Here is a 115,343-nt window from a genome sequence, read left to right as displayed (position 1 = left end):
ACAAAGTTAGTAATATCCCAGGCCCAGCCCACGGTTTTATTGAGCCCCCAAACGCCTAAGCCCTCCCACCAGGTCCAGAAAAGACAGGCCGTACCGTAAATGAGTACAATAACCGAGATGGTAAAGGCGATCATCCATTGCTTGGTAGGCTTGCCTTCCACTTGGCGGCATATATCCTCCGTTACGTCTGCGTACGTTTTTCCGCCGGTAATCAGCGGGGGTCTTACGGGTGATGTAACATGCATATGTCTATGAAATTATAATGATTAGATCTTCGTTTATGCTGACTGTAAAGTACCTACGCTTTCGTATTGGCTTCCTGAAGTGCTTCCTTGTTCCTTACTTTCGTCAAGAAAGCTACCTGCGGACGTGTGTTGATCTCTTCCAGCATATGGAAGGCCCGGCCTTCACGCTCTACTTCCAGGATCTTTGAGATTGCGCTTTCAGGATCATTCATATCTCCAAAGGTAATAGCACCGGTAGGACAAGTTTGAGCACAAGCCGTATTGATTTCACCATCTATTGGGCGTCTTCTTTCTTTCCTGGCGGTTAATTTCCCTTCCTGGATTCGTTGAACGCACATGGAACATTTCTCAATAACCCCTCGCGAGCGTACCGTCACTTCTGGGTTAATGACCATTTTCCCTAGATCATTGTTAAAATGATAGTCGAAATCATCGTTGTCAAAGTACTTAAACCAGTTAAAGCGGCGTACTTTATAAGGACAGTTATTTGCGCAATAACGGGTACCCACACAGCGATTGTAAGTCATTTGATTTAGCCCTTCCGAACTGTGGGTGGTGGCTAGTACGGGACATACTGTTTCGCAAGGTGCATTGTTACAGTGTACGCACATAACGGGCTGAAACGTCACTTCTGGATTTTCTGAAGCCTTTTCCAAGCCCTTCAAGTCATCGGCCTCGGCATCACTGCTGTAATAGCGATCAATCCGTATCCAGTGCATTTCGCGGCGATTAATTACCTCCTGGCGACCGACTACCGACACGTTGTTTTCGGATTGACAACCAAGCACACAAGCTCCGCAACCTGTACAAGAGTTAAGATCAATGACCATTCCCCAGGAGTGGTTCTTGTATTCGTGCCCATTCCATAGCGTAATGTCCGTAGCATCTTTGGGACCTTCTGAGGTTTCTACCTTAGGGATGAAACGCCCAGCGAGGGGGTCCTTCTGATAATTAGCCAGGACCGTTTCCTGTAGAACAGAAGCCCGTCTCATGACCGTATCATGGGTCTGAGTCTGGGCTATTTCGCGCGAACCACCGGCTTTGGTTAAAGTTACCTCCCCCGGTGCAAAAGACAGATATCCTCCATTAAAGGAGGCCAGCGGGTACACATTTTTACCTACCCCATTCGCCGACTTCCCAGCTTTTTCGCGACCATATCCAATGGCAACGGCGACAGTATCGTTAGCCTGACCTGGTTGGATAAGTACAGGCAACTCTACGCTTTTTCCTTTTAAATCTATTTTAACCAGATCACCCTGCTCAACGCCTAAATCAGACGCTGTTTTTTGCGAAACGCAAGCAAAGTTATCCCAACAAGCTTTTGTCACCGGCTCGGGGAACTCCTGTAACCAGGGGCTATTCGCCAGCGCTCCCGTTCCCATCCCAACATTTTCGTAAAGAGCTAGCTCAAGGCCTGAGGCAGAAGCGCGGTAGTTTCTAGCCAAAGAAACCGCAGCAGCTGGCAAATTCCCCGAAAAAGAAGCTGCTGAGGAGGTAGCACCTTGATTGGGCTCAAAAACACCGTCATGGAGTGCTTTAATCCAAAATTGTTCAAAATTGCCGCTCCCAGCCTGCGGATACATATTTTTACGCCAGTATGCTTTTACATACTCGTGATAATCCTCATTCAATCCGGCCCATTTGAGTAAACTAGCCTGCGCCTGACGCGTATTGTATATTAAACTGATGGTGGGCTGAGTAAGGCTGTAAAATCCGGCCTTGGGCTCAGCATCATTCCATGACTCGAGATAGTGCGGAGCCGGACAAATGTATTTGGTCAGAGACGCAGTTTCGTCGGCCCGATCAGAAAACGACACACTAAGGCCAATTTTGGGTAGTGCCTGCGCCAATTCCGCACCCCGCGGGTGGTCATATACCGGATTGGCATTATAAAACAGTACCGCTCCTACTTGGCCGCCTTTTAATTCATCAATAAAGGCATTCATGGCAAGATCGTCTCCCTGACGGTAGTACAAAGGAGCGCCCAGATCAATGGTAGTTCCGTAGCTTCCTAATAGGCCATTCAGCGCGTTTACTACCGTTTGTACGGCCGGATCATTTACGCCACATACTACCAAAGCTTGCCCCCGCGCGGCAGCCAGTTCTTTGGCTGCTCTATCTAGATGAGGGGCCTCGATGGAAGGAACAGAAATACTTGAACCACCCAATGCAGCCGCTACCTTATTGTATAAAGAAGCCGCTACCAAACCAATTTGCGAAGGTTTAACCGCCGAACGATAATCGGCGTTGGAACCCGTAAGAGAAAGAATCGACTCAAATTGGTAGTGACGAGACATGTCCTTCTTCCCATCTTTTGCGCTACTTACCCGTCGGGTTTCAGCGTATTGTTTGGAGAAAGCCTCAGGGCTTATCCAGCTACCCAGAAAATCAGCGTCAATCCCAACGATGACCTTCGCCTTGCTGAAGTCATAAGCAGGAATGGCGAGTTTACCAAAAGACTCCTCATTGGCTTTGGTAAGCGCGGACAAAGAATTAGCGTCATACATAATATGACGAGTAGTAGGGTACTTAGCCGCAAAATCTGCAATAGCTGCTTTTGTTGACGGACTTAAAACTGTAGAGGATACTAACCGAATGGATCTACCACTAGCGGCTATTTGGGCGAGCTGGGCCGTAATTTCTGTATCAACAGTTTCCCAACTAATTTTACTATTGTCTCCTTTTGCCGGTCCTTTGAGTTTTTCTACGTCATACAAGCCCAGTAAAGAGGCATGTACACGTGCACTGGCACCGCTGGATACACTGGACAGTGTATTGGGTTCAATTTTAATGGGCCTCCCCTCTCGGGTCTTGACCAGTATGCTGGCATAATCACCCCCTTCGGCGTAGGTAGAAGCGTACCAGTTGGCAATAGTTGGATATTCTCCTTCGGGCTTATTGAGGTAAGGAACCGCTTTTTTTACGGGCGTTTCGCAAGCTGCCAAAGAGACTGCAGCCATCCCAAAGCCTAGCACTTTTAAGAAATCCCGCCGATGGGTTCCTGATCCATCAACTAAGCTTTCGTATTTGTTTTCTTGGGGAACAACCTCAGTAAATTCTCGGTCGGCGTTCTTTACAAAGCTTTCGTCGTTACGTAACTCTTCAAGCCCCCGCCAGTACCTTTTAGTATTGTTTTTCATAGAACTATTCAATACAAATTTGTTGTATTTTGGAATTTTTCCGGGTGATTAGTAATGACACTTAGAACATTCCAACCCGCCAATATCCGCCACTTTTAGTGCTCCCTTATTTTCCTGTCCGTGTAGCTGTACGAGGTTATCATAGTACGCATTTCCTTTGGTATTCACGTCCGTCTTACGATGGCAATCAATACACCAACCCATGGTCAGCGATGACCGCTGTTGCACCACTTCCATCTTCTCAATCTCTCCGTGGCATTGCTGACACTGCAAGCCACCCACGTTTACGTGCTGAGCATGGTTAAAGTAGGCTAAATCAGGCAGGTTGTGTACGCGCACCCACTCAATAGGGCGGTCATTTTCGATCGCTTCGTAAATTTTCTGAATTTCGGGGGACTCTTTTTTGATCACACCGTGACAATTCATACAAATATTGGCAGAAGGGATATGCGCCGAGCGGCTGCGACTGGCTCCTGTATGACAATAATTACAGTCAATCTTATAATCGCCTGCGTGCAGTTTGTGAGAAAAGGCGATTGGTTGCTTAGGAGCATAGCCTTGTTGTACTCCTACATTGAAGGCTCCGTCAATTGTAGCTTTTACAACCAATAATACAAAAACCCAAATGGTTGCAGAGCGAACCACGGAGTTTCCTGCCACTTTGGTCAAAGAAGTGCGAAGGCGGGTCATGAACGTACCTTCTGAACCTTCGGTGGTTTCGCCACCAACGGCTTTGGAAAGGATCGTAACAATAACCAGTAGCACACCCAAAACCAGAAGCATAACAACCAGAAGTGCGACCAATACCAAAATGAACAGGTCGGAGGGTGCACCGGCTTGAGCCGTGGCTCCTCCTGCAGCTGGCGCACCCGTCGCCTCAGCTTGGGCTGCGGGTGCCGCATTGGCCTGTTCAATATACGCAAGAATCCCCTTGATGTCATCTTCTGACAGATTAGGGAAACTGGTCATTTGAACCTTATTATACTCATTGTAAATCTTGACGGCATACTCATCTCCGCTGGCAATCATGGCCGAGGGATTATGAATCCATTTTACCAGCCAAGGTACATCGCGGCGTTCCGTAATGCCTTTCAATCCAGGGCCAACCGATCTTTCAGCGGTTACCTTATGGCAAGAGGCGCAGTTATTTTTGAAGAGTGTTTCTCCTTTGGCAGCATCTCCTTCCGTGCCTTGTGCCAAGGCTTGGGATAGGCCTAAAACAACCACCAAAAAAGTAAACAGCGGCAGCCTACGTACTATTTTTTGACTAAAAAAAGAGGTTTTTTTTCGTTGTTTATTCATAATCAGCGGTCCATTATACTTCATCACACAAATCTAATGCACGATTTTTTATCCACAAAAGTATTTCTTTTATATTTTATCCCTTCCATCTATTTATACTTTTTCTAAGCTTCCCCTCTTTTGGGGCCTTATGCACACGCTGGGCTAACTCCTTTTGCTTTTCAGCCACTTAAGAAAAAAAGTACCACCTGCGCAAGCATATTGTCTGCTTCACACAAATGGTACTTTTCCGTCTTAACTACTAATAAAAATAGCCTCTTAAATCAAGACTTGAAAGGAGGTTCCGAGCGGATTCGAACCGCTGTAAAAGGTTTTGCAGACCTCTGCCTAGCCACTCGGCCACGGAACCAGTTTGGCCGCTTCGTTGAGGGTAATTAGGACGCTCAACGAAGCTGGCGCAAAATTAAAGATTATTCCCTATTACTCCTCGCCTTCGGCGTCTTTTTTAGCCGCTTTTTTATCGTTTTTCTCGGTCTCTTCCATCTGCTCTTTCAAAGCGGACAAAACATCTAGATCCCCGAAGGTAGATTTATCAGCTTCTTTGCTTGGAGTAGCTTCGGACTTCACAGCTGCTTTTCTAGCACTTTTCTCCTCTTTTTTGCTTTCTACCGCACCGCCCTGCCATACTTTGGAGTGAGACAGCACGATTTTCTTTTCTTCTTTTGAGAATTCAAGTACTACAAAATCAACCCCTTCGCCAACTTCAACCCAGCTTCCGTCTTCCTTGGCCAGGTTTTTGAGCGCCGCTATTCCTTCAATACCGTAGGGTAGTTCAAGCGTAGCAAATTTATCACCTTTTGATACGATGGTTGACCGGTGAACCGAGCCTACTTCAAAGATCGACTCAAAGGTATCCCAAGGGTTTTCCTCCAGTTGTTTATGCCCCAGAGCCAAGCGACGATTGTCGGCATCGAGCTCCAGTACCACAACCTCAAGTTCTTCGCCTACTTTGATAAAGTCAGAAGGGTGTTTGATTTTCTTGGTCCAGGATAGATCCGAAACGTGTACCAGTCCATCAATACCTTCTTCCAATTCAATGAATAGACCGAAGTTGGTCAGGTTACGTACTACTCCTTTGTGACGAGTACCAATCGCGTATTTCTCCTTGAGCTGGCTTTGGGTCCAGGGGTCTTCAGTAAGTTGCTTAATGCCCAGCGACATTTTGCGCTCCTGACGATCCAGGGTCAGAACTACGGCTTCTACCTCGTCATTAACACTCATAAACTCCTGCGGATTGCGCAGGTGCTGTGACCAGGACATTTCAGATACGTGAATGAGTCCTTCTACGCCCGGCATGATTTCAAGAAACGCGCCGTAGTCGGCCACGTTCACGATCCGGCCTTTTACTTTGGCTCCTACCTGAATGGTTTCGGAAAGAGAATCCCAAGGATGTGACTGAAGCTGCTTCAGACCCAGTGAAATCCGCTTTTTCTCTTCGTCGAAATCCAATACAACAACATTAAGTTTCTGGTCAAGGTTGAGCAGTTCCGAAGGATGGTTGATGCGACCCCAAGAAATATCCGTGATGTGCAGTAGACCATCTACACCTCCCAGGTCAATAAATACCCCGAAGTTGGTCATGTTCTTAATCACCCCTTCCAGTACCTGACCTTTCTCAAGGTTGTTCAGGATTTGCTGGCGTTGTGCTTCTAGATCTTTTTCGATCAAGATCTTGTGCGATACCACTACGTTGTCGTTGGCGTAGTTGATTTTTACCACTTTTACCTCCATACGTTTGCCCACGAAAACGTCAAAATCCCGAATGGGTTTTACGTCAATTTGTGAGCCAGGCAAGAAGGCTTCAATGCCAAATATATCTACAATGAGACCTCCTTTGGTTCTACGTTTTACGGTAGCATCAATCACCAGATCCTCATCGAACGATTTCTGAATGTTATCCCAAGCGGTAATAACTTTGGCTTTCTTACGGGAAAGTACCAGCTGGCCCTGGGCATCTTCTTGATTTTCTACGTAAACCTCTACCTCATCCCCGATTTTCATGCCGGGAAGATCCCGGAATTCGTTGGAGGAAACCAGTCCATCCGACTTGAAGCCGATGTTCAGAATTACTTCGCGGTCGGTAATTCCTACTACAACACCTTTAACTACCTCTTTCTCCGTAATAGGTGATAGAGTAGTATCGTACATCTGCTCGAGACGAGCGCGTTCTGAAGCCGAATACCCGGTGCCGAAGCCCTTGTCATCAGCGGTTTCCCAATCAAAATCGGGCATGTGGTGGCTTTGTTTTTCCTTTGCCATAAATAGTTAAAAAGGTGCTCTAAGATACATCAGTTCCTGAGCTAAGGAGCTGAAAATTAGTGAAACAATGTGTTACTAGGGAAAAATAGACCGCAAAGATACGAAAACTAAAGAAAATAAAAAGACACGCCTTTGATTTTTGGGGATGCATGACTCCCAAAACCAACGACTATGCTTGGTGAAAGTACCTTGTGATCAGTAAACGGCTTCCTTAGAACCCAGATATGGATGCCAGCCTTCGTCCACGGTGCCCGAAAAATCACGCAGGAACATGAGAAAAGAAGGTCTGAAGGGCCGTTGCCGGAGGGGCATGGAGGCTTCTTCCGGAGTGTAATCTCCTTTGCGGGAGTTGCACCGCTTGCAAGCCGTGGCTAAGTTATCCCAGTTGGTTTTTCCACCACGGGATTTGGGGAGTACATGATCTAGCGTTAAGTCTTCGGTAGTACCACAATACTGACACCGGTTGCCGTCTCGCCGAAATATATTCTGGCGAGTCATCATCACACCCCGGTATGGCAGGTGAATGTACCGGTGCAGCCTAATGACAGTAGGCATGGGAAATACTTCATTGACGCTGCGCAGCTTATGAGAAGAAGATTCGACGACTAGCTCCGCTTTGTTAAGGTAGACTAAAAGAAAGGCCTTGGGGACAGAACAAACGCTTAGCGCACTATAATCTTGATTGAGTACCAAAACTTTCCTGCCCATAGGTTCAAAAGTAATTTCTTCCCAGCAATATATGGATTTTCCTACATTAAAACGTCAAAGTCGGGTAAATTGTTGGTAAAATTAATAATGAATAAGGGCTAGCTACTAAGTAGCTACGGCCTCCTTAAAAGGCTACTGACTATCAATTCAATAGGCTACCCTGTCAATTTCACGCTTCACATCTCGCTCTTTGATTGACTCCCGCTTGTCGTAAAGTTTCTTACCTTTAGCTAAGGCAATCTGCAACTTAGCCAACCCACGGTCATTGGTAAAAAGCCGGACCGGAATGATGGTTAGCCCCTGGTCTTTGAGCTTTTCCGAGAGGCGCTTTAATTCACGTTTGGTCAATAGCAACTTACGGTCTCGTACGGGATCGTGGTTGTAATGGGTACCTTCGGTATAGGGTGCAATGTGTAGGCTCCGAACGAAGAGCTCGTCATCCATAAAAAGGCAGTAGGCATCCTGAAAGTTGACTTTGTTTTGCCGTATGGATTTGATTTCGGTACCCGTCAAGGCCATTCCCGCCGTAAATTCTTCCAGAAAAAAGAATTCGAACGAAGCCCGACGGTTTTCAATTTGCACCTTTTTAACTATTTTGTCAGCCATTTTCTGTTCCTAAGTAAGTACCGTAAAAGTACGGTATCTAAAATTAAAAAAATATACCATCGCACATGAAAGCTTCTCTTTGGCTCTTTCCCTGGTTCCTGGTTTGTTGGCTGGCAGGAAGTACTCACGCTCAGGCCCAAAACGAAGAGCAAGCCGTCCGCGAGGTGGTAAAAAGCCTATTTGATGGAATGCGATCGGGAGATTCATCCGTAGTGCGCCAGGCTTTTTTGCCGGATGCCTCTTTACAGTCAATCGTCTTCACCAAGGAGGGTACTACCAAAGTACAGAAAGAGGCGATTCCGAATTTTGTGAAGGCCGTAGGTACTCCGCACGATAAGGTCTGGGATGAACAAATTTACGACCTAAAGGTACTTTTAGACGGCCCGATGGCTGTTGTATGGGTGCCTTACAAGTTTTACCTGGGCGGGCAGTTCAGCCACTGCGGCGTTAATGCCTTTACGCTGGCTCGGGTAGGTACTACCTGGAAAATTGCGGGTATTACCGATACACGTCGGCGTGACAACTGCCTCTGATCTAACGAAGCATTTGCTTCCAGGTACCTTTGATGCGGTTGTACTTAAGGGTACTTGGCAGTGCTTTCCACCAGTATTTATTCATTTCTACCGCAAAGGAAGGCTGCATGTAGCAGTTAATGGCGCAGCCTTCGCAAGCCGGTAACCGCCCTTCCAGGGCTACCAGCGTTTGTACCTCATCGGATAGGTACAAGCTGCGGAGGTTACCTTCGATTGGGAATTCTTTCAGGCCCAAGTGGTAGCAGGGTAGCACCAGTTTATTCTCCGGAGAAATAACAAGGGTGGTACTTGCCGCTTTACAGACAGGCCGGTCTACGTGGTTGCCCCCGTCGAGGCGAAGCTGCACGAAGGCATCGTTCAGGTACACGTTTTTTTGCTTTCCCCAGCGGGTAAGTTCTTTCAAGGCATGGTCCGAGAGGGTTTCTCCGACGCCATTGTACTCAAACACCGGGTTAAGTATGAGTACCAGGTCATTGGGTAGACAAATTTCCTCCCACAACCGTTTTATATGATGAATGTTGCTCTCAAAGACGGTAAAAATAATATCGGGACGCTCGCCTAGGCTACGGGCTACGGCAATTGACTCCATCACTTTATCGAAACACTTAACGCCTCGGGACTGGTCGTGCTCGTCCCGATCGGGCGAGTCCAGCGAAAAATGGAGCATATCCACCAGGCCCTTCAACCGCTCGGCGTACTTAGGGTACAGCAGGCCGTTGGTGGTAACGGTCGTGATCATCCCCTGCGCTTTGGCTTCCGTCAGGAGCATATCCAGCTGCCGATGCAGCAGGGGTTCTCCGCCTGTAAAGTCCACTACCTTCACGCCAAGTTTCCGCAAATCACGCAGGTTTTCGCGGGCGCTTTCCAGCGTAACGTAGGGAGAAGGGCGCTCCCAGATATCGCAAAAACCACAACTGGCATTACAGCGGTAAGTCAGGTAGTAGTTGCACAATATCGGGTGCGAAACAAGGCGCATACTTAACGGAGCATAGTCAGCAAGCTGGTGAGCTTATCTTTGAGTTCTTTACGATCGACGATAAAATCCAGGAAGCCATGCTCCAGCACAAACTCCGCACTCTGAAAGCCTTTGGGCAGATCCTTCCCGATGGTTTCGCGGATGACCCGCGGCCCCGCAAAGCCAATAAGTGCCTGGGGTTCGGAGATATTAAAGTCACCGAGCATGGCGTAGGAGGCCGTCACGCCCCCAGTGGTAGGGTCGGTCAGGAGCGAAATGTAGGGTACCTTAGCTTCCGAAAGCAACGCCAGTTTCGCCGAGGTCTTGGCCATTTGCATCAGCGACAATCCCGCCTCCATCATGCGGGCTCCGCCCGAGCGGGAAATCATCAGGAAAGGCTGCCGGTGAGCCAACGAGTGGTCAATGGCCCGGGCTATTTTTTCACCTACTACGGAGCCCATCGAGCCGCCGATAAAGTTGAAGTCCATGCAGGCTACCACAATGTCCAGGTCGTTCATTTTGCCGTGCGCAGCGCGTACGGCGTCCTTCAGACCGGTTTTGAGCATCGTAGACCGAATCCGGTCGGGGTAGGGCTTGGTATCGATAAAACGCAGCGGATCCCCCGAGCGGAGTTCGGGATCTAGCTCTATAAATTCATTATGATCAAAAAGTAGTTCAAAGTACGCCTCCGAACCTACTTTATCGTGGTAGTTGCAGTGCGCGCAAGTATATGCGTTTAATTTATGCTCCCGCGTATGCATGATCTTTTTGCAATTGGGACATTGGTACCAAAGCCCATCGGGGGCTTCGCGTTTCATTTCGGTGGGAGTATTGATCCCTTTCTCTTTCCGAACAAACCAAGACATAGGCAGTAGGTGGGTTAATTTCTGTAAATGAAAGTAAGCTATCCTGAAAAAGTACCTCTAAACTCCCAAGGCCCCATATTATAGGGTACTTTACGACGCCTAACTACGAGTAAGCAGATCCGACAACACTATTCTAGCGTTATTAAAACGTTAGAATAACGTCGTAATCGGGGGTCAAATATAGTAAAAATGTAATTGGCGATCACAGAGTCAGGTAGTATTGCCGACGGGCGGGTGGCAGCCGCTCGATCGCGTAGTGTAGCGAGGTACGAGCCAAAACTCCGCTGTGTTGGTGTAGAAATGCCTCCAGGGTATCCAGATCCCGCTTGCCTATTTCGCGCAGCATCCAGCCAATTGCCTTGTGAATCAGGGGATGTTTACTCGTCAAAAGTACCTCTGCCACCCGGATCGTATCTTCAAACTGCCCTTCACGAATGAAGTAAAAAGTAGCCAGCAGGGCGATTCGCTGCGTCCAGAGGTGGGTACTTTGGGACAGCTCCATCAGTACGGAGCGGTCTTTCTCCCAGAGGTGATATCCCACAATATCCCGCGCCGAGAGATCCACCAAATCCCAGTTGTTAATGTAGGCCCGGTGCGTCAGGTACAGCTCGTAAAGTACCTCTTGGTGCATCTTTGGTGCCTTGGGATAATAGGCCACCCACAGCAGTAAAGCCACCAGCCGGCACTCGTGAACGGGGTCTTGCAGGAGCGGAAGTACCTCAGCCGGATGGGCCAGGGCCAACCGCCAGCGGCGCGCCACGTCCCGGGCCTGAGGGTTGGATATACCCCAGAAAATATCGCCTTCGGCGTATTGTCCCGGTCCGGTTTGGAAGTACCTACTCATGAAGGCCGCCCGCTCGGGATTTGCCCGCGCTGCTAGCTCAGACCGTACGCCTTGAACCAAATCCATCGGAATTTGTTATGCTAAACTAAGAAGCTGTTTGAGATAATTTATTAAGCTGCAAAGTATCTTGTTTCGCTCGAAAATCCTTTGTTTTCGCCATCAAATGAATAACTTAAATCGCTTCTAAGTAACGCTTCTAGTCGAATCAAGTAAATGAGCTCTGAAAGTACCCTCCTTTTCACCGAAGCCTCAACCGCCGATACCAAGCCTCCCGTTGTGATTATTTCGGGTACTAACCGCCCTGACTCTACCTCGCGCCAGCTGGCCAATTACTACCAGCTGCTGCTACGGCGCTTTGGGGCCGAGAGTGTCATTGTAGATCTGCACGAGCTACCCGGTGATTTTACCGTGTCGGCACTATACCACAATAACGGAAAGAGTGAGGGATTCAACCAGGTGAGGCAGCAACTCGATAAGGCCGAAAAGTTTGTTTTTGTCGTACCTGAATACAACGGATCTTTTCCGGGGGTACTTAAAGCATTCATTGATGGGCTTCCTTATCCCAACGGCCTGCTCAATAAAAAAGCGGCTCTGGTAGGGCTTTCTTCTAATCCCCACGGTGCCGCTCTGGCGCTGAGCCATTTGAACGACATATTCAGCTACCTGGGTATGAATACGTTGGCCCTACGGGTAAAGCTGGGCCAAATCCGCACGCATTTTTCTGAAGGTACCATTACCAATGCCTTTTACCAAGAGCTACTCGAGCTCCAGGCCCGGCAGCTCATAGACTTTTAAAACTTAAAACGTAAAGTACCCTACCTTCTACAAACGATGTTGCTCCATCTCGGTAGCGGGGATAGCAGGGCGTCGCCACAGCTCGATCTGGCTGCGTCGATAGGCTGGCCCTTCCAGATCGGTGTAACGCACGGCCCGTTCCCGGAAGCTTTTAACCATCATCCGAATCCGGTCTCTTTCTTCCGACGACCACCCTTCCTCGACCGTTTCCAGGCTTGTGTACGAATGCTGCGGAGTAGGATCTATCTGGTGGCTAGGTACTTCCACCCGAATGTCGATTCCACCCGTTGGGGTGGCGTCGAGCACGTCTACCTTAACCATATTTTCATGGCCATTCAAAGCGGCAACCTGAAGTTCTTCGTCAACTTCTTCGGGCACAACGACCGCTTCTTCTTCCGGCTTATCCTGTTCATCTTTGGGCGTACGGATGACGCCCGAAATGGGAGGCTCTATACTATCGAAACCCGCCGCTACCACCGTAACCCGTAATTTATCCCCTAGCGAGTCATCGGTAATGGTACCAAGCTTAAACATCCGTGCTTCTCCACCTACCTGCGAAAGGACATATTTCCATATTTCGCGCTGCTCCTTCATGGTGGCCTCCTTTTTCCGGCTGGTAGCCAGGGTCACCAGAATCCGTTTCGCACCCGTAATGTCTCGGTCATTCAGCAGCGGAGAATCCAGTGCTTCTTTGATGGCCTGGTGCGCCCGGTTATCTCCCTGGGCTTCGGATGTACCCATCACCGACTGCCCGGCTCCTTTCAGAACCTTCTCTACATCTTTGAAGTCCGTGTTGATATTTCCGTTGGTTGTAATAATCTCGGAAATACTTTTCACCGCGTTCAGCAAGATATTATCGGCTTCGGCAAAAGCCTGGCTGAGGGTCATATCTTCAAAGAGCTCTTCCAGCTTGTCGTTCAGTACTACCAGTACGGTGTCACTGTACTCCTTTAGCTGATCAATTCCGTCCAGTGCCTGCTCCTTCTTATCCAAGCCTTCCCAGGTGTACGGAGCCGTTACTACCGCCACGGTGAGCTTGCCCATTTCCTTGGCGATCTGGGCAATAACGGGTGCCGCGCCGGTACCGGTTCCACCGCCCATACCTGCCGTAATGAACACCATTTGCGTAGCGCCTCCCATGAGAGATTTGATCTCCTCGATGGTTTCCAGGGCAGCCTCACGACCTTTGGTGGCGTCAGTACCAGCTCCCAAACCCTGGGTGAGGGTGGCACCCAGTTGAATTTTTATGGGAACGGGGCTTTTGTTAAGCGCCTGGCGATCGGTATTACAAATTGCAAACTCTACATCTTTGATTTTCTTTTCAAACATGTAGTTTACGGCGTTGCTCCCCCCTCCACCTACTCCAATTACTTTGATAATGGGTGGCTCGGAAAAGCCAGCGCCTTCTCCAAGGTTGTTTTTCACGATCTCGTTCACGGTATATTCCTGTTCTAAGGAGTTTAGCAATCTAGTATTCATACGGGGTCTTCAAAAAAGTAAGAGGAATAGCGCTTCGTGTTTGATCTGGCTCTGGCTACTCGTATTCGCCCAGGTTGTCCGAATCTCGGCGCCCAGGTAAAGGCCACCGCCAGAACCCGCCCCCCTCGTCTTTCCGAGGCTTCTTAGGTTCTTTAACTACTGGCGTAGGGACAGGCACATCGGCTGGTTTGCATACTGATTTGACCCGCACGTCGATGGGCTTTAGGCCCGCCCAGGCTAAGCCAAGGGCCGTGGCGTAGGAGGTATTGCTAACGGCGTCGGCCTTGGGTGTCCGGGCCAGATGTTCCGGAATTCCTACCCGCACGGGCATATCATCAGCTACCCGACTAAAGAGGGTTTCGATTTCTGGGATATTGGCGGTTCCGCCCGTAAGCACTATCCCTCCTATGAGTTCATCGGCATAGCCTGACTGCAGAATTTCCGCGTACACCATTGCCGCTATTTCTTTGAGCCGCTCTTCAATAATCATGGCCACGTTTTTCTTCAGTACCTGCTTGGGGGCTCTACCCGTTAGGTAGTTTACCAGAATCTCGATCGTAAGCGGTACGTCCTCGGACAAGGCCTGGCCAAATTCCTTTTTCAACTCCTCGGCATTTTCCAGCTGGATACCACACCCAATCCGCAGATCGGCCGTGAGGTGTTTCCCCGCAATGGGAAAAGAAGCAATATGCCGAATGATTCCCTCGTGGTAAATCACTAAATCCGTGGTATGATCCCCGATATCCACCAAGGCGATCCCCGCGTTCATTTCCTCTTCTTCCAGTACCGCCAGGCCCGTAGCGATGGGGGCTAATAGCATTTTATCAAAGTACAAGCCTCGCTTGGCTTCGCTAAGGCTCTTTTTGGTCCGTTGAATGGACTGGTTGTTGGCCGACACTACCAAAAAATTACCTCCTAGCTTAATACCCGTCCGGCCCACTGGCTCCCGAACACCGGGCGCACCATCCACAATAAAATCCATCGGGAGTACGTGCATGACGTCGTAGTTAGACTCCGTCTTGGCCCGATACATGTCGTCTACCAACTGATCTACGTCACGCTGGGTTACCTCATCCCCCGTCGAGGAAGTAGGCCTGATTACCCCGTCGCTTTGATTGCTCACTTTTACGTGCATCCCCCCAAAGCTCACGTTCACGACACTGATGTCCAGGTCATAGTGGGTGTCTAGCTCTTGAAGTGCGGTGCGGAGCGCATCACCTACCAGCCGAATGTTTTCGACAGAACCATTCACGACTGCTCCGGGAGCAACGGGTACTTCACTAAAACCCATGATTTCAATCGTATCGGAACGGTAGCCTCCGGAGCTCTGAGCTACCACAACCGATACCTTGGTACTTCCTATATCTACGCCTGCTACGATGGTGTCATTGACCATATATACGGAGTGGTTATTATTCGCAAACAATTTGATCCCGAAACTTTACACTTATTTTAGAGTAACGACTCCAGTCGGTGTGCATTACTTCTTCATAAAAAATACGAAGTTTTGTCAACTTCGGCTCGATGTTTTCAGCCAAACCAAATTCGACCCGCTGATTGCCCAAAGCCGTTAGTAGCTCTACCTCGCCTTCTTTATCCACTATTAACTGTATCACTTGGGCTTGCCAAAAGGCATCGGTGGTCACAAACCGAATCAGATCCAATACGGATTTGCCCTTTTTGCCATTTAAGTCGTTCAAATTTTGAAAAAAAGGTCCGGATACTAAAAGAGTCCGGGCCGAAAAACGGTCGGACAGAGGCAGAAAACTACCTTCTTCGTTGATATAGAATCCATCAGTTTTGCGCCATTCGCCATTACGCGAACTAGTAACCCAACGAGCTAGCGGCTTCTCTTGTTCTACCTCTATTACTAAATTTCCGTCCAAATCGCGGAATACCTGGCAATTCTTAACAAGTTTATTTTTTTTTACCCGCTGCTCAAGAACCCCCAGCGGCAATTCGCTGTGCTTATTGCCCTGCAACGGATCACTGCCATTATTTGTTAATAACTTTTCTACGTCCGTTTGGTTTACAAATCTCATCCCTGATTCATAATCTACCTTCACCACGAGATCCTTACACCGCAGTTTGCTTAGCTTCCGCTCGGCCATTCCTACGCATAGGAGTAGTAAGAGTAACCAAATACTACGGTTAAACCAAGGCCAGAGGTAGTCAAATTTACGTAACATGGGGTTAACTTTCAAAAGGGCTAGGCAGATTAATACGATTAATTAGTAAAAGGATGCAGAAGCGTTTTTTTAATCGGCTCTACGAGCTGATCAATATCACCCGCTCCGATCGTTACCACGATGTCGGTTTCCAACGTACGTAGTTTTTCTACCAGCTCATCCTTAGAGCAGATCCTTTTATCTTCCAGCGTGACCAGGTTAAGTAGCATGGCGGACGTTACGCCGGGCAGGGGTTGTTCGCGGGCCGGGTAAATATCCAGCAACAGCAGTCGGTCGGCCAGCGAAAGGCTTTGGGCAAATCCATCCGCAAAGTCCCGCGTCCGGCTGAAAAGATGAGGCTGAAAAATAGCCGTAATATGCCGCTGAGGAAATAACGCCCTCACCGACCCCAAAAAAGCTTCGATTTCGGTAGGATGGTGCGCGTAGTCATCGATGAGAACTTGGTCGTCCGTTTCCAAGTGAAACTCAAACCGGCGCTTTACGCCGCTGTAGGTACCTAGCCCCTCCTTTACCTGCTCGGGGGTTACGCCCAGCTGCAAGGCCACGGCGGTGGCTCCCACGGCATTCTCAAGGTTGTGGTAGCCAGGTACTTTCATGCTAATGTCTTTAATGATTCCGGTGGGGTAAACGATATCAAACACAAACCGGGCTTTCTCAATCCGAATCGAGTCACTATGATAATCGCCTTCTCGTAAACCGTATTCAAGTACCTGGGCACGGGTACTATCCGCCAGGGCGAGCCCCTTTCGCATAAAAAGTACCCCTTCGGGACTGATCTGCCCCACAAAGGCCCGAAAGGATTCGAGCATCGTTTCGTGCTCCCCGTAGATATCCAGATGGTCGGCGTCAGTAGAGGTTACGATAGCCATAGCAGGGTGCAGGGTTAGAAAGGAACGGTCGAATTCGTCGGCCTCTACTACACAAACGATGCTTTCCGGATCATCGGTAGGTTCGTTCAATAAAAAATTAGTACCGTAGTTCTGCGTAATCCCTCCCAGGAAGGCCGTGCAATTCACCCCCGCCTGCCGCAACAAATGGGCCACCATGGAAGAAGTGGTGGTTTTTCCGTGCGTCCCGGCTATCCCGACAGTCCGGAGGGCCTGCGTAAGCCAGCCCAGTACCTGGGATCTTTTCTGCATGGTAAAACCGTTCGCCCGAAAATAGGCCAGCCCCTGGTGGTCGGCGGGAATGGCGGGTGTATAAACTACCAGCGTTTGGCTAGGGTCTGCTAAAAACTCGGCCGGAATAGCCGACAAACGATCTTCAAACGAAACGCGTACTCCTTCCTTCTGAAGGGCACCGGTGAGCGTCGTTGGCGTGCGGTCGTAACCCGCTACGGCAAAGCCATTGATGCAAAACCAACGCGCCAAAGCACTCATGCCAATCCCCCCCACCCCTATAAAATATACGTACTTCCAGCTGGTGTCAAAACTCATTTTTGTTCTTGATTAAAAATAGGTACCTAAGCCGTTTGGATCGTATCAAGGCACTAATTTCAGTACTTCCTGCGCAATATCATGGGCGGCCTCGGGGCGGCCTAACGCCTGAATGTTTTCCCGAAGTTCGGCTTTTTTGGCGGGATCTTCCATGAGTTTCAGAGCCGACTCTACGAGTTCCTGCCCGGCGTGCGCGTCACTCACCAGGAGGGCCGCATTCTGCCGCACCAGGCTCATGGCATTTTTGGTCTGGTGGTCCTCGGCTGCCGCCGGAAAAGGAACCAGGATCGCAGGCTTGGCCGCCAGGCACAGCTCCGATACCGACAAAGCACCGGCTCGGGAGATAACCACATCCGCCACGGCATACGCTAAATCCATTTCGTAAATAAAAGCAAACGCCTTGATACGCCCCGCCTTGGCGGTTTCGATAGCCTGCTGGGCCGTTTCAATGTAAGCGGTACCGGTTTGCCAAAGTACCTGATAACCCGCCGCCTGCAACTTTTTAAGTCCCGCACTGATGCTCTCGTTGATGGTACGAGCGCCCAGGCTACCGCCCATCACGAAGAGCGTCTTGCGGCGGTCGTCTAAACCAAAATGAGCCAGCGCTTCAGCCCGCTTCTCGCCGGCTTGTACAATATCGCGCCGAACGGGGTTGCCCGTTACTTTAATCTTCGCCGGAGGAAAAAAAGCTTCCATACCGGGGTAGGCTACACAAATAGTTCGCGCCCGGCGGGCCAGTAGTTTATTGGTAATACCGGCGTAGGAGTTTTGTTCCTGAATCAAGGTAGGAATACCCATCAGGGAGGCGATCATGAGCAAGGGACCGCTGGCAAATCCACCTACACCCACGGCTACATCGGGCCGGAATTGGCGCAGCAAGGTACGTGCCTTGAGCAGGCTTCGGGTCAGCTTATAGGGAAAAGCCACATTGCCCAGAGAAACGTCCCGCCGAAGCCCTACGATCGGTAAGCCTATGATGGCATAGCCTGCTCTGGGTACCTTTTCCATTTCCATTTTCCCCTCAGCCCCTACAAATAATATCTCAATGGACGGGTCTTCTTCCTTCAACGCATGGGCAATGGCAATAGCCGGGTAGATGTGCCCACCCGTTCCTCCTCCACTGATTATGATACGTTTAGGCATTCTTTAAATGTTTTTTTCGTCAAATTCGCCCCGACTAATACTGAGCATCATACCTACGGCCAGTCCAGTAAACCACATAGAAGTACCCCCCTGGCTAAATAGCGGCAACGTTTGACCCGTAACCGGCAGCAGGCCTACCGTAACTGCCATGGCCGTGAGGGCCTGAAACACGATGCTGAACGTAAGCCCCGCCGAAAGCAGCCCTCCGAAGGGCCTCTTCGTGACGTCAATCGCTTTTAGACCTCGGTACAGCAACGTTAGGAAAAGCAGCATCAGGGCCAGCCCCCCTAAGGTACCGTATTCTTCGACGGTAATGGCAAAAATAAAGTCTTTCTGGGGCTCGGGCAGAAAACGCCTCTGCCTACTTTTCGCGACTCCTTCTCCGCGGATACCCCCGCGCGCCATAGCCATGTAGGATTGCCGCGATTGGTACACGACCGTATCGGGGTTAAAGAAGGTCTGGACCCGACTTTGGGCAGTACCCGACCGCTGGGTAGTTCGAAGTACTACGGTAACCGTTGCGAAAAAAGCCAGAGCCAGGCCCGTTAAAAATAAGTAGCGAACGGGTACTTTGCCCACGTACATCAGCAGAATGCAAACCCCCGCCAGCAAAACGGCCGTGGATACATTGCTCGGAAAGATTAATCCACAGACAATACCGACCAGCAAAACGGGCTCTGTTAAAAGTTCGCGAGGGCTCCAACGACCCTTGATGTGCTTGGCCAGTACCAGCGATAAGTGAGTAATGAGCGCGACCTTGGCAAATTCGGAAGGTTGAAAACGCTGACCGATGAGGGGTATTTCAATCCAACGGGCCGCGTCGTTAACTACTTTTCCGTTGAAAGCCGCAAAAAGCAGGAGCGGCACGGAGATCCAGACGCTCAACCTCGAAAAGCGCGCAAACTTGATATAAGGTACCCGGTGCACAAAGTACATAATCACCAGGGCCGAAAGGCATAGAAGCGAATGCTTGATCAGGTAGTATTCCGTATTTCCCTGGCGCTCCCGGTAGGCGTCTTTTACACTGGCACTATATACAACCGGGATACTCCAGAGCATCAGGAAAATGCACACTGCCCAAATCCAGCGGTCCCCCTTAAGGTTTTGGGAAAACCAGGACTGCGTGTCCTCCTTGATTCTGTGTACTAGTTCTATGACCATAAAAATCCTGCGCTTAGGTACCTATCAAACGATGTACGGCGGTTTTAAACTGCTCTCCTCGATCTTCGTAATTCCGAAACAAGTCAAAACTGGCACAGGCCGGTGAGAGCAGTACCACGTCTCCCGCCTGGCTCCACGAACGGGCTTTCTCGACTGCCTCGTGGATGCTGTCCGTAGCAAAAAACTGAGGCACGAGGGGTGCAAAGTACCTGGTGAGCTTGGTATTATCTTTTCCGAGGGCAATAAAGCCCTTCACTTTGGTACGTACTAATTCTGCTATCTGCTGGTAGTCGTTGCCCTTGTCCACGCCGCCAGCAATCAAAATGAGCGGCTGGTCAAAACTACCCAGCGCGTAAAATACCGAATCGACGTTGGTGGCTTTGGAGTCATTCACGTACCTCACTCCTTCAAACGTAGCGATCGTTTCCAGCCGGTGCGGCGCGTTCTGAAAGCTTCTCAGCCCGTCACGGATCTGATCGGGCGTGAGCCCTACCGACTGCGCCACCAGAATAGCGGCCATAGCATTGATGGCGTTGTGGGTACCCGGCAGGGGAAGCTCAGCCAGGCTTTGCTCGAAAACCTGGCCGTGGCTCGTTACTTTCAGCGTGTCGTTTCGCAGACAACCGCCCTGGGAGGGGTGGTCTTCCAGGTGGATGGGCCACTGGCGGGCAGGTAGAGCGCCTTTGGCCAGCTCCGCGCGGATGGGCTCGCTGCCGGCGTAGTAAATAAAATCATCCTCGGAGGTTTGGTTCTGCACAATCCTGAACTTGGCGTCGACGTAGCTTTGAAAGTTGTACCCGTACCGATCCAGGTGATCTGGCGTAATGTTGAGCAATACCGCGATATTGGCCCGGAAACGGTACATATTGTCCAGCTGAAAGCTACTCAGCTCCAGCACGTAGTACTCGTACGGCTGATCCATCACTTGCTTGGCAAAGCTTTCTCCAATGTTGCCTGCCAGGCCTACCGATAGGCCCGCGCTGCGAAGCAGATGATAGGTCAGAAGGGTCGTCGTGGTTTTGCCGTTACTGCCCGTAATGGCAATGAGCTTGGCCGAGGTATAGCGCGAAGCAAACTCTATTTCGGACACGACGGGTATGCCTTTTTGGTAGAGCTTACTCACCAGGGGGGCATTATCCGGGATCCCGGGACTTTTTACTACTTCACCGGCACCCAGAATCTGGTCTTCAGAATGTTGTCCTTCTTCGAAAGGGATTCCCTGCTGCTCAAGGAGCTGACGGTACTTGGGCTGGAGGCTTCCCCCGTCAGACAAAAAAAGGTCAAGGCCCTTAGCCTTAGCCAGTAAGGCCGTACCGACCCCGCTTTCGCCGCCGCCTAAGATCACCAATTTTTTTTGCCCCATCGAAATAGCTATTACTGGAAAGTAAATTTCGGGGATTTTAGCGCTCTAAAGCAAACAAAAGGCTCTCTTCTTACAAATTAATTTAGGCGAAGAGGCCATCCCCGCGGGCGGCCTCTTCGGTGGCTGCTGGTTGGGTACTTATTGCTTTTTCAGTGACTCGGAAAATCTAACGCGATTGGCGGCCTTCACAATCAGGAAAATCACCCAGGCTATGATCAAGAATTGGAGTAATACCTGCAGGAAATTACCATACCGAATCGCCACTTCGGGTTCTTCCCCAACGGCCGCTTTGAGAACCACCTTGAGTTCTTCAAAATTGACCCCACCAATCGCCAGCCCCAGGATAGGATTGATGATGTCCTCTACGAGGGAGGTCGTAATTTTTCCAAAGGCCGCCCCAATGACGACCCCAACGGCCAGGTCGAGCACGTTGCCTTTGGCAATGAAGGTTCTAAATTCGTTTAGCATGTTAGTAAGCAAATTAGAGTGAGGTACTTGATAAGTGCAATGTAAAAGCGGGGTAAGCTACTCAAAACTTATATATAAATCCTACTGCCAACGACTGCGCATACTGAATATCGGTACTTTGATCTTCATCGTAAATCAAGATGGCCGTTATGTTTACATTCATGTACCTATTGACTTTGGCCGTCAGCGAAGCATCCAGCCGGTTGTCCATTGCTCTCAGGTTATCGTAGCTGGCGTAGAGTAAGTACCTAAACTTCAAATTGACGTTTTTGGCTATTTCCCGATCAAAGTTGGCTACTACCTGCATCAAAGCCACTTCATTCCGAACCGTCCGGCCGATGGGTACCCCGTAGTTTCTTTGCTCCGGGGTATTGACGTAGAGCTGCTTGTCCGCCACGATGGTTTGCCGAACAGCCCCCGGCGAAAAGCTAATAAAAAAGTAAGGTACCGGCTTGTATTCTACCCCCAGGGCCTCGGTCACGTAGGCCGGGGCAAAGAAACCAGACACCTTCCGCTGGGTTTCGCGACCGTCGGGGGTACGCTCGTAGATATAGCCCGGAGCAAACTGCGTCAGCAGGTTCAGGGTACCTATAAAACTCCACTGCGGACTAAACTGGCGGCTGTACTTCGTATCGAAAAAAATCCGATCTACGTTTTTTCGGCTCTCCTGCCCCCGGTTCTTCACCACGCCGTATTGCGTCTGTAGGTCATTTCGCCAGGAGTTGCTCCCCTTTTTGTATTCGGCCACGGCGTTAAAAAACAGTCCCAGGGCGATGGAATTAACCCCGCCGCCCGTCCAGTTAGAACTGAAGGTACCTTGGTTCAGGTTGGCCCCAAACTCCGTTTTGCGTTTCCAGGAAGTATCCTTGACGGCCTCTTTTTTAGCCACTACCTTGATGGAATCAATCAAAGCCTCTACGGCGTCTTCCTGAGCCCACAGGGGAGCGCTGCTCAGCAACGTGATTAACATGCTGACTAAAAACTTTTTCATACTATTCTACATTGTTGGCCAGAGGGTTAGCCGTGTATCTCAACTTTCTTATTCTGAAACTGCTGCAGGGGAATTACCGTTCGGGTTGTTTCGTGCTGAACGGTAATTGACGTGCTATCCACCTCCACGATGGTCCCTCGTACTTCGTCTATTTGAACGACTTGCCCTTCCTGGTACTTATTGCGCGTATAGAAGGAGGCGATCATGTTGGCAAGTACATCCCGCGAAGACAGCCCGTAGCCCAGTGCAAACGCAACCACGATTCCGCCCAGTATTAAATTAAAACTGGATTCGAGCAGCTGCGTATTGATACCTATTTGCCCGAGTGAACTTATGAAAGTTATGACTAAAAAAAAAACAAAAACCAGATTACCGATGAGCGTAGCCGAAGGTACATTGAAGGATTTGCAAAGCGTCGTAACGGCCGACTTGATGGCATCGGCCAGCATAATCCCTACTTGTAGCATGATGGCGGCCGCGATAAGCTTAGGGATGAAGTTGACCAGCGAAAGTACCATGCTGGTAATGGCGTCTACGCCGAGGGTTTCGGTAGCGGCCGTCAGGAAAACCAGCAATATGAAGTAGTAAAGTACCTTGGCAATGATAAGGCTGAGCCTGATTTCCGCTTTTAGCTGTTTGATGATCCCAATTTCGTTCAGCTTTTCACCCACCCGGTCGAAGCCGATCCGGCCCAGTAGATTTCTGACCACCAGTGAAACCGATTTAGCGACGAGGTACCCCACCAGGATAATCACACCGCATCCGATGAGCCGGGGCACGAAGTCCACGAATTGGTTAATCAGTGTATTAAAGGTATTAATCAGGATTTCAGAAAGATTAGGAATTGTTTTCATAGTATAGAAGTATAGTGTATCGCAGTTACATTCATTTTTCTTCCAAAGGTACCACGCTGAGCAAGGCCGTGTCCAGAAAAACACTGGTGAACAGGGCAACTACCTGCATGGAGTCCCGGATGAAATCAATCTCAGATAGTAATACCTTTTGCAAATGGGCCGGCACATGGGCGTCCGGTTCTAAATCGGGGAATAACTCATTCAAATTGTTCATGATGCATTAATTAATAAGGTACTTTATCAATTCCAGTAGCTTGGACAGCAGCAGCCCCAGGAAGAGCATGGTTTCAAAGTACCTTTTTCGCAGCTTGGCTCTGGATCTGAGCAAGCGCATCTTCACGGCACTCTCCGTTACGCCCAGTACCTCCGCGATCTCCCGGATGCTCATGTCATCCTGGTACTTCATCATCAGGAGCGTCTTCTCGTCGGTATTCAGCTGCGCCATGGCTTGCTGTAGTCGCCTTAGCTCTATTTCATCCTCTTCAAAAACGGAGTCCAGATCTGCCTCGGCCGGAGTCATTATCTCTTCCTCTCCGTACACTTCTCCTCGTTTTTGCACCACCCGCAGTTGATCCATGCAGTAGTTGTAGGTAATGGAGTACAACCAGGTCGAGAACCGGGCATTCTCTTTGAAAGTACCTAGCTTTAGGATCAATTTAAGAAAGATGTCGTGCGTAAAATCTTCGGCTTTGGCTGGCTCTTTTACCAGAGACAGGCACTTTCGATATACCTTGTCGGCGTATCGTTCGTAAAGCGCTTCAAAGTAGCGGTTACGTTGCGTAGTGATAAAAAGATGCACCAGTTCTTCATCGCTATACGTTTGTATAGATTTTACTATGACTTCCATGCGTAGAAAAAGTAACTGATTTGACGAATGATTATTTAGAGCGCCCAATGGCAGTTCAAATAACCTAAAAAAGCCTTGCATCTGAAAGATACAAGGCTTTGCTAATCAAATACTTTTATTGAACGTTGTTACGCACCAATGGATATACGTTTGAAGGAGCTAACAGTCAGCCCCTTGGCCGTTTTTTCCAGAAGTTGGCGTATCGTTAGAGACGAGTCTTTTACAAAATCCTGGTTCAGAAGTGTTTTCTCGCGGTAGAACTTCTGTAGTTTACCCATCGCAATTTTTTCAAGCATGGCTTCCGGTTTTCCTTCGGCCCGCGCCTGATCCTTGCCAATTTCGATTTCCCGCTCCACGGTAGCCGAATCTACTTCGTCCTTATCTACCGCTACGGGATGCATGGCCGCGATCTGCATGGCTACGTCTTTGCCTAGCTCGGTAACATCTGTACCCGGAGCTCCGGCAAAGGCTACCAGTACGCCCAGCTTTCCGTTGGAGTGAATGTAAGGTACTACCTGATCAGCCGTTAGGTTTTCGTAGGCTACAATATCCAGCTTTTCTCCCAGTTTTCCGGTCAGGTCGATCAGGTGCTCGTTGACCGTCCGTCCGTCGGCCAGCGTAGAAGCCAGCAATGCTTCTTTATCCGCCGGGCTAGTGGCTACCGCCTGGCTCAGAATCGTTTGGGCCAGGGTTTTGAAATCTTCTACCTTGGATACAGGCTCCGTTTCACACGCCAGTGCCACGAGCTGTCCGTTGGTTCCGTCTTCGCTGATGTGTACCAGGATAATTCCTTCGGACGTAGCGTTTTCTGCCCGTTTGGCGGCTACCTTTTGTCCTTGTTTGCGAAGTATATCTACCGCTTTATCAAAATCGCCATCGGCTTCGGTAAGAGCCTTTTTGCAGTCCATCATTCCGGCGCCGGTCATCTGGCGAAGTTTGTTTACATCTTGCGCAGTAATTGCCATGATTCTGTAATTAATGAATGTTACGTTTGGATCAAATTTCAGAAAAAAAATATATTCTATTTTAAATAGAGTAGCCCATAGCGGCGAAGCTACGGGCTACTCATCTATATTCGGATACTAATCATTAGTCAATTTCCGAACCGTACTTCGCCATGGCGTGATTACTCTTCGTCTTGTTCTTCAACCGCCGCGCGGGGAGCCTCTACGGGTGCCTCTTCGCTACCGGCAGGAGCATCTACCTGACGTTTTGCTTCTTCTTCTTCTACCAGGCGTTGGTCGTCCTTATCCTGCTTACGTTCCATCAATCCCTCTTCGATTGCTTTGCCGATGGCCAGCGTGATCAAAGAAATGGATTTGTAAGCATCGTCGTTGCCCGGAATGGGGAAGTCAACCAGATTGGGGTTCGAGTTGGTATCGCAGATCGCGAATACGGGAATATTCAGTCGTTGTGCTTCCGAAACGGCAATGTGCTCACGCTTTACATCTACCACGAACAGAGCGGCCGGCAGGCGGGTTAGGTCAGCTACACCCCCAAGTACCCTCTCTAGCTTTTCTTTTTCGCGGCTCAGCATCAGGCGTTCGCGCTTCGCTATATTGCTAACCGTGGTTTCGTCTTTGAGCATCTTTTCGAGGCTCTGCATTTTCTTGAGCGATTTGCGAATCGTGCCGAAGTTGGTCAGCATTCCTCCCAGCCAGCGGTCGGTGACGTAGGGCATTTTGAGGCGCTTGGCTTCTTCGGTTACAATTTCCTGAGCTTGCTTCTTGGTCGCAACGAACATGATCTTCCGACCGGAACGAACAATTTGTTTCAGGGCCGCCTCGGCTTGATCCAGGCAACCCATGGTTTTGTTCAGGTCGATGATATGGATCCCGTTTTTCTCCATAAAGATATACGGAGCCATCCGAGGATCCCACTTACGGGTCAAGTGACCGAAGTGTACGCCTGCATCGAGCAGGTCTTTATATTCTACTTGTGCCATTTCTTATAAATTGGTTAACTAAATTGTACTAAGCAGCACAGTGCACCGGACACAGTAAGCACCGCCTGGACTAAGATGAACTAACTACCTTGAGCGGGGTACTTTCCCCAACGGCTAGTCGAAAAAACAGGAGCCCAGCCCGGCCACGATTAACGTTTCGAGAACTGGAATCTTCTGCGGGCTTTCCGACGCCCGTATTTCTTACGCTCTACCATACGAGGGTCACGCGTAAGGAATCCTTCTTTCTTGAGAGCAGGGCGATTGTCAGCACTGTACTCTACCAAAGCCCGGGCAATGGCCATCCGAACCGCCTCAGCCTGGCCTTTGATACCGCCGCCGCGCACGTTGACTTTTACGTCGTAGCTTTCGCCGGCGTTGATGGTGCTGAAAGGCTGCTGCAGAACGATTTGGTGTACTTCAAAAGGAAAGTACTCCTTGTAATCCCGACCGTTTACCTGGATTTCACCTTTGCCCGGTGTCATGTAGATGCGGGCCACGGCGGTTTTTCTTCTACCTATCTTGTTAATAACTTCCATGAGTTCGCTTTTGCGTCTTTTGAAACGGCTTAGAACTTGATTTCTTTGGGTTGCTGAGCCTGGTGCGGATGTTCAGCACTGGCGTACACAAACAGGTTGGTGAAAAGCTGACGTCCCAAACGGCTCTTGGGCAACATACCTTTTACGGCTTTTTCGATGACGCGCTCAGGGTGCTTACTCAGTAGCTCCCGAGGGGTTTGAAAGCGCTGACCACCCGGATAACCCGTATGACGGACATATACCTTGTCGGTCATTTTGTCTCCGGTCAGCTTAATTTTGTCGGCGTTGATAACGATTACGTTATCACCACAGTCAACGTGGGGAGTAAAGTCAGGCTTGTGCTTGCCACGGATGATCTTGGCGATCTGGCTGGCCAAACGACCGAGCACTTCTCCTTTGGCGTCAACAACGACCCACTCCTTATTCACTGTGTTTTTGTTCGCCGAGATGGTTTTGTAGCTTAACGTATCCACGATTAACAAAAAGATTTATAATTGATTTTCAGTAAATTACTTCATAAAAAAGCAATCCCGCCTGAAAACGGGACTGCAAATATAGAGCTTAACAAATTGAATTACAAGCTGCTGTTCTAAATTATATTCAGGGCAAGGGGCCCACCCAATCGTACGAAGGCTCGTGAAGGTACTTTTTTGGCCAAGACGCCGCCAGCCCAGGTACCTTGTGCCAGGCGCTCAGGTACCTAGAGCTGCCCGTTACAAGCGCGCCAGCACCCGCTCCGAGACCGTTTGCCCGATGGCTAGTGACGACGTAGCCGCGGGGGAAGGCGCGTTGCAGACGTTGACGGCGTAGGTACTTTCCAGAATGGCGAAGTCGTCCAGCAGGCCCCCGTCGTAATCACAGGCCTGGGCGCGCACGCCCGCACCGCCGGGAATCAAATCCTGCTCTCCGATCTCGGGGATGAGTTCCCGTAGGGCTTTGGTAAAAGCCGCCTTGGAAAAGGAGCGGTACATTTCTCCCAGCCCCGTGCGCCAGTACTTGGCTGCTACTTTCCGGAAACCAGGCCAGGCCAGCGTTTCGGATAGTTCACGTAGGTTCAGGTCTAGTTTGCCGTAGCCCTCACGGCGAAAGGCCAGGACGGCGTTGGGGCCCGCCTCGATTCCCCCGCCGATCATGCGCGTAAAATGTACCCCCAAAAAAGGGAAGTTGGGGTCCGGAACGGGATAGATCAGGTTTTTGACCAAGTGGTGTTTTTCGGGGCGGATTTTATAGTACTCGCCGCGAAAAGGTACTATTTGTAGTTTGATGGCTTCGGGCTGGGTCAGCTGCGCTACTTTGTCGGAGTAAAGGCCCGCGCAGTTAACGATCAGCTTCGTACTGTAGCTGGCACCTTGCGCCGTAAGTACCTCTGCCTGCCCGTTACGGTGGCGGATGTTGGTTACTCGTTCGCCAAAGCGAATTTCGCCCCCCAACCTCAGCAGACGCTCGGCGTACTTTTCACTCACCTGCTTGTAGTCGATAATCCCCGTATAAGGTACCCAGATACCTTCCAGGCCCTGGACGTGCGGCTCAATTTCCCGCATTTCTTCCCTGGATATTTTTCGATTATCGGTTAGGCCGTTTTGGATTCCCCGCTCGTAGAGTCCGTTGAGAATGGGTAGTTGCTCCAGCTGCGTAGCGACGACAATCTTGCCGCATAGCTCGTAGGGAATGCTTTCCTGATCACAGAAATCGAGTAGCATGCGGTAGCCCCGAATGCAATTGGTTGCCTTCAGGCTACCGGGCTTGTAGTAAAGCCCTGAGTGAATGACCCCGCTATTATGACCGGTTTGATGCGTTGCTACTTCTGCTTCCTTTTCCAGAAGGAGCAGCCGGAGGCCGGGGCGTTGTTCTTTCAGACGCAGGGCCGTAGCTAACCCCACAATTCCCCCGCCTACTACTAGAATATCGTACATGAAAATACCAGGTGAGTACCCAATAGCCCGAGCGTTCCACTCCGACTACCGGCAATGAGCCCACAAAGTAACGACGCAAAAGCCTAACCCACAATGCCCCGTAGCGCCAAGGTACTTTATAAAGTACCCTATCTTGAGATGGCTTGACTTTGCCTTAGCCTTTTTGCGTGCTTTCCTTATCTTTGCGGCCATCGCACTAGCATCTGGGTACTTCACCAGGTCGGGCGTACCTGTTTTTATGAAAAATACTCCCAAAAACTGGTTAGGCTTCGTGCTGCTTTTCGTGGCGGGGCTCATTCTTACCCACCGTCTCACCCAGTGGCAAGACCTGCAATTCGGGGACGAAACTACCTACCTGGGTTCCGGAGCGGCTTTTGCCATTCCATTTCCAGGCGGTGTCCAATGGGGGCCTCTGTACGCTGCGTGGTACGCATTCTGGCATTTATTTATCCCGGACTTACTGGATCTTTACTATTTCAATTGGGTACTTCTGAGTATTTTAGCTGGGTTGTTGACCTTTGTTTACTACCGTTCATTCCGGGTGAGCTTCTGGATCAGCGTGTTTTGCGCGGTACTTTTTTTATTTTCTCCCCAGAATTTACCCATCAACCCTAAGATTTCGCTCTTTCCGTTCTGCCTCATTCTGGCGGCACTCGCTCTCTTTAATTTCTGGAAAGCCGCACTTCCCGTACGCATCCTGCTGCTGGGTTTCGTAGCGCTACTGTGTGCCTATTGCCGGCCCGAGTTTTATATTTCTTTCCTGCTGGCGATCGGCTGGGCGGCGCTTGTGGCCTTCCGTCGGCGGCCGTGGAGGGGCTATGGCTGGCTCGTAGGTTTCCTGGTGGCCAGCACCTGCCTGCACTTACTATTTGGGCTACCGCTTTCTACGGGCGAAAGCAACCGGAGCAACGACGCCTTTCAGCAACACTTCGTCATCAATTATAGCGATTGGAATGGGCAACCTCAACCGCTCACCATCAAGGAGCAGATGGAGGTATTTCACGGGGTATTTGGGGCAGAGGTAGAATCGATGTCGGACGCCTTTCGGACCAAACCCGGCCTGGTAGTCAAGCATCTTTTCTCCAATTTTCAAAGTACCTTTCAGCATAATCTGCGGAACTTCTGGGCTATTTTTTTTCAGACACTTTTCATTGACTGGTACGCGCGCGCGCGGCTGGTGCTGGTCGGTCTGGTCGTCCTGGCCGCCCTGTTTTTTCTGGATTACCGTAAAACCTGGCGGGGATTGGTCAACGCCTTTGACCTGACTACCTTTGGTGCGACGCTCCTCATGACCCTTCCCGCGCTCCTGGCGGCCATTTTGGTATACCCTCGCGTACACTACCTGGTTTTCCACGTTTTGTGGCTGTTTTACTTTACCGCCCTGCTTTTTAAAAGCGTGTCGTTCCGGGAAGGAGCGGACGTTCGTCAGGTACCTTTGGCGATCAGACAGGGAGTATTATTCCTTCTGCTGCTGGGCTGGCTGGGGATACAGGCCTACCAAGCCCAACGGAGAACCCTACCTACCCCCGCCGCTGACAACGTTCGTTACCTCAATGCGCTAACCTACCAGGGTACTTTGCGCACCCTTGAGCGCGACTGGTACTGGGTTATGCTCCGGCACCATCCGGTTGAGTGGATACACGTGGAAGAACAGCAAGAGGACTTCATTGACTTTGTGCGGCGCAAAGACATCAACCTCATCCTGATGACCCAGGATATGCAACACTTCTACGCCCAAGATGAGAGTTTTCAACTATTCCTGGAAAAGTACCCCCAAGAAGGCTTTCAAAAAAGGGTCACTAACGCGCAGGGAGACTATCTCCTTATTCGGAACTCGCTCCTGCTTAAGCCCTAAGTCTCTTTCTACTAGCCGGGAAAGGAGATTTTTCCCATACTGATGGAAGGTACCCCCTCGCGCCCGCCGAAGTCAGTGCCACCACCCGCCACGGTTTCGTTGGCCAAAACAGCAAACAGTACCGCCTCTTTGGCATCGCCGGGGATTCCCAGTTCGTCGGTGCGCCGCAAGGGGCAGCCGGGTAGTTGCTCGCGGATGTGCCGCATCAGTACCGGGTTGTGCGCGCCACCGCCACTGGCGTATAGCTGGTAGGTCTGATCGGCACGCAGAAAATGGCGCATGGCCTGGACTACGGTGTCGGCACTAAAACGCGTGAGGGTAGCCAGGAGGTCTTCTGGTTTTACGGAGGTAGTACCACTTCGCTGCTGTGCCTCTTGTAGGTAGTGAAGGTTAAACACTTCCGGGCCCGTTGTCTTAGGAAAGTCAGCCTCAAAAAAAGGGTGTTGCTTGAGGTAATGAAGCAAGCCCGGATGGATGTGTCCTCGCGCCGCGATGGCTCCTTCCTGATCGTAGGGCTGGTCAAAGTACTGCCGGGCCAAGGCATCGATCAGGGTATTGCCCGGTCCGGTGTCAGTGGTAAATACCGCGGCTGCGTCAGCCGTACCGGGCAGGTAGGTAAAGTTTGCGATGCCGCCCAGGTTGAGGAGTATACGGTTTTCCCCCGGCTTGGTAAACAACAGGTAGTCGCCGTACACGGCCAGGGGTGCTCCTTCGCCTCCGGCCGCCAGGTGTTTCTGCCGAAAGTCGCTGAGGGTAATAATGCCCGTCGTGACCGCCACGTGATCACCATCCCCAATTTGCAGGGTAGCATTAGGAAAATGAGGGAGGCCGTGCTGCTTCTGGGGAGCGTGGTAAACGGTTTGCCCGTGGCTGGCTAGGAGATCGACTTCAGCCGCCGCAACGCCCCAGTCGGCCAGGCAGGCAAGAACCATTTGGCCGTGCTGGCGCCCCAGGTAGGGATTTAGCACGCATAGCTGCCGGAAATTGATCTCCGACTTGGCAAATACCTTCCGTATTTCGTTCCGAAAAGCATCCGTATACGGAACGGTAGTAAAGTACTCGAGTTCGAGCTGCATGGCTGGTCCAGCTCCGGTTATCCGGCACAGGGCTACATCCAGTCCATCCAGAGAAGTACCTGACATGAGGCCAATGATTCTTCGCGAAGGCTGTTGGGCGATTTGGCACAGTTGCTGTACGTATGAATTCATAGCTGATAAGGAAGGCTAAGCAGTAAAAGAGGCTGCCCTTGTACAAGGGCAGCCTCCTGATTTTCGCTCAGCTTTTGGGCGGAGCGGCTGGTTTATTTCGGCTGCGATTTCGATTATTCCGGCTTTTTTTCTTTTTCTTTTTAGGTTCTTCTCCGCTGTATTTTCGGTCAAGCCGGTCGAGATCCCGGTTGAGAGAAGTAACCCCTTTCTCTACCGTCTCGACAATGGGTTCCGGGATAAGTACCTCTAGCGATTCCGGTAAAACCCCCTTCTTGTTCATTTCCAGAATCTCTGCTACTTTATCAACGGGGACCGGGTACCAGTTAGAATCTTTATCAAACCCAAACCACATGATCCTTTTGAAAATATCCGTTTTCTGGAGCGTGGCGTTTCCCTTCTTGGTTTTCAGCGGGGCTTCTACACTGGGAATGTCCCGCAGGGCATCCATGTAGGTCTCGAGCTCGTAGTTGAGGCAGCATTTCAGCCGCCCGCACTGCCCCGACAGTTTGGCGGGGTTTAGAGACAGGTTCTGGTACCGGGCCGCCGAGGTAGAAATACTCTTAAAATCGGTGAGCCAGGTAGAGCAGCACAGTTCTCGCCCGCAGGACCCCACCCCACCTAGGCGACTGGCCTCCTGCCGGAGGCTAATCTGCCGCATTTCTACCCGAATCTTGAATTCCGTAGCTAGTACTTTGATGAGCTCCCGAAAATCGACGCGCTCATCCGACGAATAGTAAAAGGTAGCCTTGGTGTTGTCAGACTGGTACTCCACGTCCGACAGCTTCATGTTCAGCTTAATATCCCGAATAATCTCCCGCGTACGGTACATGGTAGGAAGGTCACGCGCCAGGGCCTGGGTGTGTTTTTCCAGGTCTTTTTCGTTGGCGACACGGTAGATGACTTTCAGGTCGTCGTTAAGAACAATGTTCTTCTTCTTCATCTGTAGACGTACCAGCTCACCCTGTAACGACACCATGCCAATGTGATGGCCCGACTGCATTTCGCATACCACAAAATCACCCGTTGTGAGGTCCAGCTGGTTCACGTTTCGGAAATATTCTTTCCGTCCGCCCTTAAACTTTACTTCCAGTACATCGAACCGCTGGCTACGGGGTACTTCCATGTGCCCCAGCCAGTCAAAAACGTTCATTTTATTACAACCGCCCGTTCCGCAGTTGCCTTTGCTTCCACATCCAGGGGCCGCTGATCCGGGAGCCGTTGCTCCATTGGTCCCGCAGCCTCCGGATGTACATGATATACATCCCATATGCTAAACTCCTCAATCTTTATAACGAATTAAATCGACGCCAATATCGTGTCGATAGTACTTGCCTTCGAACTGCACCGTTTGGGCAGCCCGTTGTGACTTCTGAACGGCTTTTTCGATGGAATTGGCTAGGGCGGTCAGGGCCATAACCCGGCCTCCGTTCGTCACTACGTCCGTGTCTCCGTTAAAAGTCGTTCCTGCATGAAAAACGAAAACATCGTCCACCTTATTGGTATCAGTAATCAGCTTTCCATTTTCATAGGCTTCGGGATACCCCCCTGATACCACCACGGTGGTTACGGCGACCTGCGGTGATATGTTCATTTCAATGTCATGCAGGGTACCTTTGGCCGTGGCAGCCAGCAGCGTCACCAGGTCAGACTGGATACGCGGCAGCACTACTTCAGTTTCCGGATCGCCCATGCGTACGTTGTATTCAATGACGTACGGCTCTCCTTTCACATTCATCAGACCAATAAAAATAAAGCCTACGTACTTGATATTCTCACTGCGCAGGCCTGCCATGGTGGGCTTCACTACTTTCTCTTCTACTTTTCGCAGAAAGTTATGATCCGCAAACACAACCGGGGATACGGCTCCCATGCCGCCGGTATTGGGTCCGGTATCGGCTTCACCAATGCGTTTGTAATCCTTGGCTTCCGGCAAAATTTTGTAGTTTTCGCCGTCACTGAGCACAAAAACCGACAGCTCGATGCCCCTTAGAAACTGCTCCACGACCACCTTTTGACCCGCCGCACCGAACTTCCCTCCTACCAGCATCGCCCGCAGGGCTTCCTGGGCCTCCAGCAAAGTCTCGGCGATAATCACTCCTTTTCCCGCCGCCAGGCCATCGGCCTTAAGCACAATGGGAAGCGGGTGATTCTGCAGGTAAGCCATTCCTTCTTCCAGCGTTTCGCTGGTAAAAGTTTGGGAATTAGCAGTAGGAATTCCGTACTTCTTCATGAAGTGTTTGGAGAAATCCTTGCTGCCCTCTAGCTGGGCACCCGCTTGCGTGGGTCCGATGATGCGCACATGCTTGAGGTCCGCCCGGCCGTGGAAATAATCTACGATACCCGCTACCAGGGGTTCTTCGGGGCCAACGACAACTAGGTCCACTCGCTTTTCCAATACGCTTTGGGCAATAGCCTCAAAATCATTGTACGAAATAGGCAAATTCGTGGCTATCGTGGCCGTTCCTGCATTACCAGGTGCCACAAACAAATCATCACAAAGAGCGCTTTGTACCATTTTCCACGCAAAAGCGTGTTCACGACCACCTGATCCCAGTATTAGTATATTCATAGTAAGATAATAAGATGAAAGAGGTAATCCTCGCTGGATCACCTCCTTAATGGTTGGCGTGAATTAGTTGGCAAGTTCAGACAAAAACTTGATCCGCATGAGGCGGAGCTCTTCTTCGCTAATGTCCTCACCGGCAAATTCAGCCAGGGCTACGGCAATATTATCAGTCTCGGCACTCATAAAGTAATCATAGATTTCGCGCTGACGATCGCGGTCCATGATTTGATTGATGTAATAGTCGAGGTTGAGCTTGGTACCCGAGTAACAGATGTGCTCCACCTCCTCGATAAGATCTTCCATCGACAAGTCTTTGGCCTCGGCAATCTCCTCCAGATCAATTTTTCGATCTACCTGTTGAATGATGTAAATCTTGACTTTGGACTTATTGACCGTTGACTTGATCACGACATCCTTGGCGGTCTCAATCTCATTTTCTTCTACGTAGCGACTAATGGCTTCAATAAACTGACGCCCGAATTTCTGCACTTTCCCCATCCCGACGCCGTTGATCTGCGCCATTTCCTGCTGGGTAGTGGGGTAGGTCGTAGCCATTTCTTCCAGCGAGGGATCCTGGAAAATGACGTAGGGAGGAAGATCCTTTTCCTTGGCTACTTTTTTCCGCAACGCCTTAAGTAAACCCAGCAGTGCTTCGTCGTAGGCATGGCCACTGCCGCTACCCGAGCCTGAGGACTCCTTATCGTCTTCATCCGCCTTATCAATATTCTCCTCTTCGTAGTTATGATCTTTAGTGATGGAAATCGGATATGGGTCGCTGAGGTAAGCTGCGCCTTTCTCGCTGAGTCGTAGTACACCGTAGTTTTCAATGTCCTTTTCCAGGTAGTTGAAAATAACCAGCTGCCGTAGCAACGAAATCCAAAATTCGTGGGATTCGTTGAGTTCGGTACCCTTGCCGTACACATCCAGTTTGTCGTGCTCATAGCTACGCACGTACTGGTTCTCCCGGGCTATCAACAGATCAGCAATGTGCTCGCCGTCAAACCGGTGCTCGGTCAGCTGAACGGCCCGTAAGGCCAGCTCTACCTCGCCCTGTACCTTGATTTTTTCGGTGGGTTTCATGCAGTTATCGCAGAAGCCGCAGTCTTTGTCCAGGTACTCGCCAAAGTAGCTCAGCAGTTGCCGACGCCGGCATACTCCCAGGTTGGCGTAGGCCACCATTTCCCCCAGCAGGTGGCGGGCGTTGTCGCGTTCCGTGACGGATTTGTCCTTGTTAAACTTCTCGAGCTTCTGAATATCCTCGTAGCTGTAGAACATCAGGCAGTTGCCCTCCAGTCCATCCCGGCCCGCCCGGCCCGTTTCCTGGTAGTAGCCTTCCAGCGACTTCGGTACATCGTAGTGAATCACAAAGCGTACGTCAGGCTTGTCAATCCCCATCCCGAAGGCAATGGTGGCCACAATGACGTCGGCGTCTTCGTTCAGGAAAGCATCCTGATTGGCCATGCGGGTAGCGCTGTCAAGGCCAGCGTGGTAGGGCAGCGCTTTGACGTCGTTCACGCTCAGTAGTTCCGCAATTTCCTCCACCGTCTTGCGGCTCAGGCAGTACACGATGCCCGACTTCCCCTTGTTGTTCCGAATGTACCGGATCAGCTGCTTTTTGGAGTCTTTCTTCGATCGGATCTCGTAGTAAAGATTCTTCCGGTTAAACGACGACTTAAAGGTTTCGGCCTCTTCCATCTGCAGGTTCTTCCGGATGTCCTGCTGTACTTTGGGCGTAGCAGTGGCCGTAAGGGCAATGATGGGCAGATCGCCGATGTTGTCAATGATGCCATGAATGCGGCGGTACTCCGGCCGAAAGTCGTGCCCCCACTCCGAGATACAGTGCGCCTCATCAATGGCAACAAACGAGATTTTGGTCTTTTGCAGAAAATCCAGGTTCTCTTCCTTGGTAAGCGACTCGGGGGCGATGTACAGCAGCTTCAGCGACCCATCCAGCGCATCCCGTTTCACCCGGTTCATTTCGGCTTTGGTAAGCGTGGAGTTCAGAAACTGGGCGTTGATACCAAAGGCATTCATCTGATCCACCTGATTCTTCATCAGCGCAATCAGCGGCGAAATCACAATCGCCATGCCGTCCGTTACTAGCGCCGGAAGCTGATAACAGAGCGATTTGCCGGCTCCAGTCGGCATGATCACAAACGTATTCTTTCCCGCTAGTATATTCTGGATAATTATTTCCTGGTCGCCCCGGAACTGGCTGTAGCCAAATATCTCTTTCAGTCTTTCTTTCAACGTGTCTAAAACGACCTTATCAACCTGCTGTATCATGCCTTTGTCAACAAATGGGTTATTCCAAAGTTCTCTATCTTTGCTTGTGATTCCAAGATTAAAATTAGTTAATTATAAAACAGTATTTCAAATTTGAAATTAGTAAAAAATATCCAGTCCATTGCAAAAGATGTATTAAGGCAGGAAGCCGAAGCTATTCACCACCTGGCCGACCGCATCGATGCTTCCTTTGAGCAGTGCGTAGAGGCCATTCTTAACGCCGGTGGCCGGGTAGTCATTACGGGGATCGGCAAGAGTGCGCTCATTGGCCAAAAGATTGTGGCTACCCTTAATTCTACGGGTACCCCGGCGCTCTTCATGCACGCTGCCGACGCCATCCACGGTGATTTGGGAATGATTCAGCTCAACGACGTGGTCATTGCTATTTCCAAGAGCGGCGACACGCCCGAAATAAAAGTGCTGGTACCTTTGCTCAAGCGGACCAACGTGACGCTCATAGCGTTGGTCAGCAACCGTGACTCCTACCTGGGCCGCCACGCGCACCATGTTCTGCACGCCTATGCTCCCCACGAGGCCGACCCTCTCAACCTGGCTCCTACCACCAGTACCACCGCCGCCCTGGCCCTGGGCGACGCTCTGGCCATTTGCCTGCTGGAAACCCGCGGCTTCACCCGGCAAGACTTTGCCCGCTATCACCCCGGCGGCTCCCTCGGCAAAAAACTCTACCTGAAAGTTAGTGATATTTATCCGCATAACGCCCTCCCACGGGTGGCCGAATCCGCGACGGTTCGGGAAGTGATTCTGGAAATCACCTCCAAGCGACTTGGGGCAACCGCGGTACTCAACGAGGAGGATCAACTCGTAGGCATTGTCACGGACGGAGACCTACGACGCATGCTTAATCAACACGCCGACGAAACGTTCATGAACCTGAAGGCCCGGCAAATCATGACCTCGGACCCCATCTGCGTAAGCACCGACGAATATGCAGTTAATGCCTTACAGCTCATGCAGGCGCGCAACATCACGCAGGTCGTGGTGGCCGAGTACGGCCAGGTAAAAGGATTCGTACATCTGCACGACCTCCTGAAGGAAGGATTAATCTAGCGCATCCGGTTGGACTCCTTCACCGTACGCTCGTCGCGCCGAATGAAGCGGTTGGCCATGACGTTGGCCAGCATAGCCACCACCAACGCATAAAACCCGATCTGGTAGTCTCCGGGCGTCTCTGGCTCAAAAAATTTAGCGGCTTTATAAAAAGTCTGGTACACCGTCAAGGCCAATAGGGCGGTCATCAGGATGGAGTTAACAGCGCACAGAGCCGACTGCAACAGGCGCTGCTTGTACTTAAAGATGGTGAATACCGACACCCCGGCTACCAGAATAGCCAGCAGCGCCAGGTAGAAAACCGACTGTACCTCTGACTGTACCGGGTTGGTTTGGTGAACCAGGCGGAAGGCCGTCAGGCTAACCCGTTGGAGGCCGTCGGCCGCTACTTTTTCCCAGAGTGGAGTGGCTGAAAAGACCCCCATGGCCAGCGCCGTGATGGCTAAGAACAGGGTCTGAATGCGTTGTAACATTTTTAATGAAAAATTGAAAGTATAGAAAGCTTGTCTGTGTTTGCTACACAAAAGTAACGAGTAACGTAAAAATCCAAAATCTTTAGGGAGCTAATTCCCCGTAAAGGTCAAATTCCTCGGCCGAGCGAATTGTTACCGCTGCAAAATCGCCGAGCCGTACGTGCTGAGCAGCAGGCAAAAGTACCTCGTTATCGACCTCGGGCGAGTCGTGCTCGGTGCGGCCGATAAAGTACCCTCCTTCTTTTCGGTCAAAAAGCACCTTGTAGGTTTTGCCCAATTTCTCCTGGTTGAGCTCCCACGAAATATGCTGCTGAAGTTCCATGATGGCATCGGCCCGCTCCTGCTTCACCTCAGCGGATAGGTCATCGGGCAGCGAGTGAGCATGGGTATTTTCTTCGTGCGAGTATTGGAAAACGCCCAACCGGTCGAAGCGCATTTTCTGCACAAACTCGTAGGTTTCTTCAAAATGGGCCTCCGTTTCGCCGGGATGCCCCACAATGAGCGTCGTACGCAGGGCAATGCCGGGTACTTTCTCGCGGATGGTATCGATCAGCGCCTCGGTTTTCTCCCGCGTGATCCCCCTACGCATGGTCTTAAGTACCTCCGTCGAACCGGTCTGGAGCGGCATGTCCAGATAGTTACAGATGTTCGGGCGCTCGCGCATCACGTCCAGGATATCCAGCGGGAAGCCCGATGGGTACGCGTACTGCAACCGGATCCAGTCGATGCCCTCCACGTCGGCCAGGCGGTGGAGCAGGTCGGCCAGGTTGCGCTTTTTGTAAATGTCCAGCCCGTAGTAGGTCAGGTCCTGGGCAAGGAGAATGAGCTCCTTGGTACCCCTACGGGCCAGCGAACGGGCCTCCGTCACCAGCTCCTCCATAGGCCGCGACACGTGCCCGCCCCGCATGAGCGGAATGGCACAGAAGCTGCACGGCCGGTCGCAGCCCTCGGCGATCTTGAGGTATGCGTAGTGCGTGGGCGTAGTAAGCAGGCGCTCGCCCACCAGTTCGTGCTTGTAGTCAGCTTTCAGCGTTTTGAGCAGGCGGGGTAGTTCGTTGGTGCCAAACCAGGCGTCGACGGTTGGGATCTCGACGGCCAGTTCATCCTTGTAGCGGTGCGAGAGGCAGCCCGTCACGTATACTTTATCCACGAGGCCCGCCTCTTTGGCATCCACGTAGCGCAGGATGGTATCGATGGATTCTTCCTTGGCCCCGTCGATGAAGCCACAGGTATTGATGACCACGATCTGGGCGTCGTCTTTCTTGGACTCGTGCGCCACCTGGTAGCCGTTGCCTTTGAGTTGGGTGTAAAGTACCTCCGAGTCCACCAGGTTTTTGGAGCAGCCCAGCGTTACGATGTTGACTTTATTCTTACGAATTCCTTTGGTTTTCATGCCAGCAAAGTAAATAATACGTAGCTCGGATACAGAAAGTACCCCAAAGCTACTGAGAATGAACCCCTAATGGGGCCGCAAAGTTCGGTATAATTTGGCAGAAAAACGAGCCTAGCGAATAAAGGGAAAGTACTGGTAATGCGACTCGGTAAAGGCGTGCTGAAAGTACTCTAAAACCACCCACAGCCCCGGTGAGCGGTCGGTCAGGATCAGCTCCTCGCCGCCGGCAAAGTACAGCCGGTAGTAGCCATAGGAATTCTTGGGCTTATCGTTACTGTAAGCCACTATTTTTTTCAGCTCGGCTTTGTCGCGCAGCGTAAGTACCTGGGTGGGTGTGATAAACTGAACGGTACCCGCCTGCGGATCAAAGATAATCGTTTTATCCCGCGAATGGTGCCAGTAGTTCAGATCCAAGATGCCATTGTGGAGGAGTAAACAAAAGCAAAGAAGCCAAAAGATTCCGTATAGTATATAACCAATCGTAAGCATGCCGGTATTACTGGCACCATCAGCGCGAAAAGGAAGCGCCCAAAAGGGAGAAATGAGCGCCAGCACGCACACACTATACAACATATAGTTAATCCGCATTGTCCAGCTATTCCAGTACTCCTGAGCTGTGAGCTGGTAGGTACGCTTAACGACAAAGGGGGAATTCTCCCCCACGGTGTCGCGGGTGTAGCGGAGCATCCGCCAGATGTACCAGCCCAACAGCCCGAAGATAACCAGGAAAATCAGCAAGATATCAACCGTCCGCATACACTAAATACTCGTTAGCCAATCCGTTTGAAGAGCGAATCCACAAACTCCATGCGGTCGAAGACCTGGAGGTCATCCATTTTCTCACCTACTCCAATGTACTTTACCGGGATCTGGAATTCGTCCGAAATGCCCACGACTACCCCACCTTTGGCCGTGCCGTCGAGCTTGGTAATGGCCAGGGCCGTTACTTCGGTAGCCTTAGTAAATTCGCGCGCCTGGATCACGGCGTTCTGGCCGGTGCTACCGTCGAGCACCAAAAGTACCTCGTGCGGCGCGTCGGGAAGTACCTTTTGCATCACGCGCTTGATCTTGCCGAGCTCATTCATGAGGTTTACCTTGGTGTGCAGGCGACCGGCCGTGTCAATGATGATCACATCCGCCCCAATCTCCACGCCTTTTTTGAGGGCGTCGTAGGCTACGGCCGAGGGGTCGGTGTTCATGCCGTGGTCAATCACGGGTACATTCACGCGCTGGCCCCACATTTTGAGCTGGTCCACGGCCGCCGCCCGGAAGGTATCGGCCGCGCCCAACACTACTTTGCGCCCGCGCTGTTGAAACTGGTGCGCCAGCTTCCCGATGGTGGTGGTCTTGCCCACGCCGTTCACGCCGACGACCATGATCACGTAGGGTTTGGGCAGGTGCTCGGTCTCGAAGCTATCGGTGATGTCAATCGACTTATTTTCCTGGAGTAGCGCGGCTACTTCCTCCCGCAAGATTCGGTCGAGCTCGTCGGTCGTGGCGTACTTGTCACGGGCCACGCGCTCCTCGATCCGCCGGATGATCTTCACGGTGGTACCTACGCCCACGTCTGAGCTAATCAGGATTTCTTCGAGCTCGTCCAGTACTTCCTCGTCTACGGTGGTTTTGCCCACCAAAGCCCGGGATAATTTCCCGAAAAAGTTTTCCTTCGACTTTTCCAGCCCTTTATCCAGCGTTTCTTTCTTTTCCTTGGAAAAAAAACCAAATAAACCCATGTGCGTTTTTGAGGTTAAATGTCTGCTCAGCGATGAGGTACCTACGGCGTAGGTACGCCTTTTACCAGCCAAAAATAAAACAAAAAAGTCCCGACTGGGACTTTTCCTACATTCTTTATTCCAGGAAGTACCGGGCTGCCAGCGGGTAGCCCGCGCTCCGGTTTAATGGGCATTACTTACCTAGGGTACTTTGTACAGCATCCATGGGTACCATTTCTTCTTTGAAGGTATAAGCCCCCGTCTTGGGTGACTTTACGGCTCTAATCACTTTGGCAAATGATTTACCGCCTTCTTTCTTCAGGGTAGCAACTACTTTCTTTGCCATAATTTGGTAGGATTGGGGCTGTGGATCGTCCGTTTCCTTCGGACCGCAGCGCTATGTATTACTTATTTTATTTCTTTATGAACGGTATAACGTCTCAGAAAGGAATTAAATTTCTTCAATTCCATCCGGCTGGGCGTATTTTTACGATTTTTGGTCGTGATGTAGCGCGACATACCGGGTACTCCCGTCTCTTTTTGCTCGGTACATTCCAAAATTACCTGAACTCTATTACCTTTCTTAGCCATTGCTTTACGTCATTTTACGAATAGGACTGCAAAATTAGTACTTTTGTATTAATTAGCAATAGATGCTTTTCAAAAAATATTCTTCCGTTTGGTTTCCATCGTACTCGCTTTCACCCTTTTCCGAGCCTGGCATGGATTTGTAGAATATTTATTTGCTTCTTCCATTAGGAAATAAGCCGCTAACGTTGCTTTATTTAAAGCATGAAAATCGGGTACCTCTTGTTCCCGATCCTTTTTTTGTATAAAAAATAAAAAACTTATTCGTCAAGCAATGGCACTCAGAAAAGTAACCTCACTCGTCATCCTGGCCCTGGTAGGCTCGCTTTGGATAGGCTGCTCCTCCAAGGAGGATCAGGAAGCGTACAATAAATATTACGGCAAAGGTCGCCAAGCGCGTGAAGAAGCCGCTTCGTCGGTCGCTGCCGACGAAAAAAAGATTGACCCGGATACCATCAATTCGCTTTCGGTGACGGATAATGCTGATCGCGAAGTAGGGGGAGCGAGCGGGCTGCGTACCGAACACGGCGGAGAAATGGTACCTGCCCTCGGCACTACCACCGAGGATGTACAGGCAGCTACTAAGGAAAAAGGTGCCGAAGCCAAAAAGGCCGAACCCGCCGCCACTCCGGCCGCTGCTGCCGCCCCGGCGCAGAAAGAAACTCCCGCTGACATTGCGGCGTTGCTCAACAAGCACACGTGCTTTGCCTGCCACCGGCCCTACGAGCGGCTTGTGGGCCCGGCCTACGCTGAGGTAGCTAAACGGAAGTACTCTACCGAAAAAATCATTGAGCTGGTACATAAGCCTGAGCCTGGCAACTGGCCCGGCTACCCGCCGATGGCCCCCATGCCACAGGTACCTAATGAAGATATTACCAAAATTGCCAAGTGGATCAATTCCCTGTAAGGCGATGAGTTTCGGCCCGAAGAAAATCCTGAACCACCTCAAAGTACCTGAGGTGGTTTTTTTATGCGTCCCCTACCAGGTACCTTTGTTTTCCCCGGCTGGAGGTACCTTCCGAAGGAAGGAGAAGCCTCAATGGGGTAGGTACCAAAAAAAACGTCCCGTCAGCAAGGCCAGCGGGTCGTCCATTTTACTCAACGTTACGAAATATCTATGCTCTACCTGCAGACAGGCGATGTATAGTGTGATTTCTGTTAGTAAAAGTATTTGTAAAAAGGTGAGTGGTCGTATTTATTCGATGAATTGCAGAAATCGTCGGTTTTTTGGTAAAAAATCCCGGAAAAATGAAGATAAAGGTAGCGTGGGCTTTTCGGAGCGGTATTGTATAATTCCGTATTTTTGCCCTCCTTTAGTTCTTATGATTCCATGAGCAGCCCTACGATCCAATACGAATACCGCCCCGAGCACTTCGCCAACTCCGAACCTAACAAGTACACAGCGGCCACGTTGCGCCGGGAGGAGATGGTCCTGAACGTGGGGCCGCAGCACCCTTCCACGCACGGGGTACTTCGGCTGGAAGTAGTCACGGACGGCGAGGTGATCGTGGACGTAGTGCCGCACCTGGGGTACTTGCACCGCTGCTTCGAAAAGCACGCCGAGTCGCTACCCTTCAACCAGATCATTCCCTACGTAGACCGCATGGACTACGTGGCCGCCATGAACTCCGAGCACGCCTACGTGATGGGCGTGGAGCGGATGCTGGGCATCGAAAACGACATTCCCAAGCGCGTGGAGTACATACGGGTGCTGGTGGCCGAGCTGAACCGCCTCGCCTCGCACTTCATTGCCATAGGTACCTACGCGCTCGACATCGGCGCGTATAGTCCGTTCTTGTGGCTCATCCGCGACCGCGAGCATATCCTGCGGATGCTCGAGTGGACCTGCGGAGCGCGGATGCTCTATAACTACATCTGGATCGGCGGGCTCTTCTACGACCTGCCGGTGGGTTTTGAGGAGCGTTGTAGCGAATTTATAAAGTACCTAAAACCCAAGCTCACGGAGCTGCAGCAGCTCGTGATCGAGAATAAGATATTTGTGCAACGCACCGCCCATGTGGGGGTACTTCCGCTCCCGACGGCCATCAACTACGGCTGCACAGGGCCCGTACTGCGGGGCTCGGGCCTGCGCTACGATCTGCGGCGGGTCGATGGCTACTCGGTATACCCGGAGCTCGACTTTGAGGTACCCATCGGCAAGGGTGAAGTAGGTACCTTGGGCGACTGCTGGGACCGCAACTGGGTGCGCGTGGCCGAGTGCCGGGAGTCGCTGAAAATTATGGAGCAATGCCTGGAGCAGCTCACTCAAAACTACCCCCGTACCCGCGACTTCAACCCGCAGGCCGTGGTACCCAAGAAAATCCGTCCCAAAGCGATGGACTTCTACGCCCGGGCCGAAAGTACCAAGGGGGAGCTGGGCTTTTTCTTCCGCACCGACGGCCGCTCCGATGTACCCGTCCGCTGCAAAGCCCGCGCCTGCTCGTTCCACAACCTGTCGGTGATCGGGGACATTTCGCGCGGTGCGCTCTTGGCCGACCTCATTGCCATCATCGGCTCCATCGACATCGTGATGGGGGAGGTAGATCGGTAAGTGGGTGGTTCTACTCTTGGCTAGTACCTGTATAAACCAAAACAGCTACTGCCCGGAGGCAGTAGCTGCACAGGTACTTTATCAAAAAAAGGTGTCAGATTGTAATTACACTTCGGCGGGTACTTCTACCAGGTCGTGCTTGGCGAGGTACTCCGAAATCTGCACGGCGTTGGTAGCGGCCCCTTTACGCAGGTTATCGGCCACGATCCAGAGATTCAGCGTTTTGGGCTGCGACTCGTCGCGCCGGATCCGCCCCACAAAGGTTTCATCCTTACCGTGCGCCGTCAGGGGCATGGGGTACACAAAGTTTTTGGGATCGTCCTGCACTATGACCCCTTCGGTTTGCTCCAGGATGGCCCGTACTTCCGCCAGGTCGAACTCGTTTTCAAACTCAATATTTACGGCTTCCGAGTGCCCCCCGATGGTGGGAATCCGCACGGTGGTGGCCGTTACGGCAATGCTATCGTCGCCCATGATCTTCTTGGTTTCGTTGGTCATCTTCATCTCCTCCTTGGTGTAACCATTGTCCAGAAAAACGTCGATATGCGGCAGCACGTTCAGGTCGATGGGGTGCGGGTACACCTTCTCCACGCTATGGTCGCCCTTGCGCTCGGCATAGAGCTGATCCACGGCGGCCTTGCCCGTGCCCGTCACCGACTGGTAGGTCGACACCACCACGCGCTTGATCTGGTACTTGTGGTGCAGCGGATTGAGCACCACCACCATCTGGATCGTCGAGCAGTTGGGGTTGGCAATGATCTTATCTTCTTTGGTCAGGGTATGGGCATTGATTTCGGGCACCACCAGCTTTTTGGTGGCATCCATGCGCCAGGCCGACGAGTTGTCCACCACGGTAATGCCGGCTTCGGCAAAGCGCGGGGCCAGCGCCAACGAAGTACCTCCACCGGCCGAGAAAATCGCGATGGCGGGCTTGGCCTTGATGGCGTCCTCAAACCCGATCACCTTGACCTGTTTACCCTTGAACGTCACTTCTTTACCAACCGATCTTTCGGAAGCAACGGCCAATAATTCCGTTACGGGGAAGTTGCGCTCTTCGAGCACTTTGAGGATTTCGCTGCCTACCAAGCCGGTAGCACCTACAACTGCGATTTTCATTTTTACTAATTAGTTGGGTAAAACATAAAAGGGTTGGTAAAAAATTGGCGCAAAAGTACGAAGATTCTTAAAACAACTAGGATAGTTGTCAGGGATTTTTCTGGTCCACGGCTCGAGGTACCTTACGTCCAGTACCAGTCCGCCTCCGGCGCGAAGCAGGCGTCCAGCCGCCGGTCGTACGCGTGGCGGTCGGGAATGCAGGCGACGGGCGCGAAGAGCGATAAGCCTATTTTAGGTACCTCCGGCCGGCAAAGCGGCAGAAAACGGTCGTAAAACCCGCCGCCGTAGCCCAGGCGGTAGCCTTCTTCATCAAAAGCCAGCAGCGGCACCAGCACCAGGTCGAGCCCGGCTGGAAGTACTCGCTCGGCCCGCAGCGGATCGGGCTCGGGAATGCCCCAGCGGCTCGTCAGCAGGGGTACTTCGGGCGTAAGGCGGTAGTGCTCCAGCTCAAAAGTACCGGGTACCACGCGGGGTACTACCAGCTGTACCTCCGGCCGCTGCACGCGCAGCTGCTCTATCAGTAGCCAGGTATTCACTTCGTTTTTCCCGACGCGCGGCAAAAATACGTGAAGTACCTGCTGGGGATGTTGCTCCAGGTACCTCAGCACTCGCTCCGCCAGGCGAAAGCTCAGGCGCTGAAGCTCGTCCGGACGAAGTACCTCCCGTCGCCGCAGGAACTGTGCGCGTAGGGCCGCTTTGTCCATGTCAGTCTTCGATCAGAATCGTAAACCGGAAATCGAGGGGCTGGAAGGCCGCCAACAGCTTCTTGAGAAAGTTGCGGTCGTTGAGGTAAAAATTCAGGAAATTGTCGTGACGCTCCTGGGGGGTACCCTTGGGGAAAAATTTGTCGAGCACGGTTTGCAGCTGGGTGAGCTCGGTTTCGTGGTGGCGCTCCTCGGCCTTACGGATGCGCTTTTCGAGCTTTTCCAGCGACTTATACAGCCGCGCCCGCTCGGCCCGCACGGCGTCTTCCATCGTCACGTCTACGGCGCTGGCCTTCTGAAAAATGTCGTCAAATACTTGGCAGAAACCCTGTTTTTCGTCCTCCAGATGCAGCGTGTGCGCCGAGTGCCGCTCCACAAAGAGCCGCCGCAGCGCCGGACGATCCGTGAAAAGTTCTTCGTAGCTCAGGCCGAGTTTTTCCAACCGCTTGCGGCTGGCCGTCGTGACGTAGAGCGCAAAGTTGCGGGGAATAAGCAAGGGGAAAGGTACTTGGTAGTGCGCAAAAACGCCTTTGAGTTGCATCCAGTAGGGTACTTCCGAGGGCCCGCCCACGTAGGCCAGGTTGGGCAGAATGGTTTCCTGGTACAGTGGCCGCAGTACTACGTTGGGGCTGAAGCGCTCCGGGTGCGCTTCGGCTTCCTGCAGGATCGCTTCCGGGCTAAACGTCAGGTCCGTATGAAGTACCTGAAAGGTACCTTCTTCGCGCACGATCCGCTCGCGGGTACCGTCAGTGAGGTAAAAAAGGTTGATGTCGCGGGCATGTACGGGCGTGTGGTACCCGAGTGTTTCCAGCCGGGCGGAGGTGTCGGCTACCTGTTTTTCAGCCACTTGATGCAGCAGCTCATCGTTGATCACGGGCAGGAAGTGGCGCTTCAACTCGGCCTCGTCGGCATCCAGCGAAATGAGCCCCTCCGCCCCAAACAGCGCGTGCATGTAACATCGCACGGCGTCGGCCAGGGTACTTTGCTCCAGGTAGGCTTTCTCAAAAAGGGGTACTTGCTCGGGTAGTTCGTCCAGGACGGTCTTGAGCTCGTGCGGATTGAGCCGCCCTACGGCTCCGCTATAGGTACCTTTCCAAGTGTATTTTTTTCCAAAAAGATGAAAGGAGGCAATTTCTTCGAAGTCGTGGTCTTCGGTGGCCATCCAGTAGAGCGGCACGAAGCGGTAGTCGGGATAGGCCTCCTGGAGCGCGCGCGCCAGGTTGATGGTCGTGACGATCTTATAAATAACGTAGAGCGGCCCGGTACAGACGTTGAGCTGGTGGCCCGTGGTGACGGTAAAGGTTTTCTCGTCCAGTAAAACGGAAAAATCAGGTACTTTATCGAGCCCCTCGTACTGCTTTTCCAGCACCGACACCAGCGTGCGGCGCTTTTCTATTGGAAAATCGGTGCGTTGTGTAATGAGCTCCTGGGCGTTGGCTAAGGTAGGATAAACGTTGTAGAACTCTTTCAGCGAAGGTTTTTGATCCAGGTAGTCAAGCAGCAGGGCGGGGAATTGCCCGGTAGTACGTAGATCAACGGAATGAAGTAGCATCGAAAACAACGAGTTGGGTTTACGGTGAGCCAGCCACACCAGGCGTTTCGTTTCCAGACGGACCTTCCAGGTCGGACCTTCCCGGCCAGAACGATTGCTCTAAAAACCACCGGCTTGAAGTTTAAGTTTCGGTACCGTATAAAAAAGCCGATCCTATAAACAGAATCGGCTTTTCCGGTAGTACCGAGTAGTCGTATTGGTTTTTAGTTGCGCGGACACCAGGCCCGAACGATCTTTAAAGCGGCCCCGCCAAGGTACCCTCTGGAAGGTACCTTGGGTAGGCTGTGTACTCTAGAACGCGTAGCTGTTTTGCTCAATCAGCGCCTCGGCAATGCGGCGGCGCGCGTTCTTGAGGTTAAGGGGTTCTATTTTGGTAAAGCGCTTGATTCCCATGAGCATCACCCGCAGCTCGTCGCCTTCGGCAAAGCTCGTGATGGCCGAGCGGCCCGCCGTACCTACGCGTTCTACCGCTTCGTGCAGGTACACCAGCGCAATGTCTTTTTGCAAAGCTACCGCCGCCTCTCCTTGAATGCCCATCAGCTTCTCGACGCGCAGCAGCACCGACTCGGCCACGTAGGTTTCGATCACCATATCGGCTAGGTCGAGGATGATCTCCTGCTCCTCCGAGAGCTTCATCATGAACTTCTGCACGGCGGCCCCGGCTACCATCAGCACGGCCTTCTTCAGGTTCTTAATCACCTTCTTTTCGGCGGCGAAAGGTACTTCGTCGTCGCTGGCACCGAAATCCGGAATCGACATAATTTCTTTGGCTACGGCCATAGCGGGTCCCATCAGGTCCAGCTGCCCTTTTAGCGCCCGCTTCAGGAGCATGTCCACCGTCAGGAGCCGGTTGATCTCGTTGGTACCTTCAAAAATCCGGTTGATGCGGCTGTCGCGGTAGGCGCGGTCCATGGGGGCATCGGCCGAGAAGCCCATCCCGCCGTACACCTGCACGCCCTCATCTACGACGTAGTCAAGTACCTCTGAGCTGTGTACTTTCATCATGGCACACTCGATGGCAAATTCTTCCAGGGCTTTTAGTTTGGCTTCCGAGTCGCCCAAGCCGGCATTTTTATAGTCGTCAATCAGGTCATCAATGTTCTGCCCGGCGCGGTAAGCAGCCGACTCAGAAGCAAAAATCCGGATCGCCATTTCAGCCAGTTTGTATTTGATCGCGCCAAAATTGGCGATGGCCGTTCCGAATTGTTTCCGTTCGTTGGCATATTGAATGGCCTGCTCGGCTACTTTCTTAGCACCTCCCAAGGTGGCGGCGGCTAGCTTGATGCGGCCGATGTTGAGGATATTTACAGCAATCTTGAACCCGTTGCCCCGCTCCGAAAGCAGGTTCTCGACGGGTACCTGGCAGTCGTTAAAGAAAATTTGGCGTGTATCGGAGCCTTTGATGCCCATCTTGTGCTCGGGCTCGTTCATGCTAATCCCGCTGTATGATTTCTCCACCAAAAAGGCCGTCAGGTTTTTATCGGTAGATCCATTTTCCTCGATCTTGGCAAACACGATGAACAGGTCAGCAAAGCCCCCGTTGGTGATCCACATTTTTTGCCCGTTGAGCAGGTAGTACTTTCCGTCGTCGCTCAGTCGGGCTTTAGTTTTGCCCGAGTTGGCGTCAGAGCCGGAGTCGGGCTCGGTGAGGCAATAGGCAGCTTTCCATTCACCCGTGGCGAGCTTAGGCAGGTACCTGGCTTTTTGCTCCTCGTTGCCGTAGTACACAATAGGCAAAGTACCTATGCCCGTATGGGCTGACAGCGCCACGGAAAACGAGTTACCGGGACCGGTCGTTTCGGCTACGAGCATGGAGGTATTGAAGTTCATGCCAAACCCACCGTATTCCTCGGGCACGGCTGTCCCCAGCAGACCCAGCTCACCGGCTTTGTCCATCAGCGAAGCGATCAGCTCGGGACTCTTGGCATGGTCAATCTCGTCCAGCCTCGGCCAGATCTCCGTCCGCAAGAAATCTCGGCAAGTTTCGGCAATCATTTGCTGCTCCTCGGTGAATTCCTCGGGCAGAAATACCTGCGAAGCTTCCGTTTCTTTGATCAAAAATTCGCCTCCTTTTAGCGAGGATTTCTTTCCTATTTCCGTAGCCATGATCTTATCCATTTTCGGGTTTAAGTAGCACTGAATACACATAGTATGCGCGCATACTATTTTTGCATAACGCAAATATAGAACAACACTTACTATTATGCAAGCATACTATTGGAAATAAGCGAAGCGATGTTTTAGCGAGCTTAGTACTTCGCTACCCTAATGGTTTGAAGTACCTCCCCGGCCGCTGCAACCTGAATATAGTACACGCCCGCCGACAAGCTAAGACTGGTGAGATCCACCATAGCCACGTCACCAAACATGGCTATACTCCCCTGCGAAATAGGTATACGCTGACCCAGGGCGGTGATTAGGCTGAAGTCGTAGTCCGCGGCGGTAGTGGGGTTAGGTAGTTTTATATTAAAAACACCATCGAAAGGATTGGGATAATATTGCCAGGCCGATAGGTTACCCGTAACGTCCGTTGAGTCTCCCGCTATGATGCTGAACTGTACCTCGTTGGTCAGTACCATTGAATCTTCCTTAAACGCAAAGGCCGTCAGCGTGTACTGACCTATGTAGGGAGCAAACCCCTGTTCGCCGGGAAAAAGGGCATGAGGAAAACGGGGAGCGGCGCTTTCGTGCCGATAAGGACCCTGGAGTTGAAAATTGAGCCGGTCGAACTCAAAATTTCCGTAAGCATAAATGTTGAGTAGGGAAGGCAGCGAATCAACGGACAACAGATCGCCCGGTTGCAGGATCTGAATGCGCTGGCGGTCGATGGCCTTCCCTGCCCGCAGTAGATCGAATGTCAGCTGAGGAATTTCGACATTGAGGATAAAGGGCGTTTCGGCGTGGTGCCCCCCATTATCGTAACCACGTACGGTAAAGCGGTACTGTCCTTCCTGGGGAGGGGTACCTGAAAAAGTATTGTCCGAAAAGCTCATCCAGCCCGGCAAATCCTGCACGGTAATAAAGGAAATATAGCCATCGCTATCGCCAAAGATATTGGTAGGCAGCGTATACGTGAATGGCTCATTAACTTTCGCAAACTTTACCGGTATCGTGGATTGTACGTAGGGTGGATTATTGAAATACTGCGGCTCTACTACCCGGATCGTAAGGTAAGTTTCGACAAAGGCACCCAAATCGTCGTAGGCTTTTACACCCGTCCGAAACTCTCCCGTCAGAGGAGGCACCCCTGTTAGCACACCATTTTGGTACCTCAGCCAGGCAGGCAACTCCGTTACTTCTACGGACGTGATGCTACCGTCAGAGTCCACAAAGGCCTCTTTGGGAATGGTGTAGGTGAAAGGTTCATTCACTACCGCCACCAGGCTGGGGAAGTTCTTGGCCACGGTGGGCGGCTGGTTGGCATTTTCGCGCGTATCGACCCGGATCGTAAAGTAAGCTTCGGACGAACCGCCCTCATCGTCGATGGCTCTCACCATGATTCGGTGATCACCCAGGGCAGTGGGTCTGCCGCTGAATACACCGGCTTCGTACTTCATCCAGGCGGGTACCTGTGCTACTTCCAGCCGAACAATTACGCCATCGTAGTCTGCAAATGTATTATCCGGAATGCGGTAGCTAAAGTCTCTGTCTATGGCAATGATCCGCATCGGGATAGGGTTTTGCAGATAGGGTGGTGTATTCTCCGCCGCTTTCCAGTATTCCTCACTCAGAATGTCTTCCTGAAGCTGAACGTGTACTGGACGAATCGTGCCATCTCCGCTGTTAGACAGATTTTTCCAGATACCATAGGCAACCTCTTCGGCGCCTCGATCGATAGCACGGGATAACAAATAGGTTACAGTATCTCGAGCTAAGACCGGTTCTAGGGGTACATGTGACCATTTTTGGACAGAATTGACAATGACTTCGCGCATAGCCTGCACGTCTCGGGGAGTAGAAAGGACAAAGGCTACTAAGTTCGCTCCATTCTGAAAACTTCCGTCTATGTGCCGATAATATTCAGAAGCCGGTTTGAAATCCGCATAGAATACTTCATTCATGACCCAGTGCCCTGGCTTGACGTTACTCCTTACGACATCTATTGACCAATGGTGATCGTACCCATGTCCATCATTCACTTTGGTACCATCCGTATGCTCACCTAAATTTTTAAAAGCCAAACTGCCTCTAATACCGCTAGCAATGTCAACAACAGCCCCAAATTCATTGATATATCGAATGCGGGGATCGACTCCTTTAATTGTCTTGATACATAGGTCGTTATATTTTTTCAGCGCTTCATGCCGAAAAATGTACCAGTCTTTTCCCTTCCGGCCAAAAAAAGACTCCTTTGGATCCCAGTAAGCCACCGGCGGTTCTATATTTTCAAAAGCTTTGTAATCTGAACCCCACAAGCGGTTCAGACGGATTAGCTTTTTATACTTTGACCGAGCCCATTCTCTAAACCCTTGCTTGTAAAATGAAGAATAGTCGAAAATGGTGTGGTACATCTCTGAATATTCACCACTGGGGGGTATTGTTAGCATGTGATACCCCAGCTCCTGCGTGGGGTTATTGGCTACTGACATAAATAGCAAACTATTGTCGGCTAGTAAGTACTTGTATCGATCTGCCACTTGCTTGACAAAATCGGCTGCCAGTTCCACCGATGGCTGATGTAAAAAACTGAAATGGGTTGTGTTATAGACTTCAAGCATGGGATTTTGCTTGTAATCCAGAGCACTTTGTGTTTTCAAATCCCAGAAGCCATTTAGATTATGAGAACCACGCCCTACCATCACACGTATGGCGACTTTCATGCCCAAATCTTTAGCCAGTTTAATCTGGTTGTCAAAGCGAGCCCAATTGGCAGGTCCTGTAGGAGACTGTTGATAAACTTTATCCCAGGCTATAGTAAGAAGAATGGAATTTAATCCTGTAGAAGCTCCCTGTCTAATTACTTCTAATTCATAGTTAGGGTCATCGGCTAGATTCAGGATCATCAAGGCTAAATAGCGCTGCTTATCCCCGCTAGGGGGCGCTGAATAGATCGTTAGGCCCTCATTATCAAATCCACGGGAAGGGTGCATTCCTAAAAAGAGAAAGGCTACTAGCGCCACCTTCGCTGTCCAACGAAACCAAATAAATCTTTTCAATAGCATTTGTCCTTTTTATTATTCTACCTTATCATTCTGTCCGCACCACAATATAAACAGAAAGCCTGGCTTATAACAACTTTTCGAGGGTAGTTTCCCACTGTGCTATGCCGTTTTGAATGTTAAATTGCCGAGCTCGCTCTCGGCTTTGGGAGGGGTTATGTTTAAGGGTACCTTGCCTAATCTTATGCATAGCCTCCACTAGTTGGCGTACACTGAAGTCGTTCGTTACGGCCCCCATATTTTCTAATACAAACTCCGAAACCCCACCGGAGGGAAAGGCGGCGATGGGTTTGCCCAATAAGGCCGCCTCAATCATGACCAGCGGAAAAGGGTCCTGCCGGGACGTAAGTAAAAAACCATTACCGGCACCTAAGTAACTATAATACCGCTCCTTCTGTTTACCCACCAGGTGAACTTTAGTACGACTTGTCGAATTTTTAAGGCGCTGCTCCGTATAGTAAACCAACCCATCGTTGATCCGGGCACCTACCCAAATTAAATGGACGTGGGGGTCATCCAGCAGGGACGCGATGTCGGGGAGAAGATCAAACCCTTTACGCTCCGACGTCATACCAGACATGACCCACACAAAGTCGTTCTCGGCAATTTCTAACTCTTTTCGAATGGCTTGTATTTCGGCAAAATCTATCTTGACCTGCTGATCATCAATGAATTCATGAACCAGGTGAACGCGCTTACCGCCTGCATCCCGAATAGCCTGACAGGTTACTCCTGAGCAACCAATGAGTGCCGTCGAATACTCCACGATGCTCTTAAAATCTACATCGCTTAGGTAAATATAGGTTAAGGGTAGCTCGTGAAAATGAGTTACCACCGGAATGGAAAATTCACGAGCTACGGTAATCGTTTCGGGCAGCATAATGGTATTGACGTACCAAAGATCAGCCTTAAAGGTTCGAGCCAATTTTCGGAGATACATCAATGTTGGGTTAAATCCCAGGTGAAAGGCTACTTTTTGCGGAAGGGTAAACTGCCGGGGCGCAATGAACACGGGAATATCCGATGGTAAATCTTCCAATAGCTCCCCCTTGGCAAAGCTAACCAGCCCGGCCTCAAAGCGGGTACGATCCAGATGGCGCAGGATGTACAAAAGCATCATCTCTGAACCGGTACGGGTGGCAAAGGGGGTAAAAAACAGAATGCGACGTTTGGTGGATATACTCATGAAGCCGTTAATAAATCAATGTTTTCTGAGGGTTTTATCTTATAAAAGCCTTTCTGGCGAAAGAGTGTTTTCCAAAAGTACCTTAGAATTACCCGCGTTTTTTTCGTGTAGATTACCTGCGTACGAAGTTCAGCGAACGGATTTCCGTGCTTCTTGACGTTGATCACCATTTTCCAGAGAAAAACGACCGGAATCATTGAGAGGTAGTGAAGAATCAGCACCAGGTAGGCTCCCACCCCGTACTGCTTCCGAATCCAGCCGAAATTGGAGATTTGCATTTGGGTACTAAAACGGTTGATCCAGGAAATATGGGTACGCCGGAAAGGGTTTTTATTTTCCAGATGGATGAATTTGCAATCGTTGAAATAGCATAGTTTACCTACTTTCCCTAAGCGCCCCGACCATTCGACATCTTCTCCGTACATGAAAAAATCTTCGTCGAAGCCGCCGACCTGTGCCACTACGTCCCTCCGCACAAACACAAAAGCACCTACCAACCAGTCGTGCTGCTCGGGATCTGCGTATCGCGGCTCAGGAAATAGCCAATCCAACAGGGCTTGAAAGGGTCGGTTAGGGGGTAGAATAAAGAACGTTTTCCGAAAATCGTTAAAACTCGTATAAAAGGGCATTGGGCTCAGGTCGGGGTAGTGCTGGAGCGCGCCGCAGGCGGCTACATCCTGCTGCTGATCCATACGGTTCATGCACCGTCCGATCACGTTATCCACCAGCAAGGTATCTGCGTTGAGCAGCAGAAAGTACCGCCCCTGAGCCAGCGCCATTCCCGCGTTATTGGCCCGGCCAAAGCCCGCATTATAGTCCATATCCAACCAGCGTACGTCGGGAAAAAGAGCCCGGATCTGCGCTCCTGCTCCTTGCTCAGGATCATTATCGACCACAATGACCTCAAAGGTTACGCCCGTTGTAAACGCATACACCGAACGCAGGCAATTGATGATCAGATCGGCGCAACGGTAATTAATGATAATGATGGAAACGTCCATGCGAGGGTACAAAGTGAAGCCCAAAAGTAAAAAATCTCCGAGGAAGTACTTCTACCTTCCCCGGAGATTTATCAAATGGCAGTTCTATGGACGTTAAATGACTTGCCTAGCTGAGTAGCTCGTAGATACCTGCTACCCCCTGACCCCCGCCTACGCAGGCCGTTACCATGCCGTACTTCTGGTTTCGGCGGCGCATTTCGTTGAAGAGCTGCACCGACAGGCGCGCACCCGTAGACCCCAGCGCATGGCCCAAGGCAATGGCACCGCCGTTTGGGTTCACGATGTCCGGATTGATGTCTAGCTCGCGCATGACCGCCAGCGACTGCGCCGCAAAAGCTTCGTTAAGTTCTATTTGGTCAATATCCCCCAGTTTCAGCCCGGCCTGTTTCAGGGCTTTAGGTACGGCGGCCACGGGGCCGATCCCCATAATACGCGGATCTACCCCCGCCGTAGCGTACGAAAGCATGCGAGCCACGGGCTTTAACCCTAGCTCATTGACCAGCCGCTCCGACATCACCAGCACAAAGGCCGCTCCGTCGGAGGTTTGGGAAGAATTACCAGCCGTCACGCTACCGCCCGCCGCAAATACCGGTCGGAGCCGAGCCAGGGCTTCCGGCGTGGTATCGGCCCGAGGCCCTTCGTCCCGGTCTACCACGTACTCCTTGGTTTTCTTCTTACCCGATTCGGGATCAAAGTAGGTCTCCTTTACCGTAATGGGGACAATATCTTCCCGGAACCGCCCCTCCTGCTGGGCGGCCAGGGCTTTCTGATGGGAGGCAAAGGCAAAGGCATCCTGATCTTCGCGGCTCACCTTGTAGTCCTTGGCTACCTGCTCGGCCGTCAGGCCCATGCTGAGGTAATAGTCGGGGTTTGAGTGAGCTATTTCGTAATTGAGGGCCGTTTTCCAGCCCATCACTGGTACTAGCGACATCGACTCCGTTCCTCCGGCAATGATGCACTCACCCATGCCGGCACTAATCTTGGCGGCTGCAATGGCAATCGCCTCCACACCCGAGCCGCAGTAGCGGTTGATGGTCATGCCGGACACGTTCTCGGGCAGCGACAGCAGCGACACGAACCGCCCCATCTGCATACCCTGCTCTGCCTCGGGTACCGCGTTCCCCACAATTACGTCATCCACCCGGGTGGGGTCCAGTTGGGGTACTTGGGCCATCATGTATTTGATCACGTCGGCTCCCAGGTCATCGGGGCGCGTAAAGCGAAAGCCGCCCCTGGGGGCTTTGCCCACCGCACTGCGGTAGCCCGCTACTATGTATGCGTTCATAAGGCTTGGTTAGGTTATTGGTTCAAGTTTGCTTTGAAGGTAGTATGCAGGCATACCATTTGTAAAAGTACCATTAATTTTTAAAACAAAAAACCGCCCCGGGCTTGTTCCCACGGGACGGCTTGTTACACCAGGTACTTGGGCAGGGAGCCCGCTAGCTGTTGGCGTTCCAGTTTGTTTCCTGTACCCGCTTGTTGCTAGGCATTACGATCCACAAAATAATGTAGAACAGTAAAACGTGAAAGGGGATGGGGACGAAGAAGGCCAGCACAAACAGTACCCGAACCAGGACGACATCCAGTGCAAAGTAGTCGGCCAATCCCGCCGCTACTCCCCCTATTACTTTTTGATCTACGTTGCGAAATAATCTATTATTTTTCATGGCTTTGCGTTTTTTTCTTTGATTTGATGTATCAAAGGTACTATGCATTGCCAAGTAGTTGTTTAGATTTTGGATAAACGGCCCGAGCCGGGGAAGAAAGGGCTTTTTTAGGGGTAGTTAAGCCCCTGCTTTCTACCGGCCAAAGATGTAATAGCAGATGGCTATGTGCATCACCAATGTCAGGGCCAGGGACAGCGGTCGAATGAACAAACGCCCTTCTTCACTAAGCTTCAGGTAGCAGTAGCCCGTCACCAGAAAGTAGGGCAAGGGCAACAGGTAAAGAGCCCATAAAGGCAGCTGGATTACCTGGTAGGCCAGGAGCAGCATGGGTAGTATGTACAAGAATATAGCCAGGCGCGCGCCCAGTACGTAGGGGCGCTCACGGGGATCAAGGTCATTAATAGTCATAGTTTGCCAGCGGATCTATTTCTTCTTTATTAAACACTTGCCGAAGACGCTTCATGTCCAGCTCGTTTTCGTTGCGAGCCAGCCATACCGTCGCCACGGTATTGCCAATGGTATTGGTAATGGCACGTGCCTCGGACATGAAGCGGTCGACGCCCAATAGGAGCGCCAGGCCTTCCAGGGGGATAACCTTGACGGCCGTCAGCGTGGAGGCCAGGACAATAAATCCACTCCCCGTCACGCCCGCCGCTCCCTTTGAAGTTACCATCAGGATACCCAGTATGGTCAGTTCCTGCGCCAGGGTCAAGTCTACCTGAAATACCTGCGCCAAAAAGACCACCGCCATGGATAGGTAGATGGTCGTGCCGTCTAGGTTGAAAGAGTACCCGGCCGGAATTACCAGCCCTACCACTGAGCGCGAACAGCCCAGATGCTCGAGCTTGTCCATGATCAGCGGCAGCACCGACTCCGACGAGGAAGTACCCAATACAATCAGGAGCTCCTCTTTGATGTACTTTAAAAGCTGCCAGAGGCTGATCTTATAGTAGCGAAGTACCAGGTTAAGTACCACAAAAATGAATAAAAACATGGTAACATAGACCGTTATCATGAGCTTGCCCAGTGGTAGTAACGCCGCCAGACCGTAGGTACCTATGGTATAGGCCATCCCACCAAAGGCCCCGATGGGAGCCAGCTTCATGACGATATTCAAAATATTGAAAAAGACTTTGGAAAGGCGGTCGAAGGCACGAATGAGGCTCTGCCCGCTACTGCCCATCCGTGTGAGCCCCATGCCAAAAAGAACCGAGAAGACCAGTACTTGCAGGATGTCCCCCTCGGCAAAAGCCCCCACCGCGTTGCTGGGTACCACGTGCATGAAGAAATCCATCCAGTCCATCTCGGCGCTCTGCTGGGCGTAGCGGCTTACGGCCTCGGCCGAGCCACTGGTAGCGAGCCCCGTCGTAACGACCCCGTCGCCCGGCCGGATCAGATTGGCCACCACCAGGCCGATGACCAAGGCGATGGTTGTGATGATTTCAAAGTACAACAACGCTTTCCCCCCCACACGGCCTACCTTTTTGAGGTCGCCCATGTTACTAATTCCTAGCACAATGGTCAGGAATATAATGGGTGCAATCACCATCTTGATCATGTTGATGAATACGTCGCCCAGGGGCTTCATCTGGGCGGCCGTACTTGGTGCAAAATGCCCCAACAGGATTCCGAGTAGGATGGCCGTTAATACGCGAAAGGTAAGGTTGTTGTAGATTTTTTTCATGAGGGTGCCTTTTGAAACCCCCAAGATACTACGATTCTGTATTTTCTAAGCGATAAATTTCGAGTCCAGGGTACTTTGAGAAACCCCTCATTCGGCCATTCTTACCATTCCGCACTACTATTATTTAAATCTTGTTACTAAACTAGGGGCAAAAAATTAACTTTGCAGTCAGGAAGGTACCATCAACTGACAATCTGGCATTTTGAGTAAGGAAAGGCCTGATCTTTATACGCTTTAAATTAAAGTAGGGCAGGTGCTCACCAAATGAGTTGGTGTGAACGTTGCCCTTGGTGATTTAACCTCCAACAAAATCAACTGTCTTATCTAAGGCTTTTAACGATCAAACACATACCATGATAAAATTATTCGCGAAGCTGTTCGGCACCAAGTCGGAGCGGGATTTGAAGGAATTGCTTCCCTACGTAGGGAAAGTTAACGCGGAGTACGAGCTGCTGGCTTCTTTGACCCACGACGAGTTGCGGGCCAAATCGGACGAACTGAGAGCGCACATTGCTAAGGAACTATCTCCCATCGACGAGAAAATCAAGCAGTTACACCAGCAGGCCGAAGACGAGGCGGATGTTGATGCGAAAGAAACCATTTTTAAGCAAATTGATACCCTCGAAGAGGATCGAAACAAAGAGCTGGAAAAAGTACTGCTGGATATTTTGCCGGTAGCTTTTGCCGTAGTCAAAGAAACCGCCCGTCGGTTTAAAGAAAATGAAAGCCTGGAAGTAACAGCTACCTACTTTGACCGGGAGATTGCCACCCGTAAGTCAAACGTAACTCTTAACGGAAATAAAGCCTTTTGGAGCAACACCTGGAACGTCATCGGAAATCCGGTAAAATGGGAGATGGTCCACTATGATGTGCAGCTTATTGGCGGGGTGGTACTTCACCAGGGTAAAATTGCCGAGATGGCTACCGGGGAAGGAAAAACGCTGGTGGCTACTCTTCCGGCCTTTCTCAACGCGCTGGCGGGCCGAGGCGTGCACATCGTCACCGTAAACGACTACCTGGCCAAACGCGATGCCGAGTGGAATGCGCCCCTCTTTGAGTTTCACGGACTCAGCGTCGACTGCATCGACCTGCACCAGCCCAATACCACGGCTCGTCGTAATGCCTACAAGGCCGACCTTACCTATGGTACCAACAACGAATTTGGCTTCGACTACCTCCGCGATAATATGTCGCGTGGCGTGGAGGAGCTGGTACAGCGCAAGCACCACTTCGCGATGGTGGATGAGGTAGACTCCGTTCTGATCGACGACGCCCGTACGCCGCTCATCATCAGTGGGCCCGTACCCCGCGGCGACGAGCAGGATTTCTTGGAGCTAAAACCCAGGGTAAGCCGGATCGTGGAGGCCCAGAAAAAGTTGGCGATGGACTTGCTCAACGACGCCAAGCGCAAAATTGCTGCCGGGAACAAAAAGGAGGGTGGCTTAGCCCTCTTCCGCGTTTTTCGCGGTATGCCCAAGTACAAGCCCCTCATCAAGTTTCTGAGCGAGTCGGGCATGAAAGCGCTGATGCAGGAAACCGAGAGCATCTACCTGGCCGAGAATCAGAAGCTCATGCCCGAAGCCGACGCGCCGCTGTACTTTACCATCGACGAACGGCACAATAGCATTGAATTGACCGAAAAAGGTATTGACTTCCTGACGGGAGAATCCGAAGAAACCAATTTCTTTATTCTGCCCGATATTGCCATTGATCTCAACGCCATTGAGAAGGATACGTCCCTCAACGAGCAGGAGCGTATTTTGAAAAAAGAAGCCCTTATTCGCGATTACTCCGTCAAAACGGCCCGGATTCACACGGTCAATCAGCTGCTGAAAGCCTACACGCTTTTTGAGAAGGACGTAGAGTACGTACTTATGGACGGTAAAGTGAAGATCGTAGATGAGCAAACGGGCCGGATCATGGATGGTCGGCGGTACTCGGACGGCCTGCACCAGGCCATTGAGGCCAAGGAGAACGTCAAGGTAGAAGACGCCACCCAAACTTACGCCACCGTAACGCTCCAGAACTACTTCCGGATGTACCACAAACTGGCCGGGATGACCGGTACCGCCGAAACCGAAGCGGGCGAGTTTTGGCAAATCTATAAACTGGATGTGGTATCCATCCCCACGAACGTGGCCATCAGCCGCCGCGACGAGGAAGATAAAGTGTACCGCTCGGTGCGGGAAAAGTATAACGCCGTGGCCGACGAGATCGTAGACCTGGTGCAGAAGGGCCGCCCGGTACTGGTAGGTACTACCTCCGTTGAAAACTCTGAGATCATCAGCCGGATGCTAACTCTGCGCAAAATACCTCATCAGGTGCTAAACGCCAAGCAGCACCAGCGTGAGGCCGAAGTGGTAGCCGAGGCGGGCAAGCCGGGTACCGTCACTATCGCCACCAACATGGCCGGCCGGGGTACTGACATCAAGCTAACGCCCGACTCCAAAGCTGCGGGTGGACTTGCCATCGTAGGTACCGAGCGCCACGAAAGCCGCCGGGTAGACCGCCAGCTCCGCGGACGCGCCGGCCGCCAGGGTGATCCTGGTTCTACGCAGTTTTTCGTATCGCTGGAAGATAGCCTCATGCGACTCTTCGGCTCCGACCGCATGGCCAAGGTCATGGATCGGATGGGGCTGGAAGAAGGCGAGGTTATTCAGCACAGCATGATTACCAAGTCCATTGAGCGGGCCCAGAAGAAGGTAGAGGAAAACAACTTCGGTATTCGGAAGCGTCTGCTCGAATATGACGACGTGATGAATTACCAGCGCGACGCCATTTACCGCCGTCGCCGGAACGCGCTCTTCGGCGACCGCCTGGCCGTCGATATTGCCAACAATCTATACGACGTTTGCGAAGAGATAACGGCCAATACCTCCGGCAGCTACGACGAACTGGAACTGGCTACGCTCACCACGCTGGGGATGGAAGTACCTTTCAGTACCGACGAGTACGGTCGCCTCAAGGATACCGAGCGGGCTCAACGCTTGTATACAGCCGCGGAGAAACATTACCAGGCCAAAAATGCGGCCATAGCCCAAAAAGCACTGCCGATCCTCAAATCCATTTACACGGAGCGGGGCGCTACCATCACCGAAATCATGATTCCGTTTTCGGACGGACTTCGGCAAGCCGGGGTTGTGGTGAATCTCAAGAAGGCCATCGACACCGAGGGCCGCGAGATTATCCGCGAAATGGAAAAGGCCATCGTTCTTTCGCTTATCGACCAGGAATGGAAGGAGCACCTGCGCGAAATGGACGACCTCAAACAGTCGGTACAAAACGCCGTTTTTGAACAGAAGGACCCGCTGCTGATCTACAAGTTTGAGTCGGTGGAGCTCTTCAAGCGTTTCCTTAGTAAAGTAAACTTTGACATGATCGCCTTCCTGATGAAGGCCGACATTCCGCAGGAGCAAGCCGCGCCCGAGCAGGTACAGCCACCCGTACGCCGCCGGGAGCCCGCGCCCGTTCTGCAAACCAACCGCGAAGAGGACTACGCCGCCGAAAACGGAGCCGGACCCGACGAGTACGCCCGGCAGATGGAGTCGACGGTACGAAAAGAACCGGTACGCGCCATCAAAATTGCCGACCGCAACCAGAAGGTAACCGTACAGTACCGCGACGGGCGCGTACTGCGCGACGTGAAGTTTAAAAAAGTAGAGCAAGACGTAGAGAGCGGCCAGTGCGTCGTGATCGAATAAAGTACCTGGCCATGAAGCCACGAAACCCTTGCCTTATCCGTTTCGGATGGGCAGGGGTTTTTCATTTCCCGGCTACCAAGTACCCCCGGATTCCGTTCTTTTTGCTCCGGACCTCCCTTCGATTCCCGCCTCTACACTAACTCCGTGGAATTTGAGGTTTCCATAATTAGCCAATATTCGTATTTTTACGACCTCGAACCCATTGTACTTCCCATGACGATTCACAAAGAAGGCTATACCATCATCGGCGGCACCGCCCTTTTGCTCCTGCTCATTAACTGGGGCGTGCGCTCGCTCACGCCCGAACTAGGCTGGCTACACGGGCTTTTGCTGCTGGTTAGCGTTCTTTTCTTTGTGCTGATCGTGCAGTTTTTCCGGCATCCGAAGCGCGTCATTTCCCAAGATGAACGGCAAATCATCGCTCCCTGCGATGGGAAGGTAGTGGTGATTGAGGAAGCCGTAGAATCGGAGTACTTTCAGGGCCCGCGCCGCCAGATCAGCATCTTCATGTCGCCACTCAATGTACACGTCAACTGGACGCCCGTCAGCGGCGTGGTGCAGTACTTCAAGTACCACCCCGGCTTGTACCTGGTAGCCTGGCATCCCAAGTCCAGTACCGACAACGAACGTACCACCATCGTGATTCGTACCGCCCAGGGCGTCGATATTCTGTTCCGGCAAATCGCGGGCGCCGTGGCCCGGCGTATTCGCTGGTACGTCAAAGAAGGGCAGCCCGTGGAGCAAAGCAGCGAAATGGGCTTCATCAAGTTTGGCTCCCGGGTGGATGTGTTCGTGCCGCTCGACGCGGACATCAAGGTGAAGCTGGGGGATAAAACGGTAGGCAGTGTGACCGTCCTGGCGGAGTTAGCTTAGGTACTTTTAGGTACCTATCGACTCGCTTTTTAGCCGATCCACAATCGCCCCGTTGTAGCGCCTCGCTACCGGAATGGCCCCTCCGGCATCCAGGTGGAGCTTATAGCCCTGCGCGTTGCCCGTTACCTTCACCACCCGGCCCAGATTGACCAGGTAGGAACGATGGCAGCGCAACAGCTGATCCGAGAAAATTTGTGTTTCCAATCGGCTGAGGCTGCTGCGCACTAGTTCCCGGCGGAGCTGGCCCGACTGCTCAAAAACAACTTCACAGTAATTGTCCGCCGCCTCGATGTACAGCAACGCTTCCGGCAATAGGGCCAGGCTATCTTTTCCGTTTTCGGCCACTAGCCGCAGCGGCTCCTGCTGGGCTTGCGGGATACTTTCCGCGCGCTGAGGTACTTGGGGCGGATGGCTGTATTTTTTGAGCTGGTAGATATAATTAAAAAAGACCGAAGCGGCCGTGGGGAAAATGCCAATGAGCAGCGTATAGCCCATTACCCGCGCAAACTCCTCGGTATGGGAGCCGGTGGTTCCCCTAAAGATAGCCCAAGAGTACCCGTAGTTCCCGATCGTAATAAGGGTTAAAACCGCCAGTACCTGCAGGATTTCGCGGCCCACGGTATGGTTGTCTTCCCGAAAAACGCGCCGCAACCAGATTCGTTTCAGCACAAAGTACAGGAAAAGCATCATGGTGAAGGTAACCAACCCGTACCCGACCAACACCCATCCTTTTTGCCCACTTCGCCATTGGGCCAGCCCAAAGGGCTGAAAAGCGTACAGAAAAAGCGTAACAAAAGTACCTACCCCCAGCGAAAACAGGAAGTCGCGCCGGGGGGAGTCTGAAAAAGGGTACGGTTGCCGCAGAAGCCTCAGCATGGAGAATTAAAAAAGACGCCAACTACCGATTTGCTCCACAAAGCCAGGTACCGAAGCCGGGTAGACCACTGCCATAAACAACATACCGAAAATAGCCCCGTACATGTGGGCGTCGTGGTTGACGTACCCCCGCCCCCGTCGCGACTCGTAAAACGAGTATCCCAGGAAAAGCAAACCGAAAATAAAACCGGGCATACAGATGGCAAAGTATAAACATACCTGCAGCAAAGGCGCGTACAGAATAGCCGCGAAAAGTACCGCCGACACGCCACCCGAAGCACCCAGAGAATTATACTTGGCGTTTTTGCGGTGCTTGATGAAGGTCGGAATGTCCGAGACAATGATGCCTACGATGTACAGAAATAGGTAGTAAAAGCGCCCGTCGGGGCCAAAGAGCATTCCAAACAGCCGCTCGATACCCTCCCCCACAAACCAAAGGCTGAGCATGTTGAAAAGCAGGTGCCCGAAGTCGGCGTGAATAAAGCCCGACGTAATAAAGCGGTAGTATTCTTTTTTTTGGATGACGCGGTAGGGATTCAGCATCCATTTGTCCAGCAACGACGGGTTGTTCCAGGCGTACCAACTGATGGCTACGGTAATGATAATCAGAATAAGGGTAATAGACATGAGAGAGGGACGTAAAATGGGTACTTGCCAAATGGACCCGCCGGAACCAACAACTCGCCCCCGCGGAGTACCTACAAAGAAACGTTTTTATTTTTTTTCGTCCCAATTTGGCGGGTTTATTGCTCGCGCTCCACGAGCTGGCGCACAAAACCCAGCAACGGTGCTTTGCGGGTGGGGTCCGCGGCTACGCGCCCCAGGCAGTCAAACCCGCGCGAAAAGTACTCGTCGATTTTTTGCTCCGTGAGCGTGCGAATCCCGAGTGCGTCGTAGATGGCCGTCACGGCCTGAACCTTCTCCTCCTTATCGAAGGTGTCTGCCGCCAGCCAGTAGTCCAGGTCGGCGCGGGCCTTTCCGCGAGCGCGCTCCAGCGCTTCGATGAGCAGAAAGGTTTTTTTGTTGGCCATGATGTCGCCACCTACCTGCTTGCCAAACTTGGCCGGGTCGCCGTAAACGTCCAGTAGGTCATCTTTGAGTTGGAAGCCGATTCCCATACTCACCCCCGCTTCAAAAAGTAGCCGCGTGGCGTCCTCGTCCGCCCCACCGACCATCCCCCCCAGCTCCAGGGCAAAGCCCAACAGTACGGACGTTTTGAGCCGAATCATGTTGAGGTACTCTTCTTCCGACACGTCCCAGCGGGTTTCAAAATTCATGTCCAGCTGCTGGCCTTCGCACACTTCCGTGGCCGTTTGGTTAAAGCGAACCAGGATTGAGCGCAGGCGGTTGCTATCCACGGTCAGCAGCAGGTCGTAGGCTTTGATAAGCATCACGTCGCCGGAAAGAATGGCCGTGTTGGTATTCCAGCGGGCGTGTACCGTGGGCTTCCCCCGCCGCAGCGGGGCGCAGTCCATGATGTCGTCGTGCATCAGCGTGAAGTTGTGAAATACCTCCACAGCCTGGGCGGGTTTGAGGGCTTTGGACCAATCGTCGGTGTAAAGCGAGGCCGCCATGAGGGTCATCAGGGGCCGCAGGCGCTTTCCGCTGAGCGACATGATGTAGCGGATGGGCTCGTACAATTCGGCCGGATAGGCGCCGTAGGCATTTTGGTCAATATCGGTCTGTAGGGCTTGCAGCCATTGTTCGGGTGTACTCATTCGTAGGGTAATTTCGGCTCTTATCAACTGCTTGTAGAAAGGAAGGGTTTTAAAAATGGCCCTTCATTTTTTTACAAAGGTGTGCAAAGTAGCAGAATTGCATCGAAAAAAGAAGATACAAACTGCTCCTGAGTAAGGGCTACGGCGCGCGCTTGAGGCCGGTAGCTTAGGAATACGGCTTTTATGCTATATTTGAACCACAGGCCCTCGGCTAATCCTAAGCACCTTTTGTTTCCATGAAAAATACTATTTATTATTGCTGCCTTCTTTTTCTTCTGTTCGCCGCGCCCTGGTTTGCATCCGCCCAAAGCAAGGAAAAGGCCGCTTACAAGTACCTGCTATACGTACCTAAAAAAGAAACAAAGCCGGGCCAGAAGTACCCCTTGATCATCTACCTGCACGGAAGCTCCCAACGGGGACAAGATCTTACCAAGCTCAAAACCTACGGCTTGCCGTACCTGATCGAACAGGGCCGCGACTTTGAGTTCATCATTGCATCACCCCAGTGCCCGGCGGGGAAACTGTGGTCTACCGACAACTGGCTTGAGCCGCTCTATGAAGAATTGATCGCCAAGTACCCCGTCGATACCAGCCGCGTTTACCTCACCGGCATCAGCATGGGCGGCGGGGGTACTTTTGACGTGGCCAAGGACTATCCGGATCGTTTTGCCGCCCTGGTACCTTTGTGCGCCTGGAACAGCGACACCACCCGGCTTTGTAGCCTTCGCCACGTGCCCATTTGGACCTTCCACGGCACCAACGACGAGCAGGTACCTTTGGTGGCCGAAACGCAAAGCAAAGTAGCCGCGCTCCGCCAATGCCAGGGTAACATCCGGCTCACCACCCTGAAAAACGAAGGGCACTATATCCAGTGGCTCTACGAACAACAGGGTACCTACGACATTTATGAATGGATGCTCCGCCACAAAAAGCCCTGAAGCCCCATTGGAAGTACCTGAGCGGGTACTTTGCCAGGCCCCCCGAATACTCGATTTTTCCGTAAAAAACCAAACGATCGCATGTCTTACCACCTCTATTTCAACGGCCAGATAGCTCCGCTGGATACGCCCCTGTTCCAAAGCAACGACCTGGGCCTGCTGCGCGGCTACGCCCTGTTCGACTACTTCCGGACCTACAACGGGGTACCTTTCCGCTGGGACGATTACTGGCAGCGCTTTGCCAACTCGGCGCGGCTGCTCAAACTACCCCTTCCACTCAGCCAGGCCGAAACGGCCGCCATCCTGACGGAGCTCCACCAGCTATCGGGCCAGGCGGAGGTGGCCTTTCGGTTTGTGCTCACGGGCGGCTACGCGCCGGACAGTGTGCAGGTGGTGCAGCCCAACTTCCTGATCCGGACGGAGCCGCTTCCGGTGGATAACCCCGCCGGTCGCCTTCAAGGCATCAAGGTACTTCCCTACGAGTATGTGCGCGATTTGCCGGAAATCAAAAGCACCAACTACGTCCATATGGTACTGATGGCCGACGAAATGAAGCGCCAGCAGGCGGCTGATTTACTTTTCCATAAAAAAGGCGAGATCAGCGAGCTCACGCGCAGCAACGTGTTCCTTTTTAAAGGTGACACCCTCATCACGCCCGACCGCCACGTGCTGCACGGCATTACGCGCCGGACGGTCATGGAGCTGGCCGCGCCGCATTTTGAGGTGCAGGTACGCCCAGTGCTGTACGACGAGCTGCTGCACGCCGACGAAGCCTTTACCACCAGTACTACCAAGTGGGTTATGCCCATTGTGCAGGTAGGTGAGCACGCCATCGGCCAAGGCGGGGCTGGGAAGCGCACGCTCTTTTTGCAGGAGCTTTTCGATGCGCTCATAGCCAAGTGGGGAAAATAGGTACCTTCAGCTACCCGGCGGCCGCAGGCGGTCGGGTAGCTCCCAGGGCTCTTTCAGGGCTTCGGCCTTAAGTTGCTCTTTATCAATGGGCACTACCCCCACCCGCTCACAGACCAGTCCGCCGCCCAGGTTGGCGATGCCCGCAATGGTACGCGGCGGTAGCCCCAGCGCTACGCAGCAAGCCGCAATGCTGATGACGGTATCGCCCGCCCCCGACACGTCGGCAATACGCCGGATGTGCGCCGGTAGGTGATGTACCTCCCCGTCCAGGTCAATAAGTACCCCCCGCTCCGACAGCGTGATCAGCGCCCCGCTGACCCGAAGCGTGTCTTTGAGCTGCTGTACGACCGCCCGCAGCTCTTCGGGCTTGTCCACGTCGAAATCGACCTTCAATCCTTCGCGCAGCTCTTTGAGGTTGGGTTTAAAAAGGGTAGTATGCTGGTAGGCCAGGAAGTTGCGCTTCTTAGGATCCACGACGGTAGGTACCTGGTGCGCATTGGCAAAGGCCGTAATCTCGGCGATGGCCTCGGGGCTAAGTACCCCTTTGTCGTAATCTTCAAAAATAACAACCTGGCAAGTGGGAATTAACTCCTTAGCCTTGGCGACCAGCTGCGCGCGCTCTTGGTCCGAAATGGGCCGGTCGGTCTCGGTGTCGATCCGGACCACCTGCTGCGAGCCCGCAATGATGCGCTCCTTGATGGTGGTCATGCGCGCCGGGCTCCGAAGTACCCCCTCGCAGCTCAGCCCCCGCTCGGTAAGCTGGCTCTCCAGCAAATCGCCCGGTCCGTCGGTACCGATCACCGTGCAGAGACAGGCCTCGGCCCCCAGCGCCTGTACGTTGAGCAGCACGTTGCCCGCCCCGCCGAGACGGTACTCGCGCCGGTCTACGTTCACTACGGGCACGGGCGCTTCGGGAGAAATCCGCTCTACCTTTCCCCACACGTAGGAGTCGAGCATTACGTCGCCCACCACCAATACGCGCAGGCTATTAAAAGAATCAAAAACGTGATGAAGGGTCATGCTTCCTCGATGGTTTGCCCGCAAAGGTCAGCATTTTTACGAAAACGAAGTACCTCCAGTTGGTAAATGGATTGACTACTCCTACATAGATGGAGCTAAAAAATGTATCTTTGCTTCAAACGAGAGCATACTATGGCAGAATTCGCGGAGAAATACATCAATCCTTTTACTGACTACGGCTTTAAGCGCCTCTTCGGCGAAGAACCCAATAAAGACCTGCTGCGCGACTTCCTCAACGAGCTCCTACGTGAAGAACAAGGGACCATCACCACCCTAACCTACCTTAAAAACGAAAACCTAAGTACCTCCGAAACCGACCGCAAGGCCATCTTCGATATATACTGTGAAAATGAACGAGGCGAAAAGTTTATTGTCGAGCTGCAAAAAACCAAGCAGAACTTCTTCAAGGACCGCACGGTCTACTATTCGACCTTCCCCATTCGGGAGCAGGCTAAAAGGGCTGACTGGAATTATGAACTCCAGGCCGTCTACACCGTAGCCATCCTGGATTTTGTGTTTGAGGAGGACAAGGCCCAGCCCCAGAAGTACCGCTACGACGTCAAGCTCACCGACCAGCAGAGCAAGCAGGTCTTCTACGATAAATTGACGTTCATCTACCTGGAGATGCCCAAGTTCAACAAGAGCGTCGAGGAGCTGGAAAATCGCTTTGAGAAGTGGCTCTACGTACTGCGCAACCTCAACCGACTGGACCGCATTCCGGACCGGCTGCGGGAGCAGATATTTGAGAAGCTCTTCGAGACGGCCGAGATTGCGCGCTTCACGCCCGAGCAGGTGCGCTCCTACGAGGACAGTCTGAAGTACTACCGTGACTTGAAAAATTCGCTGGACACGGCTTGGGAAGAGGGAAGGGAAGATGGCCTCATGGAAGGAATGGAAAAGGGAAAAGCCGAGGGAATAGTAGAAGTAGCCCGAAATATGCTACAAAAGGGAGTACCTACGGAAGTGATTAGCGAGTTCACGGGTTTGACGGTAACTCAAATTGAAAAGCTTAAAAACTAAGGAAGGCGGATAACGCGATCAAACATTTGTAGATGAGATTCTAATTAGGCAAGTTTGATTCTGCACCCCATAAAGGCTACTATTTACCAAAAAGGTACTATTTTTGGTTTTGCATATCGTATGCAAGCATAACAGTAGCCGCTTCTTATGGAAACCCTTTTTGCCACCGAGCGTACCCAAACGCTGATTCCCCGCATTCAAGAATTTCTCGAAAAAGAACTCTATCCATTGGAGACGGCCAAGTACCTGACGGGAAACTTCTCTCAGGTGGAGCCTATTCTACAGGAAAAGCGGCAGCTCGTGCAAAAGGCGGGGCTCTGGGGACTACACCTGCCCGAAGCCGACGGCGGCCAGAACCTGACACTCTGTGAGTTTGGGCAAATTAGTGAAGTACTGGCTACTACCCCCTTTGGCCACTACGCCTTCAATACTCAGGCTCCCGACATCGGCAACGTGGAGCTGCTACACCGCTACGCGCCGGAGCCGCTGCGGCAAAAGTACCTCCAGCCGCTCATGGCGGGGCAGATCCGCAGCTGCTTCAGCATGACCGAGCCGGAATTTGCGGGCTCTAATCCCACCCGGCTGGGTACTACGGCCGTGAAAGAAGGTGATGAGTACGTCATCAACGGGCATAAGTGGTTTACGAGCTCGGCCGACGGCGCTGCTTTCGCCATCGTGATGGCCGTCACCAACCCTGAGGCCGCCCCGCACCGGCGCGCCAGCCAGATCCTGGTGCCACTGGATACGCCGGGCGTCACGCTGGTGCGCAACATCCCAATCATGGGCCACGCGGGCGACGGCTGGGCCAGCCACGCCGAGCTGCGCTACGAGAACGTACGGGTACCCCAAACGCACCTCATCGGTACCGAAGGAGCCGGATTTTTGTTGGCGCAGGAGCGTCTTGGTCCGGGCCGTATTCACCATTGCATGCGCTTTATCGGCATCGCCGAGCGCAGCTTCGATCTGATGTGCCGCTACGCCGCCCAAAGGGAGCTAAGCGAAGGTACCTACCTGGGTGACCAGCAACTGATCCAGGGTTTTATTGCCGAAAGCCGGGCCGAGATCGACGCCGCTCGCCTGCTGGTACTGCGCACCGCCCGCCAGATCGACGAGCAGGGTGCGGCCGCCACCCGTGACGCCATTTCCACGATCAAGTTTTTTACGGCCAATATGATGCTACGCGTGCTCGACCGCGCCATCCAGACCCACGGCGCGCTGGGCCTCACCAACGACACGGTACTGGCGTACTGGTACGCCCACGAGCGGGCCGCCCGCATCTACGACGGCGCCGACGAGGTACATAAAGCGGCCCTGGCGCGAAGCATCCTGAAGGGCTACGGATTAGATGTGCGGCGAACGAAGTAAAACGACCTATGACCCAACTACCCTTAGACACTGCCGCTCCCGTCCGGCCCGGTGAAGAAATTAACCTGACGGCCCTCAACAAGTACCTGGCAGAGGCAGAAGTACCGCCCATCGTGGCGGTGCAGCAGTTCCCGGGCGGCTACTCCAACCTGACGTACTTTCTTCAAACCCAAGACCAACGCGGGTACGTGCTGCGCCGCCCGCCCTTTGGGGCCGAGCACATCCGCCGTGGCCACGACATGGGGCGGGAGTATAGGGTACTTACGCTGCTACAGCAAGCGGGCTATGCCCAAGTACCCCGCCCGGTACTTTTCTGTGACGATGTACATGTACTCGGCGCGCCCTTCTACCTCATGGAACGGGTACCGGGCCTCATTCTGCGGGCGGCCACGGCTCCGACCTTGGGCTTATCGCCCGCGCAGCTGCGCGGAGCGTCGGAAGCGCTGGTCGACAACTTGGTGGCCTTGCATAGCCTAGACCTGCACCAAACGGGGCTTCTGCAATTAGGCAAACCCGAAGGCTACGTGCGGCGGCAGGTAGAGGGCTGGTACCAGCGCTACCAGGCCGCCCAAACCGACGACCTCCCCGCCATTGAGCGGCTGTACCAGTGGCTTGTGAAAGCCATGCCCGCCGAAAACACCCCTACCCTGCTGCACAACGACTACAAGTACGATAACCTGGTCCTGAACCCCGCCGACCTCACCGACCTCCGGGCCGTCCTCGACTGGGAAATGTGTACCGTGGGTGATCCCCTCATGGACGTAGGTACCGCGCTCTCCTACTGGGCCGAGGCGGGTGATGGCCCCTTTGAGAAAAGTTTTAACCTCACCTGGCTGCCGGGCAACCTCACCCGCCAGGCATTTGCCGACCGCTACGCCGAGCGCAGTGGCCGCGACTTATCGGCCATCCTGTACTACTACGTATTTGGCCTCTTCAAGAATTCGGTGGTGATGCAGCAGATCTACGCCCGCTGGAAGAAGGGCCTCACGCAGGACAAGCGCTTTGCGGGGCTTCTGCTGGGAATCCAGTCGCTCTCGTCCACGGCCGAGCGCGCCCTGGAGCGCGGCAGGCTCTAAACCAGGGTACTTTTCCTTTTTTTATACGTACACTACCTAAAAACCCTTATCCATGAAAGCTATTTTGTGCAAAACCTTCGGACCGCCGGAGGACCTCATTTTGGAAGAAGTACCCTCGCCCCGCCCGGAGGCCCATCAGGTCCTGATTGACGTCAAAGCCTGTGGGGTTAATTTTCCTGACACGCTCCTGATCCAGAACAAGTACCAGTTCAACCCCCCGCTGCCCTTCTCGCCCGGTGGCGAAGTGGCTGGCCTGGTACGGGAGGTAGGCGAAGGCGTCAAGTACCTTAAGCCGGGCGACCGGGTACTTTCCCTGACGGGCTGGGGCGGTTTTGCCGAGCAAGTGGTGGCCGATGCCGCCACCACGCTCCCCATGCCACCGGGCCTGGATTTCGTGACGGCCGCGGGCCTCATGTACACCTACGGTACTTCCTACCACGCCCTGAAAAACCGCGCCCAGCTCCAGCCGGGCGAAACGCTGCTGGTGTTGGGCGCCGCCGGAGGCGTGGGGCTGGCCGCCCTGCAGCTGGGGGTACTGATGGGCGCACGGGTAATCGCGGCCGCCTCCACGGACGAAAAACTGGCCGTATGCCGTAGCCTGGGAGCCAGCGAGACGATCAACTACGCCAGCGAAGACCTGCGTGAGCGCCTCAAGGAAATTACCAGCGGCCGGGGCGTGGATGTGGTGTACGATCCCGTGGGAGATCTCTATACGGAGCCTGCTCTGCGGTCCATCGCCTGGAAGGGCAGGTACCTGGTAGTAGGGTTCGCGGCAGGCGAAATCCCTAAGATTCCGCTCAATCTCATTTTGCTAAAAGGGGCTCAGCTGATCGGCGTGTTTTGGGGTACTTTTGCCCAAAAAGAACCCCAGGAAAACCTCCAGAACTTTCAGGAACTGCTCACCTGGATTGCGCAGGGAAAGCTTCGGCCGCATCTTCATGGTACCTACCCGCTGGCCGAAGCACCGCTGGCCCTGCGCGCCATGCTGGAGCGCCAGGTCGTGGGCAAAGCCATTGTGGTCGTGGACTAAGCATCAATCCGGGTACTTGCCAACTCTTGTTTACCATTCAATAGCCGTGTTTTTTGTATGAAAACATTTTCAACCCTTGCCGACTTTCAGGCCCAGCTGGGTCAGGAAATTGGCGTCAGCCCGTGGGTGACTATCTCCCAGGAGCAAATCAACGCCTTCGCCCAGGCCACCGGCGACCACCAGTGGATTCACGTGGACCCGGAAAAAGCGGCGCGCTACTCGCCCTTTAAAACCACCATCGCGCACGGCTTTCTCACGCTCTCGCTCGCCCCCAAGCTCATGGCCGAACTCTACCGCATCGAGTCGGTGAAGATGGGCGTCAACTACGGGGCCAACAAGGTACGTTTTACGGCCCCCGTCCCGGCGGGCAGCCGGGTACGCTTGCACCTGATCCTGACCGAGGTGGAGGAGCAGGTACCTGCGGGCATCCGGGCCACGGCCCTGGCTACCTTTGAGCTGGAAGGCAGCGACAAGCCCGCCTGCGTGGCCGAGCTCATCACGCTGCTCTTTGAATAAGTACCTTAAAGTACCCCTCGATAAAAAAAACCGGACGAAGTCTCTGCTGGAGAGGCTCCGTCCGGGGGCGTTGATGATGAAGTACCTTCTTAGCGCGTCAGTTGCAACTCTTCGGTGAAGGTTTGCTCGCGGGTCGTGAGGGTGAGTACGTAGGCGCCCTGCTCCAGGTCGCTGAGGTTGTAGCGCTGGCTGAAAATACCATTTTCCACCGTAGCTACTTCCGAGAAAAGCAGGTTCTGCTGGGCATCAAAGATTTTTACGGCTACCGACGAGGACACCGGTACCCGGCTCCATACGTCCACTTTGCCGTTGGCAACCTGCACCTGAGGGCGCTGAATTTCCTCGGCCTCATTTTTCTTTACTTCCGCTACGCCTTTCGTCACTTGTACAGGAATGGTGTAGTGGTAGTCGGCGTTAGAAACCCGCACCAGGTACTTGCCGTCAGGCAGGCGGCTCAGGTTATACGACTGCGCGAAGGCCGGTTGTTTTCTTACTTTTTGGAAGTGCAGCGGGCGTCCGGTTTCGTCCAGGAGCTCGATGGTGACGGCTTCGGTCGAGACCATTTGCGTAGTAACGACCATCCGGTTGGTAGGTAGTGAAATCACCCGCACGGTTACGCTCTTGGGTGTCGATCCGTGGTTGTGGGCGTAGGAAAAGGTACTAGTCAATAGGGCCATCAGGGCCGCGCAAAGAAGGAGTGTTTGTTTTTTCATAGCTGTATTTAGTCATCATTTTGATGGTGCAAAATTGCTACGAAAAGAAGTACAAAAACAAGTCTTCTCGAAAGAGTGAAACGAAATATAATTTTGAATACTAGATTATATTATCTTTAATTCAAAATTTATCAAACTATAATTTCAATAATATAAAATTTTATAAATCAATTGTCACAAAGTACCCCTTGAAAGTACCTTTGTTTTCCATTGGCTCAATAGTCCGCAAAAAAAAGGACGATTCTTGGTTTCATCCAATAACGGCAAGGTACTTTATCCCAGGCAAAGTACCTACCAGTTGATGCCCTTGTCGCCAATACCCATTTTTTTGGTAAAGCGGGAGGTAAGACTCGAGCGACTGGTAATGTAGCGCACGCTGGCTCCGACGTAGGGTGTAGGATTCGGCGAGTAGGACGTGAGGTTTTCGCGGGCCGAATTGAAGGTCCGCAGCGTGCGGAAGCCCGTCATACCGGCTTCCAGCGAGACGTTCAGTACGGTAAAAAGGTGGGCGTTGGCCGCGATACCGAGCTTGATGTGCTGGTAGTTTTGGCGGCGCAGTAGTTTTTCCTCGGCCGTCTGGAGTTGAAAACCACCGCTGTAGCCGTTCACGCCCGCCATCATGTCGAGGTTAAACCAGTTGTTGACCTTGTAATTGACATCGGCCATGAAGGGAAGCAAAGCCGTAGCCCGCCAGTGGCGGTTGAGGCGCTTGTTGACCCCCAAAATGGGAATGACCCGAAGTTTTTGATTGTAAGCGATGATGGACCCATACATGATCTGCGACTGCAGGCCAAAGACCCGCATCCGGGCGGCCCCGCCCCACAGAAAAGGCTGCGGCGTAAAAAAGGTCTCGTTGGACTCGGTGATGCCCAGCCCGCCGCCGTACACCCAGAACTTATCCTTGATACTGGCCTGCAAACGAATGGCCCCCATCGAAACGGTCTTGTAGCCGTTGTCGGGGGTATTCACGCCCGCTACCGTGGGTTGTAGCTGCGAAAACTGGCCGATCAGTACCGTGTGCACGGCCCGCAGGTCGAGCTTCTTCCGCAGGCTAAAGCCCGCCTGTACCTCACTTTGTACTGGCACCATGCCGAAGAAACTCGTGCGCGTGAGGCCAAATTCGTCGCTTCCTGACATCCGTGAAGGTACGTAGTAGTCGGCACGTAGCGTGACGTTGGGATAGAAAAGGCGGCTAAGGCCTACTTGTTGGGCTTCGGCGAGCGAAACGGTCAAGAACAAAGCCAGCGACAGGACCGGGCGGCGGTAGGTCATAAAGGGGTACGTTACGGGGTGTATTGCGACAATAACGCCTAACTTTTCGGCCTATTGTTTGGAAACGAAAAGGAGTGAAAAGAAACAAGAAATGTACTTTTCAAATCGTTGATTGGCTACCTTCGCGCACCAACACCGACCGCTATGCTTCGACTGCCTTCCGTACAAACACTTACCGATGCTCTGAGAATGATTTTTCGGCGCTTTCCGTGGGTCATTGTGGTGGCTTTGGGCAAGGTGTCAGTACTGATCATGCTAGCCGAAACCTCCCGCCAGGATACGGCCGAGCACCCCTTCCTCACCCGGCTGGCCCTGGTCTTTTTTCTGGCTTTGCCGCTTACTCTCAGCGCTCAGCTCGTTGCCGAGCGGCGTCAGTGGCAAGTACCCCTTCGACTGGCAGCACTAGGTACCTTGGCGGGCCTGCTGCTGCTGTTCTTCTTCACGCTCAGTGAAGTACCCATCCAGCGCGACTACTACCGCTTCGGGCTGTTTATGGCGGGCGCACATTTGCTGGTGTCGTTTGCGCCCTTTGTGGGTTACGACGAGCCGAATGGCTTTTGGCAATTTAACAAAGCCCTGCTGCTGCAATCGCTCACGGCTACGCTCTACGCCGGGACGCTCTACCTGGGCTTGCTGGTGGCGGTCGAAACCATCCGGTTTCTTTTTGATGTAAACTACCCCTTTGCCATTGAGCTCGACCTGTTCATTTTGATCTTTAATTTCTTTCATACCCTGGTTTTTCTCAGCGGGCTACCGCCGCGGCTGGATACCCTCGAGCAGCAGACGGGCCACAACAAAGGGCTTAAAGTATTTACGCAGTACGTGCTGCTGCCGCTGGAGGTGGTGTACCTGCTCATTCTGTACGTGTATAGCGGCAAGATCCTCGTCAACTGGCAGCTTCCGCAGGGCGGCGTAGCCTACCTGGTGCTGGCCTTTTCGGTGGCGGGTATTCTGGCGCTGCTGCTGATCTACCCCCTGCGCGACGCGCCCGGCGAGCGCTGGATACGACTTTTTTCGCGGCGATTTCACCTGGCTCTGCTGCCGCTGATCGTGCTGTTTTTTGTGGGTATTTTTCGGAGAATCCACGACTACGGCATCACCGAAAACCGCTACCTGGTAGCTACGCTGGCCTTCTGGCTGCTGGGCATTACGCTGTATTTCTTGATCAGCCAACGCGACGACATCCGCTGGATTCCGCTCACGCTCTGTATCATCAGCGTAGGGATAGCCGTGGGTCCGTGGAGCGTTTTTTCGGTATCCCGGCGCAACCAGGCGCAGCGCTTTGAAACGCTATTGTCTAAGCATCAGCTCCTCAATGATCAGCAGAAGCTCACCGGCTCGGCCAAAGTACCCTCTCAAGACTACGAGCAGCTACTTTCCATTGTCAGGTACTTTGGCAAGCGGGGCGAAAGCGAAATCTTGCGGCCATATTTTGATCAGTTGCCCACCGGCGACCGCGCTATAACCAGCGCCATGGAGCAAAAGCTCGTAAGGGCCATGAAGGTACAAACCCTACCCAGCGCCCTAAGCCAAAATTTCCATTTTTCGTCCGCTCTGGAACGGGACGAGCTATATACACTTGATATTAAGGACTTCACGTCGCTGTGGCGCTTTCGCTGGTACAACGAGCAGCGCCTCGAGCGCGACAACTGGAGCGTGACCACTACCGAAAAAGGCCGCCGGATCAACGTCTTCGACGGCAATAAGCTCGTGGTAAGCTGGGACCTGGCCGCCCGGCTCTCGGAACTCCAAAAAACCTACGGAAGTACCTCTTACCAGGTAGAACCAACGGCCCTGTACTTCGACCACCGCCAACCACCCTACGCGCTGCGCCTGGTTTTGCAGAGTGCCAGCAAAAACGGTGATATCTATACCGGTGAAGGATTTTTCCTGAGTAAGCGGTAGCCCGATTTACCAGGTAAACCGTAGTACCTTAGCGCGGTAAAATGATAAGAAATTGTATCACTTTGAAGTTCTATTTGTATTATTAATCCATTCCTTTTTTATGATGAATCGTATGTTGGGGGTACTTACTCTGTTTGCCTTGCTGTCCCCGGCCTGGGCCCAAACCCCGGCGAGGACCTTTGCCGAGCAGCTAGGCTACCCCAAGGACAAAAAGGTAGTGATCATGCACATCGACGACGTGGGGATGTCCTACGAGTCGAACCTGGGTACCATCAAAGCCCTTACCGAGGGCGTAGCTACTTCGTTTAGTATCATGATGCCCTGCGGCTGGGTACCGGGCTTTGTGCACTACATGAAGCAAAATCCCGGCCTGGACGCCGGCCTGCACCTGACGCTCACCTCCGAGTGGAAAGATTACCGCTGGGGCCCGCTGGCCGGAAAACCCGCCGTAAAAAGCCTAGTAGACGCCGAGGGAGCCCTGTGGCCCAGCGTAAAAGATGTAGTAAAAAATGGGACTCCCGACGACGTGGAGCGCGAGATCCGGGCTCAGATTGACCGCGCCCGCACCATGGGCTTTGAACCTACCCACCTGGACTCGCACATGGGTACTTTGTTTGCCACCCCCGCTTTCATCGAGCGCTACGTGAAGGTAGGAATGCAGGAGAAAATTCCGGTGATGTTTCCCGGTGGACATAACACCGCCATCCAGGTTGATGAAAAAATGTCGCCGGAAATGCTGGACATGACCCGCAAAATTGGCCAGCAGCTGTGGGCCTCGGGTCTGCCCGTACTCGATGACCTGCACAACGCCAGCTACGGCTGGAAAGGCCCAACTAAGAAAAATTACTCTAAAAAAGACTTGCAACGCTACAAAACAGAACTATACATTGAAGGGCTCAAAAACCTGAAACCGGGCCTGACGATGGTGATCATGCACTGCACCCAGCCTACGGAGGTATTTCCGCATATCTCCGACTCGGGCCCCACGCGGGAGGGCGACCTGCTGGCGATGATCGATCCGGAGCTGCGCAAGTACATCGAGAAGGAAGGGATTATCCTCACGACCTGGCGCGAAGCCCTGGAGCGCCGCCAGAAAATCAAGTAGCTTCATATAACCTGGAAAACGCGTCAGATCCACCCTCTTTAGGTGGGGTCTGGCGCGTTTAAGCCTAAGTACCTCCCACCCTTTTTTAGCCCTATGACAGCTTCCACCCAACGCCGCCTCACCGCCGGGGTACTTTTACTGCTGGGTACTTTTTGGCTTTGGATGGACGGCGGCAAGTACGACATCTGGGTCACGAGCCAATTCTACGACGCCACCGCTCCGTTGGGAAGCCGCTTTCCGGTAGCTCAGCAGGAGCCCTGGCATTTTTTTAACGTCTACAATCCGTACTTTACCCGCTTGCTGGTGGGCTTGCTGGCCCTGATGCTGCTCGTGGGGCTCGTCCGCAAAGGCTACCGGTTCATGGCTTACTACGCGCTCTTTGGTTTTCTGACGGTCTATTCCGGCGCGGGGGTACTGGTCAACAGCCTGTTCAAGGGCCGTTGGGGGCGCCCCCGCCCCCGGCTCACTACCCTCTGGCCCGATACCGACCAGCCCTTGGGTCATTTTGCCAAAGTCTGGGACCCCGTCTTTCTCACCCAGCCCGAACTCATCGGCAAGGGCGTTGCGTTCCCGTCGGGGCACGTGTCCATTATAGCCGCCTACCTGGTACTTTACTATATTTTCCGAAACGAAGACCTCTGGGCCGTCAAGCTGGGAAAGTACCCCCGCCAGGCGCGCCCCACCGTCCGCTTCATCAAGTGGGGAAGCCTGACCTTTGCGCTGCTGATTGGCATTCTGACGGGCATCGGCCGGATCGTGGCGGGTGCCCACCACGCCAGTGATGTACTTTGGGCCTTTGGCATGGTGTGGTTATGGACCCTGCTGTTATACTACGGATTCCGCGTCCCGCAGATGGAACAGAAAGTACTGGCTAATGCGCAAAATGCTACCGTAGAAGCATCCACGCCGGACTCGCCTACTGCCTAGCTTTGTTTCGCTACTTTCATTTTCAGGAGGTAATGCCGGACCGTTCGGCCGATCACCATCCCGCCTACTACGCCCGGCCCGATCCAGGCCGCCAGGCTCAGCCAAAAGGCGTAGGGACTGGCCCCAAAGCGTGCATTAACCACCACAAAGGCCGTAAAGGCAGCGATGTACGCCCCGCCCATGCGCGTGATATGGTGGTAGAACCAGCTCTGAACGGGGTACTTGGAGCGCTCTGGCTGTAGGTACCTCCGCCAGTCGTAACGAGCCTGCGTGAAAAGAAAAACGCCGAACACAAAATACAGAACGGTGGGTACGCTTAAAGTACCTTTCAGTACCTGATACAGGCCCAGCCCCAGCATTCCGACCGAGGCCGCCAGCGCCAGCGCTGCCGCTACGTAGTCGGTACGTTCAGAGGGTACCTTCAGTCGCTTGCGCAGGATCTCCCGTCGCCCCGAAAAGGTAGAATAAAAACTAAATATGGCGATGAAGAGCAAAAACAGCGCACTACCCTTGAAGGCCACCAGCCAAAAAGCCGACGCGCACACTACCGCCATGGCGTAGTAAAAAACGAGTCCGGTGAGTATGTGCAGGCGGCCGCCCTTTTTGGCCAGCATGGGTACTACCCCCACGGTGAGGGCCGTGAAGCCGGCTACAATGTGAATGATCAGGAAGAGGTTGTTCAGCGTGTTCATGGAAAGTACCTGGTTTGCGTTCGGACTGGGACGACATAAACCTACGCGCTCTGCCAAGTACCTTCCAAACGGCAGGGGCAGCGGTCCTGGTTTTGGGGTGAATAGCAAACCCAGGGGGTAGTTGGGGCCAATGACAAAGGTGAAACAGGTACTTTGGACTCGAAAAAACGCACAAACGCCCCCGCAGCTTGGCGTTGCGGGGGCGTTTGGCACTAGGTACTTTGGTGCGTCTTTTAGAGGTCGATGGCCTCCCCGTAGGCTGCTTCGGTGGCACCTTTTACTGCCTCCGACATGGTCGGGTGCGGGTGGATCGAGCGCAGGATTTCGTGGGCGGTGGTTTCGAGCTTGCGGGCTGCCACTACCTCCGCGATCATTTCGGTCACGTTGGCTCCAATCATGTGGGCTCCCAGCCATTCGCCGTACTTAGCGTCAAAGATCACTTTCACAAAGCCATCCCGTACGCCAGCCGCCGTGGCTTTGCCCGAGGCCATAAACGGAAACTTACCTACTTTGATCTCCAGACCGGCCTCGCGGGCTTGCTTTTCGGTCATACCCACCGAGGCGATCTCCGGCTGGCAGTAGGTACAGCCCGGAATGTTGCCGTAGTCAATGGCTTCGGTTTTGTGACCCGCTATTTTCTCCGCACAAACAATTCCCTCCGCCGTAGCCACGTGCGCTAGCGCCGGGCCAGGGGTGCAGTCACCGATGGCATAAAAACCGGGTACGCCCGTTTCGTACCATTCGTTCACGACGATCTTACCTTTCTCTACCTGAATACCTACCTCTTCCAGGCCGATGTTCTCTACGTTGGCTACAATACCCGCCGCCGAAAGTACCACGTCGACCTCAAAGGATTTTTGTCCGTCGGGCGTCTTCACGCTTACTTTACAGCCTTTTCCGCTCGTATCTACCGCCTCAACGGCCGAGTTGGTGTAAATATCAATACCGATCTTTTTGTACTGCTTGGCAATCTCTTTGGATACGTCTTCGTCTTCGACGGGTACTACTCTTGGCAAAAACTCCACGATGGTCACCTTGGTACCCATACTGGCGTAGACATAGGCAAACTCCATCCCGATCGCCCCCGAGCCAATCACCAGCATGGTTTCGGGCTGCTTTTCCAGGCTCATGGCCTTGCGGTACTCGATGATCTTCTTGCCGTCGATCTTGATATTGGGTAGTTCACGGGCGCGGGCTCCGGTGGCAATAATCACCCCTTTACCGGCCGTATAGTCGGTTTTCTTGCCGTCCTTATCCGTTACTTCTACGGTTTTGTCCTTTTTTACTTTACCCGTTCCCATGATGACGTCGATCTTGTTCTTCTTCATCAGGAACGACACGCCCTTGCTCATGCTGTCGGCTACACCCCGGCTCCGTTTGATCACCGCGCCAAAATCCGCTTCGTAATCGCCCACCGTAATACCGTAGTCTTTAGCGTGCTTGATATATTCAAAAACCTGGGCGCTTTTCAAGAGGGCTTTGGTAGGGATGCAACCCCAGTTCAGGCATATTCCTCCCAGACTTTCTTTTTCTACAACTGCTACTTTTAATCCCAGCTGGGAAGCACGGATGGCGGCCGGATAGCCACCAGGGCCACTCCCAAGTACGATTACATCATATGTTTGAGCCATTTTTTAGTGGTTTATAGGTAAAAATGGTTTTACAGAAAAAACGTTGCAAAGTTAAGACGATTTGCGGGAATGCCTACACCTAAGCCGGGCGGTCTAACGCACAAATCAGGGGGGTTAGGGCACAAATCCGGCGTCCCAGCTAAATTGTTGCTATCTTTGTTGCCATTGAAAATCATTTGATTCACCAAAAAGTTCGCATCCTGTATGACACTCGAACAATTGAAAGACTTGAAGGCCAGAGTTGAGGCCTTGGGGAGGTACCTTTGACTACGGTAACCGAAAAAAACAACTAAACGACCTCGAGCAGCAAACCGCCCAGCCCGAGTTCTGGACCGACTCGGCCCGGGCCGAGCAGGTAATGAAGGAAATCCGCGGGCTAAAATTCTGGACCAACGGCTATGAGGAACTAGCGCGCCTGCGCGACGACCTGGACACCATCTGGGAGTTTTACGAAGCCGACGAAGCCACCGAAGAAGAAGTAGACGAAGAAGGCCGTAAACTCACGGCCAAACTGGAAGAAATTGAGTTCCGGAAAATGATGGGCGAAGAAGGTGATGAGCTACCCGCCGTCATCGAGATCAACGCCGGCGCGGGGGGGACCGAGTCGCAAGACTGGGCCTCGATGCTCATGCGCATGTACATCATGTGGGCCGAGAAAAACGGCTACAAAGTGCGGGAGGTTGACATCCAGGATGGCGATGTAGCCGGGGTAAAATCCGTGACCCTCGAAATCGACGGAGAGTACGCCTACGGCAACCTGAAATCCGAAAACGGCGTACACCGGCTGGTTCGGATTTCGCCCTTCGACTCCAACGCCCGTCGGCATACGTCCTTTACGTCGGTCTACGTGTACCCTCTGGCCAACGACGACATCGAGATCGACGTGAACCCCGCCGATATTACCTGGGACACTTACCGCTCGGGTGGTGCCGGAGGGCAAAACGTAAACAAGGTAGAAACGGCCGTACGACTGCACCACAAGCCCTCGGGGATCGTCATTGCCTGCCAGCAGGAGCGTTCCCAGCTCATGAACAAGGAGGTCGCGATCCGGCTCCTGAAGTCGCGGCTGTACCAGATCGAGCTCGAAAAACGCAACGCCGCCCGCGCCGAAGTGGAAGCCTCCAAGCGCAAAATCGAGTGGGGCTCGCAGATCCGCAGCTACGTCCTGGACGACCGCCGCGTGAAGGACCACCGTACCGACTACCAAACGTCTAACACGGACGCTGTCCTCAACGGCGAGATCAATGATTTCATCAAAGCGTACCTGATGGAATCCTAAGGTACCTACGCCGAGCGCCAGGAGCTATTTTTCTCTTTTGAAGAATAGTCTCCTGGTGTTTGTATTTATACAATCCCGATGCGCAAGAAAAACGACATACTGCTGAAAAGCGCCTTTGAGGAAGCTTTCCCGGACCTACTTCGCTTCTTTTTTCCCAATGCCGATTCGCTTTTTGATATGGATCGGGGATTTGAGTTTATGGATAAAGAATTGAGTGAGCTTTTCCCGGAGCTGGAAAAACAGGGCGGAAGCCGGTTTGTGGACATGCTGGCGAAAGTATACTCGCAGGACGGCCACGAAGAGTGGGTACTTATTCACATCGAGATTCAGGCCAAAACGGACCCTCTTTTTGCGCAGCGTATGTTCACCTACTTCGACCGTATCTTTGATCGTTATCAGGTACCTGTTACGGCTTTGGCGGTATTTACGGGCCCGGCACGCCCACCCGAAGACAGTACTTTCCGCTACCATTTTTTTGGCACCGAGATTCACTACCGCTACAATACCTACCACATTCTGGATCACAGCCAGGAAGAGTTGCTGGCCATCCATAATCCCTTTGCCTTGATCGTACTAGCTGCCCAAAAGGCCTTACTGATGGATAAAATTCCTGAGGAGGAGCTGGGCGAGCAGCGCCTGACCATTGCCCGGGCGCTAATCCATAGCGGACGCTACGACAGCGAGCAGATACGTCGCTTTCTGTTCTTTTTAAAGACCTTTGTGTACCTTGAAAACCCCGAAATAAATCGTAAATTTGATCAGGAAATGGATCGGTTAACCGGAAATGATCAAGCTATGGGAATCATTGAAACCATCAAGATGCTGGAATGAAAGGAGGGCTTCGACTACGGGATTGAAAAGGGGCGTGAAGAAGGGGCAGAACAAAAGAGCTATGAGTTTGTAACGCGGCTCCTACTTGCAAACCAATTCACTATGTCTGAAATAGCCCATTTGGCAGGGGTCACCGAAGACTACGTCAGGAAGGTACAGCAACAGCAATCTATCTAAGGCTAAAACGGATACGCCTACCTCGCTAACTACCCCCTCTTAGGTACCCACTTCTAACCTCATATTCGGCGCTCGGTAGCGGCATTCAAGACTCACCATGTACCTGTATTGCCACCGCTTTGGGCACGGCCCGCGCACCTTACTGGCTTTTCACGGCATTGGTCAGGACGGAGCCAGCGGCTATGCGTCTTTTGCCGAGTGTTTGGGCGACTACTATACCCTCTACGCCTTCGACCTCCCCTTTCACGGCCAGAGCGGAGGGATGGGCCCTGAGGGTACCTTCTCCAACCGAAACGTGCTTAACAAGGTACTTTGGCAGAAGTACCTACAGGACTTTCTGCGTCAGCACCACATCCAGCGCTTTGATGTGGTGGGCTTCAGCCTGGGCGGGCGCCTGGCGCTGGCTACCCTGGAAGCCTTCCCCCACCTGATCGACCGCGCTTACCTGATTGCCCCCGATGGCGTTCGGGAGCACGTTCTGTACAGCCTCGCTACCCGCTTCGCCCCCACGCGTCTGCTCTTCCGGGCCATTATCAAGTACCCTAGTCCGCTGCTGGGTACCGCGGAGGTCCTTCAGAAAGCAGGGGTACTTCCGGGTAGTTTGCTTCGCTTTACGCGGCACATGCTCGCCACGCCCGAACGGCGTCTGCTCATTTATCGGTCCTGGCTGACGTTTCGTGGCTTGCGGTTTGCTATTCCCTCTCTGATCCAGCGGCTTCGGCCGCACGGCGTTGCCCTTTTTCTTTTTACCGGCCAATACGACCGTATGCTACGCACCCAAGACCTGGCCGTACTGGCCCGGCAGCTTCCCGAAGCACAAAGCGTAACGCTGCCAAGCGGGCATACGCATTTGGTAGAGAAAGTAGCCGAGTACCTGGCAGGTACCTTGAAATAATAAAATTAATTCTTGATTCTTTTCTAATTAAGGCGTAACTTTCTTCAAATCAAACCGTTGAGAGTTATGAACATTGTACAACGCATCGAACATTGGGGGGATACGCATCATCCCGCCTGGATGGACCTGGTTCGGATCGGACTGGGCGTCTTGCTCTTCGTCAAAGGGATTAGCTTTATTAGTGACACCACGCGCTTATCGGAGCTCATGAATGGCCTGCACTTCGATCTGTGGTCGGTGATGGCGGTACATATCGTGGCCTTTGCGCACTTATTTGGGGGTTTTCTTATTGCGCTAGGTACCCTCACGCGCCTGGCTTGTCTGATCCAGATCCCCATATTGATCGTGGCGGTGTTCTTTATCAATCTGCGGCAGGGCTTTTCCTACCTCAACTCCGAGCTATGGTTGTCGGTATTGGTACTTGGGCTGGTGATTACCTTTGCCATCGTGGGCTCCGGCCGATTGTCGATGGACGAGTGGGCCAAAAACCACGATCGCTAGCCAGGTAGGTACTTATCTCTTGCTTCAAAAATAGTACGTTCCGCTACGATTCGGCGGAGGTACTTTTTTCTTTGTCTCTAAAAAACCAACCAATCCCGACCGTTGAAACGAGTAGCAGGACCAGCAGAAGTACCTGGGCTCCCACCCCTTCGTTGGGGTTCTCCAACAGGTACCTGATTTCACGCGCCTGCGTTCCGGCCCAAACCGCCATGAGCGTACGAGGCACCATGCCCATGGCTCCTCCGAGTAGTATTTTACGAAAACTGGCTCCCGCCAGCGAGAAAAGCAAGTTCACAACCGCAAAGGGAAGTACCGGGGAGAGCTTGGCAAAAAAGATCAGCCGAAGCTGGTTGCCTCTGAAGCGCAGCAGCAGCCGCTGCACCTTGGGATAAGCCGCCTGAAGGTACTCCAGCAACCCGGCGGGCTGTATCCAGCGCGCCAGGCCGTACACCAGCGCAATGGCTCCCATGTTGAGGGAAAAAAGCAAGGGTAGTGAAGTCCAGCCAATGAAGTACCCAAAAACCAGCGCCAGAAAAGTAGGAGGTACTATTCCCAGCCCCGAGCCTAAGGTAAGAACCACCGTCAGCCAGGTCCAGTCGGACATGGCCCAGCCCGCCAGTATTGGCTCGTGCGTAATGGCCCAACCCGCCATGAGCGAGCTCGTGAGCACGGGCAGCAACGTCATGGAGGTACTTAAAAGTACCGGAAGTGGATATTTTCGAAGAAGTAAGCTGGACAAGGGTATTTTGATTATTTTGCTAGCAGGAAAAATACGGCCATCGTACTCACCTACGTTTTAAACAATTTCCCGGATGAAAAGAGTTTAGTAAGGAGACGTAATAATCGTGCCTTTTCGTATTTTTTTTAGCCATTATTCCTAATTCCCGTATTCATGCGTTTCGGAACCAAAGCCATACACGCCGGCGTAGAACCCGACCCCACCACCGGCGCCATCATGACGCCCATTTACCAGACTTCCACCTACGTGCAGGAAAGCCCCGGCAAGCACAAGGGCTACGAATACTCGCGTACCCACAATCCTACGCGCACGGCGTTGCAAAAAGCCCTGGCGGCGCTCGAAAACGGCAAACACGGTATTTGCTACGCCTCGGGCCTGGCCGCCACCGACGCCGTACTAAAGCTCTTTCGACCCGGCGACGAAATCATAGCTACCAACGATCTCTACGGGGGTACTTACCGTATCATGAAACGGATCTTTGAGCCCTTTGGACTGGTGTTTCGGTTTGTGGATATGAGCCAGGCCGGTACCGTGGAGGCGGCAATCACCGACCAAACCCGGATGATCTGGATTGAAACACCCACGAATCCTCTGCTGAAGATCATCGACGTAGCGGCTGTTGCGGCACTGGCGCGCGCGCGCGGGATCATGAGCGTGGTGGACAATACCTTTGCGTCGCCCTACCTCCAAACGCCCCTGGACCTGGGGGCTGACGTGGTCATGCACTCCGTGACCAAGTACCTGGGCGGCCACTCCGACACCGTGATGGGCGCGCTGGTGCTGAACGACGACGAGCTGGCGCAGCAGCTGGCTTTTATCCAGAACGCCAGCGGGGCGGTACCGGGGCCGCAAGATTGTTTTTTGGTACTTCGGGGGCTTAAAACGCTGCACCTGCGCATGCAGCGCCACTGCGAAAATGCCGTACGGGTAGCTCATTGGCTGCACGAACACCCCAAAGTAGGGCGCGTGTACTACCCCGGCCTTCCTTCCCACCCCGGCCACGAGCTGGCCGCCCGCCAAATGCGGGCCTTTGGCGGGATGGTTTCTTTCGAGCTTCGGGGAGACGTATACGAAGAAGCCGTGCGGGTCATGGAAAATCTCCAGGTTTTCTCCCTGGGGGAGTCCCTGGGCGGAGTGGAGTCGCTTTGTACGCACCCGGCCAGCATGACCCACGCCAGCATTCCGGCCGCCGAACGCGCCCAGGCGGGCCTGAAAGACACACTCATTCGCCTCAGCGTGGGCGTAGAAGATGTCGAGGATTTGATCGAAGATCTGGCGCAGGCGATTGGCTAGGTACTTTTGGTGAACCGCCCGAAAAGTCGTACTTTTGACTACCTATTGTAATACCTTTTATTCGCGAATATTCAAAACCATCCAGCAGCATGGAATTAACCGGAGCAGTGATTTCACTATTACCCGAAGTGTCGGGACAAGGAAAAAACGGTACGTGGCGCAAGCAGGAATTCGTCCTGGAAATTCCGGCCCAGTACCCGCGCAAAGTATGCATTACGATGTGGGGTGATAAAATTGATCAGTTCAATCTGAAGGTAGGCGACTCCGTGACGGCCTCCATCGATATAGAAAGCCGGGAGTACAACGGCCGCTGGTACACCGAAGTAAAGGCCTGGAAAGTAGAAAAAGCCGGAAGTACCCCGGCAGGAGCCTCCAGTGAGCCCAACTTCCCGCCGGTGACGACCTTCTCAGAAGAGGATTCGGACGACCTGCCTTTTTAAGGAAATATACTTACAGCAGCGCGTCGATTTCTTTTGAAGAATCGGCGCGCTGCTCTTTTTACCGTACTTCGTACTTCACTTCCGCCGAGCCCGGCAAGCCCGACCACGTCAGCCCTTCTACCCGCACCCCTACCTGGGTACTGGCATCGGTATTGAAGTAGCTTACCCGCGCTTTGCCTTGCTTGTCGGTTTTTACCATTGGTGCCCAGTGCAGCGTGGAGCGGTAGTCGGGGCGCACGTTCTCGGGACGGGACACATCGTAGCGGGGGGCGTAAAATTCCCGCTCCGGACTATAGCCCGCCATCTTCACCAAACGGACCCCCTCGGCTTCATCCTGCGCCCAGTCGTAGCGGTCGTTGCCGCGTTTGGTAAGGACGGAAATCACGCCGCCTCCGGCCCGACTTCCGTAAATGGCCGCCGAAGCGCCTTTTAGCACATCAATGCTTTCTACGTCGTACACCGATACGTTGTACATCATATTTTTGTCGGTGGGTATTCCATCCAGTAAAAACAACGGTTCCACCACCCCACTGAAATTGGCCGACCCTCGAATCTGTACCGTCACGTTCATGCCCGAGCCCGTTATGTTTACCCCCGCCACGCGGCCCTGAATGAGATCGAAGACCGTCATGGCCCCCGACACCATGGCCAGGGTAGGCTTGATGGTCGCGTCGGCCTGGCCGTAGAGCTTACGGCTGTCGCGCTCCTGCGTTCGGCGGGCTTTGATCACCACTTCTTTCAGGAGCCGCTCCCGACTCTCCCGGATCTGCCGCTCAATCTCCTGGTACTCTTTGGCGCGTTTCAGGTAGGCTTCCAGCTCAGCGGCTTCAAACGAGATCGGGTTGAAAGGTACCTTGGTTACCGTCACGCGGGGCGTCGAGAAGGGGTCGATCTGAAGGCTCAGATTTCGGTTTCCCTTTTGATTCACCGCCTGTACCAGTACCCGGGTCGTATCTTGAAAATCCAGATCATACACCCGGAAAGCACCCGTTTCGGTTGTTTCGGTGGTCAGGAAGCTTTGGGAGCTATCCCGGCCCATCACCATCAGTGTGAGGTTGACTACGCCGGGCGATTTTTTGTTGGGACGAAGTACCTGTCCAGTAATTGTAAACCCTTGCTCCACAAAGCGCGTGGGCGGCGGCAGGTTTTCCTGAAGTACCTCTTCCCAACGGAACCGCCGCCAACCCTGAGTCATTAGCAGCAGATCCAGGTTCACGCTGGCGTTGCGGTTGGTTGGATCAAAGTACGCCCCCGGCTGCTCCACGTAGCCCGCCAGGTCCGAAGTCAGCAGCAGGTACGACACCAGCGTACCGCCGTTGGGACGCTCGGCCGTCTGGTGCAGGTCGGTGGCCGACAGCGAGAGTGTGGTCTCCACGGGCAGGCCCGCCGTGTCGGTTACGGTGATTTCCAGCTCCGTGCGCTCCCGGGTTTGGTAGATGGCCTTGTTGGGCTTAAGCTCGATCGTGAGCCGACGGCCGTGGTCAATAAAAACCAGCCGCTCGCAGACGGGCCGGTTCTTGTCGTCAAAAAGCGTGAGGTGGGTGATCCCCTCCAAAAGATCCTTACGGGGAATGCTCATCGTAAACCCCTGCTGGCTGGGCTTGCTCTTGGCTACCGCCGCTACCGCGCCCCGCGTATGCGCCACCAGCGTCATTTCGCCCCCGGAAGGGGCCTGGTTCTGAAATACAAAGACCCGGATATTGGCTTTGTTGGTGACGTTATCGACCATCATCACGTAGCCCTCGGGCTTGATGGCAGGGAGGGCATATCGGGCGTAGGTACCTCCCACGGGTCGGGCCATGACTGTGTAGCGCTGCCCGGCCTGCGGCTTGAGGGCAAAGTACCCCATCCCCAGGTGCAGGCTCTGAAAGCCCGCCACGGTATCGCGGGTAGATTCGTTGAGGATAAATCCTTCCACCTCAGCGCCCAGCCCGGAAGCGCCTACGGCTTTGAAAGCCACCCGGTTGTTAAGGCCCGCCACGAGTTCGCCTCCTTCGGGAAAAAACTGCAGGTCCAGCGCGGTCGCGGCGGGAGGCGGAGAGGTACCTGGCTGGTCAGTACGGAAAAGCTGGATGTCTTTTTGAAAGAAGAATTCCTCCGGAAAATTGCGCATCCAGTTGGTGTAGGCCCGGATCGTGTACCCTCCGCTGCGCAGTGTATCGGCCAGCGTAATGTCGCCCCGGCCAGCGCCTTCTTCCATGCGCAGCTGCCGCAGGGCCACCACCTGCCCACTTTGCTTCTCTACCAGGTCTATGTAAAGTACCTTGCTGATACTATCCACGGCGTGCAGGGTACCTTCGGCCAGGTAGGCCCGGAACCAGAGCGTATCCCCGGCGGTGTAGGTTACTTTGTCCAGGTGCAGGTAGGCTTTCTCGGCCGGATACAACTGCTGATAGGCCAGTAGGCGCTCCTGTACGGTTTTGGAAAAATCATCCGTTAGCCAGGTAAAGCCAAACAGACATAGCAGAAAGAAAAGGCGGGGGAGTCGAAACATAGGTGGGTGGATTTACGGGTTGGGTGAATAGTATACATTAACGAAAAAGGCCTGAGCAAATATACCTAAAACAGCCGTTTTATCCTTGATTCCAACGCTTTACGAGGCGATAAAGCGGGTAGCTTAGAAGCAGGAATAGCAACGCGTACTGGCTACTGGGCAAATCCTGCACCACAGCACCTACCAGGAAAGCCAGGGAGACCACCAGCATCAAAATGGGCAAAAAAGGGTAGGCAGGTACTTTCCAGGGGCGCGGCAGCTGCGGCTCCTTACGGCGGAGGGTAAGCAGCGAAGCAAAACCCGACGTATAGCCCAGCACAAAAAAGAAAGTGGCGATGTCCGAAAGCTTCTCGCAGGTATCCTTGCCCGTCAGGATGAGCAGCGCGGCCAGCGCCGCCGTCAATAGCATGGCCAGCGACGGAGTTCCGCCCCGGTTCACGCGGGTACCTGCTTGGAGGAAAAGGCCGTCGCGGCTCATGGAATAAAGTACCCTGGGATTGAACAACAGCTGGGCGTTGACGATCCCCAGGATGGAGACCATCAAAAAAAGCGTCACGATCTTGCCCGAGCCTTCCCCAAAAATAAGCCGAATGGCATCGGCCGCCGCCAGCTTCGAGTTGGCCAGCTGATCCATAGGCAGGATGTACAGTATGGCCAGGTTGCAAAGCAGGTAAATGACAATAATCAGTACCACGCCCCCAATCATGGAGCGGGGTAGGTTGCGGGTAGGGTCGCGGTCTTCTTCGGCAAAGTAGGCGGCGGTGTGCCAGCCGTCGTAGGTATAAAAAACGGCCTGCAGGGAAAAGATGAGCGGCCCCAGCCAACTACCCGTTTCAGCAATGCGGCTGGTGGTAGCCAGCGTTTGCTCGGGGGTAATCTCCTGGCCGTAGAGGTAGCATACCGCCACAAAAATAAACAACCCCACCGCTTTAAAAAAACTCATTACGTTCTGAAAGCTACTGGCCAGGGCCAGTCCCAGCCAGTGGACCATTCCCAGCAGCAGCAGGATGCTCACCGCCACGTAGGGCTCCCACCCACCGAGCCGCGGTAGGAGCAGCGCCAGGTACTCGCTCATGGTATACACCCCAAAGCCCAGCGCCGCACAAGTACCCAGCCAACTGTTGATCCCCACCACAAAGCCCGCATACCCGCCAAATGCCCGCTGGGCGTATACATACCAGGCTCCGGCCTTGGGTACCGAAGTACCCAGCTCGATGGTGCAAAGGGTACCTAAGAACGCATACAGGCTCACCACTACCCACACGCCCATGATCAGCCAGGCATCGCCCAGCTGCGCGGCAATGGGCCCGGGCTTGCGCAGGATACCAGTGCCGATGGTCCCACCGATGGTGACGGCAATGCCAAAGCCAACACCCAGGATTTTGAGGAGTTCACGGCGGGGAGGAGAAGCTGCTTGCATACACGAGAAAAACGAGGACGGGGTACATCTTTCGAAAATACCGAAAGTTTTGGTTCGTAGTCGGCTAACCCTGGTTTTTTTTAGAAAGAAACCTTAATTTGTTTCTGGGAGTTGGGTAATGTACCTACTTAATCACCTGATCCCGAAAGAAACCATGAAAAAAGTACCTTTCGCCACGCTCTTGCTGGGTACCCTGGCCATTACCGCCTGCCAGCTCAACGGCAGCAATGATCAGGGTAGGTTGGCCGCCTCCGCCTCCTTCCGCGACTACTGGTACCAGGGCCAGGCCGAGCTCAGCCGCTACAGCTTACAGCAGGTGCAGTATGGGGCGGCCAACCCCGGAGAGGCCGTGTTGATTTTCGTGACTGAAGATTTCCGAACCGACACGCAGGTGAAGCTGGAGTCTGACGAGCGCGACCAGGCCACGTCGGTGCTGAAGCTCAACGCCCTCCGTCGCTTCGTGACGGGGATCTACGACTACTCGCTCTATAGTTCGGTATTTACGCCCGTTGATACGGACCAGTTTGAGCACAGCCTCAAAGTGACCTTCTCGGCGCAGGACTGGTGCGGCCAAACCTATACCCAGCTCAACCTCCGTGACAACGGCTACCAGGTACTTGGCCATTCCTATTTCGAAAAAAACGCGGAGGAAGATTATACTACCGAAGAAGCCTGGCTCGAAGATGAGCTCTGGACCCGGCTCCGGATCAACCCCGACCAACTACCCCTCGGCGAAGTACCCATGATTCCCTCGGCCGCCGCGGCCCGCCTGGCCGGACAAAAACTCGAGCCCCAACCCGCCGTAGGTACCTTGTCTGCCTACGAGGGAAAGGCCTTTTCGGGAAAAAATCTCCGCCAATATGCGCTCAAGTACCCCCAGGCCCAGCGCGAGCTGCGGCTGGTTTTTGAAAGTACCTTTCCGTACGCCATCGTGGGCTGGGAGGAAACTTATCCCTCGCGCGGCAAGGTACTTACCACCCGCGCCACCCGCACCGAAACCCTGCGCTCCGACTACTGGACCCACAACGCCCCCACCGACACAACACTACGGCAGAAGCTGGGCGTGGGTAGATACTAAATCTCCATTTGCCTTTGATAAGTATAAAAACACCTTATCAATAACCCATGATTCAGTCCTTGAGAACTTCAATAGTACTGGCGGACCAACGAGCTTTAGCGACGGGAAGATGTCAATGTCAAACTTTACTACTACTTAGCTTAGGGATTTGGTTTATTAGGAAATCATCTAAGCTACAGACCCATAGATTACTATTTCTCGGATAGCTCTCCCCTTCTGGAATAATCACATACTGAAAATCAGCCTCAATATCAGAAACCGTTTCATGGAAGCCTCTCGAAATAGCAGGACTTGTAGAGAGCTTAATTTCAATGCATACTTTTTTACCTTCCGGGCTGATCAAAACCAAATCGGCTTCTGCTCCCTTGTGCGTACGATAGTAATAGTACTCCCATTCCTTATGGGTAACCCGCTTTATCTGTTCAATTACGTAGCCTTCCCAGGAAGCACCACTACTAGGGTGACCTAGTAGCTGATCATAGGAATTAATAGCAGCAAGGCTGTGTAATACACCCGAGTCTCGCACATAAAGCTTTGGCGATTTCACAAGTCGTTTTGATACATTAGCGAAATAAGGCTGGAGGCGGGTCACTACAAAACTGCCTTCCAATAAATCCAGATAGCGATTAACTGTTGGTTGTGTAACGCCTAGTGAACGGGCCAAATCACTACTATTGAGCACATTGCCACTAACAACTGACAGCATAGTTAGTAAATGCCGGAAAATTTGAGGTGAAACCTGGTAACCTAATTCCCGTAGATCTCGTTGGAGGTAGGTGTCTACGAAAGCCGAAAGCCACCTTTGGGTCTGGCTTTGCTTAGGAGCCATTAAAGCTTGGGGAAAACCTCCTTTTAGCCAATGATCCTGCCAAGAAATGAGTCCAAGAATTTCGGTTCGGGAAAAGGGCATAAGTTCCAGATAGGAGATGCGCCCGGCTAAGCTTTCCGAACTATTTCTAATAATTTCTGGCGAAGCCGATCCCAAGAGAATAAAGCGGGCCGGCTGTCGGTCCATATCAACCAAAGCCCTCAGCAAAGCAAATAATTGGGGCATTCGCTGAACTTCGTCAATGATAATGCATTTGTTCTGATGAAATTTTAAATAGGCTTCTGCATCTGATAGCCGTCTAAAATCAGACGGAAGCTCTAAATCCAAATAAAGGGTTTCTTTGCCAATCAATGACTGTAACTGCTTGGCGAGGGTTGTTTTGCCAACTTGACGTGGGCCAATAATACCAACGATAGGAAAAAATTGTAAGTCCTCTAGAATACGATTTGTAGTAGCTCTATCAATCATATGAAACTTATTAAGGTAGAAAATTAAAAATTAAAATTAATAATTTCTACCTTAACAAGCAATATATAGTAATCATTGACTTTTGAACTACCGGGAAGTACAAGAAAAAGAACGGTACCCGTTTACACCTAAAAAGCGGAGCCTCTTTACAAGAAGCTCCGCTTTTTTAGGGATTGCCTTATCTTTTTGCTTACAAGATCGCTTCGGCCAGTACAAGTACTTTGTTCTTAAGTACCTCCACCACGCCCCCGTCAATCGTATAGGTTTGTTTCGTGGTACCTGAATCCACTACCACCTCGCCGCGTCCGAGCGTGCTGACGAGCGGAGCGTGGTTGTTCAATACCTGGAATTGCCCCTCCGTACCCGGCAGTGTCACGGCCGTTACCTCACCGCCAAACACCTTCTTATCGGGAGTGATTATTTCTAGATTCATGTTGGTCATTTTTGGTCCATGACCGCTAAGTGCCGGTTGGTACAAGCGCCTAGCGGCCGTTCACTGACTAGACTATCGAGCCGCTTCGGCCAGCATTTTTTCCCCTTTGGCTTGCGCATCTTCGATGGTACCTACCAGGTTGAAAGCGCCTTCGGGCAGGTGATCGTACTCGCCGTCCATGATCAGGTTAAACCCTTTGATGGTATCGTTGATGTCGACCAGTACGCCTTTCAGGCCCGTAAATTGCTCGGCTACGAAGAAGGGTTGCGAAAGAAAACGCTCCACCCGGCGGGCGCGCGATACGATCAGCTTATCGTCTTCGGAAAGTTCTTCCAGACCCAAGATGGCAATAATATCTTGCAATTCTTTGTAGCGCTGCAGAATATTTTTTACCCGCTGTGCACAGTTGTAGTGGGCATCGCCCAGGGTTTCGGCCGAAAGAATACGCGACGAAGAATCCAGGGGATCCACGGCCGGGTAGATTCCCTTTTCGGATACCTTACGGCTTAGTACCGTGGTGGCGTCCAAGTGAGCGAAAGTCGTGGCCGGAGCGGGGTCGGTCAAGTCATCGGCCGGTACGTATACGGCCTGTACCGACGTAATGGAACCGCGCTTGGTGGATGTAATCCGCTCCTGCATGGCTCCCATCTCCGTAGCCAGCGTAGGCTGGTACCCTACGGCCGAAGGCATCCGTCCCAGTAGGGCCGATACTTCCGAACCCGCCTGGGTAAACCGGAAAATATTATCAATGAAGAACAGGATATCACGCCCCTGGCCCTCGCCGTCGCCATCGCGGAAGTACTCCGCCATGGTAAGCCCCGAAAGGGCTACGCGGGCGCGGGCTCCGGGAGGTTCGTTCATCTGACCAAACACAAAGGTAGCCTGCGAGTTTTTCAGTTGCTCGTAGTCTACTTTATCCAGGTCCCAGCCGCCTTCTTCCATGCTATGCTTGAAGTCGTCGCCGTACTTGATGATACCCGCCTCGATCATCTCGCGTAGCAGGTCATTTCCTTCGCGGGTACGCTCACCTACTCCGGCAAACACCGAAAGGCCCGCGTATGCTTTGGCAATGTTGTTGATAAGTTCCTGGATCAGTACCGTTTTACCTACTCCGGCACCACCGAACAAGCCGATTTTACCTCCCTTTACGTAAGGTGCCAGCAGGTCGATGACCTTGATTCCCGTAAACAGGATCTCGGTACCCGTCGCCAGGTCTTCAAACTTAGGAGCCGACCGGTGGATGGACATCCCGTTGGTTTTGTCCAGCGGAGCCAGTCCGTCAATGACATCGCCAACTACGTTGAAAAGACGGCCTTTAATTCCTTCGCCAATGGGCATCATGATGGGCGAGCCATACGATTTTACTTCCATGCCTCGTTGTAGACCTTCAGTACCGTCCATTGCAATGGTACGTACGCGGTCTTCGCCCAGGTGTTGTTGACATTCCAGGATTACTTTCTGACCGTTCGGTTTTACGACTTCCAACGCATCCAGGATCGCCGGAATACGCTCGCTGTCTTCAAACGATACGTCAACTACCGGACCAATTACCTGCGTAATTTTTCCTATGTTTGTCGCGTTTGCCATGTAATATTATGTGATTATCGTCAAGTGGTTATTTTCAAGACCGCAAAATTAGAAGATAATTTGGTCAGTACCAAGTAGCCCCGGCTTCATTTATTGGATATTTTTTAGAAATCTCCCCCTTTTTCACGAACAGCGTATAGAAATTTTCAGAAAAGGAAATTTCACGACCCTATGAAGGAACTATTTTTTTGGCAAACCTGGACGCGCCCCGAGCGGCGCCTGGCCGTAGGTACTTTGGGGCTACTCGTCCTATCCTTGTTTTTTTTAGTACGCTACATTCTGGACCCCCTCGGCAACACCATCCGCTGGGACGTGCTGAGCGAGCTTTCGGACCTCCCGGCGGTGGTCGATACGCTCCCGCTGGGCAGCTGGCAGTTTGGCGTACGGGTACCTACGTACCTTATTACGGAGCAATTTGTAGCCTCCACCATGGAGATAGACCGCCTGGCGGTTTGCGCCCTGCTGGGGCTGGGCTTGCTGGGGCTCTCGCTGGCGCTGGCGGCGGCAAGTACCCTGCCGCGCTTCTGGTACCTGGGCAGCATGGTCCTTTTCATCCTGCTGCTAGCCGCCGCCCGGCTCGAAACCCTGGGCGTGCTGGGCGAGGGAAGCCGGGCGCTGTTTGTGATTTGTACGCTGGGCTACGGCGGGGTCAGCTACTACCTCCACGCTTTTCGCCCCGACCTAAGTACCCCTCCCCGCTTTGGTGCGTTGGCGGGGGTGTCGGTTGGGCTGGTGCTACTGGTGGCTTTCACGGCCAGCGCCCCGCAGCCTCTGCTCACCGCTGCTGCGTACAGCCTGCCGCTCTGGCTACTGCTCACGGTGGTGTTTCTGCTGATGTCGGCCACCGAAATCATGGCGGGCCTGGTGTGGCTAAGTACCAGCCGAAAAGTCGGGATGGGCCGCTCTTCGCTGGCTCCTTTTCTGCTCATAAGTACCTTGTACCTGCTGAGCCTGCTGCTGCTTTTGCTGCGCAATACCCGGCAGATTGACTGGGACCTTACGCTGATCAGCCCCGTGGTATGGGGCACGGCGGCAGGCCTGCTGGGGCTGTGGGGCTTCCGGGCCCGGGCCGAGTCGACGGAGGGCCTGCTGCCGTTTCGGTCTACGGGCTTCTGGCTGTACGCGGGGCTGGGGGTGATCGCGGCGGCTTTTACGGGCTACGCGGCGGGTACCGCCAACGACCCGCTCCTGGAAGTACTGGAAGACGTGGTGGTCAATGGCCAGCTGGCCATGAGTACGGTATTCCTGTTTTATGTGGTCGCCAATTTTCTGCCCCTCTTTCACCAGGGGCTGGCCGTACATAAGGTACTTTACAAGCCTCGGAGTTTTGGCCTTACGCAAACCCGGCTTTTTGGCTTTGTGGGGGTAGTGGTCCTTTTTTCAACGCAAAATCTGCTGCCGGTCTACCAGGGCGTGGCCGGGTACTTCAACGGCCTGGGCGACCTGCACACCGCCACCAGCCAGTATACCCTGGCCGAACAGTACTACAAAATGGGCCTACAGCAGGAGTTTCAAAACCATAAGTCCAACTACGCCCTGGCTTCGCTGGCCCTCCGGCAGGGCGACGCCACGGCGGCAGCTTACTATTTCCGGCAGGCTACCCTCAAGAACCCCTCCCCCCAGGCCTACGTGGGGCTGAGTGGGGTACTTGTGCAGGAAAATCTTTTCTTCGACGCGGTCTTCAGCCTCCGGGAGGGCCTCCGTACCTTTCCCCAAAGCGGCGAGCTGCTCAACAACCTGGGCATCCTCTACGCCCGCACCAACGTGGCCGACTCGGCACACTACTACCTCACCCAGGCCGAGCACACCACCCGCCGGGATGACGTACCGGCTACCAACCTGCTGGCCATCTGGGCCAAAAATACGGAAGCACCCCTGCTTGATTCCCTGACCCGCTCCCTCAGTCCCCGCAAGTACCTCTCGTGGCAAGCCAACTGGCTGGCGGTCCAGAATTTGACGCAGCAATTTCATCCGCATACTTTTGAATCTAATTCCATCCGGCCCGACTCCCTGCTCAGTACCTCCGGGCTGGCCTACGTGGTCAACTACGCCCTCAACCAGGGCCAACACGACGCCCGTCCCGCCCAGTGGCTCCCTAAGCTGGGAGCCTATAACCCCCTGCTGGCCGACGAGCTGCTCCTGGCCTCGCTCTATCCGGAGTTTTACAGCGGCGACAAGCGCCGGGCGCTCGAGATGCTGCTACCGCTGGCCGAGTCGGAGGGCGAGAAGCAACCGCTGTACCGCAAGATCCTGGGCCACTGGTACCTGCAGCTGGGCTTGCACGAGCAGGCCATCGAGACGTTCTCTCTGGTCAATGACCCCGAAGGCCTGTTGGGCCAGGCGGTAGCCCAGCAGCTGGCGGGTCAGGAGTCGGTAGCGGCCATTTTGCTCGAGCGGCTCCAGCAGGAGGCCCCCGACCTGGCCGTGCAGGCGCTGCGTCCGGCCTTTTTTGCCAGCCAACGCCCGCCCGCACCCGCCGACTCCCTGCTTACCCAAGCGCAGGCTTCGCCCAGTCCCCAGGCCTACGAGCGAGCCCTGCGGGCCAACCCGTTTGCGCCGCGCGTAGTGGCGGCGGCTTCGGACTACTACCTTCAGCAAAAACAGCCCGACCGGGCCTATCAGGTGGTGCTGGATGCCCTTCGTTTCAACGACCGCTCAGCCCCGCTCTGGGGGCTGTACGCCCTGATGAGCCTGGAGCAAGGGCTGCTGGCACAAGCGCAGGAAGCCGCCGACCAGGTAAAAGAACGAGCCTCCGATGCCGACTATCAGGCATTTTTGAACCGCTATCAGCCCAGGCGGGCATTCATCGAAAAACAACGGGCTGATTTTCAATGATTGTTTATTTTTGAACTTAACCTGGTTTGTGCTCATGAACGTACGCTGGCAAAGCTTCGGCCTGGATCAGGAATACCGCCTCCTTCGGGAGAAACTAATCGTAGGCTTGCTGAAGAAGAATTTTTTCAACAACAACGCCTACGGCGAATACCACGGCTACCTGCTACGCTTTGAGGCGTCGGGCTGGGGGAAGCGTACCGTCCGGATTTTGGATATTGAAGGAAAAAAGGTATTGGGTACGATTGCGTTCAGGTACTTTCCCTACGCGGCTTCCATACGCTACGAAGACGAAACGTACCAGTGGCAGTACCAGCCGTGGAGTCAGAGCCGCTGGACCGTAACCCAGGCCGACGAAGTCGCTACGTACGAGGCGGGCCGGGGCTGGACGCGGGGCGGTACCGGAACCATCGACTACGAGTACCTGCCTCCGGCCGTGGTACTTTCGGGGCTGTACGTGCGTAGCTACTTCCGGCGGCGCCTTTGGCTGGCCATAATTGTACTTTGTATGGTACCTTGGTTGGGTTTGTTATTATAAAGATCACTTGGGGCTATATAAACCCCTACGCTGTTTCCAGGAAAGGCTTCATGGTGAAAATACTTAAAATCATCGGCATTGTTGTAGGCGCGTTGGTGCTGCTTTTGGGCGGGGTGGCGGTTTACGCCTACTTCAAGTACTTCAACGTAGAGGGCGACTTTGTGGCGGATTTTATCCAGAAAAACCCAACGAAGTCGGCGCTGTATTGGGTGCGGAACGACAGCCTGATGGCAGCGTGGAATCCGGACCGGAAAATGCCGCTGGCCAGTACCGTCAAAACCATCATTGCCATTGAGTTTGCGCAGCAGGTCGCTGCCGGTAAGCTCGACCCCACGCAGCAGGTACCTTTAAACGAACCTGCCCGGTTTTACCTGGCTGGTACCGACGGCAACGCGCACCCGAACTGGTTGAAGTACCTGCGGGAGAACAACCGGATTCGGAATAACCAGGTATCGCTACTTGACGTAGCCAAAGGCATGATTCGCTTTAGCAGCAACGCCAACACCGAGTACCTGATGGCACGGCTGGGCCTACCCGCCATCAACGCCAACCTGTCGGCCCTGGGCTTTACGCAGCACGACTCGCTCTACCCCTTCGTGTCGGCGCTGTACGTGGCTTCTGACGAACGGTCCGCCAAAGGACTGTCGCTGATGCCCATGCGCCTGTACCTTGAGCGAGCGCAGGGGTACTTTGATACCTTACAGGTAGACACGACCATCAAGCAGCGATTCACGATGGCGCACGTCAGCCTGCCGGTGCAGCGCGTCTGGTCCGACCGTCTGCCCGGAAGTACCGCCCGCCAGTACGCCGAGCTCATGCAGAAAATCCAGAGCCGCACCTACTTTGACGAAAAAACGCAGGCCGTGCTGGAGAGTATCCTGGAATGGCCCATGGAAGCCTTTGACAGCAACCGCCAAAAGTACCTGCACCTGGGTGCCAAGGGAGGCTCCACGGCTTTTGTGCTCACCTACGCCCTCTACGCTACCGACAAGGCCGGCAACCGCACGCAGCTGGTGTTTTTCTTCGACGACCTCACCCCCGTGGAAAGTACCCTGCTACAGGCCCAGCTCACGGCTTTTCAGCTGAAGGTACTTTCAGGTACCCCCGCCGAGCGACAGGAAATTTTGGCCACTTTAGATCGTAAAGAAAAATGAAAGAGAATCTTCACTGGACCCAGCGAGCCTTTGACCGCAGGCTTTCCATCCAGCAGAACGGCCAGGAAGTAGGTAGTATGTACAGTCCGCTGTTTGCGCGTGACGTGGAGGCTCAGCTCCATCAGCTCCACGTACTGTTCGACGTCCAAGGATTCCTTTTCAATTCCGTGGACATTCTGGACCTGGCTAACCATCGCCGCTCCCTGGGAAAGATCACGTTGCGTTACGGCCGAAAGGCCGAGCTGCAACTACCCACGGGGGAGCGCTACGTCTGGAAGCGCTCCAATTTCCTGATGCGCCGCTGGACCCTCAGCCGGTTGGATCAGCCGGGTAGTTCGGAGGTGATCCATTACGAGCAGCTACGGGCTTTTTTTACGCAGGAAGGAAGCATTACCCCCTCTGATACCACCTCACCCCAGGCTGCCCTGCTGATCCTGACGGGGCTCTTTGTGGGGCAGTACTTCCGCAAGAGAAGACGGAGAGCAGCAGCGGCTTAATTACGATCAAAAATACTATTTATCTATCCTTTGATTACCAACCATCTTTGAAATCCCTTCGGTACTATGAGAATCATTGAAACCAACGACATATCCAAGCGCTACATCATGGGTAGCGAAACCATCGACGCCCTCAAATCGGTGAGTATTACCGTGAACAAAGGCGAGTACGTAGCTTTTATGGGGCCTTCGGGCTCGGGTAAATCAACGCTCATGAACATCATTGGCTGCCTGGATACACCTACGTCCGGAAGGTACATCCTCAACAACAAGGACGTCAGTGATATGACGGAAAGCGAGCTGGCCGAAATCCGCAACAAGGAGATTGGTTTCGTTTTCCAGACGTTCAACCTGCTACCCCGGATGTCGTCGCTGGAAAACGTGGCCCTGCCGCTGATCTACTCGGGACTCAACAAAGCCGACCGCACCGAGAAGGCCATGCTCTCGCTCCGCAACGTAGGCCTCGAAAACCGGGCCGGACACAAACCCAACGAGCTCTCGGGCGGGCAGCGCCAGCGCGTAGCCGTAGCCCGGGCACTAGTCAACGACCCCAGTATCCTGCTGGCCGATGAGCCCACGGGAAACCTGGACAGCAAAACATCTTACGAGATCATGGATCTTTTTGACCAGCTGCACAGCAAGGGCAATACCATCGTGATGGTAACGCACGAGGAAGACATTGCCCTATACGCCCACCGGGTCATCCGGCTGCGCGACGGCCTGGTCGAATCCGACACCATTAATCCTAACCCTACCAAAGTAAGTCATTTGATACAGTAGCCTTTCCGCTGGGCTGGCGGGCCCATTCTTTGATACTCCCAAAAACTTCCGAACTTTACACGGAAGTTTTTTTGTATTTACTACGAAGTACCTTTTACTTCCCTCACGTTTCTGGCTTTTATGAAAATCAATTTCCCGGATATTATTCTTTTTGAAAACGACGATTTCTTGCTGGTAAGCAAGCCCCCGCACCTGGCTACCCTCGACGAACGTACCGCCGACCGGGGCGGTAGCCTGCTCCGCATCGCCAAGGAGTACCTCCCCGACGCGCAGGCGGCCCACCGCCTCGATAAAGAGACGTCCGGGGTACTGGCCTTTGCCAAGCACCCGGCCGCCTACCGGCACTTATCCATGCAGTTTGAGCACCGGGAGGTCACCAAACGGTACCACGCCGTCGCGCACGGCATCCACGACCTGGACAGTATTTCGGTGTACCTGCCCATTCTGCCGCTCAAAAACGGCACGGCCGTGAAGATTGACCGGGCGGCGGGAAAAATCGCCGAGACCATCTTTAATACCCTCAAAGTGTACCGGGGCTACACGCTCGTCGAATGTATCCCCGTCACGGGCCGCATGCACCAGATCCGCATCCACCTTTCGTGCCTGAAGGCCCCCATCGTAAACGACCCTCAATACGGCGGAGAGCCCATTTTTCTGTCGACCCTCAAACGAAAGTTTAACCTTAAAAAAGATACGGAAGAGCAGCCACTCATTCAGCGCGTGGCCTTGCACGCCCACTCGCTTTCCTTCTTTCTGATGGACGGTAGTCCCCTGCGGGTGGAAGCTCCCTACCCCAAGGACTTTGAGGTACTGGTGAAGCAGCTGGATAAATTTGGGAGATCATAATACTATGCCTTCCAATTAACAAGAGGAGGTAGCTCAGCGGGCTACCTCCTCTTTCGTATCTGCAATCTCGATTTTATGGTTCTACAGGCTAGATATTACTAGCAATGGCGATCAGCCCTAAAAGCGCTACCACACCACCAAAAATAGTACCCAATAATGCCATCGTCTTCGACGAAGCAGGAGCCTGCCCTTTGTTTACTTGGCCAAGCGTAATCAAACCAAGTACCAAACCGGCAATACCCAGCAGTAAGGCCAAGGCCCCACCGCTAAAAAGCAAGAGTAATAATCCCAGTCCTCCAAAAATAAGGGCCAATAGGGCTAACGTATTAGGTTGCTCCTTGGCTTGCTGTAGCTTTTCCGGAGAGGCGCTGGCTTTAGCTATTTTTTTCTCCATCTGTTTCGCAACCACGCGTTGCTTGAGCGACATTTTGGTAACCTGTTTGGTCGGCATGGGTGCTGCTTTTACGGCTTCGGCGGGAATTGCCGCCGCTTCCGGTTTAGCCTCCAGGTCCCCCATTTCCTCCTTCACTGAGGCCGTTAGGGAGGCTGGTTCTTCCATCGTACGGGCGGTCTCACTTTGCTCAATTACCCCTTGATTTTCTTTGTCGATCAGGGTTTTGCGAGACTCAAAACGTTCTGGTTGGTAAAAGCCCAGCGGGGGGTACGTCTTTTTTTGGCAAGACGCAAAAACCACGGTTAGCAGAAAAAGAAAAGTAAGCTTTCTCATGAAAGTAAACGGTTTTTTTAAGATGTTGATGAATAGTTTAACGGCCAAATATAAAGAAAGCGGCCTGAGTTAGGGAACTCAGGCCGCAAAAAAAATGCCCTATCAAAGCTGATTTTTATTTAATGCAACGCAATATGTAACCGAAAATTAACAAAAGTAGCACAGCCACCAAGACCGACCGGGCAACGGGAAAAATAGCCGAAAAGGTTTCCCCGACGCGTGGCAGCTACCCCAAAGATGTTGAGGTACTGGTGAAGCAGCTGGATAAGTTTGGGAAGTGATATAACGCAAAAGAGCGGTACTCTAAAAAAGTACCGCTCTTTTGGAATGGTGGGTTTTACTTAGAATTTAAAAGTAATCCCCGCTTGTAAAGTACCAAAGCCCGAACCTACTTCGGCAAAGGCACCAATGTTGGGTTGGAAGTAATAACGGCCACCAATATGCCCCAAAAACAGCACACCGCTACCCCAGCTACTTCCCGAGCCAATTCCACTATAATTCCAGGTAATGCTCCGGTAGCCCAGCCCTAAACCCGCATAAAGATCAATCCTTTCATCGCCTAGGTTCAGTAGCTCATTAAAGTGGTAGGAACCCCGTGCGCCAAACGTGAGCACTGAAAAGCGAGAACCAAAATAGTTACGTCCGGAGTAGCCAAAAAGGCCCCCTACGCTAATGGCATCGTGGATACCTACCTCAAACGAGCCGCCTAGCCCGATTCCACCTGCCCCATAGGTACCTAAGCCGATACCCGCGTTGAGTAGTTTATCCCCTTTTTCATATTGAGCAAAAGCAACTTGACCTGCTGACAACAAGGCCAGGGTCATAACGAATGTAAATAATACTTTTTTCATGATTAACAGAGTAGTTTCGTATAAATAACTGCCTGCAAAGTAATAGGTTTATTTTTTGCCTTCAAATAACCCTTTCGGTCGTACTTATTATTCGGTCACTCGCACCGCCTAATCATACGGGCTGGTTGAGTAAAACACCGAGCTCGCGCGCGTTACTCGCGCTCTACGACATCCAGGAGCTGGTTGTAGAGCTGGTGGCGGCGTTTCTGCTTTTGCTCCGTGGCGATGATCTCGGCTTTTTTATACCCTCCTACGTAGTAGCGTTGAAACCAGGGCATGATGGTAATGAAGGCATCGGGAAAGGTACTTCCGGTAGCCAGCAAACGCACTCCCCAGTAGAACAACCCCGAGGTGAGCAGCAGCGAGTTCAGACCGTTCTTGACGTCCCCGGCGTAGAACTGGCCCATCCCTGGCAAGAAGATACTCAAGCGGCGGGCCTTGCGCGGGTTAAACCTGGTGATGGCCTCGTTTCGGACAAACAGCGCCCTAACGGCCTCCCGGGCCGCGGAGTCGGGGGCCAGGGCTTGAAAGTACCCTTCGGAGGTTTCGTACTCTTCGAGGCTGAAGTACAAGATACCCAGGTAAAACTGACGCCGTTTCTCCTGGGCCTCCGGCAGGCTGTCCGGTAGGTTGAAGAGCTCAATTTGGGCGTAGCGGTAGTTCTGGGTGAGCAGATAGCAGGAGGCTTTCTGAAACAACAAATGGGCCTGGGTGCTATCGTCGGGCGTTACGTAGTAGGCCCGGTCGTAGAAGAGCGCCGCCTCGTCGAACTGTTCGGTGAAGTAGAGGCAGTCGGCGATTTTTCGGTAGCAAAGCGGACCGTAAGCTTCCTGCTCATCGAAGAAAAGTACCCTTCGGTAGGCCTCCACGGCCCGCGGGTAATCCGCGCGGACGAAGTGGGCCTCGGCGAGCTCGTAGGTTTGCCGGATCGTTTGGGCCGGGGCCGCTCCACCTACCCAAAACAGCAGCAGCAAAGTACCCAGCCAGTGGGTTGCTTTAATAGTAGCCATTGAATACATTTTTCACGGCCGTTCGGTAGTAGCCTACTTGCCGGTCGTTGTACTGCTTCGCCGACCGCACCGAGCCGTAAATATTCCCTACGTAAAAGCCAAACGAAATCCCGCCGTAAATCCAGCCCCGGGCACTACGGGTCCCGTTGGCCCGAAAGCCGCGGTAGGATTGCCAGGCGGTGGTACCCATAAAAAGCAGCGACACCAAGCCATCCTTCCAATCCCGCGTGTAGAAACGGCCACTGGCAGGTACCAGCGTAGACAGCGTTCCGGCTAGCCAGGGACTTTTGGTGCGCTGTTGTACGGCCTCCTCCAGCAGCTCCCGGTAGGGCATCACCAGTGGGTGCTCATTGGCCTCCAGGGGCTCGAGCAGGCGGAGGGCTTCTCCGTACTGATCACGCAGCGCCCGGGAGGTACTTAGCAGCAGCCGCTTGTCGAGCGAGCGCTCGGGGAGGCTTTTTTGCCAAAAATCTTCTGCCTGCTGAAATTGCTCCTGCTCGAGCAGAAACCGGCCGTACTCCCAGGCCGCTTTTTCCGGCATCGCCAACAGCCCCGGATAAAGTTGCCCCGCCCGGCGCATCCCTTGCTCGGGTTGGCCCGCCAAACGGTAGGCTCTCAATAAAAGTACGGGCAAGGTACTATCGGCCGGAGCCATAAAAAGCAAGCGTTCGAGTTCGGAGGTAGCCATTTGGTACTGCCCCGACCGCAGCAGGTGCCGGGCAAAGCGCTCCGAATGGCTATAATCGAACAGGTCCTGGCCCGCTCCCGCAAGGGGTAGCACCAGCAACCCAAGCAGTCCGCCGAGCCAAGACAAAAGGGTACTTGAGGAAGGAATAAAAGACCGGAAACGCATTAGGGATGATCAATCAGTAACTTGTTGCGCACGTCCATGGCGTACTTTTCGGGACTTAGGCCGTTGCAGCGCGTCAGGCGGTCCATGGTACGTACCCCACCCATGATTAATCCGTGCTGCTTTACGGCCAGGATACCGTACTCGGAGCAGGAGGGAGAAAAAGAGCATACGTTGCCGTCCTGGGAAGAAAAAACGGTTTTATAGGTTAGGAAGAGGCCCGAGAATAAAGCCTCCACCTCGTTTTTATTGCCTTTGGCTTCGTGGTAGTTTCGCTTTGGCTTGGTGGGCAGCACGTGGCGATGCCGGTCAATTTCGGGACGGCTTTGGGCCTTCACGCCGCTGCTTTTGTAGCTTGGTAAGCTGAGACAAAGGAACAGGATGACGGTAAACGGAATCTTCATCGGATTGATCGACCAAAAGGTTACTGTAGGTAGACTGCTGCAAATTACTTTTTCCGGGCTCCGTGGTAGAGTAGGTCATTTGCGTGACCTGCATGGGAAACTCCACGCCTTTTACGTTGACGTACTTGGTAAAAAACTGGCGGCTCAGGAGCTTCTCGTCCGGCCCGTAGATGGCCAGGGCCTCCAGCCGTTTGCCCACGTTGGACATAACCAGCTTGCCCAGGTACTTTTTGGTAGCGGGGTCAGAGGGTAGCCAGGTGGTAATGACCTTCGTACCGGATTTTTCTACCTTGGCTACTTTGTACAGGTCTACGGGTGTATTTTTCATCCCAAAATCCGAAAGACCCTGGGTGAGTGCCAGGTGAAAAACCGTAAATTCGGCCAGGATAAAGGCCGTTTGCACTTCCCTTAAATTGTCGGTCTGATCCAGGCGGTAAATCGTCGTGTCCTGGATCACCAGGGTTTCTTTTTGGGGAAAGGTAAGCTTATAAACAATCTTCTGGTACAGCTTATCGTAGTATACTTTACCCACCGTGAGCCGGTACTTCCCATCCGCCAGCTTTTCTTTAATAGATACGTCCGCCCGGATCCGGTAGTGCTGCTGGGCCTGACTTCCAGCTGAAAATCCCAGCAAAAGAAATAACAGGAGAACTCCCCCCCACGTACGCTTCATAAAGTACCTCCGATTAAAAAAAAGAAAAAGAGCGTTCAAGCCAAGGCGCAGGACTTGAACGCTCCCCTTAGAACCTATAAAGCTTATACGCCTCCTAGCCAGGCTACGTTGCCCAGGATAAGTCCATACAATACTACGTAGAACAGGATGATGATACCGGTTGAGATCAAACAACCCGTAAAGGCTTTTTTCACCTGATCGCGGTCGTTGTCCGTTAAAATATAGACGAGCAGCAAGCCTACCCAGCCCAGGCAAAATCCCCACCAGAAGGGCGGAATGTTCGCGGGCATTTCAGCCGTGGCCGCCATGACGGTGGCAATGGCATTGGTCTCGAGCTCCAGACCTTCTGTAAGCTGAGCCTGTTGGGCCTTCACCTCTTCCAGTGTAACTCCCTCATGGGTAGTGACGTGCTTTTCGAGCGCGTTAAGACGGCCAAACTCCGCCTGAATTTGTTGTTCATCGTAGCGAAGAACGTCTTCATTTTCCGCAAAGGCAACCGTACTAGCGGCAAAAAGGCAGGCAAAAAAGAATAGATACTTTTTCATACACTAAAAGGAACAGATGAGGGTTTTGAGTGATTTCGCCACAATATTACCACTATTTGAAAAAAATCAAAATCTTCAGTCTGTTTCACTGAGTAAGTGGTCATATTTTTTTATCAAGTAGCCTTTTTTAGTTGATAACCAATCCGTATAGGTTTACGATGGTTACCTAATTACCCTTTCTTCTTTCTACTAAAAAGCCGCCTCCCGGTTGGCTATTCAGGAGGCGGCTAACGATTAGGCAGGTTTTAATTATAGCCCGGATTCTGCGGCTTTAGGTTGGGGTTATTGAGCATTTCCTGAATACCCAGCGGGAACAGCAGGTGCTTCTCGGCCAACGGTACGTTGGTGTTCAGGTTAACGTGGCCCACGAAGTTATCGAAGCTCTTGGTCTTTTCGTTGAATACTTTCCGTAGTCGTACCATATCAAACCAGGTGATGCCTTCGTAGCAGAACTCATACCAGCGTTCACGCCAGACGGCCTCCCGGAAAGACGCCTGCGTGAAAGTACCCAGGGCGGGGGTAGTCAGCGTGGCCCGGTCGCGCACTTTTTTGTACGCATCGTAGGCGGCCTGGGTCGGGGCTCCCAGCTCGTTTTGGGCTTCGGCAAAAATGAGCAGTACCTCGGCGTAGCGAATCAGGGGTACGTTTAGGTTGTTGTTCCGGGTACCGGCTATGCCTTCCGAGCCGTTGGAGGTCTGGTTGAAGTGCTTGAATACGTAGGGAGCTCCCAGTTCGAAGCGTGCGCCGTTTCCGTTGGTAAAGTAGCTGGTATAAAACCATCCCTCTTGGTCTTTGGTACGCAGGTCGCCCGGTTCAAAGGAATCATAAAATGAACGCGTGGGCACCGAACTACCCGTTCCACCCGGACCGGAAAAGGTAACCGGCTTAAAGTTGGGATAGTAGTTATCCATGGGGTTACCAGCCACGACGGCGTTGTATTGGATCTGAAAAATGTGCTCTACGCGGTTTTTCAGGCTTTCCCGGTGTACGTCCTTGTAGGTAGGGAACAGGTTTATCACCGTAGGATTGGCATTGGCGTAGGTAATGACCTCCAGGGCTTTATCCGCCGACAATTTGTAGTGCGAAGCCCCTTTGCTAAGCGGAAAGCCCGCCATGGTGAGGTAGACTTTCGAGAGCAGCGACTTCACCGCCGCCAAATTAACCCGACCGCTTATATCCATCCAGGCGAGTCCGGCGGCTTCGGCGGCCTTCAAATCTTCCACAATGAAGTTGTAAATTTCTTCCTGAGAAGCACGAGCCGGGAAAAAATCTTCCGAAGAAGCCGTTTGGGGCGTCGTAATCAAAGGAGCATCGCCCCACAGCCGTACGATGTTAAAGTACCCCCAGGCGCGCAGAAAGCGGGCCTCTCCCAAAATCTTGTTTTTTTGCGCATCGGGCATGGGCGTGATGGGAGGTACTTTTTCGAGCACCAGGTTGGCGTTGGCAATCAACCGGTACAGGCCATTCCAGTAGTTGATGATATGCTGGGTATTGCCATCGTACGAAAGCGAGTACAGGTTATTGAGATCGGAGTTCTGAGCCGTTTCGGTGGTGGAAGTACCCGTGACAGCCTCCAGCATTTGCCAGTTGGAAGAAAAAATACCCGAACCGTCGCCGTAAAACCGCAAGTTAGAATAGGTAGCCGCGATGGCCGCTTCGGCGTGATCCGGAATGGTATAAAAGCTCCCCGGCGTCAAATTGGAAGGATCCTTTTCGTCCAGGAAGTCGGAGCAGCTGGTAGGTCCCAGCAGCAAAGCCGTGCCTAAAAGTACCTTAGCCAGGCCGTTGAATGTATATAGCTTCATAGGAATTTCTTTTAAAATAATGATCAAGAGCAAGACATTAAAAAGCGATCTGAAGTCCTCCCATGTAGATGGTAGGCTTGGGGTACCCGTGCCAGATCATCCCTTGTGAAAAAACGTTGCTGGCCTCGTTGCCGTTGGTAGGCGTAACTTCCGGATCGCCGTGAGGGTACTTGGTGAGCAAAAAGAAGTTCTGGGCCGAGAGGTACAATCTCAATTTGCTCAGTCTCATTTTGCTCGTCAGGTCAGAAGGGAAATTGTAGCCCAGCAACAGGTTACGACCCCGCAGGAAAGACCCGTCGAATACCCAGTGGGAGTCTACGTTGGTTACGTAGCCCGCCCGGGTTTCCCGGATTTGGGCCACCGGTGTATTTTGGTTTTCAGGAGTCCAGGCGTTCAGTACCGTTTTATAGCTGTTGGCAATGGCCTGGCGGTCTTCGCTGGGGTGCAGGGTCATGTCCAGAACGTCGTTTCCGTAGGTATACTGCAGATCCAGCGTCAGGTCGAAGTTCCCCAGGCGGAAGGTATTCATCACGGAGCCCCAGCCCTTAGGGCTACCGTTCCCGATGATGGTTCGGTCGGCATCCGTAATGGCTTTGTCGCCGTTCAGGTCGGCGTACTTGATGTCGCCGGGCAGCATGGTCAGGTTGTTGCGGTAGCTTCTAAACTGCGCGGCTTCATCGCGTTCGGCTTCGCTCCAGGTACCCAAGCGCACCAGCCCCCAGAATGCCCCTACCGGTTCGCCGATCCGGATGATGCTCGTCTGGTTGGTGAAGTTAGGCCCACCTACCCCGAAGATATCCGAAGGCGTGGCTAGCGAAAGTACCTTGTTTCTATTGAGCGAGATGTTGAAATTAGACGTCCAGGTGAAAGCTCCTCTTTCCACGTTTACGGTGTTCAGGGCCAGTTCCACTCCTTGGTTTTGCATCGAGCCGATGTTCTTCCGGATCACCGCATAGCCACTGGTACGGGGTACCGGGGCATCCAGGAGCATGTCAGTCGTTTTGCGGTAGTAGTAGTCGGCCTCTACCGAAACGCGTCCATTCAGGAAGCTCGCCTCAACGCCCACGTCGCTCTGGGCGGTTTTTTCCCAGCGCAGGTTGGGGTTGGCCAGGCGGTTGATTCCTGTCCCACTCACGCGGGTGTCGTTGTAGACCGTCGCGTAGGTAGAGCTGAGCAACGACAAAGAGGAGTAGGGCGGAATTTCGGAGTTACCCGTCACACCGTAGCTGGTACGCAGCTTGAGGTTCGACACTACCCGGTTACCCTGTAGGAAGGGTTCGTCGGATATTTTCCAGGCCAGGGCTGCCGACGGGAAGAAGGCAAACTTGTGGTTATCTCCAAACTTCGATGAGCCATCGGCCCGGCCGGTTACCGTGAACAGGTACTTATCTTTCAGGCTGTAGTTGACCCGCCCAAAGTAGGAGTTAAACGCAAAGCGGGACGCTCCGGAACCCACCGTCGGGTTGGTAGCCCCGGCACCCAGGTTGTCGAACCCGAAGTAGTCGGTGGCGAAGTTTTGCACAAATGCCCGCATGGTGGAGATGTTGGTTTCCTGCCACGAAATACCCGCCAGCGCATTGATGGAGTGAATCCCGCCAAAGTCTTTGGTGTAGGTCAGGTAGTTTTCCAACGACCAGAAGGTTTCTTTCCGGTTGGTTTTCTCGGCCGTACCAAACTGCGAAAGCGCCAGCGTGCGGGTACTCGACTGGTTGACCTCCTGCGTCAGGACGTTCACACCCAGTACCGTCCGCATTTCAAGCCCCGGAGCCAGGGTAAGGTTGGAATACAGGCTTCCCAGCGTCGTTTGGGTATCGATGATGTACTTACGTCCCATGAGGCGGTGTACCGAGCTCATGGTTCCTTCCGCCTGGGGGTAGTCCCGGTTGTTGGCAAAGGTACCGTCGGCGTAGCGTACGGGCAGGAAAGGGAAGTCTTCGACGATCTGGCGCGAAACGGCATCGTTGATGTCCGAGAGGTTTTCGCTCTGGTTGTTGTAGCTGAGCGTAGCCCCTATACGTAACCATTTTTTCACCTGGTCGTCGATGCTGAAACGGGTGGCATAGCGTTTCTGGTAGGTCGTTTTGATCAGCCCTTGCTCATCGCGGTAGTTGAGGGAAAGCGCATAGGTCGTTTTGCTGTTTCCGCCGCTGAATCCCAGCTGATGGTTTTGAGAAATGTTGTTTTGGGTAGCTTCCTTAAACCAGTCTGTGTCGTAGAGTGGATTGAGATTTGAATCAAAAATACCCGGAAACTTCGCGCTGTATTCGCGGCGACGAGCCACGGGATCCAGGTTGGAGTACTTGCCCGAAGCCCATCCCGCAGGGTCAAATTTAGCGATGTTGGCGTAGGCCAGGTCTTCGGTGGCCAGGTACTCCCGTGCGTTCAGCACCTGCGGTCTTTTAGGACCAATGGTCGGGATGCTCAGGTCCATGTTGTAGGTCACCTGGCCTTCACCGGCTTTCCCTTTTTTGGTCGTTACCAGAATAACCCCGTTGGCACCGCGTGCTCCGTAAATGGCCGTAGAAGAGGCATCTTTCAGTACCTCCACCGAAACAATGTCGTTGGGGTTGATGTAATCAATGGCCGAACTGTACTGGGCCTGATTACCCTGCGGCAGCATGACGCCGTCTACTACGTAAAGCGGGTTGTTGGAAGAGTTGATGGAGCTGAACCCCCGTATCCGTACGTTAGTTCTACCACCGGGACGGCCGGAGTTGGTATTGACCTGCACCCCCGGCAGTCGGCCCGCCATGGCCTGGTTAAGCGAAGGCGCTGCACGCTCGCGGAGTTCATTTTCCTTGATGGAGCCCACGGCACCGGTTAGGTCTGATTTCCGGGCCGTACCGTAGCCAATTACCACCACTTCACTCAGCGCCTTGACATCGGACTCGATGGCTACGTCAATGACCGTACGACTGCCAATTTGTATCTCCTGGCTTGTGTAACCCACAAAACTGAAAACCAATACGGCCGCGTTGTCGGCTACCGTAATCGTATAGTCTCCTCTTTCGTCGGTGGTAGTACCCTGGCTCGTTCCGCGTACAATCACGTTTACACCGGGTAAGCCCTCGCCGTTGGCTTTGTCGGTTACTTTTCCACGAATGGTTTTTTCCAGGTTCGCCGCGTTCCCCTTTAACCAGGGAGTAGTCAGCAGGCAAGCCAGGAAGAATAGTGAGAGCAATAGTTTAGCGCGTAGGCTCCGGTGTTCGGGCCTGACTTGTAAGGTAGAGTTTTGTTTCATCAGATAGCTTGATTGGTTGTTAAAGGTAGTAGTTGCCTGCTTTTCCCTATGGGTCTTGTAGGCCTTAAATGGTTGTTGTACAATTTATCTCATAGAGTACCTGGTTGGTTAAACATATTTTTTTATTTAAATAATTATATTACTTACATGGCACAATGAACTATGTGCTGGCGCAGGTAGCTTATTAAAGTGGGAAACTAGCTATTCAGTGAGTTGGCTAAATAATAAGATTGTATACTTGTTCATGGCTAAAAAGTATACTTAGGGGGAATCGTTAGCAATATTAGAGCAAATAATTGAAATATAATTACTCTTTAATTAAAAAAATTTATTAAATAATTGTTAGAAAATTGGTACCCAAACTCGTAACGGGTTAAAAAGCGAATTTATCCTGCGTTTAGAAATACCGCTGCTGCTTGATCAGGGGCGTTGGAACAGCTTGCTTTTAGTGGTAAAAATAAAACCCGGCCCCCATGCGATGCAGGGTGAGCCGGGTTTAGAGCCATTCGTTTTTGGGACTTTGTAGTCCGATACAGGGAATTGTTTATGCCTGCTTTGCCACCCAGGTACTTGCCAAAGCATACGCACTCGGGGGCGGTTCCTTCCTACGCTTCTGTTTCGTTAAGGCTGTCGGGAAAAATCCTCCCTGAGTTTCTCCTTAAATACCTTCCGAAATTTATCCAGTTTGGGAGCAATCACAAAGGCGCAGTACCCTTGTTCGGGGTTATTGGCAAAGTAGTGCTGGTGGTAGTCCTCCGCCACATAAAAGGTGTCGATGGGCGCAATCTCCGTTACGATCGGCCGGGCATAGGCCCCCGACTTGTCCAACGCCTCCTTTGCTTTTTCGGCTAAGTCCTTTTGGGCCTCATGATGATAAAAAATGACAGAGCGGTATTGGGTACCTACGTCGTTGCCCTGGCGATTCAGGGTGGTGGGGTCATGGCTACGGAAAAAGGCCTCCAGCAGCTCTGCATAGCTTATTTTAGCGGGGTCATAGCGAAGCTGTACGCACTCGGCGTGGCCGGTTGTGCCCTCGCAAACGGCCTTATAGGTTGGGTTAGGTACCTGCCCACCAGCGTAGCCAGATACTACCTGCAAGACGCCTTCCAGCGATTCAAAAACGGCCTCGGTACACCAGAAACAGCCCGTTCCAAAGGTAGCCGTCTCGATTCTATTTTCGTTTTCCATGCTTTTTCCTTTTGTGTTTGGGGTTGCGGAGAGACCAGTAGCATAAATAGTCCCGCTACTATGTCAACTTGGAGTCTCATCGTAGCAAACGGATCATTTGGCTTTCTTCCCGACCCAGGTAGAAAACGAAAACCGCCGAAGTAAAGTTTTTGCTGCGCCGCTTTCCTTTCTCCTTGTGCGTTCGGTTTGTACCTTTGCGCCGCACCGGTCCCCAAGCCATCCCAGTATGATTTATCTGTACGCCAAATCCCTGCATATTATTTTTGTCGTGAGCTGGTTTGCGGGCCTGTTTTACATGCCACGGCTGTTTGTGTACCATACCGAGGCCAACGACCGGCCCGAAGCGGAGCGAAGGGTACTTTTGGCGCAATTCACCAAAATGGAAGGCTTGCTTTTCCGGGCCATTATGGTACCTGCCCTGTGGCTTACGCTACTAACCGGAACTACCATGCTTTACCTCATGCCCGCCTGGCTGAGCCAGGGTTGGATGCAGCTCAAACTGACGTTTGTTCTGGGGTTGCTGGGGTACCACTTTTCTACCCGTAAGCTCCTGAACGAATTAAAAGCCCAGCGCTTTCGGTTCTCCTCCTTTCAACTACGGCTTTGGAACGAAGTTGCTACGGTCTTTCTATTTGCCATTGTGTTTCTGGTCGTGCTCAAAAACACTCTGGATTGGGTATGGGGGGTACTTGGGCTGCTGGCTTTTGCCGTTTTGTTGATGAGTGCGGTGCGGATCGTGAAGCGATTGCGAAGCAAATCGTAGCTTTATAAACCAAGCAGGTTCAGCACCCACGGTACTGAACCTGCTTGATTCTATTGTTGGATACAACGGGGTACTTAACGCTTCACGATTCTTACTACCTTGCGCGTGCTTCCCGTTTCCAAATGCAAAATATACACGCCCGCCGGGATATTAGAAGTGTCGAAATCGACCAGGGAAGCACCAGAAGCTACCTCCATCCGCTGTTGTCTGAACAGCTGACCACTGCCCGGCGTTAGGCTTTCTCCTCCCCGGTAGAGGCTTAACTTTAACTCCGTAGTTTGGGGAGTCGTTACACTGATATTCAAACGATCCACTACGGGATTAGGGTACACGTTTTCAATGCTAATCCGTCCTACCGAAGCCATCATTATCATAGGTGGCAAAAGTACCTCGTCAATCACGTGGATCAGCCCGTTGCTGGCTTCCACGTCCGCCAGTACTACGTTGCTGTTGTTGACCTTGATGAGATCGAAGTTGCCAAACACGGCTACCTCCACTTCCTCCCCCTGCAGAGTCGCCGCCCGCTGCCCGTTCCGCA

The 115,343-nt window shown here is 52.9% G+C and carries 104 protein-coding genes, 1 tRNA gene and 1 pseudogene (1 of these 106 cut by a window edge); 32 read left to right on the top strand and 74 right to left on the bottom strand.

The genetic code is table 11. The features are described 5' to 3' along the window. From nrfD to smpB, 7 genes are all read right to left on the bottom strand, one after another. Positions 1 to 245, bottom strand: partial view of an NrfD/PsrC family molybdoenzyme membrane anchor subunit gene (gene nrfD / locus HNQ92_RS14520; RefSeq protein WP_184174778.1) — the beginning only. Its footprint begins 1,183 nt before the window's first position; 245 of the gene's 1,428 nt are visible here — the first part of the coding sequence; its start codon is at positions 243 to 245; its stop codon lies beyond the left edge, outside the window. Between the two features lie 53 nt (positions 246 to 298). Further along, positions 299 to 3,385, bottom strand: a complete 3,087-nt coding sequence (locus HNQ92_RS14515; protein WP_184174777.1) for a TAT-variant-translocated molybdopterin oxidoreductase — start codon at positions 3,383 to 3,385, stop codon at positions 299 to 301. A 48-nt stretch (positions 3,386 to 3,433) separates the two neighbouring features. Then, complete coding sequence (locus HNQ92_RS14510; RefSeq protein ID WP_184174776.1) at positions 3,434 to 4,687, bottom strand: c-type cytochrome; 1,254 nt, start codon at positions 4,685 to 4,687, stop codon at positions 3,434 to 3,436. Positions 4,688 to 4,965: 278 nt separating this feature from the next. Further along, positions 4,966 to 5,036, bottom strand: a tRNA-Cys gene (locus HNQ92_RS14505). 71 nt (positions 5,037 to 5,107) lie between these two features. Then, positions 5,108 to 6,946: a 30S ribosomal protein S1 gene (rpsA, locus tag HNQ92_RS14500; RefSeq protein WP_184174775.1), complete on the bottom strand. Its 1,839-nt coding sequence runs from the start codon at positions 6,944 to 6,946 to the stop codon at positions 5,108 to 5,110. Positions 6,947 to 7,141: 195 nt separating this feature from the next. Continuing rightward, the gene (locus tag HNQ92_RS14495; protein WP_184174774.1) at positions 7,142 to 7,654 is read right to left on the bottom strand and encodes an HNH endonuclease; all 513 of its coding nucleotides are present in this window, start codon (positions 7,652 to 7,654) and stop codon (positions 7,142 to 7,144) included. A 147-nt stretch (positions 7,655 to 7,801) separates the two neighbouring features. Continuing rightward, positions 7,802 to 8,260: an SsrA-binding protein SmpB gene (smpB, locus tag HNQ92_RS14490; RefSeq protein WP_184174773.1), complete on the bottom strand. Its 459-nt coding sequence runs from the start codon at positions 8,258 to 8,260 to the stop codon at positions 7,802 to 7,804. Positions 8,261 to 8,325: 65 nt separating this feature from the next. On the opposite strand from smpB, the gene HNQ92_RS14485 reads away from it, so the two are divergent. Further along, positions 8,326 to 8,793, top strand: a complete 468-nt coding sequence (locus HNQ92_RS14485; RefSeq protein WP_184174772.1) for a nuclear transport factor 2 family protein — start codon at positions 8,326 to 8,328, stop codon at positions 8,791 to 8,793. A 1-nt stretch (position 8,794) separates the two neighbouring features. On the opposite strand, the gene HNQ92_RS14480 is transcribed toward HNQ92_RS14485, so the two are convergent. From HNQ92_RS14480 to HNQ92_RS14470, 3 genes are all read right to left on the bottom strand, one after another. Further along, a complete protein-coding gene (locus HNQ92_RS14480; RefSeq protein WP_184174771.1) occupies positions 8,795 to 9,769 on the bottom strand; it encodes a radical SAM protein in 975 nt (324 codons plus the stop codon). Between the two features lie 2 nt (positions 9,770 to 9,771). Then, the gene (accD, locus tag HNQ92_RS14475; RefSeq protein ID WP_184174770.1) at positions 9,772 to 10,614 is read right to left on the bottom strand and encodes an acetyl-CoA carboxylase, carboxyltransferase subunit beta; all 843 of its coding nucleotides are present in this window, start codon (positions 10,612 to 10,614) and stop codon (positions 9,772 to 9,774) included. Between the two features lie 202 nt (positions 10,615 to 10,816). Continuing rightward, complete coding sequence (locus tag HNQ92_RS14470) at positions 10,817 to 11,524, bottom strand: DNA alkylation repair protein (RefSeq protein ID WP_184174769.1); 708 nt, start codon at positions 11,522 to 11,524, stop codon at positions 10,817 to 10,819. A gap of 147 nt (positions 11,525 to 11,671) precedes the next feature. On the opposite strand from HNQ92_RS14470, the gene HNQ92_RS14465 reads away from it, so the two are divergent. Beyond that, complete coding sequence (locus HNQ92_RS14465) at positions 11,672 to 12,253, top strand: NADPH-dependent FMN reductase (RefSeq protein ID WP_184174768.1); 582 nt, start codon at positions 11,672 to 11,674, stop codon at positions 12,251 to 12,253. Between the two features lie 27 nt (positions 12,254 to 12,280). Here HNQ92_RS14465 and ftsZ read toward each other — a convergent pair whose 3' ends face one another. The 17 genes from ftsZ to lhgO all read right to left on the bottom strand — a co-directional run bounded on the left by ftsZ (position 12,281) and on the right by lhgO (position 28,578). Further along, on the bottom strand, positions 12,281 to 13,732 hold the full coding sequence (ftsZ, locus tag HNQ92_RS14460) for a cell division protein FtsZ (protein ID WP_184174767.1): 1,452 nt from the start codon (positions 13,730 to 13,732) through the stop codon (positions 12,281 to 12,283). A 55-nt stretch (positions 13,733 to 13,787) separates the two neighbouring features. Then, positions 13,788 to 15,128, bottom strand: coding sequence for a cell division protein FtsA (gene ftsA / locus HNQ92_RS14455; protein WP_184174766.1), 1,341 nt, complete (start codon positions 15,126 to 15,128; stop codon positions 13,788 to 13,790). Between the two features lie 16 nt (positions 15,129 to 15,144). After that, positions 15,145 to 15,921 (bottom strand): cell division protein FtsQ/DivIB, encoded by a 777-nt coding sequence (locus HNQ92_RS14450; protein ID WP_184174765.1) that lies wholly within the window; start codon positions 15,919 to 15,921, stop codon positions 15,145 to 15,147. Positions 15,922 to 15,959: 38 nt separating this feature from the next. After that, the gene (gene murC, locus HNQ92_RS14445) at positions 15,960 to 17,357 is read right to left on the bottom strand and encodes a UDP-N-acetylmuramate--L-alanine ligase (RefSeq protein ID WP_184174764.1); all 1,398 of its coding nucleotides are present in this window, start codon (positions 17,355 to 17,357) and stop codon (positions 15,960 to 15,962) included. A gap of 45 nt (positions 17,358 to 17,402) precedes the next feature. Next, complete coding sequence (gene murG, locus HNQ92_RS14440; RefSeq protein WP_184174763.1) at positions 17,403 to 18,500, bottom strand: undecaprenyldiphospho-muramoylpentapeptide beta-N-acetylglucosaminyltransferase; 1,098 nt, start codon at positions 18,498 to 18,500, stop codon at positions 17,403 to 17,405. A 3-nt stretch (positions 18,501 to 18,503) separates the two neighbouring features. Next, positions 18,504 to 19,661 (bottom strand): FtsW/RodA/SpoVE family cell cycle protein, encoded by a 1,158-nt coding sequence (locus HNQ92_RS14435; protein ID WP_221307459.1) that lies wholly within the window; start codon positions 19,659 to 19,661, stop codon positions 18,504 to 18,506. A 13-nt stretch (positions 19,662 to 19,674) separates the two neighbouring features. After that, positions 19,675 to 21,024: a UDP-N-acetylmuramoyl-L-alanine--D-glutamate ligase gene (murD, locus tag HNQ92_RS14430; RefSeq protein ID WP_184174762.1), complete on the bottom strand. Its 1,350-nt coding sequence runs from the start codon at positions 21,022 to 21,024 to the stop codon at positions 19,675 to 19,677. A gap of 138 nt (positions 21,025 to 21,162) precedes the next feature. Next, a complete protein-coding gene (gene mscL / locus HNQ92_RS14425) occupies positions 21,163 to 21,492 on the bottom strand; it encodes a large-conductance mechanosensitive channel protein MscL (protein WP_184174761.1) in 330 nt (109 codons plus the stop codon). Between the two features lie 61 nt (positions 21,493 to 21,553). Continuing rightward, on the bottom strand, positions 21,554 to 22,483 hold the full coding sequence (locus HNQ92_RS14420; RefSeq protein WP_246440182.1) for a DUF3078 domain-containing protein: 930 nt from the start codon (positions 22,481 to 22,483) through the stop codon (positions 21,554 to 21,556). 26 nt (positions 22,484 to 22,509) lie between these two features. Continuing rightward, positions 22,510 to 23,337: a mechanosensitive ion channel family protein gene (locus tag HNQ92_RS14415; protein ID WP_184174760.1), complete on the bottom strand. Its 828-nt coding sequence runs from the start codon at positions 23,335 to 23,337 to the stop codon at positions 22,510 to 22,512. A gap of 31 nt (positions 23,338 to 23,368) precedes the next feature. Continuing rightward, on the bottom strand, positions 23,369 to 23,551 hold the full coding sequence (locus tag HNQ92_RS14410; protein ID WP_184174759.1) for a hypothetical protein: 183 nt from the start codon (positions 23,549 to 23,551) through the stop codon (positions 23,369 to 23,371). Between the two features lie 6 nt (positions 23,552 to 23,557). Then, entirely contained in the window at positions 23,558 to 24,184 is a 627-nt protein-coding gene (locus HNQ92_RS14405; protein WP_221307458.1) for an RNA polymerase sigma factor, read from the bottom strand. Positions 24,185 to 24,312: 128 nt separating this feature from the next. Further along, positions 24,313 to 25,149, bottom strand: coding sequence for a translation elongation factor Ts (tsf, locus tag HNQ92_RS14400; RefSeq protein WP_184174758.1), 837 nt, complete (start codon positions 25,147 to 25,149; stop codon positions 24,313 to 24,315). A gap of 161 nt (positions 25,150 to 25,310) precedes the next feature. After that, complete coding sequence (gene rpsB, locus HNQ92_RS14395) at positions 25,311 to 26,129, bottom strand: 30S ribosomal protein S2 (RefSeq protein WP_184174757.1); 819 nt, start codon at positions 26,127 to 26,129, stop codon at positions 25,311 to 25,313. Between the two features lie 149 nt (positions 26,130 to 26,278). After that, positions 26,279 to 26,665: a 30S ribosomal protein S9 gene (gene rpsI, locus HNQ92_RS14390; protein WP_184174756.1), complete on the bottom strand. Its 387-nt coding sequence runs from the start codon at positions 26,663 to 26,665 to the stop codon at positions 26,279 to 26,281. A 29-nt stretch (positions 26,666 to 26,694) separates the two neighbouring features. Beyond that, positions 26,695 to 27,138 (bottom strand): 50S ribosomal protein L13, encoded by a 444-nt coding sequence (gene rplM / locus HNQ92_RS14385; protein ID WP_184174755.1) that lies wholly within the window; start codon positions 27,136 to 27,138, stop codon positions 26,695 to 26,697. A gap of 240 nt (positions 27,139 to 27,378) precedes the next feature. After that, on the bottom strand, positions 27,379 to 28,578 hold the full coding sequence (gene lhgO, locus HNQ92_RS14380) for an L-2-hydroxyglutarate oxidase (protein WP_184174754.1): 1,200 nt from the start codon (positions 28,576 to 28,578) through the stop codon (positions 27,379 to 27,381). Positions 28,579 to 28,816: 238 nt separating this feature from the next. Between lhgO and HNQ92_RS14375 the strand changes: the two genes are divergently transcribed. Further along, a complete protein-coding gene (locus HNQ92_RS14375) occupies positions 28,817 to 30,433 on the top strand; it encodes a hypothetical protein (protein WP_184174753.1) in 1,617 nt (538 codons plus the stop codon). An 11-nt stretch (positions 30,434 to 30,444) separates the two neighbouring features. Here HNQ92_RS14375 and HNQ92_RS14370 read toward each other — a convergent pair whose 3' ends face one another. The 4 genes from HNQ92_RS14370 to recQ all read right to left on the bottom strand — a co-directional run bounded on the left by HNQ92_RS14370 (position 30,445) and on the right by recQ (position 36,493). Then, a complete protein-coding gene (locus tag HNQ92_RS14370; RefSeq protein ID WP_184174752.1) occupies positions 30,445 to 31,641 on the bottom strand; it encodes an anhydro-N-acetylmuramic acid kinase in 1,197 nt (398 codons plus the stop codon). A gap of 67 nt (positions 31,642 to 31,708) precedes the next feature. After that, on the bottom strand, positions 31,709 to 32,791 hold the full coding sequence (locus tag HNQ92_RS14365; protein ID WP_246440180.1) for a PSP1 domain-containing protein: 1,083 nt from the start codon (positions 32,789 to 32,791) through the stop codon (positions 31,709 to 31,711). A gap of 129 nt (positions 32,792 to 32,920) precedes the next feature. Next, the gene (purD, locus tag HNQ92_RS14360) at positions 32,921 to 34,210 is read right to left on the bottom strand and encodes a phosphoribosylamine--glycine ligase (RefSeq protein WP_184174750.1); all 1,290 of its coding nucleotides are present in this window, start codon (positions 34,208 to 34,210) and stop codon (positions 32,921 to 32,923) included. 63 nt (positions 34,211 to 34,273) lie between these two features. Beyond that, positions 34,274 to 36,493, bottom strand: a complete 2,220-nt coding sequence (gene recQ, locus HNQ92_RS14355; protein ID WP_184174749.1) for a DNA helicase RecQ — start codon at positions 36,491 to 36,493, stop codon at positions 34,274 to 34,276. Positions 36,494 to 36,586: 93 nt separating this feature from the next. Between recQ and HNQ92_RS14350 the strand changes: the two genes are divergently transcribed. Continuing rightward, a complete protein-coding gene (locus HNQ92_RS14350) occupies positions 36,587 to 37,561 on the top strand; it encodes a KpsF/GutQ family sugar-phosphate isomerase (protein WP_184174748.1) in 975 nt (324 codons plus the stop codon). On the opposite strand, the gene HNQ92_RS14345 is transcribed toward HNQ92_RS14350, so the two are convergent. The 6 genes from HNQ92_RS14345 to rpmG all read right to left on the bottom strand — a co-directional run bounded on the left by HNQ92_RS14345 (position 37,558) and on the right by rpmG (position 41,730). Continuing rightward, a complete protein-coding gene (locus HNQ92_RS14345; protein ID WP_184174747.1) occupies positions 37,558 to 38,034 on the bottom strand; it encodes a DUF4293 domain-containing protein in 477 nt (158 codons plus the stop codon). The genes HNQ92_RS14350 and HNQ92_RS14345 overlap by 4 nt on opposite strands. Positions 38,035 to 38,116: 82 nt before the next feature. Further along, entirely contained in the window at positions 38,117 to 39,427 is a 1,311-nt protein-coding gene (rimO, locus tag HNQ92_RS14340; RefSeq protein WP_184174746.1) for a 30S ribosomal protein S12 methylthiotransferase RimO, read from the bottom strand. Positions 39,428 to 39,538: 111 nt separating this feature from the next. Next, positions 39,539 to 40,183 carry a PH domain-containing protein gene (locus HNQ92_RS14335; protein WP_184174745.1) on the bottom strand — a complete coding sequence of 215 codons (645 nt, stop codon included), beginning with the start codon at positions 40,181 to 40,183 and terminating at the stop codon, positions 39,539 to 39,541. A gap of 14 nt (positions 40,184 to 40,197) precedes the next feature. Next, positions 40,198 to 41,160, bottom strand: a complete 963-nt coding sequence (gene ftsY / locus HNQ92_RS14330) for a signal recognition particle-docking protein FtsY (protein ID WP_184174744.1) — start codon at positions 41,158 to 41,160, stop codon at positions 40,198 to 40,200. A gap of 172 nt (positions 41,161 to 41,332) precedes the next feature. Next, positions 41,333 to 41,485: a DUF4295 domain-containing protein gene (locus HNQ92_RS14325; RefSeq protein WP_184174743.1), complete on the bottom strand. Its 153-nt coding sequence runs from the start codon at positions 41,483 to 41,485 to the stop codon at positions 41,333 to 41,335. Between the two features lie 62 nt (positions 41,486 to 41,547). After that, a complete protein-coding gene (gene rpmG / locus HNQ92_RS14320; protein ID WP_184174742.1) occupies positions 41,548 to 41,730 on the bottom strand; it encodes a 50S ribosomal protein L33 in 183 nt (60 codons plus the stop codon). 271 nt (positions 41,731 to 42,001) lie between these two features. Between rpmG and HNQ92_RS14315 the strand changes: the two genes are divergently transcribed. Both HNQ92_RS14315 and HNQ92_RS14310 read left to right on the top strand, forming a co-directional pair. After that, on the top strand, positions 42,002 to 42,634 hold the full coding sequence (locus HNQ92_RS14315) for a c-type cytochrome (RefSeq protein ID WP_184174741.1): 633 nt from the start codon (positions 42,002 to 42,004) through the stop codon (positions 42,632 to 42,634). 423 nt (positions 42,635 to 43,057) lie between these two features. Further along, positions 43,058 to 44,278: an NADH-quinone oxidoreductase subunit D gene (locus HNQ92_RS14310; RefSeq protein WP_184174740.1), complete on the top strand. Its 1,221-nt coding sequence runs from the start codon at positions 43,058 to 43,060 to the stop codon at positions 44,276 to 44,278. A gap of 105 nt (positions 44,279 to 44,383) precedes the next feature. Here HNQ92_RS14310 and HNQ92_RS14305 read toward each other — a convergent pair whose 3' ends face one another. From HNQ92_RS14305 to HNQ92_RS14255, 12 genes and pseudogenes are all read right to left on the bottom strand, one after another. Then, positions 44,384 to 45,394, bottom strand: a complete 1,011-nt coding sequence (locus tag HNQ92_RS14305; protein ID WP_184174739.1) for an aspartate-semialdehyde dehydrogenase — start codon at positions 45,392 to 45,394, stop codon at positions 44,384 to 44,386. Positions 45,395 to 45,516: 122 nt separating this feature from the next. After that, the gene (locus HNQ92_RS14300; RefSeq protein ID WP_184174738.1) at positions 45,517 to 46,098 is read right to left on the bottom strand and encodes a 5-formyltetrahydrofolate cyclo-ligase; all 582 of its coding nucleotides are present in this window, start codon (positions 46,096 to 46,098) and stop codon (positions 45,517 to 45,519) included. Between the two features lies 1 nt (position 46,099). Then, the gene (gene bshC / locus HNQ92_RS14295; RefSeq protein WP_184174737.1) at positions 46,100 to 47,650 is read right to left on the bottom strand and encodes a bacillithiol biosynthesis cysteine-adding enzyme BshC; all 1,551 of its coding nucleotides are present in this window, start codon (positions 47,648 to 47,650) and stop codon (positions 46,100 to 46,102) included. Positions 47,651 to 47,941: 291 nt separating this feature from the next. Continuing rightward, complete coding sequence (locus tag HNQ92_RS14290) at positions 47,942 to 49,768, bottom strand: acyl-CoA dehydrogenase family protein (protein ID WP_221307456.1); 1,827 nt, start codon at positions 49,766 to 49,768, stop codon at positions 47,942 to 47,944. A 131-nt stretch (positions 49,769 to 49,899) separates the two neighbouring features. Continuing rightward, positions 49,900 to 51,501 (bottom strand): putative Ig domain-containing protein, encoded by a 1,602-nt coding sequence (locus HNQ92_RS28655; protein WP_246440177.1) that lies wholly within the window; start codon positions 51,499 to 51,501, stop codon positions 49,900 to 49,902. A gap of 381 nt (positions 51,502 to 51,882) precedes the next feature. Then, a pseudogene (locus tag HNQ92_RS29170) lies at positions 51,883 to 52,161 on the bottom strand (beta-galactosidase); the annotation flags it as partial. 715 nt (positions 52,162 to 52,876) lie between these two features. Continuing rightward, positions 52,877 to 53,995, bottom strand: coding sequence for a glycosyltransferase (locus HNQ92_RS14280; protein WP_184174735.1), 1,119 nt, complete (start codon positions 53,993 to 53,995; stop codon positions 52,877 to 52,879). Then, a complete protein-coding gene (locus HNQ92_RS14275) occupies positions 53,992 to 54,996 on the bottom strand; it encodes a glycosyltransferase family 2 protein (RefSeq protein ID WP_184174734.1) in 1,005 nt (334 codons plus the stop codon). Before HNQ92_RS14275 ends, HNQ92_RS14280 begins: the two co-directional genes overlap by 4 nt. Before the next feature lie 106 nt (positions 54,997 to 55,102). Beyond that, on the bottom strand, positions 55,103 to 56,281 hold the full coding sequence (locus HNQ92_RS14270; protein ID WP_184174733.1) for an acetyl-CoA C-acyltransferase: 1,179 nt from the start codon (positions 56,279 to 56,281) through the stop codon (positions 55,103 to 55,105). Between the two features lie 154 nt (positions 56,282 to 56,435). Beyond that, positions 56,436 to 56,663: a PspC domain-containing protein gene (locus tag HNQ92_RS14265; protein WP_184174732.1), complete on the bottom strand. Its 228-nt coding sequence runs from the start codon at positions 56,661 to 56,663 to the stop codon at positions 56,436 to 56,438. 132 nt (positions 56,664 to 56,795) lie between these two features. Continuing rightward, positions 56,796 to 57,071: a hypothetical protein gene (locus tag HNQ92_RS14260; RefSeq protein WP_184174731.1), complete on the bottom strand. Its 276-nt coding sequence runs from the start codon at positions 57,069 to 57,071 to the stop codon at positions 56,796 to 56,798. Next, the gene (locus HNQ92_RS14255) at positions 57,061 to 58,347 is read right to left on the bottom strand and encodes a dicarboxylate/amino acid:cation symporter (protein ID WP_184174730.1); all 1,287 of its coding nucleotides are present in this window, start codon (positions 58,345 to 58,347) and stop codon (positions 57,061 to 57,063) included. The genes HNQ92_RS14260 and HNQ92_RS14255 overlap by 11 nt, the downstream gene beginning before the upstream one ends. 353 nt (positions 58,348 to 58,700) lie before the next feature. Between HNQ92_RS14255 and secA the strand changes: the two genes are divergently transcribed. Together secA and HNQ92_RS14245 are read left to right on the top strand one after the other, a co-directional pair. Beyond that, positions 58,701 to 62,048 (top strand): preprotein translocase subunit SecA, encoded by a 3,348-nt coding sequence (gene secA, locus HNQ92_RS14250; protein ID WP_184174729.1) that lies wholly within the window; start codon positions 58,701 to 58,703, stop codon positions 62,046 to 62,048. 213 nt (positions 62,049 to 62,261) lie between these two features. Beyond that, complete coding sequence (locus HNQ92_RS14245; protein WP_184174728.1) at positions 62,262 to 62,921, top strand: phosphatidylserine decarboxylase family protein; 660 nt, start codon at positions 62,262 to 62,264, stop codon at positions 62,919 to 62,921. Between the two features lie 6 nt (positions 62,922 to 62,927). Here the strand turns inward: HNQ92_RS14245 and HNQ92_RS14240 are convergent, their stop codons facing one another. The 3 genes from HNQ92_RS14240 to HNQ92_RS14230 all read right to left on the bottom strand — a co-directional run bounded on the left by HNQ92_RS14240 (position 62,928) and on the right by HNQ92_RS14230 (position 65,515). Continuing rightward, positions 62,928 to 63,797, bottom strand: a complete 870-nt coding sequence (locus HNQ92_RS14240; protein ID WP_184174727.1) for a LytTR family DNA-binding domain-containing protein — start codon at positions 63,795 to 63,797, stop codon at positions 62,928 to 62,930. 6 nt (positions 63,798 to 63,803) lie between these two features. Next, a complete protein-coding gene (locus HNQ92_RS14235) occupies positions 63,804 to 64,424 on the bottom strand; it encodes a rhomboid family intramembrane serine protease (RefSeq protein WP_184174726.1) in 621 nt (206 codons plus the stop codon). Positions 64,425 to 64,540: 116 nt separating this feature from the next. Further along, positions 64,541 to 65,515 carry a polyprenyl synthetase family protein gene (locus HNQ92_RS14230; RefSeq protein ID WP_184174725.1) on the bottom strand — a complete coding sequence of 325 codons (975 nt, stop codon included), beginning with the start codon at positions 65,513 to 65,515 and terminating at the stop codon, positions 64,541 to 64,543. A 236-nt stretch (positions 65,516 to 65,751) separates the two neighbouring features. On the opposite strand from HNQ92_RS14230, the gene HNQ92_RS14225 reads away from it, so the two are divergent. After that, positions 65,752 to 66,453, top strand: a complete 702-nt coding sequence (locus HNQ92_RS14225) for a carboxylesterase family protein (protein WP_184174724.1) — start codon at positions 65,752 to 65,754, stop codon at positions 66,451 to 66,453. Between the two features lie 81 nt (positions 66,454 to 66,534). Further along, positions 66,535 to 67,365, top strand: a complete 831-nt coding sequence (locus HNQ92_RS14220) for an aminotransferase class IV (RefSeq protein WP_184174723.1) — start codon at positions 66,535 to 66,537, stop codon at positions 67,363 to 67,365. Between the two features lie 6 nt (positions 67,366 to 67,371). Here HNQ92_RS14220 and HNQ92_RS14215 read toward each other — a convergent pair whose 3' ends face one another. Continuing rightward, entirely contained in the window at positions 67,372 to 68,385 is a 1,014-nt protein-coding gene (locus tag HNQ92_RS14215) for a bifunctional heptose 7-phosphate kinase/heptose 1-phosphate adenyltransferase (protein WP_184174722.1), read from the bottom strand. A gap of 132 nt (positions 68,386 to 68,517) precedes the next feature. Between HNQ92_RS14215 and HNQ92_RS14210 the strand changes: the two genes are divergently transcribed. The 5 genes from HNQ92_RS14210 to HNQ92_RS28650 all read left to right on the top strand — a co-directional run bounded on the left by HNQ92_RS14210 (position 68,518) and on the right by HNQ92_RS28650 (position 73,392). Beyond that, positions 68,518 to 69,405 carry an Rpn family recombination-promoting nuclease/putative transposase gene (locus HNQ92_RS14210; protein ID WP_184174721.1) on the top strand — a complete coding sequence of 296 codons (888 nt, stop codon included), beginning with the start codon at positions 68,518 to 68,520 and terminating at the stop codon, positions 69,403 to 69,405. A gap of 147 nt (positions 69,406 to 69,552) precedes the next feature. Then, complete coding sequence (locus tag HNQ92_RS14205) at positions 69,553 to 70,770, top strand: acyl-CoA dehydrogenase family protein (RefSeq protein ID WP_184174720.1); 1,218 nt, start codon at positions 69,553 to 69,555, stop codon at positions 70,768 to 70,770. Between the two features lie 8 nt (positions 70,771 to 70,778). Continuing rightward, positions 70,779 to 71,846 (top strand): phosphotransferase family protein, encoded by a 1,068-nt coding sequence (locus HNQ92_RS14200; protein ID WP_184174719.1) that lies wholly within the window; start codon positions 70,779 to 70,781, stop codon positions 71,844 to 71,846. A gap of 52 nt (positions 71,847 to 71,898) precedes the next feature. Further along, the gene (locus HNQ92_RS14195; protein ID WP_184174718.1) at positions 71,899 to 72,876 is read left to right on the top strand and encodes an NADPH:quinone oxidoreductase family protein; all 978 of its coding nucleotides are present in this window, start codon (positions 71,899 to 71,901) and stop codon (positions 72,874 to 72,876) included. Between the two features lie 57 nt (positions 72,877 to 72,933). After that, the gene (locus HNQ92_RS28650; protein ID WP_184174717.1) at positions 72,934 to 73,392 is read left to right on the top strand and encodes a MaoC family dehydratase; all 459 of its coding nucleotides are present in this window, start codon (positions 72,934 to 72,936) and stop codon (positions 73,390 to 73,392) included. Between the two features lie 89 nt (positions 73,393 to 73,481). Here the strand turns inward: HNQ92_RS28650 and HNQ92_RS14185 are convergent, their stop codons facing one another. After that, a complete protein-coding gene (locus HNQ92_RS14185) occupies positions 73,482 to 74,105 on the bottom strand; it encodes a T9SS type A sorting domain-containing protein (RefSeq protein WP_184174716.1) in 624 nt (207 codons plus the stop codon). A gap of 291 nt (positions 74,106 to 74,396) precedes the next feature. Continuing rightward, positions 74,397 to 75,377, bottom strand: coding sequence for a DUF6268 family outer membrane beta-barrel protein (locus HNQ92_RS14180; RefSeq protein WP_184174715.1), 981 nt, complete (start codon positions 75,375 to 75,377; stop codon positions 74,397 to 74,399). Positions 75,378 to 75,566: 189 nt separating this feature from the next. Between HNQ92_RS14180 and HNQ92_RS14175 the strand changes: the two genes are divergently transcribed. From HNQ92_RS14175 to HNQ92_RS14165, 3 genes are all read left to right on the top strand, one after another. Then, on the top strand, positions 75,567 to 77,282 hold the full coding sequence (locus HNQ92_RS14175; RefSeq protein ID WP_184174714.1) for a DUF4153 domain-containing protein: 1,716 nt from the start codon (positions 75,567 to 75,569) through the stop codon (positions 77,280 to 77,282). Positions 77,283 to 77,382: 100 nt separating this feature from the next. After that, positions 77,383 to 78,387, top strand: a complete 1,005-nt coding sequence (locus HNQ92_RS14170; protein WP_343063001.1) for a polysaccharide deacetylase family protein — start codon at positions 77,383 to 77,385, stop codon at positions 78,385 to 78,387. Positions 78,388 to 78,480: 93 nt separating this feature from the next. Next, a complete protein-coding gene (locus HNQ92_RS14165; protein ID WP_184174713.1) occupies positions 78,481 to 79,314 on the top strand; it encodes a phosphatase PAP2 family protein in 834 nt (277 codons plus the stop codon). Here HNQ92_RS14165 and HNQ92_RS14160 read toward each other — a convergent pair. Beyond that, entirely contained in the window at positions 79,311 to 80,006 is a 696-nt protein-coding gene (locus tag HNQ92_RS14160) for a DUF2306 domain-containing protein (RefSeq protein WP_184174712.1), read from the bottom strand. The two genes, HNQ92_RS14165 and HNQ92_RS14160, sit on opposite strands and share 4 nt — an antisense overlap. 233 nt (positions 80,007 to 80,239) lie before the next feature. Then, positions 80,240 to 81,637: a dihydrolipoyl dehydrogenase gene (gene lpdA, locus HNQ92_RS14155; protein WP_184174711.1), complete on the bottom strand. Its 1,398-nt coding sequence runs from the start codon at positions 81,635 to 81,637 to the stop codon at positions 80,240 to 80,242. A 204-nt stretch (positions 81,638 to 81,841) separates the two neighbouring features. Here lpdA and prfB point away from each other — a divergent pair. The 4 genes from prfB to HNQ92_RS14135 all read left to right on the top strand — a co-directional run bounded on the left by prfB (position 81,842) and on the right by HNQ92_RS14135 (position 85,320). Next, positions 81,842 to 82,916 (top strand): peptide chain release factor 2 gene (prfB, locus tag HNQ92_RS14150; RefSeq protein ID WP_184174710.1). Its coding sequence is split into 2 segments (ribosomal slippage): positions 81,842 to 81,901 and positions 81,903 to 82,916, totalling 1,074 coding nucleotides; the frame shifts between segments, so codons are not numbered across the junction. A gap of 78 nt (positions 82,917 to 82,994) precedes the next feature. After that, positions 82,995 to 83,747: an RpnC/YadD family protein gene (locus HNQ92_RS14145; protein ID WP_184174709.1), complete on the top strand. Its 753-nt coding sequence runs from the start codon at positions 82,995 to 82,997 to the stop codon at positions 83,745 to 83,747. 274 nt (positions 83,748 to 84,021) lie between these two features. Continuing rightward, positions 84,022 to 84,819 carry an alpha/beta fold hydrolase gene (locus HNQ92_RS14140; RefSeq protein WP_184174708.1) on the top strand — a complete coding sequence of 266 codons (798 nt, stop codon included), beginning with the start codon at positions 84,022 to 84,024 and terminating at the stop codon, positions 84,817 to 84,819. A gap of 66 nt (positions 84,820 to 84,885) precedes the next feature. After that, complete coding sequence (locus HNQ92_RS14135) at positions 84,886 to 85,320, top strand: DoxX family protein (protein WP_184174707.1); 435 nt, start codon at positions 84,886 to 84,888, stop codon at positions 85,318 to 85,320. A gap of 43 nt (positions 85,321 to 85,363) precedes the next feature. Here the strand turns inward: HNQ92_RS14135 and HNQ92_RS14130 are convergent, their stop codons facing one another. Beyond that, positions 85,364 to 86,059, bottom strand: coding sequence for a TVP38/TMEM64 family protein (locus HNQ92_RS14130; RefSeq protein WP_246440174.1), 696 nt, complete (start codon positions 86,057 to 86,059; stop codon positions 85,364 to 85,366). Positions 86,060 to 86,212: 153 nt separating this feature from the next. Here HNQ92_RS14130 and HNQ92_RS14125 point away from each other — a divergent pair, with 153 nt between their 5' ends. After that, the gene (locus tag HNQ92_RS14125) at positions 86,213 to 87,352 is read left to right on the top strand and encodes a cystathionine gamma-synthase (protein WP_184174706.1); all 1,140 of its coding nucleotides are present in this window, start codon (positions 86,213 to 86,215) and stop codon (positions 87,350 to 87,352) included. An 89-nt stretch (positions 87,353 to 87,441) separates the two neighbouring features. Continuing rightward, positions 87,442 to 87,792 (top strand): DUF3127 domain-containing protein, encoded by a 351-nt coding sequence (locus HNQ92_RS14120; protein WP_184174705.1) that lies wholly within the window; start codon positions 87,442 to 87,444, stop codon positions 87,790 to 87,792. 58 nt (positions 87,793 to 87,850) lie between these two features. Here the strand turns inward: HNQ92_RS14120 and HNQ92_RS14115 are convergent, their stop codons facing one another. Continuing rightward, on the bottom strand, positions 87,851 to 90,286 hold the full coding sequence (locus HNQ92_RS14115) for a TonB-dependent receptor plug domain-containing protein (protein ID WP_184174704.1): 2,436 nt from the start codon (positions 90,284 to 90,286) through the stop codon (positions 87,851 to 87,853). A 79-nt stretch (positions 90,287 to 90,365) separates the two neighbouring features. Next, complete coding sequence (locus HNQ92_RS14110) at positions 90,366 to 91,706, bottom strand: APC family permease (protein ID WP_184174703.1); 1,341 nt, start codon at positions 91,704 to 91,706, stop codon at positions 90,366 to 90,368. Positions 91,707 to 91,860: 154 nt separating this feature from the next. Between HNQ92_RS14110 and HNQ92_RS14105 the strand changes: the two genes are divergently transcribed. Beyond that, positions 91,861 to 92,784: a hypothetical protein gene (locus HNQ92_RS14105; RefSeq protein ID WP_184174702.1), complete on the top strand. Its 924-nt coding sequence runs from the start codon at positions 91,861 to 91,863 to the stop codon at positions 92,782 to 92,784. A 118-nt stretch (positions 92,785 to 92,902) separates the two neighbouring features. Here HNQ92_RS14105 and HNQ92_RS14100 read toward each other — a convergent pair whose 3' ends face one another. From HNQ92_RS14100 to atpD, 3 genes are all read right to left on the bottom strand, one after another. Further along, positions 92,903 to 94,081 carry an ATP-binding protein gene (locus tag HNQ92_RS14100; protein ID WP_184174701.1) on the bottom strand — a complete coding sequence of 393 codons (1,179 nt, stop codon included), beginning with the start codon at positions 94,079 to 94,081 and terminating at the stop codon, positions 92,903 to 92,905. A gap of 190 nt (positions 94,082 to 94,271) precedes the next feature. Then, positions 94,272 to 94,514, bottom strand: a complete 243-nt coding sequence (gene atpC, locus HNQ92_RS14095) for an ATP synthase F1 subunit epsilon (RefSeq protein ID WP_184174700.1) — start codon at positions 94,512 to 94,514, stop codon at positions 94,272 to 94,274. Between the two features lie 72 nt (positions 94,515 to 94,586). Next, positions 94,587 to 96,101 carry a F0F1 ATP synthase subunit beta gene (gene atpD, locus HNQ92_RS14090; RefSeq protein WP_184174699.1) on the bottom strand — a complete coding sequence of 505 codons (1,515 nt, stop codon included), beginning with the start codon at positions 96,099 to 96,101 and terminating at the stop codon, positions 94,587 to 94,589. Positions 96,102 to 96,272: 171 nt separating this feature from the next. Here atpD and HNQ92_RS14085 point away from each other — a divergent pair, with 171 nt between their 5' ends. The 6 genes from HNQ92_RS14085 to HNQ92_RS14060 all read left to right on the top strand — a co-directional run bounded on the left by HNQ92_RS14085 (position 96,273) and on the right by HNQ92_RS14060 (position 102,748). Further along, on the top strand, positions 96,273 to 98,936 hold the full coding sequence (locus HNQ92_RS14085; protein ID WP_184174698.1) for a tetratricopeptide repeat protein: 2,664 nt from the start codon (positions 96,273 to 96,275) through the stop codon (positions 98,934 to 98,936). Between the two features lie 34 nt (positions 98,937 to 98,970). Further along, complete coding sequence (locus tag HNQ92_RS14080) at positions 98,971 to 99,471, top strand: hypothetical protein (RefSeq protein WP_184174697.1); 501 nt, start codon at positions 98,971 to 98,973, stop codon at positions 99,469 to 99,471. Between the two features lie 50 nt (positions 99,472 to 99,521). Then, positions 99,522 to 100,625 (top strand): serine hydrolase, encoded by a 1,104-nt coding sequence (locus HNQ92_RS14075; RefSeq protein ID WP_184174696.1) that lies wholly within the window; start codon positions 99,522 to 99,524, stop codon positions 100,623 to 100,625. Beyond that, positions 100,622 to 101,122: a hypothetical protein gene (locus HNQ92_RS14070; RefSeq protein WP_184174695.1), complete on the top strand. Its 501-nt coding sequence runs from the start codon at positions 100,622 to 100,624 to the stop codon at positions 101,120 to 101,122. Before HNQ92_RS14075 ends, HNQ92_RS14070 begins: the two co-directional genes overlap by 4 nt. Before the next feature lie 66 nt (positions 101,123 to 101,188). Next, positions 101,189 to 101,902, top strand: a complete 714-nt coding sequence (locus HNQ92_RS14065; protein ID WP_184174694.1) for an ABC transporter ATP-binding protein — start codon at positions 101,189 to 101,191, stop codon at positions 101,900 to 101,902. Between the two features lie 120 nt (positions 101,903 to 102,022). Beyond that, the gene (locus HNQ92_RS14060; RefSeq protein WP_184174693.1) at positions 102,023 to 102,748 is read left to right on the top strand and encodes an RluA family pseudouridine synthase; all 726 of its coding nucleotides are present in this window, start codon (positions 102,023 to 102,025) and stop codon (positions 102,746 to 102,748) included. Positions 102,749 to 102,836: 88 nt separating this feature from the next. On the opposite strand, the gene HNQ92_RS14055 is transcribed toward HNQ92_RS14060, so the two are convergent. The 10 genes from HNQ92_RS14055 to msrA form a co-directional block, all read right to left on the bottom strand. Beyond that, positions 102,837 to 103,475: a hypothetical protein gene (locus tag HNQ92_RS14055; protein WP_184174692.1), complete on the bottom strand. Its 639-nt coding sequence runs from the start codon at positions 103,473 to 103,475 to the stop codon at positions 102,837 to 102,839. A 341-nt stretch (positions 103,476 to 103,816) separates the two neighbouring features. Continuing rightward, positions 103,817 to 104,326, bottom strand: coding sequence for a hypothetical protein (locus tag HNQ92_RS14050; RefSeq protein WP_184174691.1), 510 nt, complete (start codon positions 104,324 to 104,326; stop codon positions 103,817 to 103,819). A gap of 152 nt (positions 104,327 to 104,478) precedes the next feature. Continuing rightward, positions 104,479 to 105,336, bottom strand: coding sequence for a tetratricopeptide repeat protein (locus HNQ92_RS14045; protein WP_184174690.1), 858 nt, complete (start codon positions 105,334 to 105,336; stop codon positions 104,479 to 104,481). After that, the gene (locus HNQ92_RS14040; RefSeq protein ID WP_184174689.1) at positions 105,323 to 106,150 is read right to left on the bottom strand and encodes a tetratricopeptide repeat protein; all 828 of its coding nucleotides are present in this window, start codon (positions 106,148 to 106,150) and stop codon (positions 105,323 to 105,325) included. Before HNQ92_RS14040 ends, HNQ92_RS14045 begins: the two co-directional genes overlap by 14 nt. Before the next feature lie 38 nt (positions 106,151 to 106,188). Then, positions 106,189 to 106,524 (bottom strand): membrane protein insertion efficiency factor YidD, encoded by a 336-nt coding sequence (gene yidD / locus HNQ92_RS14035; protein ID WP_343063000.1) that lies wholly within the window; start codon positions 106,522 to 106,524, stop codon positions 106,189 to 106,191. Continuing rightward, entirely contained in the window at positions 106,496 to 107,263 is a 768-nt protein-coding gene (locus tag HNQ92_RS14030) for a hypothetical protein (protein ID WP_184174687.1), read from the bottom strand. Before HNQ92_RS14030 ends, yidD begins: the two co-directional genes overlap by 29 nt. 83 nt (positions 107,264 to 107,346) lie before the next feature. Beyond that, the gene (locus HNQ92_RS14025; protein ID WP_184174686.1) at positions 107,347 to 107,808 is read right to left on the bottom strand and encodes a hypothetical protein; all 462 of its coding nucleotides are present in this window, start codon (positions 107,806 to 107,808) and stop codon (positions 107,347 to 107,349) included. Between the two features lie 245 nt (positions 107,809 to 108,053). Beyond that, positions 108,054 to 109,613, bottom strand: a complete 1,560-nt coding sequence (locus HNQ92_RS14020) for a RagB/SusD family nutrient uptake outer membrane protein (RefSeq protein WP_184174685.1) — start codon at positions 109,611 to 109,613, stop codon at positions 108,054 to 108,056. A gap of 37 nt (positions 109,614 to 109,650) precedes the next feature. Continuing rightward, entirely contained in the window at positions 109,651 to 112,854 is a 3,204-nt protein-coding gene (locus HNQ92_RS14015; RefSeq protein WP_184174684.1) for a SusC/RagA family TonB-linked outer membrane protein, read from the bottom strand. A gap of 621 nt (positions 112,855 to 113,475) precedes the next feature. After that, positions 113,476 to 114,042: a peptide-methionine (S)-S-oxide reductase MsrA gene (msrA, locus tag HNQ92_RS14010; protein ID WP_184174683.1), complete on the bottom strand. Its 567-nt coding sequence runs from the start codon at positions 114,040 to 114,042 to the stop codon at positions 113,476 to 113,478. Between the two features lie 226 nt (positions 114,043 to 114,268). Here msrA and HNQ92_RS14005 point away from each other — a divergent pair, with 226 nt between their 5' ends. Further along, on the top strand, positions 114,269 to 114,805 hold the full coding sequence (locus HNQ92_RS14005) for a CopD family protein (protein WP_184174682.1): 537 nt from the start codon (positions 114,269 to 114,271) through the stop codon (positions 114,803 to 114,805). A gap of 74 nt (positions 114,806 to 114,879) precedes the next feature. Here HNQ92_RS14005 and HNQ92_RS14000 read toward each other — a convergent pair. After that, positions 114,880 to 115,343 (bottom strand): fasciclin domain-containing protein (locus HNQ92_RS14000; protein WP_184174681.1); only part of this gene is annotated, 464 nt, incomplete at its 5' end.

The organism is Rhabdobacter roseus (assembly GCF_014202275.1).
In the GTDB taxonomy this organism is placed as follows: Bacteria; Bacteroidota; Bacteroidia; order Cytophagales; family Spirosomataceae; genus Rhabdobacter; species Rhabdobacter roseus.
This window is presented reverse-complemented; position numbering and strand designations above follow the sequence as displayed.

Bases quoted from the DNA above. Each gene is read 5' to 3' on its own strand.
- rimO (WP_184174746.1), bottom strand. From the start codon at position 39,427: ATGAAAACCAAAGGAATTCGTAAGAATAAAGTCAACATCGTAACGCTG.
- HNQ92_RS14070 (WP_184174695.1), top strand. From the start codon at position 100,622: ATGAAAGAGAATCTTCACTGGACCCAGCGAGCCTTTGACCGCAGGCTT.
- HNQ92_RS14255 (WP_184174730.1), bottom strand. From the start codon at position 58,347: ATGAAAAAAATCTACAACAACCTTACCTTTCGCGTATTAACGGCCATC.
- HNQ92_RS14105 (WP_184174702.1), top strand. From the start codon at position 91,861: ATGAAAAAAGTACCTTTCGCCACGCTCTTGCTGGGTACCCTGGCCATT.
- HNQ92_RS14060 (WP_184174693.1), top strand. From the start codon at position 102,023: ATGAAAATCAATTTCCCGGATATTATTCTTTTTGAAAACGACGATTTC.
- HNQ92_RS14145 (WP_184174709.1), top strand. From the start codon at position 82,995: ATGCGCAAGAAAAACGACATACTGCTGAAAAGCGCCTTTGAGGAAGCT.
- HNQ92_RS14160 (WP_184174712.1), bottom strand. From the start codon at position 80,006: ATGAACACGCTGAACAACCTCTTCCTGATCATTCACATTGTAGCCGGC.
- mscL (WP_184174761.1), bottom strand. From the start codon at position 21,492: ATGCTAAACGAATTTAGAACCTTCATTGCCAAAGGCAACGTGCTCGAC.
- HNQ92_RS14265 (WP_184174732.1), bottom strand. From the start codon at position 56,663: ATGAAAAATAATAGATTATTTCGCAACGTAGATCAAAAAGTAATAGGG.
- HNQ92_RS14220 (WP_184174723.1), top strand. From the start codon at position 66,535: ATGTCTTACCACCTCTATTTCAACGGCCAGATAGCTCCGCTGGATACG.
- HNQ92_RS14115 (WP_184174704.1), bottom strand. From the start codon at position 90,286: ATGTTTCGACTCCCCCGCCTTTTCTTTCTGCTATGTCTGTTTGGCTTT.
- HNQ92_RS14005 (WP_184174682.1), top strand. From the start codon at position 114,269: ATGATTTATCTGTACGCCAAATCCCTGCATATTATTTTTGTCGTGAGC.
- HNQ92_RS14110 (WP_184174703.1), bottom strand. From the start codon at position 91,706: ATGCAAGCAGCTTCTCCTCCCCGCCGTGAACTCCTCAAAATCCTGGGT.
- HNQ92_RS14055 (WP_184174692.1), bottom strand. From the start codon at position 103,475: ATGAGAAAGCTTACTTTTCTTTTTCTGCTAACCGTGGTTTTTGCGTCT.
- HNQ92_RS14515 (WP_184174777.1), bottom strand. From the start codon at position 3,385: ATGAAAAACAATACTAAAAGGTACTGGCGGGGGCTTGAAGAGTTACGT.
- msrA (WP_184174683.1), bottom strand. From the start codon at position 114,042: ATGGAAAACGAAAATAGAATCGAGACGGCTACCTTTGGAACGGGCTGT.
- HNQ92_RS14080 (WP_184174697.1), top strand. From the start codon at position 98,971: ATGAACGTACGCTGGCAAAGCTTCGGCCTGGATCAGGAATACCGCCTC.
- HNQ92_RS14205 (WP_184174720.1), top strand. From the start codon at position 69,553: ATGGAAACCCTTTTTGCCACCGAGCGTACCCAAACGCTGATTCCCCGC.
- HNQ92_RS14065 (WP_184174694.1), top strand. From the start codon at position 101,189: ATGAGAATCATTGAAACCAACGACATATCCAAGCGCTACATCATGGGT.
- HNQ92_RS14345 (WP_184174747.1), bottom strand. From the start codon at position 38,034: ATGTTACAACGCATTCAGACCCTGTTCTTAGCCATCACGGCGCTGGCC.
- HNQ92_RS14485 (WP_184174772.1), top strand. From the start codon at position 8,326: ATGAAAGCTTCTCTTTGGCTCTTTCCCTGGTTCCTGGTTTGTTGGCTG.
- HNQ92_RS14260 (WP_184174731.1), bottom strand. From the start codon at position 57,071: ATGACTATTAATGACCTTGATCCCCGTGAGCGCCCCTACGTACTGGGC.
- lpdA (WP_184174711.1), bottom strand. From the start codon at position 81,637: ATGGCTCAAACATATGATGTAATCGTACTTGGGAGTGGCCCTGGTGGC.
- HNQ92_RS14240 (WP_184174727.1), bottom strand. From the start codon at position 63,797: ATGCTGAGGCTTCTGCGGCAACCGTACCCTTTTTCAGACTCCCCCCGG.
- ftsY (WP_184174744.1), bottom strand. From the start codon at position 41,160: ATGGGTTTATTTGGTTTTTTTTCCAAGGAAAAGAAAGAAACGCTGGAT.
- rpmG (WP_184174742.1), bottom strand. From the start codon at position 41,730: ATGGCTAAGAAAGGTAATAGAGTTCAGGTAATTTTGGAATGTACCGAG.
- HNQ92_RS14020 (WP_184174685.1), bottom strand. From the start codon at position 109,613: ATGAAGCTATATACATTCAACGGCCTGGCTAAGGTACTTTTAGGCACG.
- recQ (WP_184174749.1), bottom strand. From the start codon at position 36,493: ATGATACAGCAGGTTGATAAGGTCGTTTTAGACACGTTGAAAGAAAGA.
- HNQ92_RS14405 (WP_221307458.1), bottom strand. From the start codon at position 24,184: ATGGAAGTCATAGTAAAATCTATACAAACGTATAGCGATGAAGAACTG.
- secA (WP_184174729.1), top strand. From the start codon at position 58,701: ATGATAAAATTATTCGCGAAGCTGTTCGGCACCAAGTCGGAGCGGGAT.
- ftsA (WP_184174766.1), bottom strand. From the start codon at position 15,128: ATGGTCAATGACACCATCGTAGCAGGCGTAGATATAGGAAGTACCAAG.
- HNQ92_RS14075 (WP_184174696.1), top strand. From the start codon at position 99,522: ATGGTGAAAATACTTAAAATCATCGGCATTGTTGTAGGCGCGTTGGTG.
- HNQ92_RS14415 (WP_184174760.1), bottom strand. From the start codon at position 23,337: ATGAAAACAATTCCTAATCTTTCTGAAATCCTGATTAATACCTTTAAT.
- HNQ92_RS14510 (WP_184174776.1), bottom strand. From the start codon at position 4,687: ATGAATAAACAACGAAAAAAAACCTCTTTTTTTAGTCAAAAAATAGTA.
- HNQ92_RS14200 (WP_184174719.1), top strand. From the start codon at position 70,779: ATGACCCAACTACCCTTAGACACTGCCGCTCCCGTCCGGCCCGGTGAA.
- HNQ92_RS14410 (WP_184174759.1), bottom strand. From the start codon at position 23,551: ATGAACAATTTGAATGAGTTATTCCCCGATTTAGAACCGGACGCCCAT.
- HNQ92_RS14120 (WP_184174705.1), top strand. From the start codon at position 87,442: ATGGAATTAACCGGAGCAGTGATTTCACTATTACCCGAAGTGTCGGGA.
- rpsI (WP_184174756.1), bottom strand. From the start codon at position 26,665: ATGGAAGTTATTAACAAGATAGGTAGAAGAAAAACCGCCGTGGCCCGC.
- HNQ92_RS14435 (WP_221307459.1), bottom strand. From the start codon at position 19,661: ATGGTCATAGAACTAGTACACAGAATCAAGGAGGACACGCAGTCCTGG.
- HNQ92_RS14125 (WP_184174706.1), top strand. From the start codon at position 86,213: ATGCGTTTCGGAACCAAAGCCATACACGCCGGCGTAGAACCCGACCCC.
- HNQ92_RS14235 (WP_184174726.1), bottom strand. From the start codon at position 64,424: ATGTCTATTACCCTTATTCTGATTATCATTACCGTAGCCATCAGTTGG.
- HNQ92_RS14245 (WP_184174728.1), top strand. From the start codon at position 62,262: ATGACGATTCACAAAGAAGGCTATACCATCATCGGCGGCACCGCCCTT.
- HNQ92_RS14050 (WP_184174691.1), bottom strand. From the start codon at position 104,326: ATGAAAAAAGTATTATTTACATTCGTTATGACCCTGGCCTTGTTGTCA.
- HNQ92_RS14275 (WP_184174734.1), bottom strand. From the start codon at position 54,996: ATGGACGTTTCCATCATTATCATTAATTACCGTTGCGCCGATCTGATC.
- ftsZ (WP_184174767.1), bottom strand. From the start codon at position 13,732: ATGAATACTAGATTGCTAAACTCCTTAGAACAGGAATATACCGTGAAC.
- lhgO (WP_184174754.1), bottom strand. From the start codon at position 28,578: ATGTACGATATTCTAGTAGTAGGCGGGGGAATTGTGGGGTTAGCTACG.
- HNQ92_RS28650 (WP_184174717.1), top strand. From the start codon at position 72,934: ATGAAAACATTTTCAACCCTTGCCGACTTTCAGGCCCAGCTGGGTCAG.
- tsf (WP_184174758.1), bottom strand. From the start codon at position 25,149: ATGGCAATTACTGCGCAAGATGTAAACAAACTTCGCCAGATGACCGGC.
- murG (WP_184174763.1), bottom strand. From the start codon at position 18,500: ATGCCTAAACGTATCATAATCAGTGGAGGAGGAACGGGTGGGCACATC.
- HNQ92_RS14310 (WP_184174740.1), top strand. From the start codon at position 43,058: ATGAGCAGCCCTACGATCCAATACGAATACCGCCCCGAGCACTTCGCC.
- HNQ92_RS14270 (WP_184174733.1), bottom strand. From the start codon at position 56,281: ATGAACGCATACATAGTAGCGGGCTACCGCAGTGCGGTGGGCAAAGCC.
- accD (WP_184174770.1), bottom strand. From the start codon at position 10,614: ATGTCTTGGTTTGTTCGGAAAGAGAAAGGGATCAATACTCCCACCGAA.
- atpD (WP_184174699.1), bottom strand. From the start codon at position 96,101: ATGGCAAACGCGACAAACATAGGAAAAATTACGCAGGTAATTGGTCCG.
- HNQ92_RS14045 (WP_184174690.1), bottom strand. From the start codon at position 105,336: ATGGCTACTATTAAAGCAACCCACTGGCTGGGTACTTTGCTGCTGCTG.
- rpsB (WP_184174757.1), bottom strand. From the start codon at position 26,129: ATGGCACAAGTAGAATATAAAGACCTGCTCGATGCAGGCGTACACTTC.
- smpB (WP_184174773.1), bottom strand. From the start codon at position 8,260: ATGGCTGACAAAATAGTTAAAAAGGTGCAAATTGAAAACCGTCGGGCT.
- atpC (WP_184174700.1), bottom strand. From the start codon at position 94,514: ATGAATCTAGAAATAATCACTCCCGATAAGAAGGTGTTTGGCGGTGAG.
- HNQ92_RS14140 (WP_184174708.1), top strand. From the start codon at position 84,022: ATGTACCTGTATTGCCACCGCTTTGGGCACGGCCCGCGCACCTTACTG.
- HNQ92_RS14370 (WP_184174752.1), bottom strand. From the start codon at position 31,641: ATGAATTCATACGTACAGCAACTGTGCCAAATCGCCCAACAGCCTTCG.
- HNQ92_RS14015 (WP_184174684.1), bottom strand. From the start codon at position 112,854: ATGAAACAAAACTCTACCTTACAAGTCAGGCCCGAACACCGGAGCCTA.
- HNQ92_RS14495 (WP_184174774.1), bottom strand. From the start codon at position 7,654: ATGGGCAGGAAAGTTTTGGTACTCAATCAAGATTATAGTGCGCTAAGC.
- HNQ92_RS14335 (WP_184174745.1), bottom strand. From the start codon at position 40,183: ATGCGGACGGTTGATATCTTGCTGATTTTCCTGGTTATCTTCGGGCTG.
- HNQ92_RS14225 (WP_184174724.1), top strand. From the start codon at position 65,752: ATGAAAAATACTATTTATTATTGCTGCCTTCTTTTTCTTCTGTTCGCC.
- HNQ92_RS14215 (WP_184174722.1), bottom strand. From the start codon at position 68,385: ATGACCCTTCATCACGTTTTTGATTCTTTTAATAGCCTGCGCGTATTG.
- HNQ92_RS14170 (WP_343063001.1), top strand. From the start codon at position 77,383: ATGATGAATCGTATGTTGGGGGTACTTACTCTGTTTGCCTTGCTGTCC.
- murC (WP_184174764.1), bottom strand. From the start codon at position 17,357: ATGAGTTTTGACACCAGCTGGAAGTACGTATATTTTATAGGGGTGGGG.
- HNQ92_RS14025 (WP_184174686.1), bottom strand. From the start codon at position 107,808: ATGAAAAAGTATCTATTCTTTTTTGCCTGCCTTTTTGCCGCTAGTACG.
- HNQ92_RS14465 (WP_184174768.1), top strand. From the start codon at position 11,672: ATGAGCTCTGAAAGTACCCTCCTTTTCACCGAAGCCTCAACCGCCGAT.
- murD (WP_184174762.1), bottom strand. From the start codon at position 21,024: ATGGGGCAAAAAAAATTGGTGATCTTAGGCGGCGGCGAAAGCGGGGTC.
- HNQ92_RS14210 (WP_184174721.1), top strand. From the start codon at position 68,518: ATGGCAGAATTCGCGGAGAAATACATCAATCCTTTTACTGACTACGGC.
- rpsA (WP_184174775.1), bottom strand. From the start codon at position 6,946: ATGGCAAAGGAAAAACAAAGCCACCACATGCCCGATTTTGATTGGGAA.
- HNQ92_RS14135 (WP_184174707.1), top strand. From the start codon at position 84,886: ATGAACATTGTACAACGCATCGAACATTGGGGGGATACGCATCATCCC.
- HNQ92_RS14305 (WP_184174739.1), bottom strand. From the start codon at position 45,394: ATGAAAATCGCAGTTGTAGGTGCTACCGGCTTGGTAGGCAGCGAAATC.
- HNQ92_RS14365 (WP_246440180.1), bottom strand. From the start codon at position 32,791: ATGAACGTTTTTGACTGGCTGGGGCACATGGAAGTACCCCGTAGCCAG.
- HNQ92_RS14085 (WP_184174698.1), top strand. From the start codon at position 96,273: ATGAAGGAACTATTTTTTTGGCAAACCTGGACGCGCCCCGAGCGGCGC.
- HNQ92_RS14420 (WP_246440182.1), bottom strand. From the start codon at position 22,483: ATGAAAAAGTTTTTAGTCAGCATGTTAATCACGTTGCTGAGCAGCGCT.
- HNQ92_RS14165 (WP_184174713.1), top strand. From the start codon at position 78,481: ATGACAGCTTCCACCCAACGCCGCCTCACCGCCGGGGTACTTTTACTG.
- HNQ92_RS14325 (WP_184174743.1), bottom strand. From the start codon at position 41,485: ATGGCAAAGAAAGTAGTTGCTACCCTGAAGAAAGAAGGCGGTAAATCA.
- purD (WP_184174750.1), bottom strand. From the start codon at position 34,210: ATGAATATACTAATACTGGGATCAGGTGGTCGTGAACACGCTTTTGCG.
- HNQ92_RS14480 (WP_184174771.1), bottom strand. From the start codon at position 9,769: ATGCGCCTTGTTTCGCACCCGATATTGTGCAACTACTACCTGACTTAC.
- HNQ92_RS14030 (WP_184174687.1), bottom strand. From the start codon at position 107,263: ATGAAGCGTACGTGGGGGGGAGTTCTCCTGTTATTTCTTTTGCTGGGA.
- HNQ92_RS14185 (WP_184174716.1), bottom strand. From the start codon at position 74,105: ATGAAAAAACAAACACTCCTTCTTTGCGCGGCCCTGATGGCCCTATTG.
- HNQ92_RS14450 (WP_184174765.1), bottom strand. From the start codon at position 15,921: ATGTTACGTAAATTTGACTACCTCTGGCCTTGGTTTAACCGTAGTATT.
- HNQ92_RS14290 (WP_221307456.1), bottom strand. From the start codon at position 49,768: ATGGATAAGATCATGGCTACGGAAATAGGAAAGAAATCCTCGCTAAAA.
- HNQ92_RS14180 (WP_184174715.1), bottom strand. From the start codon at position 75,377: ATGACCTACCGCCGCCCGGTCCTGTCGCTGGCTTTGTTCTTGACCGTT.
- HNQ92_RS14195 (WP_184174718.1), top strand. From the start codon at position 71,899: ATGAAAGCTATTTTGTGCAAAACCTTCGGACCGCCGGAGGACCTCATT.
- HNQ92_RS14175 (WP_184174714.1), top strand. From the start codon at position 75,567: ATGATTTTTCGGCGCTTTCCGTGGGTCATTGTGGTGGCTTTGGGCAAG.
- HNQ92_RS14230 (WP_184174725.1), bottom strand. From the start codon at position 65,515: ATGAGTACACCCGAACAATGGCTGCAAGCCCTACAGACCGATATTGAC.
- HNQ92_RS14470 (WP_184174769.1), bottom strand. From the start codon at position 11,524: ATGGATTTGGTTCAAGGCGTACGGTCTGAGCTAGCAGCGCGGGCAAAT.
- HNQ92_RS14375 (WP_184174753.1), top strand. From the start codon at position 28,817: ATGAAAAATACTCCCAAAAACTGGTTAGGCTTCGTGCTGCTTTTCGTG.
- bshC (WP_184174737.1), bottom strand. From the start codon at position 47,650: ATGCTACTTCATTCCGTTGATCTACGTACTACCGGGCAATTCCCCGCC.
- HNQ92_RS14315 (WP_184174741.1), top strand. From the start codon at position 42,002: ATGGCACTCAGAAAAGTAACCTCACTCGTCATCCTGGCCCTGGTAGGC.
- HNQ92_RS14300 (WP_184174738.1), bottom strand. From the start codon at position 46,098: ATGGACAAAGCGGCCCTACGCGCACAGTTCCTGCGGCGACGGGAGGTA.
- HNQ92_RS14280 (WP_184174735.1), bottom strand. From the start codon at position 53,995: ATGAGTATATCCACCAAACGTCGCATTCTGTTTTTTACCCCCTTTGCC.
- HNQ92_RS14100 (WP_184174701.1), bottom strand. From the start codon at position 94,081: ATGATTGATAGAGCTACTACAAATCGTATTCTAGAGGACTTACAATTT.